At 52.5% G+C, this 113,074-nt stretch carries 115 protein-coding genes, 1 other RNA gene and 4 pseudogenes (1 of these 120 cut by a window edge); 65 read left to right on the top strand and 55 right to left on the bottom strand.

Translation table 11 applies throughout. The features are described from left to right. The 3 genes from QNN86_RS17145 to ubiU all read right to left on the bottom strand — a co-directional run. Positions 1–54: the 5' end (the start) of a luciferase-like monooxygenase gene (locus QNN86_RS17145; protein WP_181617983.1), read on the bottom strand. 954 nt of this gene lie to the left of the window's left edge; only the first 54 of its 1,008 coding nucleotides appear in the window; its start codon is at positions 52–54; its stop codon lies beyond the left edge, outside the window. A gap of 80 nt (positions 55–134) precedes the next feature. Then, a complete protein-coding gene (locus QNN86_RS17140) occupies positions 135–1,013 on the bottom strand; it encodes a U32 family peptidase (RefSeq protein WP_137400196.1) in 879 nt (292 codons plus the stop codon). An 8-nt stretch (positions 1,014–1,021) separates the two neighbouring features. Continuing rightward, on the bottom strand, positions 1,022–2,017 hold the full coding sequence (gene ubiU, locus QNN86_RS17135; RefSeq protein ID WP_096755542.1) for a ubiquinone anaerobic biosynthesis protein UbiU: 996 nt from the start codon (positions 2,015–2,017) through the stop codon (positions 1,022–1,024). Positions 2,018–2,236: 219 nt separating this feature from the next. Between ubiU and ubiT the strand changes: the two genes are divergently transcribed. Both ubiT and QNN86_RS17125 read left to right on the top strand, forming a co-directional pair. Beyond that, positions 2,237–2,761: a ubiquinone anaerobic biosynthesis accessory factor UbiT gene (gene ubiT, locus QNN86_RS17130; protein WP_115257401.1), complete on the top strand. Its 525-nt coding sequence runs from the start codon at positions 2,237–2,239 to the stop codon at positions 2,759–2,761. Continuing rightward, entirely contained in the window at positions 2,755–3,258 is a 504-nt protein-coding gene (locus QNN86_RS17125; protein WP_115257402.1) for a GNAT family N-acetyltransferase, read from the top strand. The genes ubiT and QNN86_RS17125 overlap by 7 nt, the downstream gene beginning before the upstream one ends. On the opposite strand, the gene QNN86_RS17120 is transcribed toward QNN86_RS17125, so the two are convergent. Beyond that, positions 3,245–3,544, bottom strand: a complete 300-nt coding sequence (locus tag QNN86_RS17120) for a GIY-YIG nuclease family protein (protein WP_115257403.1) — start codon at positions 3,542–3,544, stop codon at positions 3,245–3,247. The genes QNN86_RS17125 and QNN86_RS17120 overlap by 14 nt on opposite strands. 52 nt (positions 3,545–3,596) lie before the next feature. Here QNN86_RS17120 and QNN86_RS17115 point away from each other — a divergent pair, with 52 nt between their 5' ends. Both QNN86_RS17115 and QNN86_RS17110 read left to right on the top strand, forming a co-directional pair. Further along, a complete protein-coding gene (locus QNN86_RS17115; RefSeq protein ID WP_115257404.1) occupies positions 3,597–4,025 on the top strand; it encodes a YhbP family protein in 429 nt (142 codons plus the stop codon). 32 nt (positions 4,026–4,057) lie between these two features. Next, positions 4,058–4,702: an NAD(P)H-binding protein gene (locus QNN86_RS17110; RefSeq protein WP_414211910.1), complete on the top strand. Its 645-nt coding sequence runs from the start codon at positions 4,058–4,060 to the stop codon at positions 4,700–4,702. Between the two features lie 98 nt (positions 4,703–4,800). Here QNN86_RS17110 and dolP read toward each other — a convergent pair whose 3' ends face one another. Genes dolP through QNN86_RS17090 form a run of 4 tightly spaced genes read right to left on the bottom strand, consistent with a single transcriptional unit; the run spans position 4,801 to position 8,404 of the window. After that, positions 4,801–5,376, bottom strand: coding sequence for a division/outer membrane stress-associated lipid-binding lipoprotein (gene dolP / locus QNN86_RS17105; protein WP_096755548.1), 576 nt, complete (start codon positions 5,374–5,376; stop codon positions 4,801–4,803). A 9-nt stretch (positions 5,377–5,385) separates the two neighbouring features. Beyond that, the gene (gene diaA, locus QNN86_RS17100; protein ID WP_048213380.1) at positions 5,386–5,976 is read right to left on the bottom strand and encodes a DnaA initiator-associating protein DiaA; all 591 of its coding nucleotides are present in this window, start codon (positions 5,974–5,976) and stop codon (positions 5,386–5,388) included. A gap of 20 nt (positions 5,977–5,996) precedes the next feature. Then, a complete protein-coding gene (locus tag QNN86_RS17095) occupies positions 5,997–6,392 on the bottom strand; it encodes a YraN family protein (RefSeq protein ID WP_096755549.1) in 396 nt (131 codons plus the stop codon). Further along, positions 6,350–8,404, bottom strand: coding sequence for a penicillin-binding protein activator (locus QNN86_RS17090; protein ID WP_414211907.1), 2,055 nt, complete (start codon positions 8,402–8,404; stop codon positions 6,350–6,352). The genes QNN86_RS17095 and QNN86_RS17090 overlap by 43 nt, the downstream gene beginning before the upstream one ends. 62 nt (positions 8,405–8,466) lie before the next feature. Between QNN86_RS17090 and rsmI the strand changes: the two genes are divergently transcribed. From rsmI to QNN86_RS17075, 3 genes and pseudogenes are all read left to right on the top strand, one after another. Next, positions 8,467–9,330, top strand: coding sequence for a 16S rRNA (cytidine(1402)-2'-O)-methyltransferase (rsmI, locus tag QNN86_RS17085; RefSeq protein ID WP_115257408.1), 864 nt, complete (start codon positions 8,467–8,469; stop codon positions 9,328–9,330). A gap of 2 nt (positions 9,331–9,332) precedes the next feature. Then, positions 9,333–9,431 (top strand): annotated as a pseudogene (locus tag QNN86_RS17080) (Fic family protein); the annotation flags it as partial. A 7-nt stretch (positions 9,432–9,438) separates the two neighbouring features. Continuing rightward, positions 9,439–9,585 (top strand): annotated as a pseudogene (locus QNN86_RS17075) (HTH domain-containing protein); the annotation flags it as partial. Here the strand turns inward: QNN86_RS17075 and QNN86_RS17070 are convergent. The 8 genes from QNN86_RS17070 to garD form a co-directional block, all read right to left on the bottom strand. After that, complete coding sequence (locus QNN86_RS17070; RefSeq protein ID WP_096755552.1) at positions 9,582–10,355, bottom strand: DeoR/GlpR family DNA-binding transcription regulator; 774 nt, start codon at positions 10,353–10,355, stop codon at positions 9,582–9,584. The pseudogene QNN86_RS17075 and the gene QNN86_RS17070 sit on opposite strands and share 4 nt — an antisense overlap. 111 nt (positions 10,356–10,466) lie before the next feature. Further along, positions 10,467–11,510: a galactitol-1-phosphate 5-dehydrogenase gene (gene gatD / locus QNN86_RS17065; protein WP_414211904.1), complete on the bottom strand. Its 1,044-nt coding sequence runs from the start codon at positions 11,508–11,510 to the stop codon at positions 10,467–10,469. Positions 11,511–11,554: 44 nt separating this feature from the next. After that, complete coding sequence (locus QNN86_RS17060) at positions 11,555–12,928, bottom strand: galactitol-specific PTS transporter subunit IIC (RefSeq protein WP_414211902.1); 1,374 nt, start codon at positions 12,926–12,928, stop codon at positions 11,555–11,557. A 4-nt stretch (positions 12,929–12,932) separates the two neighbouring features. Further along, the gene (gatB, locus tag QNN86_RS17055) at positions 12,933–13,217 is read right to left on the bottom strand and encodes a PTS galactitol transporter subunit IIB (RefSeq protein WP_414211900.1); all 285 of its coding nucleotides are present in this window, start codon (positions 13,215–13,217) and stop codon (positions 12,933–12,935) included. A 29-nt stretch (positions 13,218–13,246) separates the two neighbouring features. Then, entirely contained in the window at positions 13,247–13,711 is a 465-nt protein-coding gene (gene gatA / locus QNN86_RS17050; protein WP_062774247.1) for a PTS galactitol transporter subunit IIA, read from the bottom strand. 14 nt (positions 13,712–13,725) lie between these two features. After that, entirely contained in the window at positions 13,726–14,997 is a 1,272-nt protein-coding gene (gene gatZ, locus QNN86_RS17045; protein ID WP_414211898.1) for a tagatose-bisphosphate aldolase subunit GatZ, read from the bottom strand. A 133-nt stretch (positions 14,998–15,130) separates the two neighbouring features. After that, the gene (locus QNN86_RS17040; protein WP_182270929.1) at positions 15,131–15,985 is read right to left on the bottom strand and encodes a tagatose bisphosphate family class II aldolase; all 855 of its coding nucleotides are present in this window, start codon (positions 15,983–15,985) and stop codon (positions 15,131–15,133) included. A 179-nt stretch (positions 15,986–16,164) separates the two neighbouring features. Then, positions 16,165–17,736: a galactarate dehydratase gene (gene garD / locus QNN86_RS17035; protein WP_414211895.1), complete on the bottom strand. Its 1,572-nt coding sequence runs from the start codon at positions 17,734–17,736 to the stop codon at positions 16,165–16,167. 397 nt (positions 17,737–18,133) lie between these two features. Here garD and garP point away from each other — a divergent pair, with 397 nt between their 5' ends. The 14 genes from garP to QNN86_RS16965 all read left to right on the top strand — a co-directional run bounded on the left by garP (position 18,134) and on the right by QNN86_RS16965 (position 35,606). After that, on the top strand, positions 18,134–19,468 hold the full coding sequence (gene garP / locus QNN86_RS17030) for a galactarate/glucarate/glycerate transporter GarP (protein WP_096755558.1): 1,335 nt from the start codon (positions 18,134–18,136) through the stop codon (positions 19,466–19,468). A gap of 15 nt (positions 19,469–19,483) precedes the next feature. Further along, the gene (garL, locus tag QNN86_RS17025) at positions 19,484–20,254 is read left to right on the top strand and encodes a 2-dehydro-3-deoxyglucarate aldolase (protein WP_414211893.1); all 771 of its coding nucleotides are present in this window, start codon (positions 19,484–19,486) and stop codon (positions 20,252–20,254) included. Further along, positions 20,148–21,173 carry a 2-hydroxy-3-oxopropionate reductase gene (gene garR / locus QNN86_RS17020; protein ID WP_414211891.1) on the top strand — a complete coding sequence of 342 codons (1,026 nt, stop codon included), beginning with the start codon at positions 20,148–20,150 and terminating at the stop codon, positions 21,171–21,173. The genes garL and garR overlap by 107 nt, the downstream gene beginning before the upstream one ends. A gap of 103 nt (positions 21,174–21,276) precedes the next feature. Continuing rightward, positions 21,277–22,422 (top strand): glycerate 2-kinase, encoded by a 1,146-nt coding sequence (garK, locus tag QNN86_RS17015; RefSeq protein WP_414211888.1) that lies wholly within the window; start codon positions 21,277–21,279, stop codon positions 22,420–22,422. 32 nt (positions 22,423–22,454) lie between these two features. Next, positions 22,455–22,831, top strand: an RNA gene (gene rnpB / locus QNN86_RS17010) — RNase P RNA component class A. Between the two features lie 1,019 nt (positions 22,832–23,850). Beyond that, entirely contained in the window at positions 23,851–24,789 is a 939-nt protein-coding gene (tdcA, locus tag QNN86_RS17005; RefSeq protein WP_096755562.1) for a transcriptional regulator TdcA, read from the top strand. A gap of 98 nt (positions 24,790–24,887) precedes the next feature. Beyond that, complete coding sequence (tdcB, locus tag QNN86_RS17000) at positions 24,888–25,877, top strand: bifunctional threonine ammonia-lyase/L-serine ammonia-lyase TdcB (RefSeq protein WP_096755563.1); 990 nt, start codon at positions 24,888–24,890, stop codon at positions 25,875–25,877. Between the two features lie 22 nt (positions 25,878–25,899). After that, on the top strand, positions 25,900–27,231 hold the full coding sequence (gene tdcC, locus QNN86_RS16995) for a threonine/serine transporter TdcC (protein ID WP_115257422.1): 1,332 nt from the start codon (positions 25,900–25,902) through the stop codon (positions 27,229–27,231). Positions 27,232–27,262: 31 nt separating this feature from the next. Beyond that, entirely contained in the window at positions 27,263–28,471 is a 1,209-nt protein-coding gene (gene tdcD / locus QNN86_RS16990) for a propionate kinase (RefSeq protein ID WP_181617978.1), read from the top strand. Between the two features lie 28 nt (positions 28,472–28,499). After that, a complete protein-coding gene (gene pflB, locus QNN86_RS16985; RefSeq protein ID WP_181617977.1) occupies positions 28,500–30,794 on the top strand; it encodes a formate C-acetyltransferase in 2,295 nt (764 codons plus the stop codon). A gap of 13 nt (positions 30,795–30,807) precedes the next feature. Then, positions 30,808–31,203, top strand: coding sequence for an enamine/imine deaminase (locus QNN86_RS16980; RefSeq protein ID WP_096755567.1), 396 nt, complete (start codon positions 30,808–30,810; stop codon positions 31,201–31,203). A gap of 90 nt (positions 31,204–31,293) precedes the next feature. After that, a complete protein-coding gene (gene tdcG, locus QNN86_RS16975) occupies positions 31,294–32,658 on the top strand; it encodes an L-serine ammonia-lyase (RefSeq protein WP_181617975.1) in 1,365 nt (454 codons plus the stop codon). 281 nt (positions 32,659–32,939) lie between these two features. Further along, positions 32,940–34,271 (top strand): amino acid permease, encoded by a 1,332-nt coding sequence (locus QNN86_RS16970; protein ID WP_096755569.1) that lies wholly within the window; start codon positions 32,940–32,942, stop codon positions 34,269–34,271. Between the two features lie 24 nt (positions 34,272–34,295). Then, on the top strand, positions 34,296–35,606 hold the full coding sequence (locus QNN86_RS16965) for a serine dehydratase subunit alpha family protein (protein ID WP_414211880.1): 1,311 nt from the start codon (positions 34,296–34,298) through the stop codon (positions 35,604–35,606). Positions 35,607–35,660: 54 nt separating this feature from the next. Here QNN86_RS16965 and QNN86_RS16960 read toward each other — a convergent pair whose 3' ends face one another. Both QNN86_RS16960 and QNN86_RS16955 read right to left on the bottom strand, forming a co-directional pair. Continuing rightward, positions 35,661–35,822: a hypothetical protein gene (locus QNN86_RS16960; protein WP_096755571.1), complete on the bottom strand. Its 162-nt coding sequence runs from the start codon at positions 35,820–35,822 to the stop codon at positions 35,661–35,663. Between the two features lie 25 nt (positions 35,823–35,847). Further along, positions 35,848–36,549 carry a pirin family protein gene (locus QNN86_RS16955; RefSeq protein WP_115257425.1) on the bottom strand — a complete coding sequence of 234 codons (702 nt, stop codon included), beginning with the start codon at positions 36,547–36,549 and terminating at the stop codon, positions 35,848–35,850. A gap of 104 nt (positions 36,550–36,653) precedes the next feature. Here QNN86_RS16955 and yhaJ point away from each other — a divergent pair, with 104 nt between their 5' ends. Further along, positions 36,654–37,550 carry a DNA-binding transcriptional regulator YhaJ gene (yhaJ, locus tag QNN86_RS16950; RefSeq protein WP_115257426.1) on the top strand — a complete coding sequence of 299 codons (897 nt, stop codon included), beginning with the start codon at positions 36,654–36,656 and terminating at the stop codon, positions 37,548–37,550. Between the two features lie 106 nt (positions 37,551–37,656). Here the strand turns inward: yhaJ and QNN86_RS16945 are convergent, their stop codons facing one another. The 11 genes from QNN86_RS16945 to QNN86_RS16895 form a co-directional block, all read right to left on the bottom strand. Next, entirely contained in the window at positions 37,657–38,022 is a 366-nt protein-coding gene (locus QNN86_RS16945; RefSeq protein ID WP_115257427.1) for a DUF805 domain-containing protein, read from the bottom strand. Between the two features lie 863 nt (positions 38,023–38,885). Continuing rightward, the gene (gene yqjG, locus QNN86_RS16940; protein WP_117342713.1) at positions 38,886–39,872 is read right to left on the bottom strand and encodes a glutathionyl-hydroquinone reductase YqjG; all 987 of its coding nucleotides are present in this window, start codon (positions 39,870–39,872) and stop codon (positions 38,886–38,888) included. Positions 39,873–39,943: 71 nt separating this feature from the next. After that, positions 39,944–40,336 (bottom strand): DoxX family protein, encoded by a 393-nt coding sequence (locus tag QNN86_RS16935; RefSeq protein WP_135324236.1) that lies wholly within the window; start codon positions 40,334–40,336, stop codon positions 39,944–39,946. A 217-nt stretch (positions 40,337–40,553) separates the two neighbouring features. Further along, a complete protein-coding gene (locus QNN86_RS16930) occupies positions 40,554–40,853 on the bottom strand; it encodes a YqjK-like family protein (RefSeq protein ID WP_096755577.1) in 300 nt (99 codons plus the stop codon). Next, entirely contained in the window at positions 40,853–41,248 is a 396-nt protein-coding gene (locus QNN86_RS16925) for a phage holin family protein (protein WP_096755578.1), read from the bottom strand. Before QNN86_RS16925 ends, QNN86_RS16930 begins: the two co-directional genes overlap by 1 nt. Positions 41,249–41,250: 2 nt before the next feature. Beyond that, on the bottom strand, positions 41,251–41,556 hold the full coding sequence (locus tag QNN86_RS16920) for a DUF883 family protein (RefSeq protein WP_096755579.1): 306 nt from the start codon (positions 41,554–41,556) through the stop codon (positions 41,251–41,253). A gap of 33 nt (positions 41,557–41,589) precedes the next feature. Beyond that, on the bottom strand, positions 41,590–41,958 hold the full coding sequence (locus QNN86_RS16915; RefSeq protein WP_414211872.1) for a DUF1090 domain-containing protein: 369 nt from the start codon (positions 41,956–41,958) through the stop codon (positions 41,590–41,592). A 147-nt stretch (positions 41,959–42,105) separates the two neighbouring features. Beyond that, a complete protein-coding gene (mzrA, locus tag QNN86_RS16910) occupies positions 42,106–42,489 on the bottom strand; it encodes an EnvZ/OmpR regulon moderator MzrA (protein WP_096755580.1) in 384 nt (127 codons plus the stop codon). Positions 42,490–42,492: 3 nt separating this feature from the next. Then, a complete protein-coding gene (yqjA, locus tag QNN86_RS16905; protein WP_045447871.1) occupies positions 42,493–43,155 on the bottom strand; it encodes a DedA family general envelope maintenance protein YqjA in 663 nt (220 codons plus the stop codon). Positions 43,156–43,505: 350 nt separating this feature from the next. After that, positions 43,506–44,282, bottom strand: a complete 777-nt coding sequence (gene exuR, locus QNN86_RS16900; RefSeq protein ID WP_096755581.1) for a transcriptional regulator ExuR — start codon at positions 44,280–44,282, stop codon at positions 43,506–43,508. A gap of 132 nt (positions 44,283–44,414) precedes the next feature. Then, the gene (locus tag QNN86_RS16895) at positions 44,415–45,716 is read right to left on the bottom strand and encodes an MFS transporter (RefSeq protein WP_135911358.1); all 1,302 of its coding nucleotides are present in this window, start codon (positions 45,714–45,716) and stop codon (positions 44,415–44,417) included. A 473-nt stretch (positions 45,717–46,189) separates the two neighbouring features. Here QNN86_RS16895 and uxaC point away from each other — a divergent pair, with 473 nt between their 5' ends. The 3 genes from uxaC (at position 46,190) to QNN86_RS16880 (ending at position 49,776) form a co-directional block, all read left to right on the top strand. Then, positions 46,190–47,602 (top strand): glucuronate isomerase, encoded by a 1,413-nt coding sequence (gene uxaC, locus QNN86_RS16890; protein ID WP_096755582.1) that lies wholly within the window; start codon positions 46,190–46,192, stop codon positions 47,600–47,602. A gap of 13 nt (positions 47,603–47,615) precedes the next feature. Then, positions 47,616–49,103, top strand: coding sequence for a UxaA family hydrolase (locus QNN86_RS16885; protein ID WP_182270935.1), 1,488 nt, complete (start codon positions 47,616–47,618; stop codon positions 49,101–49,103). A 118-nt stretch (positions 49,104–49,221) separates the two neighbouring features. Next, positions 49,222–49,776, top strand: a complete 555-nt coding sequence (locus tag QNN86_RS16880) for a YgjV family protein (RefSeq protein WP_115257430.1) — start codon at positions 49,222–49,224, stop codon at positions 49,774–49,776. A gap of 16 nt (positions 49,777–49,792) precedes the next feature. On the opposite strand, the gene sstT is transcribed toward QNN86_RS16880, so the two are convergent. From sstT to QNN86_RS16860, 4 genes are all read right to left on the bottom strand, one after another. After that, positions 49,793–51,037 (bottom strand): serine/threonine transporter SstT, encoded by a 1,245-nt coding sequence (sstT, locus tag QNN86_RS16875; protein WP_181617971.1) that lies wholly within the window; start codon positions 51,035–51,037, stop codon positions 49,793–49,795. Between the two features lie 242 nt (positions 51,038–51,279). Beyond that, positions 51,280–52,248 (bottom strand): TerC family protein, encoded by a 969-nt coding sequence (locus tag QNN86_RS16870; RefSeq protein ID WP_414211866.1) that lies wholly within the window; start codon positions 52,246–52,248, stop codon positions 51,280–51,282. A 270-nt stretch (positions 52,249–52,518) separates the two neighbouring features. Next, complete coding sequence (locus tag QNN86_RS16865) at positions 52,519–53,517, bottom strand: Gfo/Idh/MocA family protein (RefSeq protein WP_414211864.1); 999 nt, start codon at positions 53,515–53,517, stop codon at positions 52,519–52,521. Positions 53,518–53,586: 69 nt separating this feature from the next. After that, positions 53,587–54,090, bottom strand: coding sequence for a M48 family metallopeptidase (locus QNN86_RS16860; protein ID WP_117342711.1), 504 nt, complete (start codon positions 54,088–54,090; stop codon positions 53,587–53,589). Positions 54,091–54,174: 84 nt separating this feature from the next. On the opposite strand from QNN86_RS16860, the gene rlmG reads away from it, so the two are divergent. Next, positions 54,175–55,311 (top strand): 23S rRNA (guanine(1835)-N(2))-methyltransferase RlmG, encoded by a 1,137-nt coding sequence (gene rlmG, locus QNN86_RS16855; protein WP_115257432.1) that lies wholly within the window; start codon positions 54,175–54,177, stop codon positions 55,309–55,311. Between the two features lie 129 nt (positions 55,312–55,440). Here rlmG and QNN86_RS16850 read toward each other — a convergent pair whose 3' ends face one another. The 7 genes from QNN86_RS16850 to ebgR all read right to left on the bottom strand — a co-directional run bounded on the left by QNN86_RS16850 (position 55,441) and on the right by ebgR (position 67,428). Continuing rightward, positions 55,441–57,459, bottom strand: coding sequence for an FAD-dependent oxidoreductase (locus QNN86_RS16850; RefSeq protein ID WP_279277614.1), 2,019 nt, complete (start codon positions 57,457–57,459; stop codon positions 55,441–55,443). 227 nt (positions 57,460–57,686) lie between these two features. Then, positions 57,687–60,038: an alpha-glucosidase gene (gene ygjK / locus QNN86_RS16845; protein ID WP_414211860.1), complete on the bottom strand. Its 2,352-nt coding sequence runs from the start codon at positions 60,036–60,038 to the stop codon at positions 57,687–57,689. 16 nt (positions 60,039–60,054) lie between these two features. After that, positions 60,055–61,116: a protein YgjJ gene (gene ygjJ, locus QNN86_RS16840; protein ID WP_414211858.1), complete on the bottom strand. Its 1,062-nt coding sequence runs from the start codon at positions 61,114–61,116 to the stop codon at positions 60,055–60,057. A gap of 83 nt (positions 61,117–61,199) precedes the next feature. Beyond that, a complete protein-coding gene (locus QNN86_RS16835) occupies positions 61,200–62,633 on the bottom strand; it encodes an amino acid permease (protein WP_096755593.1) in 1,434 nt (477 codons plus the stop codon). 65 nt (positions 62,634–62,698) lie between these two features. After that, positions 62,699–63,148, bottom strand: coding sequence for a beta-galactosidase subunit beta (locus tag QNN86_RS16830; RefSeq protein WP_115257437.1), 450 nt, complete (start codon positions 63,146–63,148; stop codon positions 62,699–62,701). Next, entirely contained in the window at positions 63,145–66,237 is a 3,093-nt protein-coding gene (ebgA, locus tag QNN86_RS16825; RefSeq protein WP_414211855.1) for a beta-galactosidase subunit alpha, read from the bottom strand. Before ebgA ends, QNN86_RS16830 begins: the two co-directional genes overlap by 4 nt. Before the next feature lie 207 nt (positions 66,238–66,444). Continuing rightward, on the bottom strand, positions 66,445–67,428 hold the full coding sequence (ebgR, locus tag QNN86_RS16820) for a transcriptional regulator EbgR (RefSeq protein WP_096755596.1): 984 nt from the start codon (positions 67,426–67,428) through the stop codon (positions 66,445–66,447). 209 nt (positions 67,429–67,637) lie between these two features. On the opposite strand from ebgR, the gene QNN86_RS16815 reads away from it, so the two are divergent. Continuing rightward, positions 67,638–67,970, top strand: coding sequence for a tRNA-binding protein (locus QNN86_RS16815; RefSeq protein WP_115257439.1), 333 nt, complete (start codon positions 67,638–67,640; stop codon positions 67,968–67,970). An 89-nt stretch (positions 67,971–68,059) separates the two neighbouring features. On the opposite strand, the gene ygjG is transcribed toward QNN86_RS16815, so the two are convergent. Next, on the bottom strand, positions 68,060–69,439 hold the full coding sequence (gene ygjG, locus QNN86_RS16810; protein WP_167456048.1) for a putrescine aminotransferase: 1,380 nt from the start codon (positions 69,437–69,439) through the stop codon (positions 68,060–68,062). Positions 69,440–69,869: 430 nt separating this feature from the next. Here ygjG and QNN86_RS16805 point away from each other — a divergent pair, with 430 nt between their 5' ends. Continuing rightward, positions 69,870–71,390 (top strand): methyl-accepting chemotaxis protein, encoded by a 1,521-nt coding sequence (locus QNN86_RS16805; protein ID WP_414211851.1) that lies wholly within the window; start codon positions 69,870–69,872, stop codon positions 71,388–71,390. A gap of 45 nt (positions 71,391–71,435) precedes the next feature. On the opposite strand, the gene QNN86_RS16800 is transcribed toward QNN86_RS16805, so the two are convergent. After that, entirely contained in the window at positions 71,436–72,056 is a 621-nt protein-coding gene (locus QNN86_RS16800) for a PadR family transcriptional regulator (protein WP_414211849.1), read from the bottom strand. Between the two features lie 238 nt (positions 72,057–72,294). Here QNN86_RS16800 and QNN86_RS16795 point away from each other — a divergent pair, with 238 nt between their 5' ends. Beyond that, positions 72,295–73,077, top strand: a complete 783-nt coding sequence (locus QNN86_RS16795) for a siderophore-interacting protein (protein ID WP_153880023.1) — start codon at positions 72,295–72,297, stop codon at positions 73,075–73,077. Here the strand turns inward: QNN86_RS16795 and QNN86_RS16790 are convergent. Next, positions 73,074–73,921: pseudogene (locus QNN86_RS16790) on the bottom strand (helix-turn-helix domain-containing protein). The gene QNN86_RS16795 and the pseudogene QNN86_RS16790 overlap by 4 nt on opposite strands. A 67-nt stretch (positions 73,922–73,988) precedes the next feature. Here QNN86_RS16790 and cfa point away from each other — a divergent pair. After that, on the top strand, positions 73,989–75,143 hold the full coding sequence (cfa, locus tag QNN86_RS16785; protein ID WP_181617962.1) for a cyclopropane fatty acyl phospholipid synthase: 1,155 nt from the start codon (positions 73,989–73,991) through the stop codon (positions 75,141–75,143). A gap of 152 nt (positions 75,144–75,295) precedes the next feature. On the opposite strand, the gene QNN86_RS16780 is transcribed toward cfa, so the two are convergent. Continuing rightward, positions 75,296–76,954: a glycerone kinase gene (locus QNN86_RS16780; protein WP_414211846.1), complete on the bottom strand. Its 1,659-nt coding sequence runs from the start codon at positions 76,952–76,954 to the stop codon at positions 75,296–75,298. A gap of 564 nt (positions 76,955–77,518) precedes the next feature. Between QNN86_RS16780 and QNN86_RS16775 the strand changes: the two genes are divergently transcribed. Together QNN86_RS16775 and dhaR are read left to right on the top strand one after the other, a co-directional pair. Next, positions 77,519–78,616 carry a glycerol dehydrogenase gene (locus QNN86_RS16775; RefSeq protein ID WP_414211844.1) on the top strand — a complete coding sequence of 366 codons (1,098 nt, stop codon included), beginning with the start codon at positions 77,519–77,521 and terminating at the stop codon, positions 78,614–78,616. A 91-nt stretch (positions 78,617–78,707) separates the two neighbouring features. Continuing rightward, positions 78,708–80,633, top strand: a complete 1,926-nt coding sequence (dhaR, locus tag QNN86_RS16770; protein ID WP_414211841.1) for a dihydroxyacetone kinase operon transcriptional regulator DhaR — start codon at positions 78,708–78,710, stop codon at positions 80,631–80,633. Here dhaR and QNN86_RS16765 read toward each other — a convergent pair. From QNN86_RS16765 to QNN86_RS16750, 4 genes are read right to left on the bottom strand one after another with little or no spacing between them, the layout of a single operon-like run. Continuing rightward, the gene (locus tag QNN86_RS16765; RefSeq protein ID WP_182270943.1) at positions 80,611–81,141 is read right to left on the bottom strand and encodes a cob(I)yrinic acid a,c-diamide adenosyltransferase; all 531 of its coding nucleotides are present in this window, start codon (positions 81,139–81,141) and stop codon (positions 80,611–80,613) included. The two genes, dhaR and QNN86_RS16765, sit on opposite strands and share 23 nt — an antisense overlap. After that, complete coding sequence (locus QNN86_RS16760; RefSeq protein WP_414211839.1) at positions 81,142–81,495, bottom strand: glycerol dehydratase reactivase beta/small subunit family protein; 354 nt, start codon at positions 81,493–81,495, stop codon at positions 81,142–81,144. It abuts the gene before it with no gap. 16 nt (positions 81,496–81,511) lie between these two features. Next, a complete protein-coding gene (dhaT, locus tag QNN86_RS16755) occupies positions 81,512–82,675 on the bottom strand; it encodes a 1,3-propanediol dehydrogenase (RefSeq protein ID WP_414211837.1) in 1,164 nt (387 codons plus the stop codon). Positions 82,676–82,697: 22 nt separating this feature from the next. Continuing rightward, positions 82,698–83,126, bottom strand: a complete 429-nt coding sequence (locus QNN86_RS16750; protein WP_096755609.1) for a GlcG/HbpS family heme-binding protein — start codon at positions 83,124–83,126, stop codon at positions 82,698–82,700. Positions 83,127–83,519: 393 nt separating this feature from the next. Here QNN86_RS16750 and QNN86_RS16745 point away from each other — a divergent pair, with 393 nt between their 5' ends. The 7 genes from QNN86_RS16745 to QNN86_RS16715 all read left to right on the top strand — a co-directional run bounded on the left by QNN86_RS16745 (position 83,520) and on the right by QNN86_RS16715 (position 90,224). After that, positions 83,520–85,187 carry a propanediol/glycerol family dehydratase large subunit gene (locus tag QNN86_RS16745; RefSeq protein ID WP_181617956.1) on the top strand — a complete coding sequence of 556 codons (1,668 nt, stop codon included), beginning with the start codon at positions 83,520–83,522 and terminating at the stop codon, positions 85,185–85,187. An 11-nt stretch (positions 85,188–85,198) separates the two neighbouring features. Beyond that, entirely contained in the window at positions 85,199–85,783 is a 585-nt protein-coding gene (locus QNN86_RS16740) for a propanediol/glycerol family dehydratase medium subunit (protein ID WP_182270946.1), read from the top strand. A 2-nt stretch (positions 85,784–85,785) separates the two neighbouring features. Then, on the top strand, positions 85,786–86,214 hold the full coding sequence (locus QNN86_RS16735; RefSeq protein ID WP_071697585.1) for a diol dehydratase small subunit: 429 nt from the start codon (positions 85,786–85,788) through the stop codon (positions 86,212–86,214). Between the two features lie 10 nt (positions 86,215–86,224). Beyond that, positions 86,225–88,039 (top strand): diol dehydratase reactivase subunit alpha, encoded by a 1,815-nt coding sequence (locus tag QNN86_RS16730; protein WP_414211833.1) that lies wholly within the window; start codon positions 86,225–86,227, stop codon positions 88,037–88,039. A gap of 134 nt (positions 88,040–88,173) precedes the next feature. Beyond that, positions 88,174–88,473 carry a DUF1889 family protein gene (locus tag QNN86_RS16725; protein WP_181617953.1) on the top strand — a complete coding sequence of 100 codons (300 nt, stop codon included), beginning with the start codon at positions 88,174–88,176 and terminating at the stop codon, positions 88,471–88,473. A 697-nt stretch (positions 88,474–89,170) separates the two neighbouring features. Next, complete coding sequence (locus tag QNN86_RS16720) at positions 89,171–89,509, top strand: helix-turn-helix domain-containing protein (protein WP_181617952.1); 339 nt, start codon at positions 89,171–89,173, stop codon at positions 89,507–89,509. A gap of 106 nt (positions 89,510–89,615) precedes the next feature. After that, positions 89,616–90,224 (top strand): hypothetical protein, encoded by a 609-nt coding sequence (locus QNN86_RS16715; RefSeq protein ID WP_414211831.1) that lies wholly within the window; start codon positions 89,616–89,618, stop codon positions 90,222–90,224. 147 nt (positions 90,225–90,371) lie between these two features. Here QNN86_RS16715 and QNN86_RS16710 read toward each other — a convergent pair whose 3' ends face one another. The 3 genes from QNN86_RS16710 to QNN86_RS16700 all read right to left on the bottom strand — a co-directional run bounded on the left by QNN86_RS16710 (position 90,372) and on the right by QNN86_RS16700 (position 92,769). Then, the gene (locus QNN86_RS16710; RefSeq protein ID WP_146717976.1) at positions 90,372–90,698 is read right to left on the bottom strand and encodes a LysR family transcriptional regulator; all 327 of its coding nucleotides are present in this window, start codon (positions 90,696–90,698) and stop codon (positions 90,372–90,374) included. A gap of 440 nt (positions 90,699–91,138) precedes the next feature. Then, positions 91,139–92,182, bottom strand: a complete 1,044-nt coding sequence (locus QNN86_RS16705) for a tyrosine-type recombinase/integrase (RefSeq protein WP_414211828.1) — start codon at positions 92,180–92,182, stop codon at positions 91,139–91,141. Further along, a complete protein-coding gene (locus QNN86_RS16700) occupies positions 92,182–92,769 on the bottom strand; it encodes a phage repressor protein CI (RefSeq protein WP_181621202.1) in 588 nt (195 codons plus the stop codon). Before QNN86_RS16700 ends, QNN86_RS16705 begins: the two co-directional genes overlap by 1 nt. A gap of 134 nt (positions 92,770–92,903) precedes the next feature. On the opposite strand from QNN86_RS16700, the gene QNN86_RS16695 reads away from it, so the two are divergent. From QNN86_RS16695 to QNN86_RS16655, 9 genes and pseudogenes are all read left to right on the top strand, one after another. Next, positions 92,904–93,167: a hypothetical protein gene (locus QNN86_RS16695; protein ID WP_024138324.1), complete on the top strand. Its 264-nt coding sequence runs from the start codon at positions 92,904–92,906 to the stop codon at positions 93,165–93,167. 30 nt (positions 93,168–93,197) lie between these two features. Beyond that, a complete protein-coding gene (locus QNN86_RS16690) occupies positions 93,198–93,707 on the top strand; it encodes a phage regulatory CII family protein (protein WP_096185558.1) in 510 nt (169 codons plus the stop codon). Positions 93,708–93,714: 7 nt separating this feature from the next. After that, positions 93,715–93,942, top strand: coding sequence for a phage filamentation protein Fil family protein (locus tag QNN86_RS16685; protein WP_414211825.1), 228 nt, complete (start codon positions 93,715–93,717; stop codon positions 93,940–93,942). Beyond that, positions 93,929–94,129 (top strand): hypothetical protein, encoded by a 201-nt coding sequence (locus tag QNN86_RS16680; protein WP_001550179.1) that lies wholly within the window; start codon positions 93,929–93,931, stop codon positions 94,127–94,129. Before QNN86_RS16685 ends, QNN86_RS16680 begins: the two co-directional genes overlap by 14 nt. A 69-nt stretch (positions 94,130–94,198) precedes the next feature. After that, positions 94,199–94,426: a DUF2732 family protein gene (locus QNN86_RS16675; protein ID WP_414211823.1), complete on the top strand. Its 228-nt coding sequence runs from the start codon at positions 94,199–94,201 to the stop codon at positions 94,424–94,426. Further along, positions 94,426–94,647 carry a TraR/DksA family transcriptional regulator gene (locus tag QNN86_RS16670; protein ID WP_126317372.1) on the top strand — a complete coding sequence of 74 codons (222 nt, stop codon included), beginning with the start codon at positions 94,426–94,428 and terminating at the stop codon, positions 94,645–94,647. The genes QNN86_RS16675 and QNN86_RS16670 overlap by 1 nt, the downstream gene beginning before the upstream one ends. A gap of 94 nt (positions 94,648–94,741) precedes the next feature. Beyond that, a complete protein-coding gene (locus QNN86_RS16665) occupies positions 94,742–96,886 on the top strand; it encodes a replication endonuclease (RefSeq protein WP_414211981.1) in 2,145 nt (714 codons plus the stop codon). Positions 96,887–97,001: 115 nt separating this feature from the next. Next, positions 97,002–97,184 (top strand): annotated as a pseudogene (locus QNN86_RS16660) (DinI family protein); the annotation flags it as partial. 148 nt (positions 97,185–97,332) lie between these two features. Further along, positions 97,333–98,271 carry a DNA cytosine methyltransferase gene (locus tag QNN86_RS16655; RefSeq protein WP_414211821.1) on the top strand — a complete coding sequence of 313 codons (939 nt, stop codon included), beginning with the start codon at positions 97,333–97,335 and terminating at the stop codon, positions 98,269–98,271. Positions 98,272–98,275: 4 nt separating this feature from the next. Here QNN86_RS16655 and QNN86_RS16650 read toward each other — a convergent pair whose 3' ends face one another. The 4 genes from QNN86_RS16650 to QNN86_RS16635 all read right to left on the bottom strand — a co-directional run bounded on the left by QNN86_RS16650 (position 98,276) and on the right by QNN86_RS16635 (position 103,561). Continuing rightward, positions 98,276–99,268 carry a hypothetical protein gene (locus QNN86_RS16650; RefSeq protein ID WP_414211819.1) on the bottom strand — a complete coding sequence of 331 codons (993 nt, stop codon included), beginning with the start codon at positions 99,266–99,268 and terminating at the stop codon, positions 98,276–98,278. Continuing rightward, complete coding sequence (locus QNN86_RS16645) at positions 99,255–100,373, bottom strand: ParB N-terminal domain-containing protein (RefSeq protein ID WP_048218643.1); 1,119 nt, start codon at positions 100,371–100,373, stop codon at positions 99,255–99,257. The genes QNN86_RS16650 and QNN86_RS16645 overlap by 14 nt, the downstream gene beginning before the upstream one ends. A 381-nt stretch (positions 100,374–100,754) precedes the next feature. Next, positions 100,755–101,792, bottom strand: a complete 1,038-nt coding sequence (locus QNN86_RS16640) for a phage portal protein (RefSeq protein WP_414211814.1) — start codon at positions 101,790–101,792, stop codon at positions 100,755–100,757. Further along, a complete protein-coding gene (locus QNN86_RS16635) occupies positions 101,792–103,561 on the bottom strand; it encodes a terminase ATPase subunit family protein (protein WP_410688572.1) in 1,770 nt (589 codons plus the stop codon). The genes QNN86_RS16640 and QNN86_RS16635 overlap by 1 nt, the downstream gene beginning before the upstream one ends. Before the next feature lie 164 nt (positions 103,562–103,725). Here QNN86_RS16635 and QNN86_RS16630 point away from each other — a divergent pair, with 164 nt between their 5' ends. The 17 genes from QNN86_RS16630 to QNN86_RS16550 all read left to right on the top strand — a co-directional run. Then, complete coding sequence (locus QNN86_RS16630) at positions 103,726–104,589, top strand: GPO family capsid scaffolding protein (RefSeq protein ID WP_414211812.1); 864 nt, start codon at positions 103,726–103,728, stop codon at positions 104,587–104,589. A 30-nt stretch (positions 104,590–104,619) separates the two neighbouring features. After that, positions 104,620–105,780 carry a phage major capsid protein, P2 family gene (locus QNN86_RS16625; protein WP_414211810.1) on the top strand — a complete coding sequence of 387 codons (1,161 nt, stop codon included), beginning with the start codon at positions 104,620–104,622 and terminating at the stop codon, positions 105,778–105,780. 3 nt (positions 105,781–105,783) lie between these two features. Then, positions 105,784–106,542, top strand: a complete 759-nt coding sequence (locus QNN86_RS16620) for a terminase endonuclease subunit (protein ID WP_414211808.1) — start codon at positions 105,784–105,786, stop codon at positions 106,540–106,542. A 97-nt stretch (positions 106,543–106,639) separates the two neighbouring features. Further along, complete coding sequence (locus QNN86_RS16615) at positions 106,640–107,140, top strand: head completion/stabilization protein (RefSeq protein WP_414211806.1); 501 nt, start codon at positions 106,640–106,642, stop codon at positions 107,138–107,140. Further along, entirely contained in the window at positions 107,140–107,343 is a 204-nt protein-coding gene (locus tag QNN86_RS16610) for a tail protein X (protein ID WP_001100637.1), read from the top strand. The genes QNN86_RS16615 and QNN86_RS16610 overlap by 1 nt, the downstream gene beginning before the upstream one ends. Beyond that, a complete protein-coding gene (locus QNN86_RS16605; protein ID WP_000524754.1) occupies positions 107,334–107,555 on the top strand; it encodes a hypothetical protein in 222 nt (73 codons plus the stop codon). The genes QNN86_RS16610 and QNN86_RS16605 overlap by 10 nt, the downstream gene beginning before the upstream one ends. Further along, entirely contained in the window at positions 107,539–108,051 is a 513-nt protein-coding gene (locus tag QNN86_RS16600) for a lysozyme (RefSeq protein WP_414211802.1), read from the top strand. The genes QNN86_RS16605 and QNN86_RS16600 overlap by 17 nt, the downstream gene beginning before the upstream one ends. Continuing rightward, positions 108,048–108,464: a DNZ54_00345 family protein gene (locus tag QNN86_RS16595; RefSeq protein ID WP_137398917.1), complete on the top strand. Its 417-nt coding sequence runs from the start codon at positions 108,048–108,050 to the stop codon at positions 108,462–108,464. Before QNN86_RS16600 ends, QNN86_RS16595 begins: the two co-directional genes overlap by 4 nt. Beyond that, positions 108,461–108,883, top strand: a complete 423-nt coding sequence (gene lysB / locus QNN86_RS16590; RefSeq protein WP_414211800.1) for an Rz-like lysis system protein LysB — start codon at positions 108,461–108,463, stop codon at positions 108,881–108,883. The genes QNN86_RS16595 and lysB overlap by 4 nt, the downstream gene beginning before the upstream one ends. Next, positions 108,783–109,028 carry an Rz1-like lysis system protein LysC gene (gene lysC, locus QNN86_RS16585; RefSeq protein WP_414211798.1) on the top strand — a complete coding sequence of 82 codons (246 nt, stop codon included), beginning with the start codon at positions 108,783–108,785 and terminating at the stop codon, positions 109,026–109,028. The genes lysB and lysC overlap by 101 nt, the downstream gene beginning before the upstream one ends. Then, positions 108,991–109,458 carry a phage tail protein gene (locus QNN86_RS16580; RefSeq protein ID WP_414211796.1) on the top strand — a complete coding sequence of 156 codons (468 nt, stop codon included), beginning with the start codon at positions 108,991–108,993 and terminating at the stop codon, positions 109,456–109,458. The genes lysC and QNN86_RS16580 overlap by 38 nt, the downstream gene beginning before the upstream one ends. Beyond that, a complete protein-coding gene (locus QNN86_RS16575; protein WP_414211794.1) occupies positions 109,451–109,900 on the top strand; it encodes a phage virion morphogenesis protein in 450 nt (149 codons plus the stop codon). The genes QNN86_RS16580 and QNN86_RS16575 overlap by 8 nt, the downstream gene beginning before the upstream one ends. Positions 109,901–109,968: 68 nt before the next feature. After that, on the top strand, positions 109,969–110,610 hold the full coding sequence (locus tag QNN86_RS16570; RefSeq protein WP_414211792.1) for a phage baseplate assembly protein V: 642 nt from the start codon (positions 109,969–109,971) through the stop codon (positions 110,608–110,610). After that, entirely contained in the window at positions 110,607–110,954 is a 348-nt protein-coding gene (locus tag QNN86_RS16565) for a GPW/gp25 family protein (protein WP_414211790.1), read from the top strand. Before QNN86_RS16570 ends, QNN86_RS16565 begins: the two co-directional genes overlap by 4 nt. Before the next feature lie 4 nt (positions 110,955–110,958). Then, complete coding sequence (locus QNN86_RS16560; RefSeq protein ID WP_137367118.1) at positions 110,959–111,867, top strand: baseplate assembly protein; 909 nt, start codon at positions 110,959–110,961, stop codon at positions 111,865–111,867. Continuing rightward, positions 111,860–112,471: a phage tail protein I gene (locus tag QNN86_RS16555; protein ID WP_414211788.1), complete on the top strand. Its 612-nt coding sequence runs from the start codon at positions 111,860–111,862 to the stop codon at positions 112,469–112,471. Before QNN86_RS16560 ends, QNN86_RS16555 begins: the two co-directional genes overlap by 8 nt. Further along, on the top strand, positions 112,468–113,074 hold a 607-nt coding region (locus tag QNN86_RS16550; protein ID WP_414211786.1), incomplete at its 3' end, for a phage tail protein. The genes QNN86_RS16555 and QNN86_RS16550, both read left to right, overlap by 4 nt.

Below are 113,074 nucleotides of genomic sequence, written 5' to 3'. Positions count from 1 at the left end.
TTCAGGGATCGGCGCCAGATCGAGCACCGAGAACGGAATGGTTTTGTCAGTCATAACGGCTCACTTTGTTACCGGTTAATCTTTTAATATTGCATTAAAGACTAGCGATTGTTGTTAACAAAGTGAGCTATTAATCACATCTGCAGTTCCAGTCCTGCCAGTCGTTTCCAGTAGCCGTTGCAGTCACTGTGGGTGGCAAGCGGTAACGGGGCACCACCATTCTCGTTGGCACGGAAGGCATCCAACATGGCGAATGTCTCGGTTCCCAACGGGGACAGGCGCACAATATCAACCAGCCCCTGCATGGACGCCAGCTCATTGCCGAGGTTGTAGACGTAGCCGCTCATGGTCTGAATACCGTTGAGGACAAACACTTGCTGATTCTCCTGCGACAGGACATCACGCCCGTTGGGATACTTGATGCAGCAGGTTTCGCACTCGTCTTTAGGCTTATCTTCGGAGCGTGCGGTGAAGCAGCGGGCAGAGTAGGCCAGCGGCAAATGCCCGTAGCTCAGTACTTCGGTTTCAAACTGGTCGCGAATACCCAGTTCGTCACACTGGTTAAGCAGGTTCACCAGCCAGTCACGCGACAGCTCAACCGGCATACACCAGCGCACCATGCCCTGCTTGAGCAGAATACGCAGCGTGACGGCGTTGTAGCAGTTGAGCGCGTGCCCGGCGACGAACGGCAGCTTACGCTCGGCGCACATATTCACCACGCCGAGATCGCTGGCTTCCAGCAGGAAGTCACCGTTCTCTACATAGCGTTTCAATTCACCCAGCTCAGATGACGCCTGCACCAGCGCCAGCGTGGACAGCACCACCTGCTTACCGCTCCCGGCGAGGGACTTCGCCATGTCGATCCAGTCACCCACTTTGGTGGCGCGGCGTTTGCTGCACACGGCTTCGCCAAGATAGATAACGTCGGCATGGCTGGTGGCTGCCTGCTGATAAAAGTCTTCCAGCGTCTCTTTCGACCAGTAGTAGAGCACCGGTCCTAAGGAATATTTCATTGCTTTTCTCACTGCCATTTACGGTGATACGCGCCAAGTGTGGTCTGCGTGCCTTCGGACATAGAGCCGAGCGTTTCCATCCAGGCGCTTTGCGGAACGAAGTTCTGCGGATCTGCTTTGCAGCGGTCGATCGCCTGACGCCACACTTTCGCCACCTGGCTGACATAGGCCGGGCTACGCTGACGCCCCTCGATTTTCACCGAGGCAATATTGGCGGCCAGCAGGTCAGGTAGCAGTTCTAAGGTGTTGAGGCTGGTGGGCTCCTCCAGCGCATGATAGCGCTCGCCATCCACCAAATAACGCCCTTTACACAGCGTGGGATATCCGGCGTTTTCACCATCCTGGTAACGGTCAATCAGCACTTCGTTCAGGCGAGATTCCAGCCCCTGCGCGGTCTGCTGCCAGCGTACAAAGCGGGCAGGGGAACACGCGCCGACGGTATTGGGGGATTCGCCCGTCAGATAAGACGAAAGATAGCAGCGGCCTTCCGCCATAATGCACAGGCTGCCGAAGGCAAACACTTCCAAAGGAACCGGTGTTACGCGCGCGAGTTGTTTCACCTGATGAATCGACAGCACGCGCGGCAGCACCACACGCGCGACGTCAAAGTTACGGTGATAGAAATTTACCGCTTCTTCATTGGTTGCCGATGCCTGAACAGAGACATGGCGCTCAATATGCGGGTAGCGTTCTGCGGCATACTCAAGCATGGCGAGATCGGCGAGGATCAGTGCATCCGCGCCCAGTTGTGCCGCCATATCCACGGCACGCTGCCAGCGAGCGTACCCATCCGGGTGGGCAAAGGTGTTAATCGCGATGTGCAGCTTACGGCGATGTTGATGGACGAAACTCACCGCTTCCTGCAATTTTTTCTCGGTAAAATTAAGGCCGGCGAAATGACGGGCGTTGGTATCATCTTTTAGCCCGATGTACACAGCATCAGCGCCGTTCTCGATGGCCGCCTTAAGCGCCGGGAGATTTCCGGCAGGGCACAGCAGCTCCATAATTTATCCTGAAAGTTACGCCGCCTGGGCGCAAAAATGTTAACGAAGAGGGATTTTAGTTAACCTTGCTGAGACAATTTTTGATTTGAGGCAGTTAAAGTCGTATTGGTATCACCAATAAAGAGGTAACAATTTCGTAGCGAATTGTTGATTTATGCCGCTATGTCGTTTATTTGATATGGCAAAATAGCCGGACTATAGAAACAGGGAGTAAAGCTCGTGTTGGATAAACTGCGTTCACGCTTAGTACATTTTGGTCCTTCTCTGATGAGTGTACCGGTTAAACTGACGCCCTTTACGCTCAAGCGCCAGGTACTGGAACAGGTTCTGAGCTGGCAATTTCGCCAGGCGCTGGCCGACGGGGAACTGGAGTTTCTCGACGGTCGCTGGTTGAGCATAAATGTTCGTGATATTGGCCTCAGATGGTATACCTCTGTTGAGAACGACAAACTTATCGTCAGTCAGAACGCAGACGCTGATGTGAGTTTTAGCGCAGACGCCAGCGATTTATTGATGATTGCGGCGCGTAAGCAGGATCCGGATACGCTTTTCTTCCAGCGTCGCCTGGTGATTGAAGGCGATACAGAATTAGGGCTACATGTGAAAAATCTGATGGACGCCATTGAACTGGAGCAGATGCCGAAAGCATTGCGCGTTATGCTGCTGCAACTGGCGGACTTTGTTGAGGCGGGTATGAAACATTCGCCAGAAACCAAACAGACCTCGGTAGGTGAACCATGCTGATTCGAGTTGAAATTCCCATTGATGCCCCAGGTATTGATGCGCTGCTGCGTCGTTCCTTTGAAAGCGATGCGGAAGCGAAGTTAGTGCACGACCTGCGTGAAGACGGTTTTCTGACGCTGGGTCTGGTTGCCACCGACGACGAAGGTCAGGTGGTCGGCTACGTCGCGTTCAGTCCTGTTGATGTGCAAGGTGAAGATCTGCAATGGGTCGGTATGGCTCCGTTAGCGGTAGATGAAAACTACCGTGGGCAGGGCCTGGCGCGTCAGCTGGTCTATGAGGGACTGGATTCACTGAACGAGTTTGGGTACGCCGCGGTGGTCACGCTGGGCGATCCGGCACTGTACAGTCGCTTTGGCTTTGAGCTGGCAGCCCACCACGATCTACACTGCCGCTGGCCGGGCACCGAAAGCGCGTTCCAGGTGCATCGCCTGGCAGAAGATGCGCTGGAGGGCGTGTCTGGTCTGGTGGAATACCACGAGCACTTCAATCGCTTTTAAGCACCGGGGCTTGTAGGCTACTCAGCAATGCCTCAAGCCCTTCACCTTCTACAAGGCGTTCTTTCTGACGCTTTGTGAGCTGCTTGACTCGATATTCCAGACGCAGGGCCAGCGAACGATCGCCGACCTGCGCGGCAAATGCCAGAGTTAACTCTCCCTTCCCACGCAAGGCTTTCGCGCCTTTTCCGCTTTGATGTTGCTTATAGCGGCGCTGCACATCGGTGGTTATACCGGTGTACAGGGCGTTGTCTGCGGTACGGATCAGGTACAGATACCAGGGTGTCATTGTCACCATCGACGTGATAATTTTCAGGCCTATAGTATAAAAGAGAACAGAAATGGAAACACTGACTGCGGTGACGCGCTGGCTGGCAAAGCAGCACGTCGTGACCTGGTGTGTGCATCATGACGGTGAACTGTGGTGCGCCAACGCGTTTTATCTGTTTGATGCGCAGAAGGTTGCCTTCTATGTGCTCACCGAAGATAAAACTCGCCATGCCCAGATGTCCGGCCCATGCGCGTCCGTTGCCGGGACGGTAAACGGTCAACCCAAAACGGTCGCGCTGATCCGTGGCGTCCAGTTTAAAGGCGAAATCAGGCGTCTGGAGGGGCAGGAGAGCGACGACGCGCGTAAAGCGTATAATCGTCGCTTCCCCGTCGCCAGAATGCTGTCTGCACCCGTGTGGGAGATTCGTCTTGATGAAATCAAGTTCACTGACAATACGCTGGGCTTTGGTAAAAAGCTGCTCTGGCTACGTGATCTATAGTTAGAGGAATGATTGAAGGGAAAGGATAAGCGATGAGCCAGGTGTTAATAACCGGAGCCACGGGTCTGGTGGGCGGACATTTATTGCGGATGCTACTGAACGAGCCCCGGGTTCATGCGATTACGGCCCCAACGCGCCGTCCGCTCGCCGATACGGTTGGCGTCTTTAACCCTCACGATCCGCAGTTAACCGATGCGTTGGCACAGGTTACCGATCCGGTCGACATTGTTTTTTGCTGTCTGGGAACCACCCGACGTGAAGCCGGCAGCAAAGAGGCTTTTATCCACGCTGATTATACGCTGGTGGTGGATACCGCTCTGACGGGGCGTCGTCTGGGCGCTCAGCATATGCTGGTGGTGAGTTCGATGGGGGCCAATGCGCACTCGCCATTTTTCTACAATCGGGTTAAAGGTGAGATGGAGGAGGCGCTGATTGCGCAGAAATGGCCCCGGCTGACGATTGTCCGGCCTTCGATGTTGCTGGGTGACAGGGAACAACAGCGAGCGAATGAAAGGCTCTTTGCGCCATTATTCAAGTTGCTACCGGGGAACTGGAAATCTATTGAGGCGCGTGATGTCGCACGGGCAATGCTGGTGGAAGCACTTGCGCCAGGACATGAAGGGGTTTCGATCCTGACTTCGTCAGAGTTGCGCGAAAAGGCGCGTGACGCTAAATAAAATGCCGGATGCGCTGGCGCTTATCCGGCCTACAAACGATTACGCCCTGTAGGTCGGATAAGACGCCCAGGCGTCGCCATCCGGCATCTGTAGCTGTATTACTTAATAAATGTAAACGCGGTCGTGACGCGTTTCACGCCGCTGACCCGGCTGGCGATATCCGCTGCAGCCTTCGCTTCGCGCTCGGTAACCAGACCCAGCAGGAAGACTTCCCCGTTCTCAGTGGTTACTTTAACGTTGGATGATTTTACCTGATCGCTGGTGAGCAGCTGGGAGCGAACTTTGGTGGTGATCCAGGTATCATTGGAGGCTTCACCCAGACCGATTGGCTGACCCTGACGGACCTCGTTAAACACTTCCGTCGTCCCTTCTACGCCCATCGCAATCTGTTTTGCACGCGCAGACAACTCGCTGTTAGGAGACTGCCCCACCAGTAGCACTTTACCCTGATAGGCGCTGACGTTGATGCGCGCTTCTTTCTTGATCTGGGCATCTTTTGATAACGCGGTACTGACGCGTAATTCCAGGGTTCCATCATCTACCTGGGTGCCGACGCTGCGAGGGTCAGTTGCGGCTTTCGTTCCGACAGCTGCCGTTCCGACAACGGCGGCAGCGACACAGCCTTGCAACAGCAGCGCAGAAAGAACCACTGCGAGCGGCGAAAATGCCTTCATGTGTACTCCTTAATCATCCTGGTGAGGGAAAAGCGTGTTATCGATAAGATCGCAAAGGCAGTTCACCGTCAGCATATGCATTTCCTGAATGCGTGCGCTGTGGTGTGAGGGAATGCGGATTTCGACATCCTGCGGCCCTAATAATCCGGCCAGCTCTCCCCCGTCATAACCGGTCAGTGCGACGATCGTCATGTCGCGGGTGACGGCAGCTTCAACGGCTTTAACGATATCGCGACTGTTGCCACGCGTAGAAATTGCCAACAGAACATCACCTGCATGTCCCAGCGCACGGACTTGTTTTGCATAAACTTCGTCGTGCAGGCGATCGTTGGCAATCGCAGTTAAGACCACATTATCAGTATTTAGTGCAATAGCAGGTAAACTGGGCCGTTCTGTTTCAAAACGGTTGATCATACTGGCAGCAAAATGCTGTGCGTTGGCAGCGGATGTCCCATTACCACAACAGAGAATTTTGTTGCCATTGAGCAGGGATTGAACCAGCGTCATGGCTGCACGGGAAATCGCATCCGGGAGCGCTTCAGCCGCAGCAATCTGAGTTTGAATGCTTTCTGTAAAGCAGACTTTAATTCTGTCTAACACGCTAATCCTTAAATCTTCAATTATGAGTGGTCATTAAAGGCATCCTTTAACCACTCAACATCATTTCCGGTGAAGGCTAACACATCGAACCGACAATCCACAGTATCAAAACTCCCATTGTGGCGCGCAAGCCACAAGCGGGCGGTGTGTAATAATTTCTGTTGTTTGCTGCGGGTCACACTCGCCGCCGCCCCGCCAAAAAGAGCGGAACGACGAAAACGGACTTCAACAAAGACGGTGGTCTTGCCTTCACGCATTATCAGGTCGATTTCGCCGCCGCGTTCGCGCACGTTGGCGGCGATAAAACGCAGTCCTTTGCCCTCCAGCCAGCAACGCGCGGTGGCTTCCCACGCGTCACCGGTCTGTTTACTCGTTAACTGGCGGGGACGACCTGTCCTTGCTGGTATTTGAGCCATGATAACTTCCTGTTAATCACACAATCCGGCGTGGCGGTTAATGCGCCAGTGTTGCCGTTAATTTCAAAGCCCTGCACCTGACGCATTTGCGTGAAGTGGTTAGCCAGCGACCACGCATCGACGCCCATGGCGTACATGCGTGCCAGCGAGTAATCGTTGCGCACGGCACTAAGCGCCTGCTGCATGAGCGGTTCGTTGCCGCCGGCCAGCATCGGAATTTCACTGTACTGCAAGCCTTCCATTTCCAGGCGGAAGTCAGGACCAGCAGTACCCTGTGCGCTACGGGAGCTGGCATACAGCGTGGCACCGCTTTGGCTGCCGTTACGCATGGCGATCATCGGCTTAATAAAGGCGATCTCTTCCGGCGTGGCCAGAATATACACGGCGTCAACACGACCGCTGCCACCGGTGATTTGCGCATCGGTCGGCGGAGCCGGGATGGTGAGTCCACCAATCGTGACGCCAGGCTGTGCTGGCGCAGAGGAGACGACCGGGCTGCCCGTCAGGGCAATCCCTGCACCACCGTTGACGCCCATTCTCAGTTCTGCTGTAGAGCCGAATTTCTGTTGCAACACCACGCCGCCGCCAAGTTTTTGCCATTCCTGTGCAAAGGCGTTGGCCACGCGATCGCCTAACGCGCTACGCGGCGTTAACAGCAGCGGGGTTTGTTTTCCCTGATCGCGGATGTGACGTGCGGCATCGCGCGCTTCATCTTCCGGTGACAGCGCGAAGTAGCACACATTAGCCAGGTTCTGCACGGCTTCAGGCTGATTAAGCGCCAGTACGTTTAGCGGTGTGCTGCTCTTCATCAGTTCTTCAACATTGTTCTTCAACAGAGGGCCGACAACAATACTGGCACCATCCTGCTGCACCTGGGCCAGGATCTGATTCAGCGGCTGTGACGAGGTGTCATAAATTTTCAGCTCTGCGGAAGGATTCGCCGGGGCGCTGGCCGTCGTTGGCTGAGTTGGTGCTGTTTGCGGCGTGCTAACCGGTGTGGTTGGCTGTGCTGGCGCATCGTTGGTCAGATCGCTCACCGAGGCCTGGGAAGGGCTGGCCACGCCGTCGACGGACTGCGGCTGTGCAACGGGCGTGGTGGCGTCCGTGACGGCTGCAGGGGCTGCGGCGACAGGGGTTGATACCGGTTGCGTGCCATTGTTTTTCGCTGCTTCAAAACCCTGCTGAATAGTGCGACCAAAAACAGCGGCCTGACCGTTCAGCGGCAGTAGCAGGGCTATCTTGCTGGTGGACGCTGGCTTATAGCTCTGGACGTTAACCAATTGCGTGGGCAGTAATTTTGCCCCCGGGTTTTGCGGATAGCGTTTTTGCCAGTCGGCAATGCCGGCCTTCATCATGTCGACATCGCTACGGTTATCAAACCAGACGCGCTGGAGATCCAGCCAGCCTTGCAGAACATTTTCATCAGCGTTGATGACCAGCGCCTGCGCCTGCTCTGGTGTCATTGACGAGAGTGTCTGCCAGGTCGCATCGATGTTTTTCTGCTTATCGTTGGCGGCCAACAGCGGCTCTTGAGCGATTAGCGCACGCAGCAGCGTTAACGATGGACGCCCTTGGCTGGCATCAATTTGTGCCTGCCAGTAACGCGCCTGTTGGTTCTGATCGAAATCGGCTGGTTTTAGCTTCTCCAGCAGGGCCTGCGCGCCCGCGACATCTTTCTGCGCAAGTTTGATCTCAACGGCCAGCAGGGATTGTTCACGACGCTGGGCATCGTTCAGGTTCTGCGGCAATTGGTTGAACAGATCGACAGCCTGCTGGCTCTTACCTTCTTTCAGCAGTGCACGAATGGCGAGTAATTGCCAGTTGGTCTTGCTATCATCTGAGCTTTGCTGCATCTGTTGCAGATAAAAGCCGGAATCAGCTTGTGCTGTGCCCTGCATATGGGCTGCACTCTGGTCTGGCGCCTGGGTGCCACAACCGGCGAAAATCAATGCTGCCAGAATGACTGGCAGAGCGCGCGCGGCTTTCATACGAGAAAATGTTGAGGGTACCATACTGTATCCAGTGATATTTTTTACGCAATGCTCAATATTAAATCGGCAATACGGACGACACAATGAAACAACACGAATCGGCGGATAATTCTCAAGGCCAACTCTTTATTGTACCTACTCCTATCGGAAATTTGGCTGATATTACCCAACGAGCGCTCGAAGTTTTACAAGCCGTTGATTTAATTGCCGCTGAAGACACCCGTCATACCGGATTATTATTACAACACTTCGCGATTAGCGCCCGTATGTTTGCGTTACACGATCACAATGAGCAACAAAAAGCCCAAATGCTGGTGGCGAAGCTCAAGGAGGGCCAGAACATCGCGCTGGTTTCCGATGCCGGAACTCCGCTGATTAACGATCCTGGCTATCACCTGGTGCGTACCTGTCGTGAGGCGGGTATTCGAGTTGTGCCGCTACCGGGTCCTTGCGCGGCCATCGCCGCATTAAGTGCTGCAGGCCTGCCATCAGACCGTTTTTGCTACGAAGGCTTTTTGCCCGCCAAATCCAAAGGCCGTCGCGATGCAATGAAGGCCATTGAAGCGGAACCCCGTACACTGATTTTTTATGAGTCTACCCACCGTCTGCTCGACAGCCTGGAAGACATGGTCGCCGTATGGGGAGAGTCGCGTTATGTGGTGCTGGCGCGCGAGCTGACTAAAACCTGGGAAACCATTCACGGCGCCCCGGTCGGCGAATTGCTGGCGTGGGTAAAAGAAGATGAAAACCGCCGTAAAGGCGAAATGGTGCTGATTGTTGAAGGCCATAAAGCGCAGGACGACGATCTCCCGGCCGATGCCTTGCGGACGCTGGCGCTGTTACAGGCAGAACTGCCGCTGAAAAAGGCCGCCGCACTGGCTGCCGAAATCCACGGCGTGAAAAAGAATGCGCTGTATAAGTATGCCCTGGAACAGCAGGGAGAGTAAGCGTGAGTGGCTACCAACCTCCCTTTGCCATCACCCCATTGATACTCAATCAGGTCATTGAGATTGGTGAGCTTATGGGATATTGGGCGGTTGTGGCCGGGTGAGCGTCAGCCTGCACGAACTGCCAAAAGCCTTGCCGATGAGTGTGAAATCTCAGCCCGGACCATTGAACGCTATCTGAAAGCGTTGCAGCAGAAAGGCAAACTGCAACGCGTTGGTGCGAAGAAGGGAGGTTTCTGGCGGGTCCAGACCTAAACGACCAGCAATTCAACGCTTGTTTTTGTCAGCGCTGATTTATCTTGTTTGCTGATACCGTCATCGGTAATCACGCAGTCTATCTTCTCCATTGGCAACACCTGATTAAAACCACGTCGATTAAACTTCGTGGCATCCAGTACGGCAATGACCTTATGTGCTGCCGCTGCCATGACGCTGCTAATCGAATAGCCTTCATTAAATGTGGTAATGCCATTTGTAGCGTCAATTCCGTCGGCACCCACGAACATCAGATCTGCGCTGATCCCTTGTAGGGAACGTTCAGCGATAGTGCCATGCATCGAATGGGTTTTGTGGCGCACCGTACCTCCACAGACAACCAACGTAATGTCTTTGTTTTCTGACAGCGTAAATGCGGCGGGCAGGCTATTGGTAATCACGGTGATATTACTTTTTCGGTTTAGCGCCTCAGCGATCAGTAAGGTGGTGCTTCCGCTATCCAGAATTACGGTCATTCCTTCTTCTACCATTGCAGAAGCGGCCTGGGCGATCCTTTTTTTGGGGTCGCTGGCAAGTTGATACCGTTCTTCTAATATCACTTCCTGATTGTCACTTTCAGCCAGATGGCTTCCTGGTTTTGCCGCCCCGCCGTGAAAACGGGTGACCAGACCCTTCTCTTCTAATAACCGCAGGTCGGCGCGAATGGTGACTTCAGAGATACCAAAGGTATTCGAAAGGTCCATTACCAATACGCTGCCTTGCGTATTAATCAGGTCGACAATTTTGTTCCTTCTCTCAAATGAGTTCATATTGATTTGCCTGATAATTTAATTATCACTAGTTTAATCGAAGGATTGCGAAAGGTGAACGTCAAATTTCGAAAGTAAGTGTGAGCCAGCGCAGGTTGCTGGCTCGTGAGGTCAGGAGAGTTTTAGCAGGATTTTTCCCTGCATCGGTGCGCCATTGAGTGACTTAACGGCACTGGCAAAGCTCTCTGCATCACCGTTGTGGGCGATTAATGGCTCCAGCCGTAAGCATTTTTCTGTTAGCAAACGCGCTGCGGTTTCCCATTCTTCTCCCGGCCATGGGCTGGAATAGTTCATCCAACTGCCGAGAATGGTTAACTCTTTACGCAATATTTGTCCAAATACACCAGCTGAGAGCGCAAGATCGTGATGCAACGTACCGACTAACGCCAGTTGGGCACGAGGACCGGCAATCTCAATCGACAGCGCCACGGTTTGCGGGGTTCCCGCAGTTTCCAGTACGAGTTGGTCAAACTGAAAATTCTCCAGACCAGCGTGGATCTCGGCCGCATTCATCTCCCGGCTATTAAACACATGGGTTGCCCCCAGTTCTTTTGCTAATGCCAGCTTTTGCGGGTTGATATCAATTGCCGTAATACTATTTGCGCCAAGTTCACGAGCGCATTGCATTGCCAGCAAGCCGATAGTACCAGCACCCACAATAATCACATTTTTGCCTTCGCAACCCTGCGCCAGGTGAAACGCATGCAGGCCGACGGTGATAGGTTCGATAAATACTCCATCATCTATTGGCATATCTGAAGGTAGGCGGAACAGGTTGGCGCGTTTTACAACCACATATTCCGCGTTACCTCCTTCGCTGCGTGAACCGACAAATTGATATTGCTTGCACAGCGAGAAGTATCCGCGTTCGCACTGCGGACAATGAAAGCAGGGGAGTAGAGGAACGCAGGCAACGGCATCGCCGGGTTGCATATCAGTAACGTCTGCTCCATAGGATTCAACATAGCCGCTAAATTCATGGCCCAGCGTTATTGGATAATAGTGTGCGCCATGATTAAAAATACGCGGAATATCTGAACCGCAAAGGCCTGAGCTAGCAACCCTGACTAACACATCGTCTTCAGTTTGCAACTGTGGTATGGGACGTTCTTCAACACGCACGTCTCCCTCAGCGTGAATAACCACTGATTTCATAAGAGTCTCCAGAAATGTGAAGGGGAGCAAATGCCCCCCAGAAATTAAGATGCGGTTTGGCTTTCTGCAATAGCGGCGCTTTTTTCCGCGGCGATGAAGTTTCGCGCCCGACGCCAGGTTAACAGAACGCCAGTCAGATAAATGACGGCAATAACAATGAAGCCCACAACGTTTTGCCAGGTGAACAACTGAATCAGCAGCCAGGTGATAGGCGATCCCCCCTGATCCAACGAGGCGACCTGGCTACCAGCTTTCAGCGCACCGGCATTAGCGGCTAGCTGGGTATGCAAGCCAATGGTCTGGGTCGCTATCCACAAGGTCATACCCATGATGATGACGCCGGAAATCAGCGTGCGGAACAGGTTGCCCTGGTGTATTGCCACCGCCATAGCCACAAAGAAGCCGATGGTTGCAAGGTCACCAAACGGCAGCACTTGGTTACCCGGCACCAACACAGCAATGAGAATAGTCAGCGGGATAAAGATCAGGCTGGCGGATACCACTGCGGTATGGCCGAGCAGCAGCGCAGGGTCAAGACCAATTAAGAACTCCTGACCGCCAAATTTTGCCTGTAAGCGCTTACGGGCATGTTTAGCAATCGGTGTTAAGCCATCCATAATCGGTTTAATTACGCGTGGCATCAGCAGCATCACGGCGGCGGTTTTGACTGCCAGTTGAAGCACTGCTTTCAGGTCGTAGCCTGCCAGCATGCCGATAACCAGACCCATCACAAAACCGACGGTGACCGGTTCACCAAACGGCCCGAAGCGTTTCTGAACGTCGTCAGCGCTAAAGTGAATGCGGTTGAGCCCTGGGATTTTATCGATGATGGTATCCACGAGTACCGCAATGGGGCCAAACCAGGCTGACGAGCCGTGCGGTATAGCAATGCCATCCAGACCAAAAAAGTCGCGCGTATCTTTGGCGAACCAATCACCAAGTTTGTAGACGAAGGCAGCGTGAACCACTACCCCTAAAATGCCTAACCAGTAAGACCCCGTCGCCAGATGTAACATCGCGCCGGTAAACGTCATATGCCAGATATTCCAGATATCGACGTTCACCACGCGGGTCATGCGGGTGACCAGCATCAGGATATTGACCCCTATGGCGACAGGGATGGCAATCAATGCGATCTGCGATGCCCACGTCATGGGGGATGACCCCGGCCAGCCCACGTCAATCACATGCAGGTTGATTTGAAACTGTTCCGCCATCGCTTTCGCGGCAGGCCCGATAGAGTCAAGCATCAGGCCAATGACCAGCCCGATACCAACAAAGCCAATCCCAATATGTAGACCAGATTTAAAGCAATCCCCGAGCTTCATCCCCAATAATTTTGAAAAGATGATGATCACCAGCGGCAGCATGACTGTTGGACCTAAATCGAGGATATAACGCATTATTTCGCTGAACATGGCGTCACTCCACGAGGATAGTCAGGATTTTTTGCTGTAATGCTTCGATGCCCACACCGGACACAAACGGCATGCCGTGAACCACGGGAATATCACCAAAAGTCCGGTCAACGCGGGCGGTGGTGCAGATAAGGTCCGCGCCATCCATATAGGTTTCAATTTCAGTCACCCGACACTGCACTAAATCGAGGGTGATATTGTGGGCTTCGCACAGTTCTTTAATCTCTTCAGCGGCCATCGTTGAGGTTGCTACAGCACCGCCACAGGCGACAATGACTTTACGTTTCATAGGGTATTCCTTTTATTATCAGTTTATTATCAAGCCGGATTGCACAGTTCAGGCTCGAGGATGGTTTCCCGAAAACGCACTGCGAGCTCAGCATCAGGGGCGCTCAGCAAGGCGTCGAGGACATTCGGGTTTTGCAGCTCACTAAACAAGCGGCGCAGCAGCTTCAACTGCGCTGTCGGGTTTTCTACAATCAGGGCGATAATTAACGAGACGCCAATTTCTGCATCATCGTCTGCTTGCTGGAAATGCACCGGTTTATCCGGGCGAATCAGATAAATAGCGGGCGAAATAGCGTGTGTCGCCTCGCAATGGGGAATAGCGACCGCATGACGCTCAAGCGCAATCCCGGTGGGGAAGACGGCTTCGCGTTCGAGCAGCGCCTGCGGATAGCTGTCATGCACTACCCCTTTCGCCAGCATCTCCTCACCAATGTGTGCCAGCGCCTGCTGGCAGGTGTTGAATTCAATTCCGGTACGGACAAATAATTGGCTCATAGGGGCTCCGTGTATCAGGCGGCTTCGGCGACGCAACCGAAACGGTATGCACGCAAAACGTCCTGGATCTTGTCGATGATGAGGTTATGCGGCGTCGCGGTCAGTGTACCGGCGGACAGGCGTTCAAACTGCATCGGCAGGTACTGACTAATCAGCCCCAGCGGCAGCGATACGCCATCAAGGTTGGCGATCAACTTCTCTACGCTTTGACGAATACGCGGGTGAGGCCAGTAATAACGGATACGGTCGGAGAGGCTGAAATGGATGTCGACCATCGCCTGGCTCCAGGTTGGACGGTAGTATTTTTTCCAGTAACCCGGTTCGTTAAGCATCACTTCGTCAATCACGTCCAGCACATGGCTGCGCTGTTCAGGCGGCACCAGTTGGGTTTCCATTTGTGCCAGTGCAAAAATGGCCTCGCGCAGGGCGAAGGTGAGCGCAGGGCCGACTTTCAAAATCGCATAGTGGTCGCGAACCAGCGAGCGATAGGCCTGACGGTTCTGGTAATCGGTTGAATGCGCTTCATAGACCATCGGCGTATTTCTCACCCAGGCGGACAGCGCTTCTGCGGCGCTCGGCTGATAGTGAATAATCTGGGTATGGTCGAATTCAACGCCCGGTTGAACCACGATGGCAATAACTCTTTCCAGTGCAGCTTCAAGACCTAATGCCTTGAAAGCGACCTGATGCGTTTCCAGCGTCCGCGCGGCGTCTTCTTCACGAGTAACGTGGACGGTACCAATGGTGCTGGCCTCGCCTCCGGGAACCGGAACTTCAGTACCGATAACGTAGGTCAACTGGCGTTTTTGCTCGTCAGTGGCGATTTCCTCTGCCGCCTGGCAAAGTACAGCGGCGCGCTGAGCGACAACCATCGGATCCAACGGTGTAGGATCGTCGGCGCAGGACATCGAGGCATCAAGGTGAATTTTGCTGAAACCTGCAGCAACATAAGCCTTAATTAACGCGACCGATTTTTCCATGGCCTCTGCGGCGGTTTCATCTTGCCAACAGTTTGGGCCGAGGTGATCGCCTCCGAGGATCAATCTGTCGCGGGGGAAGCCAACTTCCTGCGCGATGTTGTAGACGAAGTCGCGGAAGTCGGCGGGTTTCATGCCGGTATAGCCGCCAAACTGATTAACCTGATTTGAGGTCGCTTCAATCAGGACTTTCTGGTCACTGTGTAAATCAAAACGTAATGCGGATTCAATGACCAGCGGATGCGCTGAACAAACAGAACAAATTCCTAAATGTTCACCCGCTTTATGACGAGAGATTATTTCTTTCACTTCTATCTCCGATATCTTTTGTTTATCTTCATAATATTTTTGGATTGAAGGCAAAGGGTAAAAGCTTCTTTCGTGATCCAGCTTTAAAAACAAACCTTTGTCAGAACCCGTGCAATTCAAATGAATTAATGGCTTACAACTTTCCTTCGCAGCCGCAGTCGGCGATGACTTTACGTACCACTTCTTTCATCGCAGCTTTTGCTGGCATCATGTAATGCCGCGGGTCATTCGCATCGGCATGTGTGCCCAGGTAGTTTTTGAGTGCGCCAGCAAAGGCGATTTTGAGTTCGGTAGCGACATTGACCTTGCAAATCCCTAAAGAGATAGCGCGCCTAATATCATGTGTTGGCAGGCCAGATGCTCCATGTAAAACCAGTGGAATATCAACGCGCTGACGAATCTCTGTTAGCCGTTCAAAATCCAGTTTAGGTTCAGCACTATACAAACCATGAGCTGTGCCAATCGCAACGGCCAGTGAGTCGATACCGGTTTTTTCCACGAACTCCCGGGCCTGTTCTGGGTGGGTATAAAGCGCATCCTTTCCATCCACGATTAGGTCATCCTCCTGCCCACCCAGTCGTCCCAGCTCAGCTTCAACGCTAACGTCATAGCGGTGGCTGTAGTCCGTCACGTGTTTAACTAACGCAATGTTGTCGGCAAACGGCAGATGAGAACCATCGATCATGACGGAGCGGATACCTGTAGCGACTTTCGCTTCAATATCGGTGATGCTTTCATGGTGATCGAGATGGATGGCGAGAGGGTGGTTCCAGCTTCTTGCCAGTTCGCTGGCAATAGCAACGATGTTGCCGACCCCGGCATAGCTAAAAGTGCCAGGCGTGCCGGCGACGATCAACGGAGAACGTAGTTCGGCTGCTGTTTCCACGACAACTTGTAAGGTCTCCAGGTTGTGGATGTTAAACGCGGGTACGGCATAGCCTTCTTGCTGCGCCTTCTTCAGCATCATTTTGCTTGAGATAATGAACATACTTCCTCCGAAGTCTTTCGATTGCTTTCTTCGAAATAAAGTATAGGGTTTCGTAATGTTTTTTTGTGATTCCGATCTGATAAATGAAAGATTCGAAAGAAAGGGGAGGGTTATGAAAGGTTGTGGCAAAAAAAAAGCATGCCCGAAGGCATGCCCATGAAGAAAAAAGCGGTGGACAATCAGGTCACCGGTGCCGGGTTAAACACCGCCAGCTGATTATGCAGTCCCCACTGATCCGAGAAGGTTTTCTTGCGTCCGCTCGCCACGTCGAGAATGAACTCGAACAGCTTCAGACCGACATCTTCAATGGTTTCCTCACCGGTGGCGATGGTTCCGGCATTGATATCCATCAGATCAAACCAACGGTTGGCCAGTTCGGTGCGTGTTGCCATTTTAATCACCGGAACTGCCATCAGACCGTACGGTGTACCGCGACCGGTGGTGAACACCTGCACGGTGATCCCGGACGCGACCTGCTGCGTACCGCAAACAAAGTCGCTGGCAGGCGTTGCCGCGTAAATCAGGCCGCGTTTGGTCGGACGCTGTCCCGGTGATAACACTTCGACAATGGCGCTCTTGCCTGACTTGGCAATCGAGCCCAGCGCTTTTTCAACCACGTTAGCCAGACCGCCTTTCTTGTTGCCCGGAGAGGGGTTAGCGCTGCGGTCGGTTTGTCCCATATCGAGATAGTTATCGTACCAGGCCATCTCTTCGAGCAGGCGCTTGCCCACTTCTTCATTGATGGCGCGCGGCGTTAACAGGTGGATGGCGTCACGCACTTCGGTCACTTCCGAAAACATCACGGTGGCACCGCAGCGCACTAACAGATCGGACGCGTAGCCCACCGCCGGGTTGGCGGTGACGCCAGAAAACGCATCGCTGCCGCCGCACTGCATGCCGACGACTAGCTCAGAGGCCGGGCAGGTTTCACGCTGACGCTGGTTGAGTTTTACCAGATGGCGCTCGGCAACCTGCAAAATGTCTTCAACCATCGATTTAAAGCCTACGTGTTTTTCATCCTGCAGGCTGACAATGCTGGCGCTGTCTACCGGGATGCTTTTCACATCGTGCGTGCCTTCTAACAGGCGTTCCGGCTGGAGTTTTTCGCAGCCGAGGCCGATAACCATCACTTCGCCCCCGAAGTTGGGGTTCAGGGCAATGTTATGGATGGTACGAATCGGCACGATAGCGGCCGGCGCATTGATGGCCACTCCGCAGCCATACAAATGGTTGAGCCCCACTACACCGTCAACGTTCGGGTATTTGGGCAGCAGATCGCGCTCAATGATTTTCACCACATAATCCACCACGCCCGCCACGCAGTGCACGCTGGTGGAGATGCCGAGCAGGTTCTTGGTGCCCACACTGCTGTCGGCATTGCGATAACCTTCGAAGGTGTAGCCTTCCAGCGGCGGAAGCGGCTCCGGCACTTTGGTTGCCAGCGGCAGCGTTTCCAGCGGCGGGGCTTTGGGCAGCTCAACCATTGACTCATCAATCCAGCTACCGCGTGCGATGTCGCGAACGGCGTAACCGATCACTTCACCATAGCGCACGATTTCGCCGTGAACAGCAATATCCGTTAGCGCCACTTTATGACCCTGGGGAATATGTTCAATCAGCGTCAGTCCGTCCGGGAAACGTGTCCCGGCTTTCAGACCATTGTCATTGACAATAATCGCCACATTATCAGTGTCGTGTACTTTAATATAAAACGCCGTGGGCGATTCTTGTCTAATTTCGATGTCGGCCATTGTCCAGTATTCTCCAGCCAGGTGGTGATAATAGATATATATCGAATCTAATTATAAGTAATAAAGACTCAGTGTCGTGGAATAAGAATGTCAGGAGTTTTAATTTAAGAATGTGAGCGAGATCACTTAAACTTAGAAACGCCGCGCCACCAAGGGTATCAATACGTAAATGTGTGCATCAGCGCCCATGGTTATGTGCATATGCATAAAATAATATTTTAAACAGATGATTTTAATGAGCGATTGCACAATGATTAACGATGCGGTGCTGATTATACTGAATCACGGTTTAATAGCGACTGATAAATAAGAACGTATTTTATCTTACGGTAATTTATCAGCGTAAATATCCTTCAAAATAATAATAAAAACTCTTTTTGTACCTGAGGTAAATAGAATGATACTGGATACGGTTGTAGAGAAAAAGAAAGGTACGCACACCCGATATTTAATACTGCTGATAATATTTATTGTCACTGCCGTAAACTATGCAGACCGCGCGACGTTGTCTATTGCCGGTACTGAAGTGGCCAAAGAGTTGCAGCTCAGCGCCATATCAATGGGTTACATTTTCTCCGCCTTCGGCTGGGCCTATTTGCTGATGCAAATTCCCGGCGGCTGGCTGCTCGACAAGTTTGGTTCGAAGAAAGTCTATACCTACAGTCTTTTCTTCTGGTCGCTGTTTACCTTCCTGCAGGGTTTTGTCGATATGTTCCCGCTGGCCTGGGCGGGGATCTCCATGTTTATCATGCGGTTTATGCTGGGCTTCTCGGAAGCGCCTTCCTTCCCGGCTAACGCCCGTATTGTTGCGGCCTGGTTCCCGACCAAAGAGCGTGGCACGGCCTCTGCGATTTTTAACTCCGCGCAGTATTTCTCACTGGCGCTGTTTTCACCGTTGCTGGGCTGGCTGACCTTCGCCTGGGGCTGGGAACACGTCTTTACCGTGATGGGCGTGATTGGCTTTGTGCTGACCGGACTGTGGGTAAAACTGATCCATAACCCTACCGATCACCCACGGATGTCGCAGGAAGAGCTGAAGTTTATCTCGGATAACGGCGCGGTAGTGGATATGGACCACAAGAAGCCGGGTGGTGCTGCGGCGAGCGGTCCGAAACTGCATTACATCAAGCAACTGCTGACAAACCGCATGATGCTGGGGGTGTTCTTTGGACAGTATTTTATCAACACCATCACCTGGTTCTTCCTGACCTGGTTCCCTATCTACCTGGTGCAGGAAAAAGGTATGTCGATCCTGAAAGTCGGCCTGGTCGCGTCTATTCCGGCACTGTGTGGATTTGCCGGTGGTGTACTGGGCGGCGTGTTCTCAGATTACCTGATTAAACGCGGCGCCAGCATCACCCTGGCGCGTAAGCTGCCGATCGTGCTCGGAATGCTGCTCGCCTCAACCATTATCCTGTGCAATTACACAGATAATACCACCTTCGTAGTGGCGCTGATGGCGCTGGCGTTCTTCGGTAAAGGTTTTGGCGCGCTGGGTTGGCCGGTGATTTCCGATACCGCCCCGAAAGAGATTGTGGGTCTGTGCGGTGGCGTGTTTAACGTATTTGGTAACGTGGCTTCTATCGTAACCCCGCTGGTGATTGGTTACCTGGTGAGCGAGTTGCACTCATTTAATGCTGCGCTGGTGTTTGTAGGGTGCTCGGCGCTGATGGCGATGGTTTGCTACCTGTTTATTGTCGGTGACATTAAACGTATGGAATTGCAGAAATAAACAAAGGTATAGGCGATGAATAACACGATTTTCCCAAACAAATTTAAAGCGGCACTTGCGGCGCATCAGGTTCAGATTGGCTGCTGGTCCGCGCTGGCAAGCCCGATCAGTACCGAAGTATTAGGCCTGGCCGGTTTTGACTGGCTGGTGCTGGACGGTGAACATGCGCCAAACGATATCTCGACGTTTATCCCACAGCTGATGGCGCTGAAAGGCAGTTCCAGCGCGCCGGTTGTGCGTGTGCCGACCAACGAGCCGGTGATCATCAAGCGCCTGCTGGATATTGGTTTCTATAACTTCCTGATTCCGTTTGTTGAGACCGAAGAAGAGGCGGTGAACGCCGTGGCGTCTACCCGCTATCCGCCGGAAGGTATTCGCGGCGTATCGGTTTCTCACCGCGCCAATATGTTTGGCACCGTACCGGACTACTTCGCACAGTCAAACAAAAACATCACCATCATCGTGCAGATCGAAAGTCAGCAGGGTGTTGATAACGTGGATGTGATTGCCGCAACCGAAGGCGTGGACGGTATTTTCGTCGGCCCAAGCGACCTGGCCGCCGCGTTAGGCCACCTTGGCAATGCCTCCCATCCGGAAGTGCAAAAGGCGATTCAGCATATCTTTGCTGTCGCGAAAAAGCACGGTAAGCCAAGCGGTATTCTGGCGCCGGTAGAAGCGGATGCGCGTCGTTATCTGGAATGGGGCGCGACGTTTGTTGCCATTGGCAGCGACCTGGGCGTGTTCCGCTCCGCTACGCAGAAACTGGCTGATTCCTTTAAAAAATAACCACCATCGACAGTATAGAGATAAAAACATGACAATGAAAGTAGGTTTTATTGGCCTCGGTATTATGGGTAAACCAATGAGTAAAAACCTCCTCAAGGCAGGTTACTCGCTGGTGGTTGCTGACCGTAACCCAGAAGCGATTGCGGAAGTCATCGCCGCAGGTGCAGAAACCGCTACCACGGCGAAAGCCATTGCTGAACAGTGCGATGTGATTATCACCATGCTGCCGAATTCTCCACACGTAAAAGAAGTGGCGTTGGGCGAAGGCGGTATCATCGAAGGCGCGAAGCCGGGCACCGTTCTGATCGACATGAGTTCAATCGCCCCGTTAGCCAGTCGTGAAATCAGCGATGCGCTGAAAGCGAAAGGAGTGGATATGCTGGATGCACCGGTGAGTGGCGGCGAACCGAAGGCGATTGATGGCACGTTGTCGGTGATGGTCGGTGGTGATAAAGCGATTTTCGACAAGTACTACGATCTGCTGAAAGCGATGGCGGGGTCCGTGGTGCATACCGGCGATATCGGCGCAGGCAACGTCACCAAGCTGGCAAACCAGGTTATCGTGGCGCTGAATATTGCGGCGATGTCTGAAGCGCTGACCCTGGCGACCAAAGCGGGCGTGAACCCGGATCTGGTGTATCAGGCTATTCGCGGCGGACTGGCGGGCAGCACCGTGCTGGATGCCAAAGCGCCGATGGTGATGGACCGTAACTTTAAACCGGGCTTCCGTATTGACCTGCACATCAAAGATCTGGCGAATGCGCTGGATACCTCACACGGCGTGGGTGCACAGCTGCCGCTGACCGCAGCGGTAATGGAAATGATGCAGGCGCTGCGCGCTGACGGGCTGGGAACGGCTGACCACAGTGCGTTGGCATGCTACTACGAAAAACTGGCGAAAGTGGAAGTCACTCGCTAATGACGTCGTGCCCGGAGGCGCATAGCGTTCCGGGCCTACAATGCAGGCCGTAGGCCGGATAAGTGAAACGCCATCCGGCGTTATGCAGTAACAGGCTACCACTATGAAAATCGTAATTGCCCCAGACTCTTATAAAGAAAGCCTTTCTGCCACCGAGGTAGCGCAGGCGATAGAAAAAGGATTTCGGGAAATTTTTCCCGATGCGCACTATGTTTCTGTTCCGGTCGCCGATGGCGGCGAAGGGACCGTTGAAGCGATGATTGCCGCCACGCAGGGAATGGAACATTTCGCGTGGGTAACGGGCCCGTTGGGCGAAAAAGTGAATGCCAGCTGGGGCATGTCCGGAGACGGTAACACCGCGTTTATCGAAATGGCGGCAGCCAGTGGGCTGGCGCTGGTCCCTCCAGAAAAACGCAACCCCTTAGTCACCACGTCGCGTGGTACTGGGGAGTTGATTCTCAAGGCGCTGGAAAGCGGCGCGCAAAATATCATTATTGGTATTGGCGGCAGTGCGACCAACGACGGTGGTGCGGGTATGGTACAGGCGCTGGGGGCGAAACTCTGTGACGCCAACGGTACTGACATTGGCTATGGCGGCGGTTGCCTGAATAGCCTGAATACCATTGATATCTCGGGTCTGGACCCACGCTTAAAAACCTGTTCGATTCATGTTGCCTGTGATGTGACGAATCCATTGATCGGCGAAAACGGTGCATCCCGCATTTTTGGTCCGCAGAAGGGCGCGACTGAAGAACGCATTATCGAGCTGGATCGTAATTTGTCTCACTTTGCCGACATCATAAAAAAATCGTTGCGCGTTGATGTGAAAAATGTGCCCGGAGCCGGAGCCGCTGGTGGTATGGGGGCGGCATTAATGGCATTTTTAGGTGCAGAACTGCGTAGCGGGATAGAGATTGTGACCCAGGCGCTGAATCTGGAAGAACATATTCACGACTGTACGCTGGTGGTTACCGGTGAAGGACGCCTCGACAGCCAGAGTATTCACGGCAAAGTGCCTGTCGGCGTGGCAAGTGTGGCGAAGAAATACCACAAGCCGGTGATCGGTATTGCGGGCAGCCTGACACGCGATGTGGGCGTGGTGCATCAATATGGTATCGATGCCGTGTTTAGCGTATTGACCAGCATAGGTACGCTGGAAGAGGCCTTCCGGGGAGCATTTGATAATATTTATCGGTCATCCAGAAACATCGCCGCTACGCTGGCGATAGGAATGCGCAGTGCGGGGTGACATTGGCCCGCAAACCCTCTATACTTCGCGCCGAAGCTGACCAGACAGTCGCCGCTTCGTCGTCGTCCTCTTCGGGGGAGACGGGCGGAGGGGAGGAAAGTCCGGGCTCCATAGGGCAGGGTGCCAGGTAACGCCTGGGGGGGAAACCCACGACCAGTGCAACAGAGAGCAAACCGCCGATGGCCCACGCAAGTGGGATCAGGTAAGGGTGAAAGGGTGCGGTAAGAGCGCACCGCGCGGCTGGTAACAGTCCGTGGCACGGTAAACTCCACCCGGAGCAAGGCCAAATAGGGGTTCACAAGGTACGGCCCGTACTGAACCCGGGTAGGCTGCTTGAGCCAGTGAGCGATTGCTGGCCTAGATGAATGACTGTCCACGACAGAACCCGGCTTATCGGTCAGCTTCAACTATTAAGGAAACCCTCGTCAGAAATGGCGAGGGTTTTTGCTTTGTGGTGACCAGGATGAATGACTGTCCACGACGCTATGCTCAAAAGAACGCGGCTTACCGGTCAGCTTCAACTATTAAGGAAACCCTTCTCGGTAATGGCGAGGGTTTTTGCTTTACGGCAGGCAACAAGATGAATGACTGTCCACGACACTATGCTCAAAAGAACGCGGCTTATCGGTCAGCTTCAACTATTAAGGAAACCCTTCTCGGTAATGGCGAGGGTTTTTGCTTTTATGGCGTGTTTTTTATGCTTACCGGGCACGACTTTTTTGTAGGCCGGATAAGGTGCTTGCACCGCCATCCGGCAAATTTGCCGTAAATCTCATTTTTATTTTTCCGTTATTTATTCGAAAACGTCTTTTTCAGCGGCAAAGGGGTTGCTGAAAATTTCCAGTTTTGTGACAGATAACACAAAACGCTTATCGATACGTTTCGCTATAGAAAAAATACACGTAATCGATCCATATCACAAAATTACTTGCTGATAATCACCAAAAAACAGTGTTAATATATTGTTGCACATGATGATTTATTGTTTGCTTTGTTTTGAATAATGATAAACGCAATGTTTCTTTACAAACAAATAAGGCAAAATAGTGTGATGCATGGCGTTATTTAATCGCAATAACTATTCAAATATAATTTTATTTGATAAATTGCTCATTAAATTTAAACGTAATCCAGACCGATAATTACTCTGTAATTGCTTGAATTATCATCTTTCAATCGTCGGTTAAATAACCGTTAACGCGCATGTGTTATCGCCATAAATTTTCGTTATCCCCCCATCTTTTTTTGATTAAAGTCAGGTTAAAGTAAGATCGTTTTTCTTCATTATATTGATAAATAACGATTTTATGGGTTTATAATAATCTTACAAAATGTAAGTGAAGGGGATTTGTGAGTGGTCGCACATATCCGTGAACGTTTAATTTGGTACACTTCCTGCCGTCAACAAAGTAATTAGAGCAGGCCGATATGAATACTATTTCTCTCCCTAAAACACAGCACTTAGTGGTCTTTCAGGAAGTCATTAGAAGTGGTTCTATCGGCTCAGCTGCAAAAGAATTAGGTTTAACTCAACCCGCAGTAAGCAAAATCATTAATGATGTTGAGGCTTATTTTGGTATTGAGTTGGTGGTGCGTAAAAATACAGGCGTCACATTGACCCAAGCCGGTCAGGTGATGCTCTCATGGTCTGAATCTATTACCCGTGAAATGAAAAACATGGTTGATGAGATGAATAGCATGACGAGCAATGCGGTTGTTGATGTGTCGTTCGGTTTTCCCTCACTGATCGCCTTTACCATCATGTCCGGCATGATTAAGAAGTTTAAAGAGGTATTCCCGAACGCGCAGGTTTCCATGTATGAAGCCCAGCTCTCCTCTTTCTTACCAGCGGTTCGTGATGGGCGTCTGGACTTTGCAATCGGCACGTTAAGCGATGAGATGAAACTGCACGACCTGCATGTGGAGCCGCTGTTCGAGTCAGAGTTTGTTCTGGTTGCCAGTAAGTCCCGAACACGCACCGGCATCACTACGCTGAGCGCATTGCAAAATGAACAGTGGGTGTTGCCGCAAACGAATATGGGTTACTACAGCGAGCTTCTTACTACGTTACAAAAAAATGGCATCAGCAGTGAAAACATCGTTAAAACAGACTCGGTCGTCACAATTTATAACCTTGTTCTCAATGCTGATTTCTTAACAGTAATTCCCTGCGATATGACCACTCCATTTGGTTCAAACCAGTTTATTACTATCCCGGTAGAAGAGGCCTTACCGGTCGCGCGTTACGCCGCCGTCTGGTCTAAAAATTATCGAATTAAAAAAGCAGCATCAATTTTGGTGGAATTAGCCAAAGAATATTCATCATATAATTGCCAGCGACGAAAGCAATTAATTGAAGTTGATTAAAGATTAAACTCGATTTAATACGGAATGAATGCCATCGGTCTATATCAGACGTTGGTCACGGCTATCTATTTACTTTAATACCCAGGTAAGAGGTTCTAATGCACATTACATACGATCTCCCAGTTGCAATTGAAGATATCCTCGAAGCGAAAAAAAGACTGGCGGGGAAAATTTATAAAACGGGAATGCCTCGCTCTAACTATTTTAGTGAACGTTGCAAAGGGGAAATTTTCCTTAAGTTTGAGAACATGCAGCGTACTGGTTCATTTAAAATTCGCGGCGCCTTTAACAAGCTCAGTTCTTTAACTGAAGCGGAAAGATGTAAAGGCGTGGTGGCCTGCTCTGCAGGTAACCATGCGCAAGGGGTTTCCCTCTCTTGTGCGATGCTCGGTATTGACGGCAAAGTGGTGATGCCAAAAGGCGCACCTAAGTCTAAAGTGGCTGCTACCTGCGACTACTCCGCAGAAGTTGTGCTGCACGGTGATAACTTCAACGACACGATCGCCAAAGTGAGCGAAATTGTTGAAACTGAAGGCCGTATCTTTATTCCGCCTTATGATGATCCAAAAGTGATTGCCGGCCAGGGGACTATCGGTCTGGAAATTCTGGAAGATCTGTACGATGTCGATAACGTGATTGTGCCAATTGGTGGCGGCGGACTGATTGCGGGTATTGCGATAGCCATTAAATCCATCAACCCGACCATTAAAATTATTGGCGTACAGTCTGAAAACGTTCATGGCATGGCAGCTTCTTTCCACGCTGGAGAAATAACCACGCACCGAACGACCGGCACCCTGGCGGATGGTTGTGACGTCTCCCGCCCGGGTACTTTGACCTATGAAATCGTTCGTGAGTTAGTGGATGACATTGTCCTGGTCAGCGAAGATGAAATTCGCAACAGTATGGTGGCATTAATTCAGCGAAATAAAGTTGTGACAGAAGGCGCTGGCGCGCTGGCCTGTGCTGCATTATTAAGCGGGAAATTAGATAGCTATATCCAGAATAGAAAAACAGTCAGCATTATTTCTGGCGGTAATATCGACCTTTCTCGTGTATCCCAAATTACTGGTTTAGTTGACGCTTAATATATTTCGTTGAGGATAGGATATGAGTACTACTGATAGCATTGTATCCAGCCAGACAAAACAATCGTCCTGGCGCAAATCGGACACCACCTGGACACTGGGTTTATTTGGTACAGCCATCGGCGCCGGGGTGTTGTTCTTCCCTATCCGCGCAGGCTTTGGCGGGCTGATCCCCATTCTGTTAATGCTGGTGTTAGCGTACCCCATCGCGTTCTATTGCCACCGCGCACTGGCGCGCCTGTGTCTTTCCGGTTCTAATCCTTCCGGTAACATCACGGAAACGGTTGAAGAGCATTTTGGTAAAACGGGCGGCGTGGTCATCACGTTCCTCTACTTCTTTGCGATTTGCCCACTGCTGTGGATTTATGGCGTCACCATTACCAACACCTTTATGACCTTCTGGGAAAACCAGTTGCAGATGCCAGCGCTTAACCGTGGCTTCGTAGCGCTGTTCCTGCTGTTGTTGATGGCATTCGTCATCTACTTCGGTAAAGATCTGATGGTTAAAGTGATGAGCTTCCTGGTATGGCCGTTCATTGCCAGCTTGGTACTTATCTCTCTGTCCCTGATCCCTTACTGGAACTCAGCGGTTATCCAGCAGGTGGATCTCAGTAATATCGCGTTGACCGGGCATGACGGTATTCTGGTCACCGTATGGCTGGGTATCTCCATCATGGTGTTCTCCTTCAACTTCTCGCCAATTGTTTCCTCCTTCGTGGTGTCTAAACGCGAAGAGTATGAAAAAGATTATGGCCGCGAATTTACCGAGCAGAAATGTTCCAAGATCATCTCCCGCGCCAGTATGCTGATGGTTGCTGTGGTCATGTTCTTCGCCTTTAGCTGCCTGTTCACGCTGTCTCCGGCAAACATGGCCGAAGCCAAAGCACAGAACATTCCGGTCCTTTCTTACCTGGCGAACCACTTTGCTTCACTGTCCGGCACCAAGTCGACCTTCGCGACCGTTCTGGAATACGGTGCTTCTATCATCGCACTGGTCGCTATCTTCAAATCTTTCTTCGGCCACTATCTGGGCACGCTGGAAGGTCTGAACGGTCTGGTTCTGAAGTTTGGTTATAAAGGTGATAAGAACAAAGTCTCTGTTGGCAAACTTAACACCATCAGCATGATCTTCATCATGGGTTCCACCTGGGTTGTGGCTTACGCCAACCCGAACATCCTGGACCTGATTGAAGCGATGGGCGCGCCAATTATCGCCTCACTGCTCTGCCTGCTGCCGATGTATGCCATCCGTAAAGCGCCGTCTCTGGCGAAATACCGTGGCCGTCTGGATAACGTGTTTGTTACTGCGATTGGTCTGCTGACTATCCTGAACATCGTCTACAAACTGTTTTAATCCTTAAGCTCAGGATGAGCGGAGTAGTGAAATGAATGAGTTTCCGGTAGTACTGGTTATTAATTGCGGTTCATCTTCCATTAAATTCTCAGTGCTGGATGCAGCCAACTGTGATGTTTTAATGGCGGGAATTGCAGACGGTATTAACTCTGAAAATGCGTTCATAGCAATTAATGGTGGGGAGCCGGCTAAGCTGGCTCACCACAGCTACGAAGACGCATTAAAGGCTATTGCCGCTGAACTGGAACAACGTAATTTAATGGACAGTGTGGCCTTAATTGGCCACCGTATTGCCCACGGTGGAAGTATCTTTACCGAATCCGCGATCATTACGGATGACGTTATCGACAATATTCGTCGGGTATCTCCTTTAGCACCATTACATAATTATGCGAACCTGAGTGGGATTGAATCCGCACAGCATCTTTTCCCAGGTGTGCAGCAGGTAGCAGTATTTGATACCAGCTTCCACCAGACGATGGCACCTGAAGCCTATCTGTACGGTTTACCGTGGAAATATTACGAGGAGCTGGGCGTTCGTCGCTATGGTTTCCACGGCACGTCGCACCGCTATGTTTCTCAGCGAGCGCATGAGCTTCTCGACCTCCAGGATGATGATTCTGGCCTGGTGGTCGCGCACCTGGGTAACGGCGCGTCCATCTGTGCGGTCCGTAACGGACAAAGCGTGGATACCTCAATGGGTATGACGCCGCTGGAAGGACTGATGATGGGCACGCGTAGCGGTGATGTGGACTTTGGCGCAATGGCGTGGATCGCCAGTGAAACCAATCAGACGCTGAGCGACCTTGAGCGTGTCGTCAATAAAGAGTCTGGCCTGCTGGGTATTTCCGGTTTGTCCTCTGACTTACGTACGCTGGAAAAAGCCTGGCACGAAGGACACGAGCGTGCGCAGCTGGCGATTAAAACCTTTGTGCATCGTATTGCACGCCATATCGCCGGACATGCCGCATCGTTACATCGTCTTGATGGGATTATTTTCACCGGCGGAATTGGTGAAAACTCCGTCTTAATTCGCCGTCTGGTGATTGAACATCTGGCCGTATTAGGTGTGAATGTCGACAGCGAAATGAATAGTCTGCCAAATTCTCATGGTGAGAGAATTATCTCTGCTAATGATGCTCGAGTTATTTGCGCAGTTATTCCGACGAATGAAGAAAAAATGATTGCTCGTGATGCCATTCATTTAGGCAGAATTAACACACCAGTAGAAATTGCATAATTAATTTTCTGTAGAGAGATTATTTTTCATGAAGGTAAATATCGATACAAGCGATATGCTGTATGCCGACGCGTGGCTTGGCTTTAAAGGTACGGACTGGAAAGAAGAAATTAATGTCCGTGATTTTATTCAGCATAACTACACGCCTTATGAAGGGGATGAATCTTTCCTCGCCGAAGCGACGCCGGCCACCACCGCATTGTGGGAAAAAGTCATGGCGGGCATCCGTATTGAAAACTCGACGCATGCGCCGGTAGATTTCGATACCAATATTGCCACGACGATCACCGCGCACGATGCCGGTTATATTGAACAAGAACTGGAAAAGATCGTCGGTCTGCAAACGGATAAGCCGCTGAAGCGTGCGCTGCATCCGTTCGGCGGCATCAACATGATCAAAAGCTCTTTTGATGCTTACGGTCGTGAAATGGATGCTGATTTTGAGTACCAGTATACCGAACTGCGTAAAACCCATAACCAGGGCGTGTTCGACGCGTATTCCCCGGATATGCTGCGCTGCCGTAAGTCCGGCGTATTAACCGGTCTGCCGGATGGCTATGGCCGTGGTCGTATCATTGGCGATTACCGCCGTGTTGCGTTGTACGGTATTCGCTACCTGGTGCGCGAGCGCGAGCAGCAGTTTGCCGATCTCCAGTCGAATCTGGAGTGGGGGCAGAATCTGGAAGCGACGATTCGCCTGCGTGAAGAGCTGTCTGAGCACCGTCGTGCGCTGCTGCAAATGCAGGAAATGGCGGCGAAATACGGTTGCGATATCTCCCGTCCGGCGCGTAACGCGCAGGAAGCTGTGCAGTGGGTGTATTTTGCTTATCTGGCCGCGGTGAAATCGCAGAACGGCGGCGCGATGTCGCTGGGCCGTACTGCATCGTTCCTCGACATTTACATTGAGCGCGACTTCAACGCCGGGATCTTAAACGAGCAGCAGGCGCAGGAGTTGATCGACCACTTCATCATGAAGATCCGCATGGTGCGCTTCCTGCGTACCCCGGAATTTGACACCCTGTTCTCCGGCGATCCTATCTGGGCGACCGAAGTTATTGGTGGGATGGGGCTGGACGGCCGCACGCTGGTCACCAAAAACTCGTTCCGCTACCTGCATACGCTGCACACCATGGGACCGGCACCTGAGCCGAACCTGACGGTGCTGTGGTCTGAAGGCTTACCAATTGCCTTCAAAAAATATGCCGCACAAGTGTCTATCGTCACGTCGTCCTTACAGTATGAAAACGACGATCTGATGCGCGCTGACTTTGAAAGCGATGACTATGCCATTGCCTGCTGCGTCAGCCCGATGGTCATCGGCAAACAAATGCAGTTCTTTGGTGCGCGTGCCAACCTCGCCAAAACATTGCTGTACGCAATCAACGGCGGTGTGGATGAGAAGCTGAAAATCCAGGTCGGGCCGAAAACTGCGCCGCTGATGGATGACGTGCTGGATTACGACACGGTGATGGAGAGCCTGGACCACTTTATGGACTGGCTGGCCGTGCAGTACATCAGCGCGCTGAACATCATTCACTACATGCACGACAAGTACAGCTACGAAGCCTCGCTGATGGCGCTACACGATCGTGATGTTTATCGCACCATGGCATGCGGTATGGCGGGTCTGTCCGTTGCTGCGGACTCCCTGTCGGCTATCAAGTACGCTCGCGTCAAACCGATCCGTGATGAAAATGGCCTGGCGGTCGACTTCGAAATTGAAGGTGACTATCCGCAGTACGGGAACAACGATGAGCGCGTAGACAGCATTGCCTGCGACCTGGTTGAACGCTTTATGAAGAAAATTAAAGTGTTGCCAACCTATCGTAACGCAGTCCCGACGCAGTCCATTCTGACCATCACCTCTAACGTGGTGTACGGCCAGAAAACCGGGAATACCCCGGACGGACGTCGCGCAGGTACGCCGTTTGCGCCAGGGGCGAACCCGATGCACGGCCGCGATCGCAAAGGCGCCGTCGCCTCGTTGACCTCGGTGGCTAAACTGCCGTTTACCTATGCCAAAGATGGTATCTCGTACACCTTCTCGATTGTGCCGGCTGCACTGGGCAAAGAAGATAGCGTGCGTAAAACCAACCTGGTCGGTCTGCTGGACGGTTATTTCCATCATGAAGCGCATGTCGAAGGCGGTCAGCACCTGAACGTCAACGTCATGAACCGCGAAATGCTGATGGATGCTATTGAGCACCCGGAAAACTATCCGAACCTGACGATCCGCGTGTCTGGCTATGCGGTGCGCTTTAACGCGCTAACCCGCGAACAGCAGCAGGACGTTATTTCACGTACTTTCACCCAGGCGCTTTAACGCCGGAGGGGTTATGAGAAAAGTTATTGCAACCGACTGTGCGCCAGGGGCGATTGGGCCTTACGTACAGGGCGTGGATCTGGGCAGCATGGTGTTGACCTCAGGTCAAATCCCGGTATGTCCGCAGACCGGTGAAGTTGCCGAACACGTGACCGATCAGGCGCGTCAGAGTCTGGAAAACGTGAAAGCGATCGTTGAGTCCGCCGGTTTGAAAGTGAACGATATCGTGAAGACCACCGTTTTCGTGGCCGATCTGAACGACTTCGCCACCATTAATCAGGTGTATCAGCAGTTCTTTGATGAGCACGAGGCTATCTATCCGGCACGCAGCTGTGTGCAGGTTGCTCGCTTGCCGAAGGATGTGAAGCTGGAGATTGAAGCCATCGCCGTACGCGGCGACACGGTGTAACTCCCCGCGGGGCGATCGTCAGGATCGCCCCGATCCCGTTAATGAGTGTGAAACCTGGTCTTCACTGAACGGCAATCCGAGGGTGTGGATATGATTAGCGCATTCGATATTTTTAAGATTGGCATTGGACCTTCCAGCTCCCATACCGTGGGGCCAATGAACGCAGGTAAAAGCTTTATCGACCAACTGGTCAGTAGCGGAGAATTGCACCAGACCACGCGCATTGTGGTCGATCTTTATGGTTCACTCTCCCTGACCGGAAAAGGTCATGCGACCGATGTCGCCATCATGATGGGCCTCGCAGGTAACAGTCCGCAAAACGTGCAGATTGATACCATTGCGGGTTTTACCCAGGACGTGGCCCGAACCGGACGTCTCCCGGTGGCAGAGGGCACGCATATCGTTGATTTCCCTCCTGCTGAGAACATTCTCTTCCATAGCGAAACGCTCCCGCGCCATGAAAATGGTATGCGTATCACCGCGTGGAACGGTAACGAGACGCTATTAAGCAAAACCTATTACTCCGTCGGCGGTGGTTTTATCGTTGAAGAGGAGCACTTTGGTCAGGCGCACGATGTTGAAACGCATGTGCCGTACAATTTCCATTCTGCCAGCGAGCTGCTGAAACTGTGTGAGCGAAACGGACTTTCCGTTTCCGGCCTGATGATGCAAAACGAGCTGGCGATGCGCAGTAAAGATGAGATTGACGCGGGTTTTGCGGCAATCTGGGATGTCATGCACGCCGGAATCGAGCGTGGCATGAATACCGAAGGCGTCCTGCCTGGCCCGCTTAACGTTCCGCGTCGCGCCGTGGCATTACGCCGGTTGCTGGTTTCCAGCGACAACCTGTCCAGTGACCCAATGAACGTCATTGACTGGATTAACATGTTCGCACTGGCCGTGAGCGAAGAGAACGCCGCCGGGTGCCGGGTTGTTACCGCCCCGACAAACGGTGCGTGTGGCATTATCCCCGCCGTGCTGGCCTATTACGACAAGTTCCGCCGCCCGGTGAATGCGAACTCCATCGCCCGTTATTTACTGGCTGCGGGGGCGATAGGTGCGCTGTATAAGATGAATGCGTCTATCTCCGGGGCCGAAGTGGGCTGCCAGGGTGAGATTGGTGTGGCCTGTTCCATGGCCGCTGCCGGACTGACAGAGCTGCTTGGCGGGAGCCCGGCGCAGGTCTGTATTGCCGCTGAAATCGCCATGGAGCATAACCTGGGGTTAACCTGCGATCCGGTCGCCGGACAGGTGCAAATTCCGTGCATTGAACGTAATGCGATCAACGCAGTAAAAGCGGTTAACGCCGCGCGTATGGCGCTGCGCCGCACGTCAGAACCTCGGGTGTCGCTCGATAAAGTTATCGAGACGATGTATGAAACTGGCAAAGACATGAACGATAAATACCGCGAAACCTCACGCGGCGGTCTGGCGATCAAAGTAGTGTGTATGTGAGTTAATCAAAATAGCATGACCAAAAAGGTGCACAGAAGTGCACCTTTTTTTGTTGTGATCTGCTTCAAAAACAGAAATCGATCCCACCTTTGATGTTTTCAAGAGAAAATCTTTCTTTACCTGTAGGGATTATAGGGTTTTGTTTGTGAAGTTTTTCTCTGACCCTGAGCGTATGATTTTCTTCATTCTAAGAGCTCGCCTGCATCTTATGAATTGCGTATCGCCTTGACGCAATACGAAAAAAATAAAAAAACCTCTACCTACACATTAAGCGGGAAATTATGGAAACGGCTACGAATAACAGCGTAATACTCGACGCATCCGCTCCGGCGCGCCGGGCGGGAATGACCGAAAGTGAATGGCAGGAAGCCATTAAATTCGACAGCATGGACACCGGTTGGGTCATTATGAGTATCGGTATGGCGATTGGCGCGGGGATTGTTTTTCTTCCCGTCCAGGTGGGTCTGATGGGGTTGTGGGTATTCCTGCTGTCCTCGATTATCGGCTATCCCGCGATGTATTTGTTCCAGCGTCTGTTCATCAACACGCTGGCTGAGTCTCCTGAGTGCAAAGATTACCCAAGCGTCATTAGCGGTTATTTAGGCAAAAACTGGGGCATCCTGTTAGGGGCGTTGTATTTTGTGATGTTGGTTATCTGGATGTTTGTTTATTCCACCGCCATCACTAACGACAGCGCTTCGTATCTGCATACATTTGGCGTGACCGAAGGGTTACTGTCCGACAGCCCGTTCTATGGCCTGGTGCTGATTTGCATCCTGGTGGCTATCTCGTCACGCGGTGAAAAATTACTGTTTAAAATCTCCACCGGCATGGTGTTGACCAAGCTGCTGGTCGTTGCCGCCCTTGGCGTGTCGATGGTCGGGATGTGGCATTTACATAACGCTGGCTCGCTGCCGCCGATGGGGCTGCTGATCAAGAATGCGATTATTACGCTGCCCTTTACGCTGACCTCGATTCTGTTTATTCAAACCTTAAGCCCGATGGTTATCTCGTACCGTTCTCGCGCAAAATCCATTGAGGTCGCGCGTCATAAAGCGCTGCGCGCCATGAACATCGCGTTTGGCATACTGTTTGTCACCGTCTTCTTCTACGCCGTCTCTTTCACCCTGGCAATGGGCCATGATGAAGCGGTGAAAGCCTACGAGCAGAACATTTCCGCTCTGGCGATTGCCGCACAGTTTATTAGCGGTGACGGTGCGGGTTGGGTGAAAATCGTCAGTGTTATTCTGAACATCTTTGCCGTGATGACCGCCTTCTTCGGTGTGTACTTAGGCTTCCGTGAAGCGACTCAAGGCATTGTGATGAATGTGCTGCGTCGCTACATGCCTGCTGAGAAGATCAACGAAATCTTCGTTCAGCGCGGCATCATGGTCTTCGCTATTTTACTGGCCTGGAGTGCAATTGTGCTCAATGCGCCGGTACTGAGCTTCACCTCTATTTGTAGCCCAATCTTCGGCATGGTGGGCTGTTTGATCCCGGCCTGGCTGGTCTACAAAGTTCCTGCACTGCACAAATATAAAGGCGCTTCCCTGTACCTGATCATCATCACAGGCCTGCTGTTGTGCGTTTCTCCGTTCCTGGCATTTTCTTGAGTTATCTGAGTGAAGGTCGTTGCTATGTTTGAGACTACATTGAATCCATTATGGGACTGTTTTATCCGCGCGGTGCAGGAAGAAGTCAAACCTGCCCTGGGCTGCACCGAACCTATCTCTCTGGCTTTGGCGGCGGCAGTCGCATCCGCTGAGCTGAACGGCGCGGTTGAACGCATTGATGCGTGGGTCTCACCCAACCTGATGAAAAACGGCATGGGCGTGACCGTACCGGGCACCGGAATGGTAGGGTTGCCCGTCGCCGCTGCGCTGGGTGCGCTGGGTGGCAATGCCCACGCGGGTTTAGAAGTGCTGAAGGATGCGTCCGCAGAGGCCATAGCCGACACCAAAGCCATGCTGGCTGCCGGAAACGTGGCGGTGATGCTGCAGCAACCTTGCGAAGATATTCTCTTCTCACGCGCTAAGGTGTACAGCCGTGACGGGTGGGCGTGCGTCACGATTGTTGGCGGTCATACCAACATTGTGCACATCGAAACCCATAATGGTGTGGTGTTCAGTAAAGAAGAACAGACGCAGGATGAAGAGCTGGATTCGCCGCTGGCGGTGTTATCCCACACCTCGCTGGAAGAGATTCTGGCGTTTGTGAATGCGGTGCCGTTTGAGTCCATCCGCTTTATTCTGCAGGCAGCAAAACTAAACGGGGCGCTGTCTCAGGAAGGGTTACGCGGGATATGGGGATTACATATCGGTGCTACGCTGGAGAAGCAGTGTGCCCGTGGCCTGCTGGCAAACGATCTTTCAACCGCCATTCTGATCCGTACCAGTGCGGCGTCGGATGCGAGAATGGGCGGCGCGACGCTGCCGGCGATGAGTAACTCCGGTTCCGGGAACCAGGGGATCACCGCCACGGTTCCGGTGATGGTGGTGGCCGAGCACTTTGGTGCAGATGATGAAAAACTGGCGCGTGCGCTGATGTTGTCACACCTGAGTGCAATCTATATCCATCATCAGCTTCCTCGCTTGTCGGCTCTGTGTGCGGCAACGACGGCGGCGATGGGCGCGGCGGCGGGGATGGCATGGCTGGTGGATGGGCGCTATAACACCATCGCGATGGCGATCAGCAGCATGATTGGCGATGTCAGCGGGATGATTTGCGATGGCGCGTCAAACAGCTGTGCGATGAAAGTGTCTACCAGCGCGTCGGCGGCATGGAAGGCGGTACTCATGGCGTTGGACGATACGGCAGTGACCGGTAACGAAGGGATTGTGGCGCATAATGTCGAGCAATCTATTGCGAATCTGTGTGCGCTGGCATGTCGTTCGATGCAGGAAACCGACAAGCAGATCATTGAGATCATGGCCAGCAAAGCGCATTAATCTGTCGGCCGGGTAGGGCGTAACCGCCACCCGGCGTCAGTCTGAGCCGCCTTATCAGGCGGCGTCTTCTTCTTCCTGCCTTTGCTCGGCATCGGCAACAATCGCTTCCAGTTCCGTCAGCATATCTTCATAGCCAAAGGTTTTGGTCTGGACGACCGTGTCCTGAATTTTGGCTTTGACCGCCGGCTTACGCTTTTTTGACGCTTTCTTGCTCATAGTCGTACTCCCTTGTTTTTCCTGACTATACGGGCAAATCTATCAGCAAAGCGCGTAAAGGCGTATCGGCAACTAATGTTATGTTAGCTTCGTCACGAATAAATGCGCCATCACCACAGGTCAGCGCTTCTTTTTCTGCTCCAGCCGTTAGCGCATGGAACGTGCCGTGGATCGACTGCAGATAGGCGCGGGGGCCATGTAACTGAAAACTCAGTGATTCACCTTGCTTCAATTCGACATGGTGTATCCACACCTGCTGGCGAAGATGCAGGCTGCCTTGTTCTCCGTCCGGGGAGGCGATCAGTTGATGCTTGCCGGTCGCCAGCGTGGCTTTCTGTACACAGGCATTTTCCCGCTGCGGGCAGGCGTCCAGCCATAATTGCATGCGGGTTAATGGCTTATCCTTGTTAAGGTTGTGCTCGCTGTAGCTAATCCCAGGCTGCGTGGCGAGCAGTAAAACCTCACCGGCTTTTGCCCGGACATGGTTGCCTTCGCTGTCGCGATATTCCGCTTCCCCTTCAAGGATCAGGTTGACGATATCCACCTTCGGATAGGTACGCGGCTGGAAAGAGGCCCCCGGTGCCAGAACTTCCTGGTTCAGAACACGCAGCGAGGCATAACCCAGCAGCTTAGGATCAAAATAGTGTCCAAAGGAGAAGGTATAACGAGCTTGCAGCCAGCCGTAGTCTGCCTGTCCGCACTGTTTTGCTGTTCGGGTAGTAATCATCTTTCTTGACCTCTCTTTACTTCCTTTTATGTTAAATGGCTGGACGCTGTATTGTTAGCCAGATATTCTGCCCGGTATGTTCAAATTTCCTGAATGAGAACGACATGGCCAAAGAAAGGGCATTAACGCTTGAAGCGTTACGCGTAATGGATGCAATCGACAGACGTGGCAGCTTTGCCGCTGCTGCGGACGAACTGGGGCGCGTTCCTTCCGCTCTCAGCTATACCATGCAAAAGCTGGAAGAAGAGCTGGATGTTGTGTTGTTTGACCGCTCAGGCCATCGCACAAAATTTACTAACGTTGGACGCATGCTACTGGAACGTGGGCGCGTGCTGCTCGAGGCGGCTGATAAGCTGACCACCGATGCCGAAGCGCTGGCCCGCGGCTGGGAAACGCATCTGACGATCGTCACCGAAGCGCTGGTACCCACGGCAGCGTTCTTTCCGCTCATCGACCGGCTTGCCGTGAAGGCCAATACCCAGCTTTCGGTGATCACTGAGGTGCTGGCTGGGGCATGGGAACGCCTGGAGCAGGGAAGGGCGGATATCGTGATCGCCCCGGATATGCATTTTCGTTCATCGTCAGAAATTAATTCCCGCAAGCTGTACACGCTGATGAACGTCTATGTGGCCGCGCCGGATCATCCTATTCATCAGGAGCCGGAGCCGTTGTCGGAAGTGACCCGAGTGAAGTACCGGGGAATTGCGGTGGCGGATACCGCCCGTGAGCGCCCGGTGCTGACCGTCCAGTTACTGGATAAACAGCCGCGCCTGACGGTGAGTTCAATCGAGGATAAGCGCCAGGCGCTGTTGGCCGGGCTGGGTGTGGCGACCATGCCGTATCCGCTGGTGGAGGAGGATATTGCCGCAGGTCGTTTGCGCGTGGTAAGCCCGGAGTCCACCAACGAAATTGATATCATCATGGCCTGGCGACGGGACAGTATGGGTGAGGCCAAATCCTGGTGTCTGCGGGAAATTCCGAAGCTGTTTGCGGGCAAATAAGGTGGGGTTAAGCCGGATGCGGTGCAAGCACCTTATCCGGCCTACAGGACGGAGTATGCTGTAGGCCTGATAAGCGCAGCGCCATCAGGCATCTCTACGTGCTACGTCAGGACAGTTGTTTAGGGTCTGCACCGAAGCGGTTGCTACCCGGCGTGCCGTTCTGACAGTTGAAAATAATGATAACCAACCAGCCAATAATGGGGATCAACAAGATCAGCAGCCACCATGCAGAACGGTCGGTGTCATGCAAACGACGGAACTGCACTGCCCACCATGGTATAAATACCAGCACACCATAAATCGTCGTTAATACGCCTTCTCCCCCGGCGCGTTGCCAGCCAAGCATGTTGTCCAGGATGCTGAGTACGAAAGAAAAGATGATGTTGACCAGAACAAACATCCAGTACTCTTTGCGCCGAGCCCGACCGCCAAAACCAAAATAGTTCTTAAGAACGTTTAAATACCAATCCATTTGCGCCTCATTTTGCGTTCAATCACTTGTTTTTAAAGTAATCAAATTAAGAATAGCTGCGAATGAAATGGTGGTAAATATTTGTCGTATTAATTATTTGGTCCCCTGATGGGTAATACTTATCAGTGAACGCCTCAGTTTCAGAAAGTATCAACCTGTGTTGGCGGAAGTAATGAATATACGCTCTCAGAGAAAGGGTTCCGTTCACCTTATGTTCATCGCTTCTCTTAAGTATTGGTTCATGTGAACGTGTAAAGGGCGTTCTCCGCCACGCCCTTTACAATCCCGGCTCCCGGCGGGAAAATTGCCACTTCGTGGTTCCCTCCGCTTTTTCCTTCAGGCTTTCGGGCCGGGCGCGATGTAACGTCCCTGTAAAGCGCGCCCTGAACCCGCATCCCTGCGGGTTCTCCCGGCCTTACGGAAACACGTCGGCAATTTTCAGCCGGACCAGCCACGCCTGACTACCGGTATTTTTATTTGAATATATCTGAACAGCATAAGAGATTTAACTGAAAGTCAGAGAGTTGAAGCGATGACCCATGTCCGGCTGAAAATCGATGAGTCGTTGACGGCTGACCGGGTCTGCCCGCAGGGATGCGGGCAGAGGGGACGGCCTGCAAGGATGCAGGCTCGGCCCCGACCCGACAGGCAGACGGCATAAGACGAATGAATCGCGTAGCGACGATTTTCCCGCCGGGAGCCTGGGTTGCAAGGGAGGCGGCGGTGAGCCTCCCTTGCACGTTCACGGGTAACGGCGTTTCAGAGAAATGACACAGCTGAGGTGAACGGAACCCTGAGCAAAAATCACATGTTCGCCATACATGCTTAACGAATCGGCATTACCCCAAAGGGACCTGTGTAAATCATGCGAAACGGCTGTCTCGTCCATGTGGCTCGTTGAGATCCTGCCATGGCCCGATTGAAATAATACCGGTCGGATTGATGGTTTTGTGGCTACGGAAGTAGTGATGACGGATATGGTCAAAATTGACGGTCTCCGCAATGCCCGGCATCTGGTAAATATCGCGCAGAAAACCGTACAGATTCAGGTAGTCACTGATGCGGTGCTTATCGCACTTGAAGTGGGTAACATACACCGGATCAAAGCGTACCAGCGTGGTCCACAGGCGAATATCTGCCTCGGTCAACTGGTCACCGGTCAGATAGCGATGCTGACCCAGAATCTGCTCCAGTCGCGCCAGTGAGTGAAACACTTTATCAACCGCCTCATCATATGCCTCCTGACTGGTGGCAAAACCGGCTTTATAGACGCCATTATTGACGTTGTCATAAATCCAGCTGTTCAGCTCGTCAATTTTACTTTGCAGGGCAGGCGGGTAGTAATCACCGGCTTTGGCGCCCAGTGCATCAAACGCCGTGTTAAACATGCGGATGATCTCCGCCGATTCATTACTGACGATGGTGTGATTCTTTTTATCCCACAGCACCGGTACGGTGACGCGGCCGCTGTACTGCGGGTCGGCGTGCAAATAGAGCTGATAGAGAAATTCGTGCTGGTAGAGCGTATCTCCCGTGGCGGCCGGGAAATTATCATCAAACGTCCAGCCGTTCTCTAGCATCAGCGGATGCACAACGGAAACGGAGATAAATGGCTCCAGACCTTTGAGCGTGCGTAGAATCAGCGTGCGATGCGCCCACGGACAGGCGAGGGAAACGTACAGGTGGTAACGGTCTTTTTCGGCGGCAAAGCCGCCTGTGCCGGTCGGGCCAGGTTCGCCATCCGCGGTGAGCCAGTTACGGAAAGCCGATGCAGAACGTTGAAATTTTCCCCCGGTAGATTTTGTGTCATACCAGGTGTCATGCCAGACGCCGTCAATAAGTTGTCCCATGGTTTTGCCTCCTCAGATAGCAAAAGCGAGGAGATGTCTCCTCGCTTTTTGATGCGTTTAGTATAGCTTGCTTACCACTTTTTATTCAGTACGCGGTCAATGCTGAATGCGCCTGGACCGGTGATAGCCAGCAGCAGGAAACCGCCTGCGATGGTTAAGTTTTTCATGAACATCAGCGAGTTCATCCCTTCCGCAAAGTTGCTGTGGAAGATGAACGCGGTCAGCACCGTGAAGCCTGCGGTAAACAGCGCGGTAGTACGAGTCAGGAAGCCGAACAGAATGGCCAAACCGCCGCCGAACTCAAGCAGAATAACCAGCGGTAACATGAATCCCGGCACGCCCATGGCTTCCATATATTGTTGGGTACCCGCATATCCGCTGATTTTTCCCCAGCCTGCAGAAATAAACAGGATTGGCATCAGAATGCGCGCTACCAGTACACCAACATCTTCTAATTTTTTCATCGTACTCTCCAGGAAACCACTCAGGCGGCTGATTTTGTTTTTTGTTGCATCAACGCTGTATAGGGCGTTGTTGCTGTCGATGGAGAGAATCATAAACGTGGATAATGACAATTGTTAGCAAGGAAAACTGTCAGTATTTTTCAAAAATTTTGAGTGAAGAGGAAAATAGAATGAAGTAGGCCTTGCCATCAGGCCTACGTGGGGAGAGCAGAAGAGATTAACCGCGCAGTTGCTGCTGTCTGATGGTCGCTTTGACCAGTCGCCAGGCGCTCCAGACGCTAAAGCCGCGTTTGGCCCAACGTACGAGCATATTTGGGTGGCGAATAGTACGAACGGCTATGATGCTGCTGCCAACCAGTATCCAAGAGCGCAGGTTCAACAGCGTGTTCCAGCCACGATCGTATGCAGCAGTGACCTCCAGCCAGTCGCGGCGGGTGGCGGTCAGATCCAGCCGTTGCTGCTGGATCTGACTAAGCAGCAGCGCCTTACGTTTTTCGCGTTCGACTTTACTGCTCATTATGCATCATCCTCCAGGGCCTGCCTGTCGTTAGCAAGTTCATGGCGGGTATGACGTAACAGCGTTGACTTACGGGCTTTACGTAGCGTCCATATCCCGCCAATGAGCGCCAGAAGCAACAGCACAACGGTGGTGGCTATCATCGCGTTGAGACGGTACTGAGGGTCAATGGCCCAGATGATAAGCACCATCAGGCTCATCAGGCCAAATGCTGCGAACAGCATAGTTAGCCCCAGCATCAGCAGTAGCTGAAAGAGGTTGGCTTTTTCCTCTTCCAGTTCAACAACGGCCAGACGTAACCGGGTCTCAACTATCTCGACGAGGATCGTGATGATCCGTTGTCCGATACCCAGTACGTTTTTGCCTGGACCTTGTGCGTGATCGGAGTCCGCCATTGTTAGCGGCGCGACAGCAGTACGCCAAGCACCACGCCGACCGCAGCGCCAATACCGACGCCTGTCCATGGATTTTCGCGTACGTAGTTGTCGGCTTTTGCCGCGGCTTCGCGAGTTTGCTTAGCAATCACATCGCTGGTTTCACCCAGGCGATTGCGGCTCTCTTTCAGCGCGCGTTCTGCTTTACTGCGAATTTTACTCAACTCTTCTTTCGACTTATCGCCAGAGGAGCTCAGTACCTCTTCAAGCGTATCCGCAAGGGATTTCAGCTCAGCGCGCAGGTGTTCCGTAGCATTATCTTTTGACATAGTTTTCTCCAGGTGAGTGGGTCGTTACCGTACTTAGTAATCGCGTGACTCGAGTTCTTTCAGTTCAGTCTGAGCTTCGGCAAGCTTGCGCTCGCGTTTGGTGATTTTATCTGTATCGCCTTTTTGTTTCGCCTCGGCGAGATCACGTTTACGCTCGGCGATCTCATCTTTCTGTTCTGCAATTTTTTTCTGATGCTCGGCACGTAGCTTGCTGTCAGAACAATTGGCCCGGACTTCGCTCAGGGCCTTGTTCAGGCCGTTGATACGACTCTGATTGTTGTGCTTTTCGGCATAGCTAATCTCCCGCTGAATATCGTGTTCTTTTTCCTGACAGAGGGTGTTGGCGTAGCTGCTGGTACTGAGAGCGAAAAGGGTAACAGCCAAAGCGATGCGGTATTTCATACTTGAACCTTCCATTGTGATTCGACCCGGTAACGCGAGGGTCGTTGCTCCAGATAAAAAAGCGTGGGCCATAAACCCAGCTTATTAATCATAGGCACTAAACGGCGAAATCACCAAAGTGGGTGAAATAATTCAGATTCCTGGAAGTTAACCAAAACGGTGTGGGTTATCACGCAAACGTGATAACCACTGCACTGCCTGATTATCATCATCCTGTTGGGCGATGACGAAGCCATGCGGCAACGTTCTGTCGAGAACGACCTTCGCGGCTGCGCTTTGCGCGCTGGAATCAAAGGTGATCAGCAGCGCATCATTTTGCGGGGTAATGCTTTTAAAGCGAATGCCGTTGGCATCCAGATGATGCCAGATAGAAAAACCGTCTGGCATGCTGGCGCCCTGATTAACGGCGCGAATGGCTAGCGTCGACTCCTGCTGACGAATGGCAGACCAGGTCAGGATAAGCGCGCCTAAAAACAGGATAAAGGTGGTTGTCCAGGCCAATCGTCGGAGCGTTATGCGTGGTAGCAGCATAATTTATCCCCGGTTCCCGTATTTCTTTTTCCATAAAACAACCAGTGAACCGGCGAGGCCAAACACCAGTAAAACAACGGGAAGCAGCATCAGGCACGACATTAACTGATCTTCGTACTTGAGGAACACCGGCGTTTTGCCCAGCAGATAACCGAGTGACGTCAGGATCAAGACCCACAGCAGTCCGCTCATCCAGTTGAAGAACTGAAAGCGCGCATTGTTCAGGCCGGAGAGTCCTGCAATGGTCGGCAGCAGCGTTCTGACGAAGGCAATGAATCGCCCGACCAGCAACGCAGACAAGCCATGTTTATGGAACAGATGGTGCGCGCGCTGATGATAATGCGCGGGAAGATGAGAAAGCCAGTTTTGCACGATGCGGGTATTCCCCAGCCATCGTCCCTGGATGTAGCTGACCCAACAGCCGAGGCTGGCCGCGGTGGTGAGGAGCAGCACCGTTTGTGGAAAGCCCATTGCGCCTTTAGCAATAAGCACGCCGACCAGCACCAGTAAGCTGTCACCAGGTAAAAAGGCCGCAGGAAGCAGCCCGTTTTCCAGAAACAAAATGGTAAACAGGACAAAATACAGCATGCCAATCATCGACGGATTGGCCAGAGTTTCAAAATCCTGAGCCCACAAGGCATTCAGTAATTGAGTCAGTAGTTCCATTCAGTATTCCTGGAGAAATCGGTTGTCGTCATGCCGGTTTTCTGGATTTTGTAACGCCGCAATATTATTGATCTTTTTTTGCATGTATCGCGGTCTGACACAAATTCACGGCCTGAACTGTTCCCTGTTAAGTTGCAAAGTAAGCAAGCACTGATACACAAAAATTCAAAACGCATGTAATTGTAACAAAGGTCAACGTAGTCCGTTATAGAAATTACGGTCGCTGAACCGTGATTTTGCTTATCGCAAAGGAGGGTGGCGAGAGGATTTACACAGGCTGACACTTTATACCTAATGCTTACCGAGCGTCAGAAACAGGCGCCCTGGCGCGCCTGTGAATATGAGAACGCTTATTTTGCCCCGTTAGCGGCCGTATCCAGATGAACCACCGGATTATCGGTAAAAAGATAACGGTCGGCGTTGAACTCAAAATCATCGCTGGTTTCGTTAAACAGCATCTGTTTGGTGTTCTCAAGGTGCTGCCACATCGCCAGTTTGGCAGCATGAGGATCTTTACGGATTAATGCCCGTAGGATCTGGTCATGGTCATCGCACCAGTTATCTACCGTGCGCAGGTCGATGTGATCGTGCAATTTCTTCCAGTACGGGTTGTGAACACGCTGAGTCCACATTTTTTCAACAATTGCCGCCAGTGCGGTATTTTGCGTTGCCAGCGCCACTTGCACATGGAACTGGAGATCCCACTCGGAGTCACGGAAGCTTTTTTCGTTGCGCGACTTCTCCTGGATTTCCATCAGTTTCATGATGTCCTGTTTGGTCACCTGGGTGGCGGCAAACTCGGCAATATTGCTCTCTATAAGCTGGCGTGCCTGCAGCAGTTCAAATGGACCGTAGCTGGCAAACTCAAGATTGGCATCTGGCGCGACGTAGTGTTTTGGCTGGTTAGAGATGACGTGGATCCCAGATCCTTTACGCACCTCAACGTAGCCCTCAACCTCGAGCATGATAATGGCTTCACGGACCACGGTACGGCTGACGTTCTTTTCATCGGCGATAAAGCGCTCGGCGGGAAGTTTTTCACCCACCAGGTAAACACCCTGCTCAATGCGCGCCTTCAGATCGGCAGCAAGTTGTTGGTACAAACGTCGTGGTTCGGTGATTTCCATATGCGCTCCAGGCATGATACGGCAGACTCTATTTGTTATACCACTTTTGCGAATTTGGCTCCACTTGTGACGATAAAAAAGCCGCCAGAACGCTGGCGGCTTTGAACGTATTTCGTTGGTGATTGAGTCAGGTCAACTTTGTGGTGCGGGATCGCCGGTTTGCGGTCCCGAGTCGAGCTCGCTGGCCGGTTTGTTTTGCAGCACCGTCCAGATGACTAACGCACCGAGCAGGTCGAATACTGCCAGTACCGCAAACAGTGGGCTAAAGCCGATGGTGTCAGCCAGGGCGCCCACGACCAGCGCAAACAGGGTGCTTGCCAGCCAGGCAGACATCCCGGTCAGACCGTTCGCTGTAGCCACTTCATTACGACCAAAGACGTCAGAAGAGAGGGTGATCAGCGCACCGGACAGGGCCTGGTGAGCAAAGCCCCCGACGCACAGCAGCGCGATGGCAATATACGGGCTGGTAAACAGACCAATCATGCCCGGGCCAATCATCAGGAATGCGCCCATGGTGACGACCATTTTACGTGACACAATCAGGTTGACGCCGAACCAGCGCTGGAACAGAGGCGGCAGATACCCACCAACGATACAGCCGAGGTCAGCAAACAGCATGGGCATCCAGGCGAACATGGCAATTTCTTTCAGGTTAAAGCCGTAAACTTTAAACATGAACAGCGGGATCCAGGCGTTAAAGGTACCCCAGGCCGGCTCTGCCAGGAAACGCGGCAGTGCAATGCCCCAGAACTGGCGGTTACGCAGGATCTGCGCGACGGACATTTTCTTCGCCGTGCCGTTTTTATGCTGTGATTCCTGGCCGTTGAGAATGTAATCACGTTCTTCGTCGGACAGTTTTTTCTGATCGCGCGGGTGTTTGTAAAACACAAGCCAGCACATGGCCCAGATGAAGCTCAGGACACCAGAGATAATGAACGCCATCTGCCAGCTGTGCATCACGATGGCCCAGACTACCAGCGGCGGCGCAATCATCGCGCCAATAGAGGAACCGACGTTAAAGTAACCGACGGCAATGGAGCGCTCTTTGGCCGGGAACCACTCCGAGCTGGCTTTCAGACCCGCTGGGATCATCGCCGCTTCAGCTGCACCGACCGCGCCTCGCGCCAGCGCCAGTCCACCCCAGCTTCCAGCCAGTGCAGTCGCGCCACAGAAGACGGCCCACAGAACGGCGAACATCGCGTAACCTATTTTTGTTCCCAGCACGTCCAGAACGTAGCCAGCAACGGGTTGCATAACGGTGTAAGCAGCAGAGTACGCTGCGATGATATAGGAATACTGTTGAGTGGAGATGTGTAACTCTTCCATCAGCGTTGGCGCAGCTGCCGCCACAGTGTTACGCGTCAGGTAACCCAGCACGGTGCCAAGCGTCACCAGTGCGATCATATACCAACGTAACCCTTTAATTTTACGCATGTAAAACCTCATCGTTTTGTTATTTCCGCGAACGAGCGGTCATCTTCCTGTGTAGGGCGGAGGATGTTCTTTTTACGAAAGGGGGGACCGAAAAAAACCGGGACTCCCCGAACTTTGCCATTTCAAGAATCGTGCTAATTCGGTTTCCGTACCGGTCAATCCGATGGTGGACCATCGGTAATTTGCATTCCGTCGGCTTATGTATTGCGACGGCAAAAAGATAACTTGTCATACAGCTTTAAAAGGTGAGTGCCATCACAAAAGTGTGAATCTTCGTGTGGTCATTATTTCGATTCAGCAAAGCCAGCACTGGCGCGGGTTGGCGTAAGATTTACCTCTTTGAGAGTAATTTTTTTGTCGCCATTTGTTGATCTAACTCACGAAAATATCTTCAGTCTGTGGAAATTGGTGTGATAACTTTGTCAGCATCAAAACATAAGCAATCTGACGCACTCGCTGAGAGGAAGACGATAATGACCCCGTTTATGACTGAAGATTTTCTGCTGGATACCGAATTTGCCCGCCGTCTGTATCATGATTACGCCAAAGATCAGCCAATCTTCGATTACCACTGCCATCTGCCGCCGCAGCAAATCGCGGACAACTACCGTTTTAACAACCTGTATGACATCTGGCTGAAAGGCGATCACTACAAATGGCGCGCTATGCGTACTAACGGTGTTGCTGAGCGCCTGTGTACCGGCGATGCGTCCGATCGTGAGAAGTTTGACGCCTGGGCCGCGACGGTTCCGCACACTATTGGCAACCCGCTTTACCACTGGACGCATCTTGAATTGCGTCGCCCGTTTGGTATTACAGGTAAGCTGCTGTCGCCTGCGACGGCGGATGAAATCTGGAATCAGTGCAACGAACTGCTGGCGCAGGAACAATTTTCCGCGCGCGGCATCATGCAGCAGATGAACGTGAAAATGGTCGGTACCACTGACGATCCGATTGATTCACTAGAACATCACGCCTCGGTCGCCAAGGACAGCACCTTTGCCGTCAAAGTGCTGCCGAGCTGGCGCCCGGACAAAGCCTTCAATATTGAGCAGGCAACCTTTAACGACTACATGACGAAGCTGGGTGAGGTGTCCGACACCGATATCCGTCGCTTCACCGATCTGCAAACCGCGTTGACCAAACGCCTGGATCACTTCGCTGCCCACGGCTGTAAAGTGTCTGACCATGCGCTGGATGTGGTGCTGTTTGCTGAATCTAATGAATCTGAACTCGACAACATCCTGACGCGTCGTCTGGCCGGTGAAACGCTGAGCGAGCATGAAGTGGCGCAGTTTAAAACGGCCGTGCTGGTGTTCCTTGGTGCGGAATATGCCCGTCGTGGTTGGGTCCAGCAGTACCATATTGGCGCACTGCGTAATAACAACCTGCGTCAGTTCAAACTGTTGGGGCCGGATGTGGGCTTCGATTCGATCAACGATCGTCCGGTTGCGGAAGAACTCTCCAAACTGCTGAGCAAGCAGAACGAAGAAAACCTGCTGCCAAAAACCATCCTGTACTGCCTGAACCCGCGCGACAACGAAGTGCTGGGCACCATGATCGGCAACTTCCAGGGCGAAGGTATGCCGGGAAAAATGCAGTTCGGGTCCGGCTGGTGGTTCAACGATCAGAAAGACGGAATGGAACGCCAAATGACGCAGTTGGCGCAGCTCGGTCTGCTGAGCCGTTTTGTCGGCATGCTGACCGACAGCCGTAGCTTCCTGTCATATACGCGCCATGAATATTTCCGCCGCATTCTGTGCCAGATGATTGGCCGCTGGGTTGCCGCGGGTGAAGCCCCGGCAGATATCCAGCTGCTGGGTGAAATGGTGAGAAATATCTGCTTCAACAATGCGCGCGATTATTTTGCCATTGAACTGAACTAAGGTCCGGGTTGATATGCAATACATCAAGATCCATACGCTGGATAACGTTGCGGTTGCGCTGGCCGATCTGGCGCAAGGCACGCAGGTTAGTGTAGATAGCCATACCGTAACGCTACGACAGGACGTTGTACGTGGACACAAATTTGCCTTGAGCGATATTGCTCAGGGTGAGAACGTCATTAAATATGGCCTGCCGATTGGCCATGCTCTGGCGGATATTGCGGCGGGTGAACATATCCATGCTCACAATACGCGCACCAATCTGAGCGATCTGGATGAATATAGCTATCAACCCGACTTTCAGGAACCTGAGGTACAACCGGCAGATCGCGATGTGCAGATCTACCGTCGTGCCAACGGTGATGTCGGGGTGCGTAACGAACTGTGGATCCTGCCGACCGTCGGCTGCGTTAACGCCATGGCGCGTCAGATGCAGACCCGCTTCCTGAAAGAGACCAACGATGCTGAAGGCATCGATGGCGTTCATCTTTTCAGCCACACCTACGGCTGCTCGCAGCTGGGTGACGATCACATCAACACCCGCACCATGCTGCAAAACATGGTGCGTCACCCGAACGCGGGGGCGGTGCTGGTGGTGGGGCTTGGTTGTGAAAACAACCAGGTGGATGCCTTCCGCGAAACGTTGGGCGAGTTCGATCCTGAACGCGTGCACTTCATGGTCTGCCAACATCAGGAAGACGAAGTGGAGGCGGGGATCGAACATCTCCATCAGTTGTACAACGTGATGCGCCACGATAAGCGTGAGCCGGGTAAACTGGGCGAGCTGAAGTTTGGTCTGGAATGCGGCGGGTCTGACGGCCTGTCCGGCATCACGGCTAACCCGATGCTGGGACGTTTCTCCGACTATGTGATTGCCAACGGTGGCACCACCGTGCTGACCGAAGTTCCGGAAATGTTTGGCGCTGAGCAACTGCTGATGAGCCATTGCCGTGACGAAGAGACGTTTGGCAAGCTGGTGACGATGGTCAATGACTTCAAGCAGTACTTCATTGCCCACGACCAGCCGATTTATGAGAACCCGTCACCGGGTAACAAGGCGGGGGGCATCACCACGCTGGAAGATAAATCACTGGGCTGCACGCAGAAAGCGGGTTCCAGCCAGGTGGTTGATGTATTGCGTTACGGCGAACGGCTAAAAACGCGCGGTCTGAATCTGTTAAGCGCGCCGGGTAACGACGCCGTTGCTACCAGCGCGCTGGCGGGTGCAGGCTGCCATATGGTGCTGTTCAGTACCGGTCGCGGCACGCCTTACGGCGGATTTGTACCGACGGTGAAAATCGCCACCAACAGCGAACTGGCGGCGAAGAAAAAGCACTGGATCGATTTTGACGCCGGGCAACTGATCCATGGTAAAACCATGCCTCAACTGCTGAGCGAGTTTGTTGATACCATCGTTGAGTTTGCCAACGGTAAGCAAACCTGTAATGAGCGGAATGATTTTAGAGAGTTAGCGATATTTAAAAGTGGCGTAACGTTGTAATAATTGTACATGCTGTCGCACGAAATCTATTGGGTAATCGAAATAGAGTAGATTTTAAAAACGGCGTTTCATAATATGAGGCGCCGTTTGTTTTTGCATTTCCTCACAAGGATTTTTCATGACCGCGTATTGGCTGGCCCAGGGCGTAGGTGTCATCGCCTTTCTGATCGGGATTACCACCTTTTTCAACCGCGATGAGCGCCGCTTCAGGCTGCAGCTTGCCGTCTATAGTGCCACTATCGGGGTACACTTCTTTTTGATGGGGGCCTGGCCCGCGGGGATGAGTGCGGAGCTAAACACCATCCGAACCCTGGTCTCGATGCGCACCCGCAAACTGTGGGTGATGACCGTTTTTATCGTTCTCACGCTGGTTCTTGGGTTGGCGAAACTACAGCATGCGATGGAGTTACTCCCCATTATTGGCACGCTGGCCAGCACCTGGGCGCTGTTTCGCTGTAAAGGATTAACCGTCCGCTGTGTGATGTGGTGCGCGACTGCCTGCTGGGTGGTGCATAATTTCTGGTTGGGATCGATTGGCGGCACGATGATTGAAGGCAGTTTTCTGGTGATGAACGGCCTAAATATTATTCGTTTCAGACGCATGCAAAAACGGGGAATAGATCCCTTCAAAATTGAAAAAAGCGTACAGAAAGAAAACCCCTCCGCACCATGACGGAGGGGAAAAGTGATTAGCCGCGCAGGGCGTTATTCGCCAGACGCTCGTCTTCAGCCTGGCAGGCTGCAGCGGTAAACAACACGTCGGTTGAGGAGTTCAGTGCGGTTTCACAGGAGTCCTGCAATACGCCGATAATAAAGCCGACGGCAACCACCTGCATGGCGATATCATTCGGGATACCGAACATATTACACGCCAGTGGGATCAGCAGCAGAGAGCCACCCGCCACGCCAGACGCGCCACAGGCACAAAGCGATGCCACGACGCTCAACAGCAGCGCAGTCGGTAAATCAACCGGGATCCCCAGTGTATTCACCGCAGCCAGCGTCAGCACGGTAATGGTGATCGCCGCGCCAGCCATGTTAATGGTTGCACCCAGTGGGATAGAAACCGAGTAGGTATCGCGGTCCAGATTCAGCTTCTCGCACAGCGCCATATTCACCGGAATGTTGGCGGCAGAGCTGCGGGTAAAGAAAGCGTACACGCCGCTTTCACGCAGGCAAGCCAGCACCAGCGGATACGGGTTGCGACGAATTTTCCAGAACACCAGCAGCGGGTTGACCACGAAAGCCACCAACAGCATACAACCAACCAGTACCGCCAGCAGCTGCGCGTAGCCCCACAGCGTGGCAAAACCGGTGCTGGCCAGCGTGGATGAGACCAGACCAAAAATACCGATTGGCGCGAAACGGATCACCAGTTTCACCATAAAGGTGACGGCGTTGGACATATCGTTGACCAGATTCTTGGTCGTTTCATTCCCGTGGCGCAGGGCAAAGCCCAGGCCGACGGCCCATACCAGAATGCCGATATAGTTCGCGTTAAGCAGGGCATCAATCGGGTTCGACACCATACTCATCAACAGCCCGCGCATCACTTCGACAATGCCCGATGGTGGCACAATATCGTTAGCGCTGCTGGCAAGATGCAGCGTCGAGGGGAAGGCAAAGCTGAACACCACTGCCGCTAATGCCGCGGAGAAGGTACCGAGCAGGTAGAGGAACAGAATCGGGCGGATATTGGTTTTTTGCCCATGCTGATGGTTCGCAATAGAGGCCATTACCAGCATCAGAACCAGGATGGGGGCGACGGCTTTTAATGCGCCGACGAACAGGGTGCCCAGCAAACCCGCAGCTTCTGCAGCCGGTTTTGAGATCAGTGCCAGCGCAATCCCCAGTACCAAACCTACCAAAATTTGCTTAACAAGGCTCCCTTGCGCCAAACGCGAGAAAAGCCCCGACGAACGTTGCGTAGTCATTTCGTAATCCTTTTATTGTGTTGTCGCCTGACCCTTGTGCGTTCTATAGACGCATCTTTCAGAGTGAGGCAAATGTTTGCATGGCTGAGTATAAGGAAAGAACCAGCTTCGGGAAGAGAAATATCCTGGATATTACGCTGAGATCATATTTTATAACTTTGAATTAACATTATGGTGACATGTTAAACAAAAAGCCCGACGCATACAGTGTGCTGTCGGGCTTTTCAGCTAGCAGATGAAACTTACTGTATTTTCTGCTTTTTATCGTGCTGGTGGTTGACCCACGCATTCACAATCAGCGTCACAAACAGGATCCCGAACACCACGCCTAACGAGATAGCGATAGGGATGTGGTAGAAGTCGACGATCAGCATCTTGATGCCGATAAACACCAGAATGATCGACAGGCCGTACTTCAGCATCGAGAAACGCTCCGCCACGCCGGCCAGCAGGAAGTACATCGCGCGCAGACCCAGAATGGCAAACAGGTTAGAGGTCAGCACGATGAACGGGTCGGTGGTCACGGCAAAGATGGCCGGGATGCTGTCGACGGCAAAGATAACATCGCTCAACTCAACCAGAATCAGCACCAGCATCAGCGGCGTAACGAACAGCAGACCGTTTTTACGCACGAAGAAATGCTCGTTCTCGATGGTGTCGGTCATACGCAGATGACCGCGCAGCCAGCGTACTAACGGCCTGTCGCCAATGCCGGAAGCATCTTCTTTTGCCAGCGCCATCTTCACACCAGTAAACAGCAGGAACGCGCCGAACACGTACAGCAGCCATTCGAACTGGGTGATAAGCCAGCTGCCTGCGAAGATCATAATCGTACGCAGAACTATCGCCCCCAGCACGCCATACACCAGCACCCGACGCTGCAACGCTGGCGGTACCGAGAAGTAGCTAAACAGCATCAGCCAGACAAAGACGTTATCCACCGCCAGCGATTTCTCGATCAAATAGCCGGTGAGGAATGCCAGTGCCTGCGGGTCTGCGACGGCGCGCCCCTGAGTTTCTGCCAGATACCACCAGAATACGGCGTTAAACAGTAACGACAACGTGACCCAGACGATTGACCAGGCGGCTGCCTGCTTCATTGACATCGTATGCGCGCCGCGACGACCCTGTAACAGCAGGTCGATGGCCAGCATAATCACCACTACAACAGCGAAGCCACCCCATAACAACGGTGTGCCGACAGTATTCATTATTTTTCCCCATGCATAAAAAAACGGCCAACGCCGAATGACGTTAGCCGCTGCTTTTCATGCATAGACCTTGCCATTCGGCAAGGTCTCACTTACAACAACAAAGGAATACGTTGACGTATTCCTTTGTTATCGCCCGGCGACCGGATGTGGTTTTTCACACATCGTAATGACGATCAACCGACAACGAAGTTACTCCCCTTTGCGGGTAACAAAGTATTACAGGCCACGCTTTCAGTCAATGGCCTGCAACATTCGTTTTACACAGTTTTACGCAATCAGCGACGTGTTCGCGCTATCCGCTGGGAAAACGACGCCGGTCTGGCGGCGAATTTCTGTTTGCAGCTTAGCGGTAATACGACTGACAGCCAGTGCCTGGTGATCCACTTCGCCGGATTCAACCAGATGAGCAAAGCGCTCTGCCTCATACAGCATAGTATTGATGTGCTGAGGCACCGTCAGATCCTGCGTTTTTCCACCACGCGGAACAAAACAGACTTTCTGGCATTCGGAGATTTTCTCAATAACCAGTGACCCTGATTCGCCCTGAATCTCGCTGGCCAGCACCGAGTCGCTCACTTTGGAATGCTGTAACGTGACGCTGAAATCACCGTAGTTCAGCACCACAACGCCGTGGGCATCAACACCGCTTGCCAGCAGGCTGGCGCTGGCCTGTACGCTCTGCGGTTCGCCCCACAGCGCAACCGCCGAAGCCAGGCAGTAAAAGCCGATATCCATAATCGAGCCATTTGAGAACGCTGGATTAAAGGTATTCGGGTTTTCACCGTTCAGATAACGCTGGTAGCGTGAAGAGTACTGGCAGTAATTGATAAACGCCTTTCTGACATTTCCTACCTTGGGCAGAGATTGCTGCAGCAGCAGGAAATTGGGCAGGCAGGCGGTTTTAAACGCCTCAAACAGCACCACCTGATTTTCCCGAGCGCAGGCGATAGCGGCATCGACTTCTGCCAGGTTTGATGCCAGCGGTTTCTCACAAATGACGTGCTTTTTATGGCGTAAGAACAGCTCGGTCTGCGGGAAGTGCAGAGAGTTTGGGCTGGCGATATACACCGCATCAATGGCGTCGCTTTGCGCCATCGCGTCCAGCGAGGTAAACAGATGCTCGACGAGATAATCGTTAGCGAAGGTTTGTGCCTGTTCAAGGCTGCGGGAATAGACTGCGGTTAACTTATATTTGCCGGTTTCATGGGCGGCATCCACAAACTGGCGGGTGATCCAGTTTGTGCCAATCACTGCGAAACGTATCATAAAGGCCTTCAGGCTGCGAAAAGGGATCCTTGCGCCAATTTAGCATGCCTTGCTGACAAAGCCAGTGCGCTACTGCGCAGTTTGTTTTAGCGATTGTTGCGTTAACCACAGGCGGGTGTCGAACTCCAGCTGGTGATACTGAGGTTCCATATGGCAGCACAGCTGGTAAAACGCTTTGTCGTGTTCTTTTTCTTTCAGATGCGCCAGTTCATGAACCACGATCATGCGTAAAAAAGGTTCCGGGGCGTTGCGAAATACGGTGGCGACGCGAATTTCCGCTTTTGCTTTCAGCTTGCCGCCCTGCACGCGAGAGACGGCAGTATGCAGTCCAAGCGCATTCTTCAACACGTGGATCTTACTGTCATACATCACTTTATTGAGCGGTGGGGCATTGCGCAGAAACTGACTTTTCAGATCCTGGGTATATTGCCAGAGCGCCTTATCGGTCGCGAAGTCATGCGTACCCGGATAACGCTTTTCCAGGACCGCGCCCAGACGTTGCTCGCTAATCAAGGTTCGAACCTGATCAAGTAAATGCTCCGGGTAGCCCTGCAGATAGGTCAACTGACTCATTTGTGCCCCATATAAAGTATAAAAAGTGTATACTCACGCACCCTTTTCAGGGATACGCCGAAATTTTACCATTCAGGAGGGCCGATGAGCCACATAGACAACGGTTTCCGTTCGCTGTCACTTAAACGTTTCCCGGAAACGGATGACGTTAACCCGCTGCTGGCGTGGGAAGCTGCAGATGAATATCTGCTGCAACAGCTGGACGATACCGAGATTTGCGGCCCGGTGCTGCTCCTGAATGATACCTTCGGTGCGCTGGGCTGTGCGCTGGCGGAACATTCGCCGTACAGCATTGGCGACTCTTATTTAAGCGAACTGGCAACGCGTGAAAACCTGCGTCATAACGACATTGCCGAATCCAGCGTCCAGTTCCTCGACAGCACGGTCGATTACCCACAGGCGCCGGGCGTGGTACTGATTAAGCTGCCAAAAACCATGGCGCTGCTGGAACAGCAGTTGCGTGCGCTACGCCTGGTCGTCACGCCGCAAACGCGTATTATCGCCGGGGCGAAGGCGCGCGATGTGCATACCTCGACGCTTGAGCTGTTTGAAAAGGTGCTGGGCCCAACCACCACCACGCTGGCATGGAAAAAAGCCCGTCTGATCAACTGTACGTTCAGCAATCCTGAACTGGCTGACGCCTCACAAACGCTGAGCTGGAAGCTGGAAGGCACCGACTGGACGATCCACAACCACGCCAACGTCTTCTCCCGTACCGGGCTGGATATTGGCGCACGTTTCTTTATCGAACATCTGCCGGACAATCTGGAAGGTGAGATTGTCGATCTCGGTTGCGGTAATGGCGTAGTGGGTCTGACGTTGCTGGAGAAGAACCCGCAAGCGAGCGTGGTGTTTGTGGATGAATCGCCGATGGCGGTGGCGTCCAGCCGTCTGAACGTGGAAACCAACATGCCAGACGCGCTGGACCGCTGCGAGTTTATGATCAACAACGCGCTGTCTGGCGTGGAACCGTTCCGCTATAACGCTGTGCTGTGTAACCCGCCGTTCCATCAGAAGCACGCACTGACTGATAACATCGCGTGGGAGATGTTCCACCACGCCCGCCGTTGCCTGAAGATTAACGGCGAGCTGTATATCGTGGCGAACCGTCATCTCGACTACTTCCACAAGCTGAAGAAGATTTTCGGTAACTGCGAAACCATCGCCACCAACAACAAATTTGTGGTGCTGAAAGCGGTGAAATTAGGGCGTCGCCGCTAATCGCTGATGCCGGATGGCGGCTAACGCCTTATCAGGCCTACAGCGAGCTACCCCGTAGGCCTGATAAGCGTAGCGCCATCAGGCAACGATGCGCGCAATTGCCTTATCCGGCTTACGAAAGACATGACGTTAAATTTCCAGCGCCAGTCGGGTGCCTTGCGCGATGGCGCGCCGGGCATCCAGTTCTAACGCCACATCACACCCGCCGATCAGATGTACTGTTTTACCGGCCGCATGCAGCGGATCGACCAGTCCACGACGAGGTTCCTGACCTGCACAAATTACCACATGATCCACGTTCAGGATCTGCGGCTCGCCGTTGATCAACACGTGCAGTCCATCATCATCGATCTTCTGATAGCTCACTCCCGGGATCATTTTCACACCACGCGACAGCAGGGTGGCGCGATGGATCCAGCCCGTGGTTTTACCTAACCCTTGTCCCGGTTTACTGGCTTTACGCTGCAACATGACTATCTGGCGCGGGCTACGGGATAACTGTGGCCCTTCCGGGCGTAAACCACCTGCTTGCTGGAGGCTGGTATCGATTCCCCATTCCACGCAGAATTCCGCAATGTTTTGGCTGGTGGGCTCGCCGGGCTGGCTCAGATACATCGCGGTATCAAAGCCGATCCCGCCGCTGCCGATAATCGCCACGCGTTGACCTACCGGCGTTTTATCACGTAAGACATCAAGATAGGTCAGCACCTTAGGATGATCGATACCGTCGATCGGCGGCGTGCGCGGTTCGATCCCGCTGGCGAGGATCACTTCATCAAACGAGATCAGATCGTCTGCGGTGACAAAATGATTCAGCTTCAGCGTTACGCCGGTAACGTCGATCATCCGGCGGTAATAGCGCAACGTTTCGTAAAATTCTTCTTTGCCGGGGATCTGTTTGGCGATATTGAACTGTCCGCCGATCTCCGCGTTGGCATCAAATAACGTGACCTGATGACCGCGTGAAGCGGCGTTGATAGCAAAGGCGAGCCCCGCAGGACCAGCACCGACTACCGCCAGATTCTTCAGCTGTGTCGCCGGTACGATTGGCATTTTGGTTTCATGACAGGCGCGGGGGTTCACCAGGCAGGACGTCACTTTGCCGACGAAGATCTGATCCAGACAAGCCTGGTTACAGCCTATGCAGGTGTTGATCTCATCCGCTCGCCCGCTTTGCGCTTTTGACAGCAGTTCGGCATCGGCAAGGAACGGGCGTGCCATCGACACCATATCGGCATCGCCACGGGCCAGAATATCGTCGGCAACGCCCGGATCGTTAATGCGGTTGGTAGTGACCAGTGGAACCGTTACGTGACCTTTCAGCTTGCGTGTCACCCAGCTAAACGCTCCGCGCGGTACCGGCGTGGCGATGGTCGGGATCCGTGCTTCGTGCCAGCCGATCCCGGTGTTGATGATCGTAGCACCAGCTGCCTCAATGGCTTTCGCCAACTGGACGGTTTCGTCAAACGTGCCGCCATTTTCCACCAGGTCGAGCATCGACAGGCGAAAGATAATAATAAAGTCGTTACCGGCACGCTGGCGAACGGCCCGTACCACCTCGACGGCAAAACGCATGCGGTTGGCGTAATCGCCGCCCCATTGGTCAGTCCGCTGATTGGTACGCAGAGTAAGAAATTCGTTGATCAGGTAGCCTTCTGAGCCCATTACCTCTACGCCGTCGTAGCCTGCTTCCCGCGCCAGCTGTGCACAATGGGCAAAATCCTCAATCAGCTGTAGCACTTCATCGTGGCTCAGTTCATGTGGGGTAAAGCGGTTGATGGGGGCCTGAATAGCGGAGGGCGCAACCAGATGCGGCTGATAGCTGTAGCGTCCGGTGTGCAGGATCTGCAGCGCGATTTTGCCGCCTTCCTCATGCACAGCGTCGGTAATTACGCGGTGATGCGGTAGCTGGCTGGCGTCGTTTAACATCGCGCCGCCTTCCATTCCTACGCCGGAGAGTGCGGGCGCAATGCCGCCGCTCACAATCAGGGCGACGCCGTGACGGGCGCGCTCGGCGTAGAATGCGGCCAGCCGTTCGGCACCATCGGGATACTCTTCCAGACCGGTATGCATTGAACCCATCAACACGCGGTTTTTAAGCGTGGTGAATCCCAAATCGAGCGGGGCGAACAGCGACGGATAGCTCATAAAGGTGTCCAGTATGTAAAATTATTGTTATGTGGTCGGATGAGTTACTAATTTAGCCGTCGCCGCGCAAAAGGGAAAAGGGGAATGCCGTGATTGTGATGGGATTCAAAAAAGAGTAGGCCAGAGAACGAATTTGCCGGATGTCGGTGCACGCACCTTATCCGGCCGGTGAAAATGTGTCTTTGTAGGCCGGATAAGCGTAGCGCCATCCGGCAACAGGTCACAGCTTACTGTTTTTTAAGAAAGTCGCTATACAACATGTACAGATGCGCTGCGCTCCACGAGAAGTTAGGTGCCCCCTGCTGCGCGCCGTTCAGCGGGTTATAGTTTTCCTGAATCGGGCCGTCTGCGGTGAGTCCTTTCGCATGTTTGAAGAACGTATCTGCCATTTTCAGGGCGTCATCACGGTAGCCATAGCGCGCCATCCCTTTTAAGCCAAACCAGAACTGATCCACCCACACGCGCCCGCGCCAGTAAATATCCGGGCCGAAAGCCGGATTGGTGAGTGCGGCGGTGCCTAGCGGCACAAAGGTGTTGAACTCTTTCGGGTCGAGCATCACCTTCACCACCGCGTCAGCATGAGGCTGCGTGGCCGCGCCGTTAAACAGCGGTGACCAGCCTTCCGGCCCTTTCCCTCGTTCGACAATCGGTTTTCCGGCACAGCCGTTTGCCAGCGGCTTATCTTCAATGCGAACGTCATAGAAATACTGCGTAGTCGCATCGAACATACAGGTATTGATGTAATCCGTCAGTTTCGTCGCCAGCGCCTGATAGCGTTTCGCCTCCTGCGTTTTCCCGAGCAGGGTCGCCATTTCCGCCAGGTAATGGTTATCGCTGACCATGTAGCTGGCCTGATCGACCGACTCCTGCAGCAGCGAATAGCCCAGTAATTTTCCGTCGTGGCTGCGATTTTCAGCGAATTTCACCACCCAGTCGCTGCGTTTGCCACCGTTAGCGACGTACTTATCCAGTTGTTCTTTGTCGATGAAACCAAACACCGCGGCGTCGTCACGTCCGGATTCCCACGAGGCGGCGACCTGCGCCGGGATCTCCAGACTGTCATACTGGCCGTTGCGGGTAACAGCGGCATAGTTTTGCAGCCCTGACAGGGTTTCTTCTTTGTCACCCTTTTTCACCGTGAACAGCATCTCGCCGCTGGCGGTGTTGTGCGCTTTATCGCGAGTGGCGCCGTACTCTGGAACGCCGTTGCCGTTATGATCGCGGTTACGCAGCCACCAGTCGTGGTATGCCACCAGTTTCGGGTACATTTCTTCGAGCCAGGATTTGTCTTTGGTGACGTTGTAGACTTCCATCACCGACCATGCCGCCAGGCTGGGCTTGGTATTGCGCTCGTTCCAGTTACCGCCATCACCACCGCGTTCCGGGCTGAGGTTCCAGGCAATCAGATCGGGAATAAATCCCGCGTCCTGTGGGCGCACCGGATCGCCGGGTTTAACCTGCCACGAGAAAACAGCGCGAATATTTTCTTTCGCGATATCCGGGTTAAAGTGCGCCATTGCAAACGCCTGCTTCCAGGTGTCCCACGGCCAGGTCTGGTTGCCAGAGAACCAGCGGCCCGTTACCGACGGCGTCACGGTATTGTAGTTAACTGCGCCGCCCGGTGAGCGCCAGTTACCGTTCAGCGTTTCAATCGCTTTCACCGCCACGCGGGTTTGTTCTGGGGTGGCATCCGGGTTGTTTAAACCTTTTTTGAGATAGGATTCCCAGCGCTGCTGTGAGGCGAGCATGTAAGAAGACGGGCGCGCCAGAATATCGCGGATCTGCGCTTGTTCTTTGCTGACCTCCTGCGCGGTCAACAGATGTGAATAGGTGGTGTAAAGCGTGGTAGAGCCATTGATATGCGCTTTACTGGTAAATCGGTGGCCATCAACAGTGGTGTTCATGGCAAGTGATTTGTGTACCTGATACTCCGACTCGCCGGAGGTCAGCAGATCCCAGGTTGATCGCACTTTACCGAAGGTGACCTTCAGGCCGTCGCGCGTAGCGATGATTTTTCGCTGGTAGTCCGGATACTCGCCATCAATGGTTTTATCGGAGAGGGGTTTTCCCTCTTTCGCTTCCAGCTTTTCCAGTAACTCTCCGTCCCACACCAGATCCAGCGGCGTATTGCTGGTGATTTTGGTTTCCAGCAATGAGGTATGCGAACTGGCAAAGCGCAGCGTCATCTCGATCTGCACCGCAGTGGATGACAGTTTCTGTACCAGTGCGCCGGGCAGGCTGTAAGCCTCGAGAGTGAAATCGACCTTTTTACCGTTCTGGTACACCGTCAGCCGGTCAAAATTTGTAGCCATAAAGTTGATGTACTCTTCCGTCAGTAGCGCCACGCCAGGGAAGCCGCCCATTGTTGCAGGGCCATCCGGCAACAGGTGTCCGTGCCATGCGCCGAGGTCGAAAAAGGGATTAAAGCGCTGATGGTCGTCATAATCGTAGTCGTGCATATAACCTGGCGCGCCGGTGCGATTGATGACGTTTTTAACGCTGTCTACGTTAGCAGCCAGTGCGGAAAAACTCATCAGCAGCCCACACGCCAGCGGCGTAAGAATAGGTGTCATGTTCATGGTATTCCGGTCCTTGTTACCAATAGAAATATTGCATCAGGAAGATCTGGTCGCTCGGGTCGCCAGATGCATTTTGCATATAGAACCGGCTGTCGAAGGCGGTGGCGAAACGACTGCTGCCGTATTCATACCAGATACCGAACTGCATAAAAGAGGTGGTTTCATCCTCGGCGTTGTCTGGCCGATGTTTGGCATAGCTGTAGGCGGTGGAGAGGTAGACGCCTTTGAGCGCTTCATACATGGCACTGACCATATAGCCGGTCTCTGTACCCCATTCATCCAGGCCGTCGGCGCGTCCGGTGTGATGCCAGGCGCGCGCAGCAAAGTTAGGCGAGAGAAGGCCGGTCAGGAACAGTTGTCCGGTGCCGTCGGTGATCTCCAGACCGTTCATCCAGGTTACGCCTTCGGTCAGGTCGTACTGGATGTAGCCATTCATCATGGCTGGATAGGTATACTTATCGTCGTAGCGATCGTATTTGCCGAAGTGCAGCCAGGCCTTGCTTTCATCATGATGTCCGGCAGGCGTGGCGGTCACGCTATAACGCAGCGGGCCGGTCAGGTTTTGCACCTTAATGGCGGTCATGATGTCGCGCGTGTTGGGGATGACGTAGCCCAGATCCGGCGTGAAGTCTCCCCACCATTGCAGGTCATCAAGCGATGAGTCCTGGCGCAGGCTGAGCATTAGCTCCGTGCCGTCATCGGTGCGGTAACCGCCGTAAAATCGGTTAATTCCGCCTTCAAACCCGCCCCAGCTATGATCGGGCACCCAGGCGTTTCCCTGGTGATCCGCCTGTACGGTCCAGCCTTCGCCATAGATCAGACCAAACCACGAGCCGTGTTTAATTTCCAGGCCCCCTTCGATATAGGTTCCGTCACTGTATTTATGTTTATCCTGTCCCTCTAAATCCATATATCCCCCCATTCCCAGTTCTCCATAAAAACGAAATGAGGGAGAGGATATTACGGGCGTTTTTGTGTCGTCGTGTTCTGCCGGTCGCACTTCTTCTGCACCCAGAGAGGAAACACAGAAAAAGGGCAGGGCAATAAATGCCCTGCAACAATGGCTATTGATTTTCATGCTTCTATCCTAAGCAAAATAAAATAATGTTTTTATTGTTATAGCCTTGGCGAATATTGTTTATTGTTATTATGTTTTATGAATTAATGACTGTCTGAAGCTGGTGCGGCTTCAATGGCTTTTTCTTCTTTGGTTAGTCCTTTGATGTATTTACTGTATTTCCACCAGGCAAAACCGAGGAAAATAACAATACCACCGACGTTATAGAAAATAATGGTGATAATGTTGCCGCCGGTTGGGAACGTTGAAGCGATAAATCCAATGGTGAACAGGGCAATCAGCATCGATACCACGATAATCCCGGTTTTTTGCGATCCCATGCGGAAGTCGCGCGGTAAGTGGTCCAGCTTGGCGCGCAGATTCAAATAGGCCAGCATAATAAACAGCGGAGGCAGCATGGATGCCGCAGCGGTCATGTTAATGATGGTATTCATTAAATCCTGCACGGTATTCGAACCGAGCGTGGGGATAATCATCAGCGGTATCACGATCAAAAACTGGATCCAGGCTGCGCGAGCGGGAACGCCGTTTTCATTCAGTTCGACGGTTTTCTTGCCAAAAATACCTTCCGGGATTTCGGAGAAGAAAATTTTAACCGGCGTTGCGGTCCACATCAGCAGTGACCCAAACATTGCGGTAAAGGACACCAGACCGACAAAGCGGTTAACCACCAGCTCAGGTAAGCCGAAGTATGCGGCCAGACCGTGGAATACCTGCACCGAGCCACCGGTAAACTTCAGCTCTTTGCTGCTGACAAAAACGTTGATCAGTACTGAGGAGATTGAGTAAAGCACACCGATAAAAATCCCGGCGATAATAATCACTTTCACAAATGATTTTGAGCCACCCTTCACGTCGTTGACGTACACCGCCACGGACTCCGCGCCGCCTGCCGCCATAAAAATCCAGGTCGTAATACCGAGGAAGGCCCAGTTAAAATTCGGGATCATGGCATCCACGGTGATGGGATCGGCAGGCTGTACACCGCCAACCAACGCAGTCCCCGCCAGTAAAATATAAGACAGCGTCAACAGCAGCATCAGCGTGGAAGTGACGGAGGTAATCGGCCCGAGCATTTTTGCGCCGTTGGTCGAAACCCAGGTTGAGAAGGCAAACAGCACCATACTTAACACGGTGGTAGCGAACGGCGTCAAAATGTATTCGTAGCCTAAAAATGCATAGGAGGCATAAGCGATTACGCGCGGAAGTAACGAGGTAAAAAAGAACAGGTTAACGAACCAGTAGGTGTAGGCGGTAATAAATGCCCAGCGCCCGCCCAGTGAGCTTTTTACCCATGCGTAAACACCGGCTTCGGAGTTTTTGTTCAGCGAAACAAATTCGGCAATGATTAAGCAGAACGGAATAAAGTAGAAAATCGTGGCGAGGAAAAACATCGGTGCAGATGCCAGACCAAGCTCAATATTATTATTGATTACGTTGTTAAAACTATAAACGGCGGCAAAGGTCAGCGACAGTAAGCCGAACTTGCCGATGGTATTACGCTTGGTATCAGACATAGCACATCTCCGATTCCTGATTATTGTAGGGTACTGGCGGCACAACTTCTGTGCCGCCTGTCTTTTTATTTATTATGAAAATAACCATCTTCGATGGTGACTTTGAGTACGACTTTCTTCACCGCGCTATTACAGATAAAGCGGTAGGCTTCGTGGTTGTCGCAAATAACCAGCTGCCCTTCGTGTACTTCTACCGTTTTTCCGCATCCCTTCAGGTATTCGCGATCGGTTTCATCGCGATAGTATTCAACCACCTGTAAATCCTCTTTGGCGGCATACTCAATTTTTTGCTGCCCTTGCAGGTAGTAATGCACCTCAAAGTAACGGCGATGACCGGTAAATAGCGCATCGGTAGCGGAGTCGGTCTCCACGCGGTAAGTGAGCGAATCACCGATGGAATGGGCGACGCCGGGCTGAATGTTGTCGATATTTTCAATCGCCTCAACGCAGCGCTGCCACTTCCGACCTGAAGCGTAGAGTTGTCGGAACTGCTCTAAGTTATCGATGATCCTCATTTTGTATTCTCGCTGTGCAAATTCGTGGAAAAGAACTCCGTGCCAAAGGCGCGATTAGCAGTGGTCTGAACGGTGGCCTCGGTGCCGGAAATGGGCAGCAACGTAAAGCCGTAGTTGAACTCGCGGAACCAGACGCGCCAGGCGTCGAGCACCTCGCTTCCCCAGGAGTTGGAACCCAGGCCCAGTAGCTGATGGTCCAGATTCAGAGAGATGTCATCGCTGCGCTGGAGTTCATTGCAGTGCTGTGCGGCAAAGAGATTTTCGGGCGTATAGCGCCAGGCACTTAAATTGACAGGACGTTGTGGGACGACCAGCAGACCGTTGCCATGGCGGTTGGTCAGCGCTGCCCAGCGCACATCCTGGCGATTGCCGTTGTTTTGGGGGAACGGGTAGTTCTCGAACATCGCATCTACGGTCGAACGCCAGATATCGATAATGTTGGCCTGCTGGCTGTCGGCGTAATTCTCGCCCGGACCACGTCCGTAATACGCGACTTGCCCCAAATCACCGTTGATGCCCATGGTGAAGCCAATGCACGGAATAATGTGCGGATACTCGCCGTAAGGCTGACCGGAAAGCTCAACATTCAGCTGACCGTCGACCGTTACCCGCCAGCGGTAGGTGCAACGCATACCGAAATCAAATACCGGCGGGGCGATGATCGTCTGGCTGGTAATCACCACCGCATTGTCAGTGTGTTCGAGGGCAAAATCCCGCAGATGCTCCTGCATAATCTGTAAATGATTTGGCTGCCAGAGACCTTCGAACTCCTGTTTGTGGTTATCAATCGTCGGCTTGAAGAAATTTATCTTCGGCTCGCGGGTAATGAGCTCTTCGCCATTCACGTTCCAGCTGATGGGCTTCCCGTTCAGCTTTGAGAAGGTTATCGCGAAGTTATAGCCGCGAACGGTGCAGCGCAGGCGATCGTCTTCCAGCGTCAGGGCGCTGGCGTTTTGCTGACTAAACGGCACTGGCGTAGCGGTTCTGGCCTTTAGCGGGAACTGGTAAGTGGCAATATGGTGCCCGGCGTCGCTGTAGGACGTGCGGGAGTCTTTGCTGACGATGACATTGAGAAAGGCTTCCCTCTCATCCAGCGTCGGCAGCGTGCAGTGCAGCAGTGCGTCGCTGTTGGGGGCCACGTCGTGAAGTTTAATCCGCTGCGTGGAGAGCGTTTCTCCTTCGGCCCGCACTTCAATTTGCAGGGTGTAGTCGTCAAGCGTGGTGAACCACAGCTTATTTGCGACACGCAGTTCACCGCGCGTCAGGTCCTTCGCGTAGACCTTCACTGGGGCGATCACCTGCTTATACTCTTTCAGACCCGGTCCCGGTGTTTGATCGGGGTAAATCAGGCCGTCGAGGCAGAAGTTGTAGTTATTCGGGTAGTCGCCGTAGTCACCGCCAAATTTATACCAGACGTTGCCGTTATCATCTTTTGCCTGAATGCCATGGTCGCACCATTCCCAGACATAGTGTCCTTGAATGCAATCGTGCTGGTAAAAAACGTTTTGATATTCCGTCAGCCCGCCGGGGCCGTTACCCATGGCGTGGGCGTATTCGCAGATGATGCGTGGTTTCGGATGCGGATATTCACCAAACTCATTCATCAGCGGCACGCGGGTATACATGGTGGAAATAATGTCCACCACTTCGGCGTCGCGATCTTCTTCGTAATGCACCAGACGCGTGTTATCCAGCGCTTTCGCAGCGTGGTACATGGCACGAATATTACAGCCGTACCCGGATTCGTTGCCCAGTGACCAGATGACGATCGACGGATGGTTTTTCTGTGCGTGGATGTGGCGCACGATGCGCTCAACGTATACCGGTTCCCAGGTCGGATCGTCGGTGATGCGACTGATATCGCCGACGTTGGCGAAGCCGTGGGATTCGACGTCGGTCTCGGCCATCACAAACAGGCCGTAGATATCGCACAGCTCATAGAAGCGCGGATCGTTCGGGTAATGCGCGGTACGCACCGAGTTAATGTTGTGCTGCTTCATCAGCAGCAGATCTTTTTCGACCCGATCCATTCCGACCGCGCGGCCTTTCAGATGATCGTTATCGTGGCGGTTAACACCGTGCAGCATTACGTAGTGGTTGTTGATGTAAAACAGCCCGTCGCGGATCGTAATGTCGCGGAATCCGACGCGCTGCGGAACCACCTCAATAATATTGCCGCTGGCATCTTTTAACGTCATCACTAAATGATAAAGATACGGCGACTCAGCCGACCACTGCTGTGGCGCACTAACCTCGAAATCAAAGGCAGTACGGGTGAGCTTATCGAGAGTCAGATGACTGATAACACCGCTGTGCAGCACCCGCTCGCCGTCAAATAAGGTGTATTCCAGCGAGGTCTGTGCCGGTGAATCGGCAAGGTTTTCCAGCACAATGTCGCAGGAGAGAGTGGCATCACGGTAGTTATCATCGAACTCGGTACGAACGGTAAAATCCTGAATATGGGTCGCCTGCTTGCCCACCAGATAGACGTCGCGGAAGATCCCCGCAGACCACCACATATCCTGGTCTTCGACGTAGGTAGAGTCTGCCCACTGCATCACGCGCACACACAGCAGGTTGTCACCGGTGTGCACCATTGCGCTGATATCAAATTCGGCCGTCAGACGACTGCCCTTGCTGAAGCCCACGTACTGGCCGTTGACGTACACTTCGAAGTAGGTTTCAACGCCGTCGAACTTAATCAGCGTTTGTTTTCCCTGCCAGCCTTCGCTGAGGGTAAACATCCGCTGATATGCACCGGTCGGGTTATCGGTGGGGACGTAGGGCACATCAATCGGGAACGGGAAACCTTCGTCGGTATATTGCAGCTTGCCGTGTCCTTCCATCTGCCACATGCCGGGGACGGTGATGCTGCCCCAGTCGTGCATATACTGCGACGTAAAGGCTTCTGGCACCTGCAGCGGATGCTCAAAGAACTGAAAATTCCACTGACCGCTTAGCAGTTGAAAAAGGCTGCTGGTTTCACGGGCAAACGAGCGAGCCTGCGCAACCGAGTCATAAGAGAAAAAGTATGCGCGTGGCGCCAGTCGATTTTCGTGGGTGAGCTGAATGTTTTCCCAGCGATTCATAAGGCCTCCCGGTGGAGAGAAATCGGAACCATTCAAAGTGATGGTGAGTAAGTGTCATTGCAGGTGATTTTAGTAAAAGTTTTACTAAAATATAGCGAGTAAGATGATTTACTTTAACTTGATCACGAAAATAACCCGTGCAGAGAAAAACAAGGCATGACAAAGCATGCCCGGTATCAGAAGAAACCGGGCGCGAAAAAAGGGAGGTTAGCGGGTGGTGCCGCGCAGTTTCAGCTTGCTGGGCACGAAAACCAGCAGCGGCAGCGCGCGTCCGTCACGGGCTTTTTCAAACAGCAAGTTAACGCCCTGACTGCCCATCATTTCTGAATGGATACGCACGGTGGACAGCGGAGGGAAGGTGAATCGTGCCGTCGGAATGTCATTGACGCTAATCAGCGAAATATCCTGTGGAATCGCCAGGCCACGTTCGTGAATTGCGCGCAGAACGCCAATGGCGATTGAGTCTGAGGCGACAAACAGGGCGCTGGGATAATCTTCTTTGGCCAGCATTTTTTTCGCCAACTCATAACCTGACGAGCTGGAGAATCCGCCACGATAGATATCGTGTTCCGAGACCACCTGCTGCAGGCGACCGTATTCGACAAACGCGGCCTCGCGGATATCCGCTTTGCCCGGCTCGTCTTCACCGCCGATGAAGCCAATGCGGGTCACGCCCTGGGCGATGAAAAAATCGATACTCTCTTTGCTGATGCGGGTCAGATCGATATCGACGGCATCATAGTCGCTGCCGGGTTCATGAAAGTCGATAAAGCAGATGTTGTCGGTCAGCGCGGTTGCTGCAGCGCGCTGGGCAGGAGATGGCTTACCAACGATGAGAATGCCGGTAATATTTTTATGGTCGGGCAACCCGCTGTGTTCATAGCAGTTGGTCAGTTCGATCCCCAGCTTTTCACATTGCGTTTCAATCCCGTGTCGTATAGCGAGATAGTAAGGATCGTTGATTTCCAAATCCTGCTGGTAGCTGTAGAGCGCCAGAATATGCTGGGGGCCGACCGTACTGGTCTGGTGTTTACGCGCGCTGCTGGTTTTGTACTCCAGCTTTTCCGCGATCTCCAGAATGCGACGCTTGGTTTCTTCTTTTACGTTTAGCGTCGGGTCATCATTTAACACCCGGGACACTGTCGCCAGGGATACACGAGCTTCGATTGCGATGTCTTTAAGTGTTGCCATGTTTACCTTTTCCCTGAGTTACCCCCGCATTGTAAATGAAGTGCTTATCTATTCACCTGTTTTCAGTAAAAAAAGTACCTCTAATTGACATATTCACGGTAAAACCCCGCTTTCAGAGTGTGATGGGCGCATCATTTTACGGCTTTTGAGAACAATGCCAGGACGGTTTTTTGCTAACATTTAGTAAAATTTTACCAAAGGAGAAAAGAATGGACACGATCGCATTTACGGATTTCGCCCGAATGGAAATTCGCGTGGGAACAATTACCCAGGTAAAGCGTCATGACAATGCCGATAAACTCTACATCGTTCAGGTTGATGTCGGCGAACGAACGCTGCAAACCGTGACCAGCCTGGTGCCTTACTACCGCGAAGATGAGCTGATGGGGAAAACGGTGGTGGTGCTGTGTAATCTGCAAAAAGCGAAAATGCGCGGCGAAACGTCAGAATGCATGCTGTTGTGTGCGGAAACGGACGATGGCAGTGAAAGCGTGCTGTTGACGCCAGAGCGCGTGATGCCCGCAGGCGTGCGGATTGTGTAAGCGTGTCATGCTGCCGGATGGCGGCTACGCCCTATCCGGCCTACATGTGATCCCGTAGGCCGGATAAGTGCAGCGCCATCCGGCGTCTGTCACACTTGCTCCACGCTGACGCGTAATGCGGCCAGCGCTTTACGCGTTGAGCGTAATACCAACTCACATTGTTCGATGGTTAACGTGAGCGGTGGTTCGATGCGGATCGTCTTCGCGTTGTTCAGCGTTCCGGCAACCAACACCCGCTGGCGGAACATCTCGCTGGCAAAGTTGTAGCCGATCTCATTATCAACAAATTCGATCGCCATCAGCATGCCTTTACCGCGTACGTCCTGCACCAGATCCGGGTATTCCCGCGCCAGATGTCGGAAGCCATCCAGCAACATATCGCCTTTTTGTTCTGCCTGAGCCGGTAAATTCTGCTCCAGCAGGACATTGATGGTTGCGAGTGCCGCCGCACAGGAAAGCGGGTTGCCGCCAAAGGTGGTGGTGTGCAGGAATGGGTTATCGAACAGCACGGAGAACACCTCTTCGGTCGCGATGGTCGCACCGATAGGCATCACGCCGCCGCCTAGCGCTTTCGCCAGACACATAATGTCGGGCTGCACGTTTTCGTGCTCGCAGGCGAACATCTTGCCAGTACGACCCATGCCGGTTTGCACTTCATCAAGGATCATCAGCGCGCCAAACTCGTCGCACAGTTTGCGCACGGCGGTCAGATAGCCTTGCGGCGGCAGGATCACGCCACCTTCACCCTGGATCGGCTCAAGGATCACGGCGGCCACATCGTCACCGGTCTTTTTACACTCGCTGAGCACGGTACGCATCGCGTCAATGTCACCAAACGGAACATGACGGAAGCCCGGCAACAGCGGCATAAACGGTTTACGAAACGTGGATTTGGCCGTTGCGGACAGTGCGCCCAGCGATTTTCCGTGGAAAGCGCCGCTGGTGGCAATAAAGGTAAATTTGCCGCGTGGCGACTGATAGGCCTTCGCCAGCTTCAGCGCCGCTTCAACCGACTCGGTTCCGCTGTTGCAAAAGAAGCTGTATTTCAGCTTGCCGGGTGCCAGTGCGGCGAGCGTTTTCGCCAACATGGCCCGCAAGGGGTCAAGCAATTCCTGGCTGTGCAGAGGTTGTTTGGCGAGTTGATTCTGTACGGCGGAGACCACTACTGGATTACGGTGCCCCACGTTGAAAATTCCAAAACCGCCCAGGCAGTCAACAAATTCCTGTCCCTGGGTGTCGACAAGCGTATTCAGGCTTCCCGCTTGCCACTCTACGGCTCCGTAATCCCCGCCGGCAGTTACAGATTTTCGATACTCTAAGAACCCCGGATTGACATGCTCTTTGAAGTATTCAATGACCTCTCGGTTAAGTGCTTTCATTTCCTCATGATCAAGCGTTCGCTTTTCGATGAGGTTCAGTGCGTGTGCGCTGCAGGCCAGGGCCGATGCGCTGGAAGGTAACCTGTTCAAAATATGCTCCCGGAGTTCGCGTATCACATGATACTGAATTAAGTATTGCAGGGATTACGCCATCCCGGCGCGCTTAACGAAAATCGGGATAAACACCAGGATACATTTCATTTGCGAAACATTTAATGCCAAAAGTTAACATTTGGCGGTATTTTGCCCAGGTTGACTCTCTGAAAACAGGTGAGATACGCGATCTTCTGCGCCAAAAACAGGCAGAAGTTGCACTGTGACGGTGCGCAGAGTGAAGCCTGATTGAATAGTTACAGGATGAAAGTATTTTAAATCAATGAATTAGAAAACATACAAATTCTGAGGTTTAATCGCAAATTGCGATCTAAATCAAATTTAACAACTAAAGATAAAAAAATTATCGCCGAAATAACATATGCCGAAAAAGTTAACAACCAGATAACCTGCATAGGACGCAACCATGTCTTCTGATCCCTACGTTAGTCAGCAGCATACTCCGCTGGATGATGATATTACCCTCATGTCGACTACCGATTTACAAAGCTACATCACTCATGCGAATGACACGTTTGTCCAGGTTAGCGGCTATCAGCTGAGCGAGCTGCTCGGCAAGCCGCATAATCAGGTTCGTCACCCGGACATGCCCAAGGCGGCATTTGCTGATATGTGGTACACGCTGCAACAGGGGGAGCCATGGAGCGGCATTGTAAAAAATCGCTGTAAAAACGGCGATCACTACTGGGTGCGAGCCAATGCGGTGCCGATGGTACGTGAAGGGCGAATGACCGGGTATATGTCGATTCGAACCCGGGCGACGCAGGAGGAGATTGCGGCGGTCGAGCCGTTGTATCAGGCGCTAAATGAAGGACGTTGCAACAAACGCATCCATAAGGGACTCGTGGTGCGTAAAAGTTGGCTGGGAAAGCTGCCGGCGCTGCCGGTTCGCTGGCGGGTGCGCAGCGTGATGACACTGATGTTTGCCGTGCTGGCGGCAGCGTTGCAGCAAATGGGCGCGGCGTGGCCGCTGCTGCTGGTGAGTGCGCTGGTGATGCTGGCGGGTACGGCGATTTTCGAATGGCAAATTGTACGCCCGATAGAAAATGTCGCCCGCCAGGCGCTGAAAGTGGCGACCGGCGAGCGCAACAGCGTGACGCACCTGAACCGCAGCGATGAGTTGGGTCTGATGCTGCGATCGGTTGGCCAGTTGGGATTAATGTGTCGCTGGCTTATTCATGACGTTTCAAGCCAGGTATCCTGCGTGCGCAACGACAGCGAAACACTGGCAAAAGGGAGTGAGGATTTAAACAAGCATACCCAGCAAACGGTTGAAAACGTGCAGGAAACGGTGACGACGATGAACCAGATGGCGGCGTCGGTGAAGCAAAACTCGGCGACAGCATCTGCGGCTGACAAACTCTCGATTGCCGCCAGCAGTGCGGCAACGCAGGGAGGCGAGGCGATGGAGACGGTGATCAAAACGATGGACGATATCGCCAGCAGCACCCAGCGTATTGGCACCATCACCACGCTGATTAACGATATTGCTTTCCAGACCAATATCCTGGCATTGAATGCGGCGGTTGAAGCGGCGCGAGCGGGCGAGCAGGGGAAAGGGTTTGCCGTCGTGGCAGGGGAAGTACGCCATCTTGCCAGCCGGAGCGCCAGTGCGGCGAATGACATCCGCAAGCTGATTGATGCCAGTGCCGACAAGGTGCAGTCCGGATCCAGCCAGGTTCACGCCGCTGGCCGCACGATGGACGACATTGTGGCGCAGGTACAGAACGTCACCCAACTGATCGCACAAATCAGCCATTCGACGCTGGAACAGGCAGACGGGCTGACCAGCCTGACTCGCGCGGTGAATGAGTTGAGCAACATTACGCAGAAAAATGCCGAGCTGGTTGAAGAGAGCGCGCAAATTTCTGTGCGGGTGAAACATCGCGCCGGGCGCCTGGAAGATGCGGTGACGGTGCTGCATTAAGCGCAGCTATTCAGGCGGAACACCGGGTTCCGCCCGATGACCCGATTAATCCAGTTGAGCGATATCCAGCGCTGCGCGATCGATAATACCGATGATTTTTTTGATCTTCGCATCGCTGGTGTCACCGTGATTGACCCGCAGATCCAATACGGCTTTGAAGTTCTCCAGCGCACGTTTCATCTGCGGGTTCTTACGTAATTCAAAGCCCACGCAGCGTGCTTTAACGCGTTCATGAATAAGCGCCAGATGCTCGCGATTCTCCTCCAGCCACTGCTGGCCTTGCGCCGTGATCGTGATCTGTTTACGCCCACCTTCCTCTTCGCTGATGACAATCAGCTCTTGATCCTGCAAGAAATCCAGCGTCGGATAAATCACCCCTGGACTTGGCGTGTAGTGGCCCTGGGTCAGCGTTTCGATGGCTTTGATCAGCTCATAGCCGTGGCTGGCATCGCGGGTCAAAATATCCAGAATCACCAGGCGTAATTCGCCGTGACCGAAGAAACGCTGACGACGCCCGCCGCCACCGCGGCCATGGCGATGCCCGCAGCCGTGCTCGTGGTGATGTCCTTCACTGTTGCAGCCTTCGTGGCGATGTTCTTCGCCTTTGCAGCAACCTTCGTGTGGGTGATCTGTATGTTTGCAGCAACCGTCATGGTGGTTTTGCATAGTAGTCTCCAGATGTTATTTCGATATATCTAATTTATATCTAAAAGTTATGATTTTGCAAGTGCGTGATAGGCTGGTGTTTTAATTGATTGATTTTCATGTCAATTATTATCAATGGTGAGAAGGGGATTTACGCCGTGGCGTGTATCAAAAAAATGCTTGCAATCTTTGTTATTAGCAATCATTATCATTTGAATGTTAATTTAGATATATCGTATTATCCTCACGAAGGCGAAAAATGACAAAAAACACCTCACGCTACCCCCAGCGCGTTCGTAATGAACTGCGCTTCCGTGAACTTACCGTCCTGCGCGTTGAGCGTATCAGCGCAGGTTTTCAGCGCATCGTGCTGGGCGGGGAGGCGCTGGACGGCTTCAGCTCACGCGGCTTTGATGACCACGCCAAAGTTTTCTTTCCTGAGCCAGGCAGCCATTTTGTGCCGCCGGTGGTTACCGATGAGGGCATCGTCTGGGCTGACGGTGTGCGCCCTGCGTCCCGGGATTACACGCCGCTATACGATGATGCGCGTCATGAACTGGCGCTGGATTTTTATATTCACGACGGTGGAGTGGCGAGTACGTGGGCGATGCATGCCCGTGCAGGGGATACACTGACGATTGGCGGACCGCGCGGCTCGCTGGTGGTACCGGAAGAGTATGCGTATCAGGTTTATGTGTGCGATGAATCGGGAATGCCTGCATTGCGCCGTCGCCTGGAAGCGCTCTGTCGTTTAGCGCGACGCCCGAACGTCACGGCGCTGGTGAGCGTGCAGGATGCGGCATATCAGGACTACCTTGCCCATCTGGATGGGTTTGCTATCCAGTGGTTTGTCGGGCATGACGAACAGGCGGTGGATGACGCGCTGGCTCGGCTGACGGTGCCTGCAGACGATTATTTCATCTGGGTAACCGGCGAAGGGAAAGTGGTAAAAAATTTGAGCGCCCGTTTTGAAACCGAGGCGTTTGACCCGCAGCGGGTGCGTGCGGCAGCCTACTGGCATCAGCGGAAAGCGGCTGATTAATAATTTGACGGCGGAACGCCAAATGCCTGGCGGAACGCGTAGCTAAACGCCGCGGTGCTCGAATACCCCACGTCGAGCGCCACGGCGGTAACGCTTTTATTTTTCTTCAGCATTAACACCGATTCCAGAATACGCATCTTTTGCTTCCAGACGCTGAACGGTAACCCGGTTTCTTTTTTGAAATGACGCGAGAAAGTTCGGGCGGACATGCCAAGATGATTAGCCCAGTACTCCACCGAGTGTTCCCGTGCGGGAGATTCCTGTATTGTCCGGCACACTTTTGTTAATTCTGCATCCTGCGGCCAGGGTAATACAAAGGCGACTTCCGGTAATTGCAAAATAATATCGACCAGCACGCTCACCAGTTTTCCTTCTTTTGACTGGCTATCATAATGGCCTGAAATGACGTTGGTGGCGTAATGAATAAACTCTCTGGCGAAATCACTGATCGCCACCACTTTACACTCGTCGATGCGCTTCTCAAGAAAGCCTGGCTTAATATCCAGATTCTCTAAATACACGTCATCCAGCGCCCATACCGCATGCTCAATATTATTCGGGATCCAGATACCGTAATGTGCGGGAATTATCCAGCATTTACCGGCGACATCAATGCGCATACTGCCCTTACGGGCGAAGTGAAACTGGGTAAATGCGTGTGAATGCGGTGGAACATGGTTATTCGCTTCAAGGACATAAGAACGAAAGTACACGTCCTGCGGCAGTTCCGCCATTGAATCATCCGGGAAAGAACTCCACTGTTTTTGCCTGAGGGTGTCCATAAAAAATACCTGATACTTCCGGTGATGTGGCTTCTGTTCGATAGATCTTGTCCGCAAATCATAATACATACACCCTGTTTTCCATAATAATCTTGCGTAAGAATTATTCGTCCACCTTTGGTAAATACCATGAATTCGCTGTGTTCTGATGCTGTCATCGTCAATGAAACAAATGATAACTGGACCCGAATGGGGAAAGACCTGCTCCAGCAGGCTGATATCCAGATTAATGGTTCGCGCGCCTGGGACATTCAACTTCACCATGCCGGTTTCTTTAAACGGGTGCTGCAACAAGGCTCGTTAGGGCTGGGTGAAAGCTATATGGAAGGCTGGTGGGATTGCGAGCGGCTCGATATTCTGTTCTGCAAAATCCTTAAAGCAAAACTCGACCAAAAAATGCCGGGCAATCTGAAAGATATTTTACGCATTGCCAGCGCGCGTTTGTTTAATCTGCAATCACGCAGCCGTGCCTGGATTGTCGGCAAAGAACACTACGATATAGGTAACGATCTTTTCGCCCTGATGCTTGATCCCCACATGCAATATTCCTGCGGCTACTGGAAAGACGCGACAACATTAGACGACGCGCAGAATGCCAAATTAAAAATGATTTGCGAGAAGCTGCAATTGCAACCGGGCATGCGTTTGCTGGATATCGGTTGCGGCTGGGGCGGGCTGGCTGAATATGCCGCACGCCATTATGGCGTAGCGGTAGACGGGGTTACCATCTCGAAAGAACAGCAGAAAATGGCGCAACAGCGCTGTGACGGGCTGGATGTCACTATTCTGCTGCAGGATTATCGCGACCTCGATAAACACTATGATCGTATTGTCTCCGTGGGGATGTTTGAACACGTGGGCCCGAAAAACTACGACACCTATTTCAGTATTGCCGACCGCTGCTTAAAACCCGATGGATTGTTCCTGCTGCATACCATTGGCAGCAATAAAAAAGGGATGAGTGTGGATCCGTGGATCAATAAATATATCTTCCCAAACGGCTGTTTACCGGCGATTTCCCACATTGCCGAGGCCAGCGAATCGCGGTTTGTGATGGAGGACTGGCATAACTTCGGCAGCGACTACGATAAAACGCTGATGGCCTGGCATGAACGGTTTAACCAGGCATGGCCGACGCTGTCGTCGCGTTATTCCGCGACCTTCAAAAGGATGTTTAATTACTATTTATGCGCGTGTGCTGGGGCATTCCGTGCCAGAGATATCGAGCTTTGGCAGGTGCTGTTTAGCCGCGGCGTAGAGGGCGGCATTCGCGTTTATCGTTAACGTTTTGCCGGAGTGCGTACTTCGTAGGCCGGATAAGGCCTTTCTTCGCCGGATGGCGGCGCAAACGCCTTATCCGGCCTACAAAAGCGAGCAAACCGCAGGCCTGATAAGCGTAGCGCCATCAGGCATTGATAACCGGTAGAACGAAGAACTTAGCCCAACTCACTCTCTGCCAGCGCTTTAAACACCATTGCTACCGCGTGTGCGCCGGGGTCCATATTACCAAGCAGGCTCTCACTGCTGAGATACGACGCGCGCCCGGCGTTGGCTTTGCTCGACAGGCAGGTCCGTTCTGCGCCTGCCAGCGCAGCGTCATAGGCGGCTTGCAGGTTATGTGGTTGTGCCAGTAACGATGTTAGCGCGGGCTGCAGCGCATCAATCATCGTACGATCGCCTTCATCTGCACCACCGTAGAACTTCATCTGGGCGAGCCCCGTATTTAGCGCATCGGCGACTCCGGCACCCTGCTCCAGCTTTTGTCCGGCGGCGGTAAAGAAAATTGACATCAATACGCCGCTGGAGCCCCCCATGACCACGGTCAGGCGCTCGCCAATCAGTGCAAACAACGTGGCAAGGTTATCCAGCGGGAGCTGCTGGTGATGCAGCAGGTCGGCAATTTCACGCGCACCTGCGGCAAAGGTTGACCCGGTATCGCCGTCGCCGACTTTCGCATCCAGCGCATTGAGGTGAGATTCAAGATTAGCAAGCGTACCGGTGACCTGCGCAATAATCCCGGCAACCTGTTCGTTAGCCGAAGGCTTAAATTCTACGCGTGCACTGCGCTGAGATGACGGCACGGTCGTGATGTCACGTGGCGGCACGGGCGTTGACCAGTTACTGGTTTCCACTTCGGTCAACAGCGCTTTTTCGATGCTTTCTTCCAGCACCATGGCGGTCAGCGAGAAGCCTTTCATATCCAACGCGGTGACCAGCGAGGCCGGGCCAATCAGCCAGTCGATACGTGCGTGCAGCGGGCTGTTGGCCAGTTCGCGGGTAATGATGGCCATTTCGGCAACGGAGACGCCGCCGAGGTTATTGATCATCACTGCCAGACGTCCGGTTTCCGGCAGGGCGGCCATCAGCTTCTCGACCATCAGATTAACCACCTGCGCGCTGTTTTGCGTGTCAATCACCGACGCACCCGGCTCGCCGTGAATGCCCATGCCCAGCTCTGCATGGCCCGGATGGTGACGCGGAGCCTCGTCGGTCTCCTGTGGCAAATGACAGCTGGAGAGTGCGACGCCCAGGCTGAAGGTGTTGTTCGCCGCATACTGCGCTTCACGCAGCACGGTAGCGAGGTTGTAGCCACGTTCGGCGAAATAGCCGGCAACTTTGTGTACCAGGATGGTGCCAGCGATCCCGCGTGGGTGCTTGTTATCCGGTAGTGAAATGTCGTCGCCGACGATCAGCATGTCGACGTTATAACCGAGCCGACGCGCTTTTTCGGCGGCCAGGCCAAAATTTAGGCGATCGCCGGTATAGTTCTTCACGATCAGCAGGCAGCCTGCCTCACCGGTCACCGCCTGAATGGCAGTCAGTACCGCATCGACGCTCGGCGAGGCAAACACGTCACCGCAAACCGCGGCAGTTAACATGCCTTTACCGATAAATCCAACGTGGGCGGGTTCGTGACCTGAGCCACCGCCGGAGATCACCGCGACGTTCTCTTTGTTGAGGTCGCGACGCACCACGATGCGGATGGCCGGATCGCTCTCCAGGCGTGCCAGGTTATTCCACGGACTGGCGATAATCGTACCGTCGATGACATCGTTAACGAGATGGGTACGCTGGTTAAAAAAGAATTGAGACATAACGGCTCCGGCAGGTTGAGTATTAAACAAACCCCCGAATGCATGGTCATGGTAGCGGAGGCGATGGAGAGATTCTGGCCGAGTCAGCGCGGAAAAAAATTCAAGTAAAATAAGTTTCATTTCGGAACGTAAAAACTATTTTTTGTTCCTAAATGGAACGTAATGACGAGTGGAAATGGCTAAATGCGAACCCACGCGGCTTTTTTCACCGGCCGTCAGGGCAGGGTGTTCGGGACAGTGCGCTTTTTTTTGCCGGTTATTCCGGCGGTAGATAACGAAAAGGCGAAACCGGGCCTCTTTGCGTGACAGAAATATGGGCTAAAGGAACGGATCGGGATCGCAAACCTTATCTTTTTTAGGGTTAATTGTTTCAATATGGAACGTATTTTCCTTTTATCCGTTTCATATCAGAACAAAAAGACGAATGATTTTTTTGTACTCGCCTCGCCATACAGTGATTGCATCGCTCCGGTAGCGCTTTGTTTTCGCCGTTAGCATCAGGCTAAACAGGTCAATGCCAGGGCTCATCATGTCAAAACATGTACTTATTTGAGGATGAAAGGAATGCTAAACGTTATTCAATCTCCAGCCAAATATCTCCAGGGCCCTGATGCATCTATCTTATTTGGTCAATATGCTAAAAATCTGGCGGACAGCTTTTTTGTGATTGCGGATGATTTCGTGATGAACCTGGCGGGAGAGAAAGTGCTCAATGGCCTGCATAATCACGATATTAGCTGCCATGCGGAACGCTTTAACGGCGAATGCAGCCATGTGGAAATTAATCGTTTGATTGCCATTCTGAAGCAACACGGTTGCCGTGGCGTGGTCGGGATCGGCGGCGGCAAAACGCTGGATACCGCCAAAGCGATTGGCTATTACCAGAAGCTGCCGGTGGTGGTGATCCCGACCATCGCCTCGACCGATGCGCCAACCAGCGCGCTGTCGGTCATTTATACCGAAGCCGGTGAGTTTGAAGAGTATCTGATCTATCCGAAAAACCCGGATATGGTGGTGATGGATACCGCGATTATCGCCAAAGCGCCGGTGCGTTTGTTGGTTGCCGGGATGGGTGATGCGCTCTCTACCTGGTTTGAAGCGAAGGCCTGTTATGACGCCCGCGCGACCAGCATGGCAGGTGGACAGTCGACTGCGGCGGCATTGAGCCTGGCGCGACTGTGTTATGATACGTTGTTGGCAGAAGGCGAAAAGGCGCGTTGCGCGGCGCAGGCCGGCGTCGTAACCGATGCGCTGGAGCGCATTGTGGAAGCGAACACCTATCTTAGCGGTATTGGTTTTGAAAGCAGCGGCCTCGCGGGGGCGCATGCGATTCATAACGGCTTCACGATACTGGAAGAGTGTCACCATTTGTACCATGGCGAAAAAGTCGCGTTTGGCACGCTGGCACAGCTGGTGTTGCAGAACAGCCCGATGGAAGAGATCGAAACCGTGCTGGCATTCTGTCAGAAAGTCGGCCTGCCGGTCACCCTGGCGCAAATGGGCGTGAAAGACGGCATTGACGACAAAATTCATGCTGTTGCCAAAGCCACCTGCGCAGAAGGTGAAACCATTCACAACATGCCGTTCCCGGTGACGCCTGAAAGCGTGCATGCCGCTATTCTGACGGCAGACCTGTTGGGACAGCAGTGGCTGGCGCGTTAATCAGACATCAGTAACGCTCTGCGCCGGCATCTTCTCCCCTCTGACCGTCTCTGTCGGAGGGGGTATCCAGGGTAAAACAGCGGAAAGGGATATGACGGCGCACACTCAGAACATTGGAAAGGACGTCTCTTCGGTTATTGCCCAGTCATGGCACCGTTGCAGTAAGTTTATGCAGCGGGAAACCTGGCAGGCGCCGCATCAGGCGCAAGGGCTGACGTTTACCTCGATTTGCCGCCGCAAGACTGCGCTGGTGACGATTGCTCAGGCCGCACTGGAAGACGCCTGGGAGTTTATGGATGGTCGTCCCTGTGCGCTGTTTATCCTCGATGAGTCCGCCTGTATTCTCAGCCGCTGCGGCGATCCACAGACGGTGGAACAGCTGGCGGAGCTGGGTTTTCTCGACGGCAGCTACTGTGCGGAGAGTATTATTGGTAGCTGTGCACTGTCGCTGGCGACTATGCCGGGGCAGCCAACAAAAACTTCAGGCGATCAGCACTTTAAAAAAGCACTACATCCGTGGTCGTTCTGCTCAACGCCGGTATTTGATAACCACGGGCGACTGTTTGGCTCCATCTCGCTGTGCTGCCTGGTGGAACATGAGTCCGTTTCCGATCTCTCCCTGACGCTGGCGATTGCCAGAGAGGTAGGCAATTCGTTGCTGACCGACAGCCTGTTGGCCGAATCTAATCGCCATCTGAATCAGATGTACGGACTGCTGGAGAGCATGGATGATGGCGTGATGGCATGGAACGAACAGGGTGTGCTGCAGTTCCTCAATGCGCGTGCCGCCATGCTGTTGCATCTGGATGTGCAAGCCAGTCAGGGGAAAAATCTTCATGACCTGGTGAATATGCCGATGCTGCTGCGCCGGGCAATCAAACATGCTCGTGGCCTCAATCACGTCGAAGTCACCTTTGAGAGCCAGCACCAGTTTGTTGATGCGGTGATCACTTTAAAGCCGATTGTGGAAGAGCAGGGCAACAGCTTTATTCTGCTGCTGCATCCGGTCGAGCAAATGCGCCAACTGATGACCAGTCAGTTGGGCAAAGTAAGCCATACTTTTGAGCAGATGTCGGCGGACGATCCGGAAACCCGACGGCTGATCCATTTTGGTCGCCAGGCGGCGAGGGGAAGTTTTCCGATCCTGCTGTGCGGCGAAGAGGGCGTCGGTAAAGAGCTGCTCAGTCAGGCGATCCACAATGAAAGTGAACGGGCCAGCGGCCCGTATATCGCCGTAAACTGTCAGCTGTATGCCAACAGCGTGCTGGGACAGGATTTTATGGGCAGCGCGCCAACCGATGATGAAAACGGCCGACTAAGCCGCCTTGAACTGGCGAACGGCGGTACGCTGTTTCTGGAAAAAATCGAATATTTGGCACCGGAGTTACAGTCTGCATTGTTGCAGGTGATCAAGCAGGGGGTGCTGACCCGTCTCGACGCCCGACGCCTGATCCCGGTGGATGTGAAAGTGATCGCCACCACCACGGTCGATCTTGCCAATCTGGTGGAACAAAACCGCTTTAGCCGTCAGCTGTATTACGCGCTGCACTCGTTTGAAATCGTTATTCCGCCGCTGCGCGCGCGGCGGAACAGCATTCCGGCGCTGATTTATACTCGCCTGAACAGCCTGAAAAAACGCTTTTCATCCAGCCTGAAGGTGGATGATGACGCGCTGGCGCAGCTGGTGGCCTATTCGTGGCCGGGCAATGATTTCGAGCTGAACAGCATTATCGAGAACATCGCCATCAGCAGCGAGAATGGCCATATTCGCCTGAGCAACCTGCCAGATTATCTGTTTGCCGAACGACCGGGTATGGATACGACATCTTCGCTGCTGCCTGCCAGCCTGACGTTTACCGCCATCGAAAAAGAGGCGATTATCCACGCCGCCCGCGTCACCAGCGGGCGCGTGCAGGAGATGTCGCAGCTGCTGAACATTGGGCGCACCACGCTGTGGCGCAAGATGAAGCAGTACGACATCGACGCCAGCCAGTTTAAGCGCAAACATCTGGAGTAGTTTCTTCGATTCTGGCCATCGAAAAGAGCGCGTCGGACAAGCGATTGATATATTGCTTTAGTTCGTCACGCACGGCGAGCGTTCTGTCCATCGCCGTGAGAATACGCTCCAGTCGACGCGCCAGCGTGCGCGCTACGTGTAGTTGTGCAGATGCGAGGTTTTTCCCCGGAATGACAAATTCTTTCAGCGGGCCGCTGTGCGCCATATTGCGGTCGATCAGCCGCTCCAGTCTCTGAATATCTTCATCGCTAATCGTCTGCTTCAGACGAGTGATCCCTTTATCGTCGCTGGCGAGTTCTGCACCCAGCACAAACAGCGTCTTCTGGACGGTATGCAGATCCTCGCGTAGCTCGGTCTGGTGGGTTGTGGCATAGCACACGCCCAGTTGGGAAATCAGTTCATCTACCGTGCCATAGGCGTTAACGCGGATGTCGTCTTTGTCGATGCGGCTGCCGCCAAACAGCGCGGTGGTGCCTTTATCGCCGGTTCGGGTATAGATGCGATACATTTATGTTATCTCACTGAAGGGAAGCACGTTGACCAGTTGGCCTGCGTTGGCGCCGAGCGTGCGGATCTGCTCGATCCCGGCGGCGATATGCCCGCAGATCAGCGCCCGATCCTCGGGCAACTGGGTATGCGTTAAGGCAATCTCGCCGCTCACGCTGAGGCCGAGACCTACGCGCAGCGCCGAGCTTTTTGCTGCCCGTCTGCTGAGCGCCAGCGCGCTGCCGCTGTCGTTGCAGCTGGTGGCCCGGCACGGGACGCCTTGCTCTTCCAGCCCCCAGCATAGTTCATCAAGCACACGGGAATCCTGCCAGCATGGGTGATAAAACAGGTTTACGCTCGGTGATGAAAATGGCATCGCGTCCCCTTTGTTGTCAGAAAGCCTGATGGAAGATCGCGGCAATTTCTTTCTCGTTACCTTTACGTGGGTTCGAGAACGCGTTGCCGTCCTTCAGCGCCATCTCTGCCATATACGGGAAATCGGCCTCTTTTACGCCCAGTTCGCGCAGATGCTGTGGAATGCCGATATCAGCAGACAGGCGGGCAATAGCGTGAATCGCCAACTCGGCGGCGTCCATGGTAGACAGGCCGTCGGTGTTCTCGCCCATAAACTCGGCAATGTCGGCAAATTTTTCCGGATTAGCGATCAGGTTATAACGTGCCACGTGCGGTAGCAGTACGGCATTCGCCACGCCGTGCGGCATGTCATACAGGCCGCCAAGCTGGTGCGCCATGGCATGTACGTAGCCGAGGTTGGCGTTGTTAAAGGCCATCCCCGCCAGCAGTGAAGCGTAGGCCATGTTCTCACGAGCTTTCAGGTTGCTGCCCAGCGCTACGGCCTGGCGTAAGTTACGGGCGATCAGGCGGATTGCCTGAATAGCGGCGGCATCGGTGACCGGATTTGCATCTTTGGAAATGTAGGCTTCCACGGCGTGGGTCAAGGCATCCATCCCGGTGGCCGCGGTCAGAGGCGCAGGTTTGCCGAGCATCAGCAGCGGATCGTTAATCGATACTGACGGCAGGTTGCGCCAGCTGACAATGACAAATTTCACTTTTGTTTTGGTGTTGGTCAGTACGCAGTGACGGGTCACTTCACTGGCGGTACCGGCGGTGGTGTTGACCGCAATGATAGGCGGCAGCGGGTGGGTCAGGGTTTCAATTCCGGCATAGCTGTAGAGATCGCCTTCGTGAGTGGCCGCGATACCAATACCTTTACCGCAGTCATGTGGGCTACCGCCGCCGACGGTGACAATAATATCGCATTGCTCCTGACGAAACACCGCCAGGCCATCGCGTACGTTGGTGTCTTTGGGGTTTGGCTCGACGCCGTCAAATATTGCTACTTCAATACCGGCTTCACGCAAATGCGTGAGCGTTTTATCTACCGCACCGTCTTTAATTGCCCGCAGGCCTTTATCGGTCACCAGCAGGGCTTTTTTCCCACCCAGTAGTTTGCAGCGTTCACCCACTACGGAAACGGCATTGGGGCCAAAAAAGTTCACATTTGGCACCAGATAATCAAACATACGATAGCTCATAATATACCTTCTTACGTTTATTTTATAATTCAGAGAAGCAATATAGTGCGGTTTCAGCTAATAGCTGATCCTGTTCGACGGTGCCACCACTCACGCCGACGGCGCCAATTATTTTTCCATTTAATATAACTGGTAACCCCCCACCGAAAATAATAATGCGCTGTTGGTTGGTGAGCTGTAGGCCATAAAGAGATGCACCGGGTTGCACCGCATCGGTAATTTCGTGAGTACCCTGTCGAAGGCAGCAGGCGGTCCAGGCCTTATTGAGTGAAATATCGCAGCTGGTGACAAACGCCTCATCCATGCGCTGGATCAGCAGCGTGTTTCCGCCGTGGTCAACAACGGAAAAGACGACCGGAACGTTGATTTCAAGCGCTTTAGCCTCAACGGCGGCTGCCATTTTCTGTGCGGCCGCCAGCGTGATGGTGGCGATGGGTTGGCTCTTATTCACGGTATCTCCTGTTAATTGTGTAGGGCTGAGGTCACGAAAAATATCGCGCGGCAGCTATTTTTTATCATTGGGTTTTCTTTATTTTCGCGCAGCACGTTATTAAGTCAATACAGTAAAATAATCTAAAATAGCAAGTAAGTGATCTTCCTTTGGCGTTTATTGATAATGATCATTTAACCTCGTCACAATTCTCTATGGATATTCCAAATACGCGTTTCAATATGAAACGATGCGTTTTAATTGCGTGCCAAATTGGAACGTAATTAATTTTATTTTTTTATTAGTCTGCTCATTTAAAGTTCGGCTATTGCTGATAAAGGCGATTGCTGGGACGGTAAACCACCAGCGATACGGCCCGGCGTCCTTATTATTTACTTTTTGAGTCAACGCGCTATGAGAAGATCAAAACGATTCGAAGTTCTTGCCCAGCGGCCTGTCAATCAGGATGGGCTGATTGGCGAATGGCCGGAAGAGGGGCTGATCGCCATGGAAAGCCCCTACGATCCCGCGTCGTCGGTGAAGGTGGAAAATGGCCGTATTGTGGAACTGGACGGTAAAGATCGTGCACAGTTCGACATGATTGACCGTTTTATTGCTGACTACGCGATTAACATCGCGGAAACCGAACGGGCAATGCAACTCGACGCGCTGGACATCGCCAGAATGCTGGTGGATATCCACGTCAGTCGGGAAGAGATTATTGCCATTACCACCGCCATCACCCCGGCGAAAGCGGTGGAGGTGATGGCGAAAATGAACGTGGTGGAAATGATGATGGCGCTGCAAAAAATGCGCGCCAGACGTACACCCTCTAACCAGTGTCACGTCACCAACCTGAAAGATAACCCGGTGCAAATTGCCGCCGATGCCGCCGAGGCGGGGATCCGTGGTTTTTCCGAGCAAGAAACGACCGTAGGCATCGCCCGCTATGCGCCGTTTAACGCGCTGGCGCTACTGGTTGGTTCGCAGTGCGGCCGTCCTGGCGTGCTTACCCAATGTTCCGTTGAAGAAGCCACCGAACTGGAACTGGGTATGCGCGGCTTAACCAGCTACGCCGAAACGGTGTCGGTATACGGTACAGAGTCAGTGTTTACCGACGGCGATGACACGCCGTGGTCAAAATCCTTTCTCGCCTCGGCCTACGCTTCCCGCGGGCTGAAGATGCGCTACACCTCCGGCACTGGCTCGGAGGCGCTGATGGGATACTCAGAAAGCAAATCAATGCTGTATCTGGAGTCGCGCTGCATTTTTATCACTAAGGGCGCGGGCGTTCAGGGACTGCAAAACGGCGCGGTCAGCTGTATTGGTATGACCGGGGCGGTACCGTCGGGGATCCGTGCTGTGCTGGCGGAAAACCTGATTGCCTCGATGCTCGACCTCGAAGTGGCGTCGGCGAATGACCAGACCTTCTCGCACTCCGATATTCGCCGCACCGCCCGTACATTGATGCAGATGCTGCCCGGTACCGACTTTATCTTTTCCGGCTACAGCGCGGTACCGAACTACGACAACATGTTTGCTGGGTCGAACTTCGATGCCGAGGACTTTGATGATTACAACATTCTGCAACGTGATCTGATGGTTGATGGCGGTCTGCGTCCGGTAACGGAAGAGGAAACTATCGCTATTCGCAATCAGGCGGCTCGCGCTATTCAGGCGGTGTTTCGCGAGCTGGGCCTGCCGCTGATTAGCGATGAAGAGGTTGACGCCGCCACCTATGCTCACGGCAGCAAAGATATGCCCGCGCGCAATGTGGTAGAGGATTTGGCCGCGGTGGAAGAAATGATGAAGCGCAATATCACCGGGCTGGATGTTGTTGGCGCGCTGAGTGCCAGCGGTTTTGACGATATCGCCAGCAACATTCTCAACATGTTGAGGCAGCGTGTGACCGGCGATTATCTGCAAACATCCGCCATTCTGGATCGCCAGTTCGAGGTGGTCAGCGCCGTTAACGACATCAATGATTATCAGGGACCCGGCACCGGCTATCGCATCTCTGCCGAACGCTGGGCGGAAATTAAAAATATTGCGGGTGTGGTTCAGCCTGGCAGCATTGAATAAGGCGGTATGCGGTGGAATGTACAACTGAACGTAAGCCGGTTTTCACCTTGCAGGTTAGCGAAGGCGAGGCGGCAAAAGCGGACGATCGCGCGGATGAAGTGGTGATTGGCGTTGGGCCGGCCTTTGATAAATACCAGCATAAGACCCTGATTGATATGCCGCACAAGGCAATCCTGAAAGAGCTGGTGGCCGGAATTGAAGAAGAGGGATTACATGCGCGGGTGGTCAGAGTTTTGCGCACCTCGGATGTCTCCTTTATGGCCTGGGATGCAGCAAATCTGAGCGGTTCCGGCATCGGCATTGGTATTCAGTCGAAAGGAACCACGGTGATTCATCAGCGTGATTTGCTGCCGCTGAGCAACCTGGAGCTTTTTTCTCAGGCCCCGCTGCTGACGCTGGAAACCTATCGCCAGATTGGTAAGAACGCCGCGCGTTACGCACGCAAAGAGTCGCCCTCGCCGGTACCGGTCGTTAATGACCAGATGGTGCGACCGAAATTTATGGCCAAGGCTGCGCTGTTCCACATTAAAGAAACAAAACACGTGGTGCAGGATGCCACGCCTGTCACGCTGCATATTGCCTTAGTAAGGGAATGACGATGAACGAAAACATCATGACCGCGCAGGATTATCCGTTAGCGACTCGCTGCCCGGAGAAAATCCTCACGCCCACCGGAAAGCCGTTAACCGATATTACTCTTGAGAATGTACTGGCAGGGCGCGTAGGGCCACAGGATGTGCGTATTTCTCAGCAAACGCTGGAGTATCAGGCGCAGATCGCCGAGCAGATGCAGCGTCACGCCGTGGCGCGTAATTTCCGTCGTGCGGCGGAACTGATTGCCATCCCGGATGCTCGCATTCTGGAAATCTACAATGCGCTGCGCCCATTTCGTTCTTCATTTACGGAGTTACAGGCCATTGCCGATGAACTGGAGCACACCTGGCATGCCACGGTGAATGCCGGGTTTGTCCGCGAGTCGGCAGACGTGTACCAGCAGAGAAACAAGCTGCGTAAAGGCAGTCAGTGACGGAGGCGGTATGCCGTTAATTGCAGGGATTGATATCGGCAACGCCACCACGGAAGTGGCGCTGGCGCAGGATGGCCGGTTTGTTGCCAGCGGGATCGTCGCGACCACGGGCATGAAAGGTACGCGGGATAACATTGCCGGGGTTGTGGCCTCCCTGCAGCAGGCGCTGGAAAAAACGTCGTCGTCGCTTCAGGACGTGACAAAAATCTGCATCAACGAGGCCGCACCGGTCATTGGTGATGTGGCGATGGAGACGATTACCGAAACCATCATCACTGAATCGACAATGATTGGTCATAACCCGCAAACGCCAGGCGGTGTTGGCGTAGGGATGGGTACCACGATCGCCGTGGAGAAACTGGCATCGTTGAGCCACGATCGGTTTGCGCAGGGCTGGATCCCGCTGGTGGGCGCAGAGATGGATTTTCTCGAGGCGGTGTGGCTTATCAATACAGCGCTGGATCGCGGCGTCGATGTGGTGGCGGCGATCCTGAAAAAGGACGATGGCGTACTGGTCAATAATCGTCTGCGACGAACGCTGCCGGTGATTGATGAAGTCACGCTGCTGGAGAAGGTCCCGGAAGGTGTGCTGGCGGCGGTAGAAGTGGCGGCAGCAGGACAGGTGGTTCGGGTACTGTCGAATCCTTATGGCATCGCCACTTTCTTTGCCCTGACGCCGGAGGAAACAAAAACGATCGTCCCGATCGCCAGGGCACTGATCGGCAACCGATCCGCTGTGGTGCTGAAAACCCCGCAGGGCGATGTGCAATCACGGGTGATCCCGGCGGGCAAGATCTTTATCAGCGGTGAAAAGCGCGGCGGAGAAGCCGATGTGGCCCAAGGCGCTCAGGCAATTATGCAGGCGATGAACGCCTGTGCGCCGGTCTGCGACATTCGCGGTGAGGCCGGTACTCACGCGGGTGGCATGCTGGAGCGCGTGCGTAAGGTGATGGCCTCGCTGAGCGGGCACGATACGAATTCAGTACACATTCAGGATCTGCTGGCGGTCGATACGTTTATTCCCCGTAAAGTCCAGGGCGGTGTTGCCGGGGAATATTCAATGGAAAACGCGGTTGGCATTGCGGCGATGGTGAAATCCGATCGGCTACAGATGCAGACGATCGCCCGTGAGCTGAGTGTGCGGCTGAATACGCCGGTTGAAGTGGGGGGCGTGGAGGCCAATATGGCGGTGGCTGGGGCATTGACGACGCCAGGATGCGCCGCGCCGCTGGCGATCCTCGACTTAGGTGCCGGATCCACCGATGCCGCGATTATCCATAACGATGGCACCGTTAAGGCGATACATCTGGCGGGAGCAGGGAACATGGTCAGCTTGCTTATCAAAACGGAGCTCGGCTTGAGCGATCCTTTTCTGGCAGAGGAGATAAAAAAATATCCGCTGGCGAAAGTGGAGAGTCTGTTCAGTATTCGCCACGAGAACGGCGCGGTGGAGTTCTTTCGTGAACCGCTCAGCCCGTCGGTGTTCGCCAAAGTGGTGTATCTGAAAGCGGGCAAAGCCATCCCCATTGAGAACCAGACGTCGCTGGAGAAAATACGGCTGGTACGTCGTCAGGCCAAGGAGAAGGTCTTTGTGACGAACTGCCTGCGCGCATTGCGGCAGGTCTCACCCGGCGGCTCAATTCGCAACATCTCTTTTGTGGTGCTGGTGGGGGGGTCATCGCTGGATTTTGAAATCCCGCAGATGATCACCGACGCGCTGGCGCATTACGGCGTTGTTGCCGGTCAGGGCAATATTCGGGGAACCGAAGGGCCACGAAATGCGGTGGCAACCGGGCTGGTTTTGGCTGGTGATGCGAAAAAATAGTGCAGAAAACCACCACCGCAAGCGTTTGGTTGCGGCATAAATCAAATAAAGGCAACGTTCTCTTTGATATCCCGGCTGACTTGGGTACATAGTATAAAGGTGTTTAATACGCGGTTAATTTTAAGGATAAGAGCATGCCAACAGCAATTGAGAAAGCATTGGATTTTATTGGTGGTATGAACACATCGGCGTCAGTACCCCATTCCATGGATGAAAGTACGGCCAAGGGAATTTTAAAATATTTGCATGATTTAGGTGTGCCAGTGAGCGCAGCAGATGTGATGGCACGCGGTGAGCAAGAGGGATGGAATCCTGAGTTCACAAAAAAAGTCGCTGGATGGGCTGAAAAAGTCGCCTCCGGTAACCGTATCCTTATCAAGAACCCTGAGTACTTTTCGACCTATATGCAGGAGCAGCTCAAAGAACTCGTGTGAGCTGACTATCGAATAAAACGCTAACGGACGTTTCCACTTTCAAGGTGGTGGCGTCCAAAAGAGTTGCCCTCAACCAGCCAGACAGTGCCGATTTTTTTGCGTTGGCGCAGATGGACACATTGTCTACCGCTCCGCTTAATTGAACGTGTTGAATCCTCTAATTTAACTTCAGCATTAACATTATCAGATTAACGCTGGACGGTGGGGTGCTTTTACGCTGCCCGGAATGTGCGTGGTTACCCTATTGAAACTAATTTTTAATACTTTGCTAAACGACGGTTAAGACTTTTCTCGAATTTATTTATTTATGAAACCTAACTGATAAATCGACATTTCTTTTGTTTTGCCAACTATTTCTCGACGACTAATGTAAATTTTAAGAATAGAAAACTCTTAAATAACATGGGCTTTAATTGAGTTCGGTTACTTATTTTATTATTGATAATATCTAAAATAATAAAAATTATTAAATCATTGAGTAATATTTAACTATTTCATTTTTTAATACTTTTGGAATTTAACTCTATTTGTTTTGATTTATCTGATTTTTTTCACTTCCTTATTAAAAATGCATGAAATAATTGTCTTTGTTTTTTCTTTTATTAATTGTTTTTAACTAATGTTTCTATTTTTGCATGGTTATTGCACCTTTGAAAAGAAAAGTATATTTTGGTAAAAAGTTATTGAGGCGTTTAATATGGATTTAATTAATTATGACTCTAGGCTTCGTCATCTTATGGATGTGGATTTTAGGTCCATACTAACGTTTATCGTTTTTGTTGACACGGGCAGTTTGTATGGTGCCTCACTGGTACTTGATTGTTCTGCATCATCTATTAGCCTGCACTTGAAAAGAGTCAGAAGTTACTTTAATGACACCCTTTTCATACGTGAAGGCCGCAATCTCAATCCTACTAAATATGCTGTGGAATTAAGTCATCAACTTAAACTTGCATTTTATAATCTTGATACTGTTTGTCATGGGGAAAGTGCTGTTGCCGATTGTGAATTAGCTATCGGTGAAAATAAAAATTAATGAAACATAACCATTGGTTATGCTAAATAGTGCTTTTAAAATGTATTCGACAAAAATAGAGCATAATATGGAGAATTTAAATTTTTCCTACGAGCGGGTATTGGTTATGGACACTATCTATTATAGTGCCGTTGGGCTATGTGCCTTTATTGATAGCCTGGCAGGTCGCTCAATTAGTCTAAGAGTAATGACGCTTTCCGCATTGCAGAAACAAGTGTCAGCCCGTCATGGGGAACCAGGGCGGGTACTCGTTATTACCGAGTTAACGAGCGAAAGTGAGACGCTGGCGGAAGGATTAGCATTCTTAAAGTTTGCAAAGGACGAGTGGCCTGCAGACCAATATAGTATTATTGTTTTTACCCGTTTACGTGACCCTCTGTTGCTGGCAGCAGTCGCAAATCTTCAACCTATGGGCATTGTTCATCGCGCGGAGGCGATTAATATCTTATCTAAACTCATATTTTTCTCCGCTGACGCATCATCAGGCACGATCATGAGTCCGTTAATCACCAGGAAAGTCGGCCAGGTCGGCGGAATTCGATTACCACAAAGGGAATTGCAGTGGTTTGTCCTGCAGACAGAAAAAATAGGACTGAACGAAACAGCGAGGCGAATGGGGATTAGCTATAAAACTGCTGCTACCTATCGGAAAAGAATATCAGTCCGTCTTCAATTAAGTTTACGTGAAATTAATGAAAGAGTGTCACGATTATAAGTGAGAAAGATAATATTGCCATATCCCGCTGTACGGATTGCCGACAGCAATGTAGTCGTGATTTTATTATTAAAGCGATTGTCAGTTTACCTCAGCATGCACAATTTAGGGTTCTCGTTGTGAATAACGATGTGCTTGCCACGACGTTTATGAAATCTGCTCTACGGCAGTTGAGGAAATGTCAGTGCTGGACGTCATTGCATATAAGAGATTCCTTATTGCAGGGCTAATGTCGTTATACAGCAATTGTGCCTCTTCTGTTGGTATTAAACAACGGCCCTCTCTGCTGAATAGTTTTTCGGGAAAACAAGTACAAAATTTTTTCAACGAAAGGCTCACTGCAGACGGTGAACAGTTCATATAGTATGAAGCAGAAACTATCCCTCCTGTATTCATGACTGCGGCAAAAACAAGAATGTTGTTAATCGAAATATTCAGGTTTTTGAATTTTGAAAAATCAGATTGTGTAAGCAATGAATTATCCTTTTGAATTAATTTTCTTAAAAGAATATAAACATATAAGAAAATCAAAACAAACAATATAATAGATATATCTAAATATACGTTTTGATATAATGTAATGAAAATAGAGGGTTAGCCACCCTTTCTGATTTTTCCCTTCAATTCAATGTTGGCGTAAGAGGGCTTTTCCTGACATCGGCATCACCAAGGATGTAGTGTTCAAGAAGACATAGCTGAGAATGGATGGGGATCATAGTCGTATTGCATGTTGGGGAAACGGACCCAAATTACATCCAAAGAAAAAGGAGTCAGACGATCTCTCATCTAACTCCTTGTTTTATCTGGTGGCCCCTGCTGGACTTGAACCAGCGACCAAGCGATTATGAGTTCCTAAAGGAACAACCGAAAATCAATAGTTTGCGTTTAAAAACAGTTAATTAGATTATCAAAAACTATCTATAATTATCATCATTACTCATTTCTACCGCCACTTTATCGCCACTGACCGCCAGAGGGTTGAGCTTAACGGCATCCTCTAAATGGTCAGGAGCAAAGTGTGCATATCGCATCGTCATTTTGATGTCGGTATGGCCGAGCACTCGCTGCAAGACCAGAATATTACCACCATTCATCATAAAGTGGCTGGCGAAGGTGTGGCGCAAAACGTGGGTCAATTGCCCTGCCGGTAGTTCGATGCCTGTTCTTTCCAGAGCAGACCGGAACGCGCCATAACAATCACTAAATAGCCGACCTTTTTTATCATCAGGAAGAGACTCGTAGAGCTCTTTGCTGATTGGAACGGTGCGGTTTTTCCTGCCTTTCGTGTTGGTGTATGTGATTTTGTATTTCGCAAGCTGGCTTTTTCTCAGGCTCTCGGCTTCAGACCACCGTGCGCCAGTGGCGAGACATATTCTTACCACGTTTTCTAAATCAGGGTGGTCATGCCGTTTGCACTCTCCGAGCAATAGCAAAATCTGGTCGTGAGTTAGCCAGGCCATTTCCATTTCCTCAGTGCGGAAAGGGCGCATGTTTTTGAGTGGATTTTCCCCCTTCCATTCCCCGAGTCGGTTTAGCTCATTGAACACCGCTCGAAAGTATGCCAGCTCAAGATTAAGCGTTCGGGGCGATACCTCTTTCACTCTGTTTGAACGGGCATACTCACCTTTTAACCGCTTTTCTCTGTAACGGGAAAATATCTGCGCATCGAAATCGCGTGCGAGCGGTTCGCCCATACACTCAAAGGCATGGTGCATAGCCAACTGACGTTTTAGCCCGTCTTTCAGGGTAATGCCGTGGGCGCTGTACCATGCGTCAACAAGTTCTTTTAATGTGCACCGGTCTTCCTTTTCTTCCTGCCAGGGGTTTTGTACGGTGTACTGCTCAAATGCCAGCGCCTCGCCTTTAGTCGCGAATTTCTTTCTAATACGTTTGCCTTTTGCTCCGTTTGGATAGAGCTCGCAAATCCAGCCTCCGTCCGGATTTTTACGGACTGTCATCAACTCACCTCACTATATACACCCACCACGCGACCTAATGTTTGTATGTCATCAACTAAGCATTCAAAAGGCACTTTCCCTCCGGCAACGTGTAGTTTTCTGCCTGGTAAAATCGTTAACTCACGAATGCTTTTTGCTCCCTCAATATCTACAAGCCATGAACCATCTGACAGCAAGGTATCAGTCTCAATAAAGTGAGCCGCATTGTCTGAAAATATGCATTGTGGGTTGTTAAGGGTTCGATTAAAGAAAGATTTAGATATCCTCAAATCTGTACCGTCAATCAACCGACCTTCACTTAATGTGAATGATTTAACTGTTAACTCTTCAGATTCAACAGAAGCCTTGATGTTACTACCGGATAGCTTTTCCCCTTTACCTGTAAGCAACCACTCTACGTTTGCACCTGTTTCCAGAGAACAATGGACTATGAAGTCATAGGAGATAGCCCCTCGTGTGTAGCGGTTTTGCAGGGAACTGGCCGCGATATTGAAGTGCCGCGCAAGCTGGATTTTTTGAGCAAATCCGTAGATTTCGCAAATCCTATCTAAGACGTGTTCGTTACTGATTTCTGAATCAATTTCCATAAAATTCGCATCCGAGTATTGACCGTTGCGGCTTTTGCGCATTACTATGCGGCTTAACCGTAATTCATTGGTGGTAATCGCTGACAATCGAAGAGCATCAATGATAATTATTGATAAACAGGGAATAATGCAATATGGCTTCTGAAATTACAATTGTGAAAATTCCAAGTGAGATTGTTTCTCCTCATGAGTTTGCAGCTTTAGAGCGGGTCTCTATCGCTACAGTTCGTCGCTGGACTACTGGCGACAACCCTTGCATTCCAATCGAGCCGCGAGTCATTAAGCCTGGTCGTAAACGTGCAAGCGGCATGGTTCGCATTTACTACGCGCGCTGGAAAGAAGAGCAGTTGCGTAAGGCGCTGGGACATTCCCGTTTTCAACTCGTTATTGGCGCTTGATTCACTTTATGTGAATTATAAGGATGCAACATGTTAGATTTTCGCGTTTCGTCACATACACACTTCGATGACGCTTGCAGAAAATTCGCAGCCTCTCACAACGTAAAAGAGCTGGCTGTAAAGGCAGGTATCAAGCCGCATACGCTTTACAACAAGCTCAACCCAGAACAGCCGCACCAGCTAACTCCCCGCGAAATATGGACGCTGACAGACCTGACCGAAGATTCAACCCTCGTCGATGGGTTTCTGGCTCAGATTCATTGTCTGCCATGTGTGCCAGTTAACGAGTTGGCGAAAGAAAATTTGCAGGCATACGTAATGCGCGCAATGAGTTCCCTCGGTGAGTTAGCTAATGGCGCAACATCTTCAGACCGCCTGACGACAGCAAAAAGACACACGATGGTCGAGAGTGTGAATTCTGGTATCCGTATGCTGTCACTGTCAGCGATGGCGTTGCATGCTCGCCTTCAGGCTAATCCGGCTATGTCGAGTGTGGTCGATACCATGACCGGCATCGGCGCAACATTTGGTTTAGTGTGAGGTGCTTATGCTGAAAAATGAACCCTCATTCGCATCTCTGCTCGTTAAGCAAAGTCCGGGTATGCATTACGGTCACGGCTGGATCGCGGGTAAAGATGGTAAGCGCTGGCACCCGTGCCACTCTCAGTCCGAATTATTAAAAGGGCTGAAAACAAAGCCGCCGAAATCGTCAGACTTTTTAATTATTCGTATTGCTCACTTTATTATTAAAGGGATTAAACATGTCACGCGATGAATTAAGAATTGTGTTAGGTGCCATGATTCCAAATATGGAGGAAGGTTTTGAAATTAAAACCCGCGACGGCGCAATACTTCGCGTTGACCCTGAGTGGGAGTGCTGCAAAGAATTTAAGGATGGATTAAAAGCCGAAATCATCAAGCAGTTAAAAAGCAAACCTGCTGTTGTATTTGGATACAGTTAATTAATTAAACGTAATTACTTGGCGTAAACCCGCCGGGCTTCTTATTGCCCAAAATCAGGAGAGTTAATTATGCGTAATGCCGAATCCCGTAGTTTAAAGGCTGATGCCGAAGCGCTGGCCGTATTGCTGACAGATGCCAAAAAAGAGGAACGCAAAGACCGCGCCCTCGCAGTTTCAATCCGTCTTGAAGCACTGGCCGTGCATATCACGAATAAGCGAATGACCTATTTTGAAGTGGCTGAACTGTTGCGTTCCGAGGCTACCCGCTACGAAAACGAATCACAGGAGCTGCACTAATGGCCGACACAATTGATTTAGCCCAACAGCGTGAGCAAGAAGACCGCGAGCGTTACATCAACAAAGCGCGCAGTCGTATCGCTGCGTCTTCCCGTTTTTTCTGTGAAAAATGTGACGCACCAATCCCAGAAGCTCGCCGCATTGCGATTCCGGGCGTGGATTTGTGCGTGACCTGTCAGCAAATCGACGAGCTCAAATCTAAGCATTATCGGGGGGTATGAATTGGCTGTTCAGTTCGCGTTTCCGTGGAATGCTCCACGGTCGGCAATAACCAGCCCATATCTTACCTACGACCAACAGTATCGCCGCGACCGTATGTTCGCGGCTTTGCTGCATGCGAGAAAGGTGCTTCCTCTTCAGCCAGAATGTGTGCGCTTTGATGTTTATCGCACCGCTGCAGTTTTGGAGCAAAATCAGGGCAGTCAACGAGCCAATGCCTTTTTAATCAGCTTTTGCAAAAAGGCATTGCCACGTCTTGAACTGGTCGCAAAAAAATACGAGTGCTCGGGCATCAACAGCAATGTATCAGCCGCTGTTTTCGATAGTCATTTTGATACCCAGCTTATGCAATATCTGGCGTCACGCATGGTCAATATGGTCGCCAGATTTAACCGCCTCCCGGATATGTCGCGCGCCGATATTGACCTACTGGCCGCGGATATCGCTAATTTTATTCGCGCCGAACTGGCCGACATTGATGACACCGGATTTAGCGAACTCAAAACGCTATACACCTGGTACATGCACGCTGGTTTTATTTCCCTGCAATTCAACGTTACACCGCCGAAATGGGAACGTGTGACTAAAAAATATTTTTGTGAGGATGAAATCGCACCGGCAGTAATGCGCATGTTTAATGAGGTTTGGTGGCGCGGCCGCTTGCGACGCATTGCGGCTGCATGGCGCGAACATCTGCAAATTGCAGTCGGCAACGTAAGCAAGAAACGACACGCTTACGCGAGTAAAAACTGCGTGACCGACTGGCGCGAGCAGAAGCGCCGCACGCGCGAATTTCTTAAGGGGCTGGATCTCGAAGACGAAGAAGGCAACCGCATTAGCCTGATTGAAAAATACGACGGCTCGGTCGCTAATCCAGCAATACGCCGCTGTGAGCTGATGGCTCGCATTCGTGGGTTTGAAAATATCTGTAATGAGCTCGGTTATGTCGGGGAGTTCTATACTCTGACTGCACCGTCTAAATACCACGCCACCACCAAAGCGGGCTACCGTAACAGCAAATGGAACGGTGCAAGCCCGTCAGACACGCAGAACTATCTCACCGGTCTTTGGGCGCGTATTCGCGCCAAGCTGCATCGGGAAGAAATCCGCATTTTCGGTATACGCGTTGCTGAACCGCATCACGATGGAACGCCGCACTGGCATATGCTTATGTTCACGTTGCCGGAGGATGTCGAGCGTGTGCGACTCATCATCCGTGATTATGCGTGGGAGGAAGACCACTACGAACTGAGAAGCGATAAAGCCAAAAAGGCGCGCTTCCACGCTGAGGCCATTGACCCGGAAAAAGGCAGCGCTACCGGCTATGTCGCTAAATACATTTCCAAAAATATCGACGGTTATGCTCTCGATGGTGAAACCGATGACGAAAGTGGTGAGTTGTTAAAAGAGACTGCTCCCGCCGTTTCAGCATGGGCGGCGCGCTGGCACATCCGTCAGTTCCAATTTATCGGCGGTGCGCCGGTGACGGTATACAGGGAGCTACGCAAAATGGCTGACCCTGAAACAGCCAGGGCGCTCAGTGTTGAATTCGCCGCAGTGCATGATGCTGCTCACTATGGACGCTGGGCTGATTATGTGAATGCTCAAGGCGGCCCATTCGTTCGCCGTGATGATTTACAGGTACGTACATTGTATGAGCCTCGAACTGAATTTAATCAGTATGGCGAAGAAACTGTGTGCATCAAAGGTGTATACGATGCCTCGATAGGCGCTGGCTCTCCTATTCTAACCCGGTTAACGCAGTGGAAGATTGTTCCAAAGCGTGCCGTTGATTTGGCCGTTGACGTTAAGGGCGCATCTGCGCCCTCTCGGAGTTCTGTCAATAACTGTACGGGAAGCGAAAGCGACCTACCGATATTGGATTTAACAAAATCTTTGAGTCGGCGTGAAAGACGAGAGCTGACAAACCGACTCAGAAAGCAAAAGCCAGCAATACGGCGAAAATTCATCCACGGAACGGATGAGCAAAACGCAGCTATAGCGAAAACTATCGACGAGATACATCTGACAACCGGCATCACAATCAGCCGGGGCGAAGCCCTGCATCTGATGGCAGGTGGTAAAAGTTGTTTTGATGGCAAATGGCTACGCGGAACAGCCAAAGGAGAAATTTTTTCCGCAGCACCATCGCATCAAACTAAAGCTAAGGAGCGTCAGAACACAGCTATAGAAATCCTCAATCGTGTTGGGGTGTTAGCTGAACTGGCAACGAAAATATAACCATTAATATTCATCCATATCATGTACATACAGTGTATTTGATGCTTTTTTTCTTCACATTTTTTATCAATATGTGCTACTGTATGTTTATACAGTATCTCGTTGTGGGGGTTGTGTGGATAGAGAGTTAAGTGAGCACGTTATGATTGAGCGGGTCGAAATGATTGCGCGCCTAACGGCTGAAGGGGCCTGTCAGGAAAGAGACCGTGAAATCGCACTTGGGCTGATAGCCGAACTTGCTAAAGGGAACTTGATGAAGAATAGCTTGTTTTCTATAGTGTTCTCAGCTAAACCCATTGAAAAATAATAATAAAATAAATTCGATATTTTTCCCTTGGGATATGGCCACAGTTACTAAAACGTGAGAATATCAAGCCTTGGCGAAATCTTGCTTTTTTCCGAGGCCTGTTTCGCTATAATACGCGGTCGGTTTTTAGGAGGGGTTAATGCCAACTGTAGTGTCGCTTTTTTCTGGGTGTGGTGGTTCTGATGCTGGAGTTCTGAGGGCAGGGTTTGATGTGCTCATGGCAAATGACATTTTACCTTACGCCCGTGATGTTTATTTGGCTAACCATCCAGAAACCGATTACGTCTTGGGGGATGTTTCTGCTATCGAATCGTTTCCTTCTGCTGAATTGCTGGTCGGTTGCTACCCTTGTCAGGGCTTTAGCCAAGGCGGGGTGAGGAAAGCTGATAGGAAGATCAATACGCTCTACTTAGAGTTTGCTAGGGCATTAAGAGTAATCCAACCTAAGGCTTTCATAGTAGAAAATGTTTCTGGTATGGTCCGTAGCAATTTTGAACATCTACTTCAGGATCAGTTCAAAGTCTTTAAGGAAGCTGGTTATAGAGTTAACTCACAAATTCTCAATGCTTCTCATTATGGCGTTGCTCAAGATCGTAAACGTATTTTCATAGTCGGGATACATGAAAAATTTGGTACTGATTACGTTTTCCCTCAGGCCACTCATGGTGAGGGTTTAAAACCATTTTCTACGATTAAAGATGCAATAGGATCAATGCCTGAATGGCCTACCGGTGAGTTTTACGAAGCAGACTTCCATTGGTATTATCTCTCAAGGAACCGCCGTCAAGACTGGGGGCAAGTATCTAAAACCATCGTAGCTAATCCAAGGCATATGCCTCTGCATCCAATCAGCCCTGTTTTAGAAAAGATTGGGCCAGATAAATGGCAGTTTACATCGGATTCTCCAGCTCGCCGTTTTAGCTTCCGTGAGGCTGCTCGTTTGCAAGGATTCGGGGATATGATATTTCCTGAAACAGACCGTGCTTCGATGAATATGAAATACACGGTTGTGGGGAATGCTGTACCGCCTCCTTTATTTGAGGCGGTAGCTAAAGGTCTTCCAAATGTTTGGGACTAGATTATCAATCGACTTTTAGATCATTGATAATTTGTTCAAACTCAACGAACCATTTTTCTGCTACGATTTGAGGGCAATGGTTTGTCTTTTTGAGAAGTTGCAATATTCTTGCTCTGTCAATGACCAAAACTCCTGCACAAGGACTATTATCAACCCATTCTCCATTAGAATTCCGATAGAAAATTGGAGTAAACATTAGCGTTGGAATATCAAAATGTACTTGAAAATATGTTCGTAACTTTAGTGAGTGAGCTTCTAAAGTTTTTTTAGGCCATTCAGTTTCTTGTGCACCACACTGACCTAATAAAGCATAATTGCTGCTTAGTTTGTCATCAAATTCAACTGTGGCTATTATATCAAAACCGGCATCTCCAGATGAACTAGCCCTCTCGCATTCTTGTTCATTAATATAAGGAACAGCTAAATCTCTTCCCATTATTTTTAATGCTTTTCTCAAATCAGTACCGTAATAGGTCCGACGGTCATCAGAGTTAGCATCAAAAATTCTCACTGTTGCATGTGGTGGGAGTAGTGCACTTGTGCAAAGTTTGCTAACGACAGCGAAATTCTTAGCCCAAAATTGTATTATTCCTTTCTTGGCTTTTTTAAATGAACGTAATCTTGAACATGCAAGTAAAAATAGATATATCCTTTGTATATTTGTTAAGTTTTCTTTCAGTGAAATAAAATCACCATTTACAACAAACGGATAAATATCTTTAAGGAAATTTTGTCTAAAATCTAGCTGTGTCCAGACATCCTCAACCTGTCTCTCTAAACGATCATTGCGCTCAGCATCACTTCCTTCATTTTCATCTTCCTGAGCCTCTTGATCAATATCATCTACACTAGTATTACTTTGACTCTTTATGGTTATTAAGTCATTTTTATGTAAGTCAAAGCGTCCAGTGTAGTTTATGGCGGCAGCAAGTTCAGCAAGATCTGCAAACAGATGTGGAACGCTAGGATGAATATCTCCAATTTTAAAAATCTTCATCGTCAGAAACCTTTTTGGCTTTAATCGTATTACCAATAAGTTTGACATTCTGGCTTAAGCGTCTTGCAACTTCTAACGCCTCAGGGTTGTAATCAATAGTAGCGACAATCCCGGCAGCTTCAATTAACGCAGATTCAGCTTTGTAAAGTAATGACATAAAGTCTTGCTTTAAATTTTCGGTCAACTGATATGCGACCTTGAGATCTGCTCCATTTCTAAAAGATGTTAAAGCTTTAGGGTCATCAATTACTGAGGATAGCATTCGTAGATTACGAGACTCTCCAACTTTTGTCTTTCCTGATTCGTCTTTTTTATAAAGCCAGATAGTAAGTTCTTTTGTGTTTTCTCTATCTATATATTCTGGATGAATAATTACATCATTTGATGAAATGTCGTCATCTTCATCTTTTTCAGAAACCCCAACAAAGAACCCAATTTTCTCATCTGCTAAAGCTGTTGATAATATAGAAAATTTGATAGATTCTTCATCTAATCCTTCAATATCATAAAAGTTATTATCTTCCATAACTTTGTAAACAGCTAAAGCATCAAGGCTTCGCTTAATATGATCTTTTCTACTGCCGATTGCGCGGGCAACTTGATGATATCGATCACTAGTAGGTAAAGTATCGGAAGTCAGTTCAAAAAGCTGTTCTATATAACGAGCTTTTGCTAGTGGTTCCCATTGCTTGACGCCTGTGATGTGTCTGAAACCTAAGTAAGGTAAAATTTCAGCTCTTGTATCACGCACGATAACGGGCAACTTTGCTAGTGTGTCCAATTTACTTGCTGCACCATCGGCGATTTCTATCATCCGAGAACTTGGTCTTTCACATTCATATGGATTATGAATAAGTTTAACTGCCGTTAAGCGGCGATTACCTTCAACAACAATGTATTTATCCCCCTCTTTAACCGCGATAAGGGGTTCGCCAGGAAAGAATCCATTTTCAGCTATCGCATTCATCAAATCTTCGATGGATGTAGTCAAAGCGATGTGATTCAGCATTGCTTCTGGAGTTCGCTCCACACCTTCAGGGAGGCGAGGGTTCTTCGTATCAAGTTCTAGCTTCTTGAGATCGATGTAATCGAGACTTTCTGTCATGATATTGCTCTCATTAAATATGTTAATGCGCAAAGATTAACACTGGAGTTAAACGTAGGCTAGAACTGCAATTATGTGCATGAAAATGCATGCGACAACAGTCACAGCAAATGATGTTCCAGACCTACAGTGACGTAATGAATAATGAGTCATGCAACTGCATTAAAACCGACCTATAAAGCGGGCAGGCGTGGCGGGGAAAGCATTGCGCGATGAGGCGGGTATTTATTTTATTTTTCCAGCGCCTGAGCGCGTCCCTGTAGCGTTGTTGTGGTTGCGGATGAGTAACGGATGAAGCGAAGCGGCGACGGCGTGTCGTGGCGTTGAGGGCGTTGTATGCGGTTAGGGTAAAGCCGCCACGACGGGCGGCTGTGGGTGGGGTTACTCGTCGTCGCCGAGGCTATATTTTTCAAAGCGGATAATCTCTTCACCCGCCCACTCGTTCAGCTCCATAAACCGTGCCTGTAGCGGGGTCAGTTCGTTACGCACAAAGACCTTTGCCACCTTCTCAACGTCACCCACTGAGCCGACGTTCTCCGGCTTACCGCCCATCAACTGGAACGGAATGCGGTGCGCGTCAAGCAGGTCAGCGGCGCTGACTTTCTTGATATTAAAAAAGTCATCCTTCGTGGCGACTTCGCTCAGTGGCACAATTTTAATCCCGTCTGCTTTACCGTTCGGCGCGTAGAAAAAAAGGTTCTTAAAATTGCCGAGCCCTTTCGAGTCACGCATCGCCTTTCGCAGCGCCTCGACGTCGGTGCTGCTTTGCGCGGCGTCGGTCACATACATGATGTATCCCGCATGCGCGCCGTTCTGGTAATACTTGCGACGGAACAGGGTCGCCGATTCATTCAGCCAGGCTGAATTGAGTGCGCTCAGGTATTCCGGCATTCCGTAAAGCTCTTGATTAATATCGGGCTCGAGCAGGTGGAAGACGGAGCCGGGCGCGAACTGGTGCGGCTGTGTGTAGCTCTGAATGTACCAGTAAACGTCATCCTCGATGCCACGGCGGGTGTATTTCGCCGGTGAGGTTTCCAGTTTTAACGGCTTACCGGTCAGGCTGCGACGCTCTTCGATAAACGCATTGCCAAACACCAGATAGTCGAGCGCAAACCGGGTGAAGTCCTGACGGGATAACAGCGGGTGCGGGATGTAGGTCGACACCAGAATATTACGCTTCACGTAAATCGGTGAGCTGTGGTGCACGGCGGCGCGCATGCTCTTCGCCAGCCCGGAAAAGCTCACCGGCGGCTCGTACCACTGGCCGTTGTCGATACACTCGACATAATCGAGAATATCGCGGCGGTCGAGTACCGGCGTCGGCTCACCAAAAGTGAATGCTTCCATGCTCTGAGCCGGTGCGGCGGTGTGGTTTTGGGTGCGCGGCGGCTGCTGGCGCTTGTTGCATTTCTTGCTCATTAGTTCCACTCCATGATGCTGGATGACTGCTCACCGGTCGCGGCGGTCAGCGGCTCATTGATTAATACGTGCATGGTTGCCCAGGCGAGATCGGCGTGGCTGGCTTCCTCGGTGCGGCTGGCCTCATAGGTCGAGCTGCGCCCGCTGCTGGTCATGGTTTTACGAATCGACATAAACGACTGCGTGAGGTCGGTCGCGCTGACGTCGTACTCGAGGCAACCGCGGCGAATGGTGTCTTTGGCTTTGAGCACCATCGCGGTTTTCATTTCCGGCGTGTAGCGGATTTCACGTGCTGCCGGGTAAAAAGACCGCACGAGCTGGAAGACGCCCTGACCGAGCCCGGTCGCATCGATGCCGATATATTCCACGGTGTATTTCTGCGTGAGCTCGCGAATGGATTCGGCCTGTTGGGCGAAGTCCATCCCTTTCCACTGGTGGCGCTCGAGGATGCGGAATTTGCCACCGGCAACGACCGGCGGCGCGATAACGACGCACCCGGCGCTGTCGCCCCGTAATGACGGGTCGTAGCCAATCCACACCGGGCGGTGACCGAATGGCCTGTCGGCAAATGGCGCGTAGTCCTCCCACTTCTCGAGGCTGTCGACCATGCAGCGTTGCAGCTCTTCGAACGGGAATACCGACGCTTTATCGTCGACGAATTCGCACATAAACAGGTTGCGGAACTCATCGACGCTGTTCTCGCGCTTCAGCGTATCGATGTTGAACAGGGTGCACCCTTTGGCGAGTGCGTCCTCGATGGTGACAATCTGCCGCCACTGGCCGTCAGGACAGGCGACGCCCTTCGCGAGTGCGGCGTGACTGATATCGATATCGACGCGCTCGCTCTTGTCAGAGCGCCCCTTGTTGAACTGCTCACCCGACCAGAACGGGTAAGCGCCGTGCGCCAGCGATGAGGGGGTCGAAAAATAGGTCGTGCGTAAATGCTCCTGTGACGACATGCCCCCGGCGACGCGCTTCAGTTTCTGAAAGTTGGGGATCCAGAAAATTTCGTCGACATACAGGTCACCGTTGTGACTCTGTGCCGTGTTGGCATTGGTACCGAGAAACATCAGCTCCGCGCCATTGTTGCCGAGCACAATCGGGTCGCCGGTGAGCTCGACGCCAGCCTGTCGGGCAAAGGCGATAATGTATTTACGGAATACATAGGCTTGCGTCTTACTGGCCGACAAAAATATCTGGTTGTGGCCGGTCTTCAGTGCCTGTAACAGTGCCTCACGTGCAAAATAGAACGTCGCGCCAATCTGTCGCGATTTCAGAATGTGCCTGATGCGGTGCGCCAGCCCCGCGCGCCACCACTCGAGCTGATAGTCGAAAGACTGTTCGAGGAAAATCTCTTCGAGTTTCTCAATAGCCTCTTCGCTGAAATAGTTCTTTTTCGGCTTCTTCTTTTCCCCTTTGTTGCGGTTGGCCACGTTCGGGTTTAAATCCGCTTCGTTGCCGGTCTGGCCGTAGCGGTTAACCCGCGCGAGGCGCTCCATCTGGCGCGCCAGAAAATCCGCGACCTTAAAGTCGTGAGCCGTCAGGTCAGGCTTTGCATAGAGCTGAATCAGCCGCGCCTCGAGCGTGAACTCGACCCGGTTTAACGGGGCGGTTTCTTCCCATTTATCACGCTGTTTCCAGCTCTGCACCGTGGGGCGCTTGACCTGTAACTGCTCCGCGATTTGTGGCACGGAATAGCCCTGCCAGAACAAAAGCGCGGCCTGTCGTCGCGGGTCGCTGAGTAGTGATGTGTCGTTAGTAGTGGTCATAAAACCTCACTGTGATGAGTACACGGCAAGGCTAAAGATTCAGGGGGGATGAATCGCTAACCCCCTGTTGTGTCAGGGGGTGCACTTCTGTAACCGGTGGCTGGCGAGGGAGGGAGTCGGGAAACTACATCCGACCCGATAACCCAACTCAGGACACCTGATTCATGACTAAAAAAATTTCGAAATGGTTTCGCATCGGCGTCGAGGGTGACACCTGCGACGGTCGCGTCATCAGTGCGACTGATATTCAGGAAATGGCTGACGGCTTTGACCCGCGCGTCTACGGCTGTCGCATTAACCTCGAGCATATCCGCAGCGTTATTCCCGACAGCCCGTTTTGCCGCTATGGCGACGTCACGGAAGTGAAAGCGGAAGTGATTGACGACGATTCGGCGCTCAACGGCAAGCTGGCGCTGTTCGGCAAAATTGCCCCGCTCGACAACCTGCTCGCGATGCTGGCGAAAGGCCAGAAGGTTTACACCTCGATGGAAATTCGCCCGAACTTTGCCAACACCGGCAAATGTCACCTCATCGGGCTGGCGGTAACCGATGACCCGGCGAGCCTCGGTACTGAATACCTGCAATTCTGCTCCCGCGCACAACAAAACCCACTGGCCGGGAAGAAAGACCAGCCGGGCGACCTGTTCTCAGTGGCAACCCTTGCCGAGCTGGAATTTGAAGACCTGCCCGACACCCTGCTGACCAGACTCAGCGACACCGTGAAAGGCATCTTCAGCCGTAAACAGACTGACGACGATGCGCGTTTCGGTGATGTACATGAAGCCGTGACCGCCATTGCCGAACGGGTGCAGACCGGCGGCGAAAGCGCTGAGGTGCGTTTCAGTGCCATTGAAACCGAACTCGCCGACGTCAAAAAAGCGCTGGCTGAACAGGCCGACGCCACCTCGCAGCAATTCAGCACTATCAAAACCACGCTGGAGCACACCGAAGACAAAACGCAGCCGCGCCGCAAGTTAAGCGCCGGTGGCGACGGTGATTCGTCTGGCTCCACGCTGACCGATTGCTAACCCCGATAACCCCGAAGGAATACAAAACTCATGCGTAAAGAGACCCGTTTTAAATTCAATCAGTACCTGAGCCGTATCGCCGAGCTGAACGGCATCGCGACCAGCGACCTCGACAAAAAATTCACCGTCGAGCCGTCGGTGACGCAGACCCTGTTTGACAAAATCCAGCAGTCGTCCAGCTTCCTGAAGCTCATCAACATGGTGACCGTTGGCGAGCTGACTGAAGAGAAGGTCGGCATCGATGTGACCGGCTCCATTGCCAGCACCGCTGACACCGACGGCGGCGTCGAGCGTAAAACCGCTGATTTCGCGAAAATGGATGCGTACCGCTATTTCTGTCACCCGGTGAACTTCGACTATCACCTGAAGTACAACAAACTCGACCTGTGGGCGCGTTTTCAGGATTTTCAGATTCGCATTCGCAACGCCATCATCAAGCGTCAGGCGCTGGATTACATCACCATCGGCTTTAACGGCGTGAGCCGGGCGGCGACGTCTGACCGTAGCAAAAACCCGTTACTTCAGGATGTGGCTGTCGGCTGGTTGCAGAAATACCGTAATGACGCGCCTGAGCGCGTGATGTCCAGCGTCACCGACGCTGACGGCACCGTAATTTCGAACACCATCAAAGTGGGTAAAGGGGGGCATTACGCCAACCTCGACGCGCTGGTCATGGATGCTTTCGAGTCGCTGGTCGCGGAAATTCACCGCGAAAACCCGGAAATGGTTGTCATCTGTGGTCGTCGTATCCTGACCGACAAATACTTCCCGATGATTAACAAATTCCAGGCGAACAGCGAACAGCTCGCCGGTGAGCTGATTATCAGCCAGAAAACCATCGGTCAGCTTCAGGCGGTGCGCGCGCCGTTCTTCCCGGCAAACAGCGTTTTCATTACCACGCTGGATAACATTTCGATTTATCTGTACGAGGACGGCCACCGCCGCCACATCGTCGAAAATCCGAAACTCGACCAGGTGGAAAACTACGAACAGGTCAAAGTCGATTTCGTTATCGAGGACTACGAGGCCGGGTGCCTGATTGAAAATATCGAGATCCTCGAGCCGGAAGAACCCGCCACCACTGAACCTGTGAGCGCGGAAGTCTTCGCGGCGGCAATGGTCAAAGCGATGCAGTCTCTGACAGGCGACGCACCGGCTGAAACTAACACCACTGACGGCACGGAGGCATAACCGATGGCAACCCCCGCACAGCGTCATGCGATGCGGGTCTCGGCTGTCAGGGCATCGCAGCGGGATAACGCCCCGCTGCGTCATGCCTCACCTTACGAGCAAATGCTCGTCAAGCTGGCCGCAGACCGCAGGACGCTATCAGCAATTTGTTCTAAAGAACGCAAAGCGGATAAAAAACGCGAATTACTCCCGCTGTACCTGCCGTGGGTCGCTGGCGTACTGGAAAGCGGCACCGGCGCACAGGATGACATTCTGATGACGGTGATGCTCTGGCGTCTGGATGCGGGGGATATCACCGGCGCTGTCGAGATTGCGCGCTATGCCCTGCGTTTTGGCCTGTCTATGCCGGAAAATCATTCCCGCCCCGCGCCTTATATGCTGGCCGAAGAGGTCGCGCTCGCGGCTCTCCGCGCCCGTATCGCCGGTGAGCCGGTCGACGCTTCGCAACTGCTCGAGGTCATCGGGCTGACCGATGCCGCCGATATGCCTGACGAAGTGCGCGCCCGACTGCATAAGGTCACCGGTCTGACCCTGCGTGATGCCGGTCAGCTTCCTGATGCACTGGCGCACCTGCAACGCGCCTTACAGCTCGACACCAACGCCGGGGTAAGAAAGGACATTGAGACCCTCACTCGTGAGCTGAACCCGAAACCGGTCGTCGTCAAAAAAACGGCGCCGAAAGCCGCGAAAAAGCCACCCGCGAAAAAACAAGATTCACCGGTGAAACGAGGGCGGGGACGCCCTAAGAAAGTCACCGGTTAACAGAACGCGCCCCGCGCCGGGCGGCACGCTGGTCAATGTCGGTGATTCACCGTAACTGCGACCGGCGTCCACCGCCCACTTATTTACTGAGGTACTCATGACCATGATTGTGATGAATAACCGGGCGCAACAGCGCGACCCGATGGTCATCCCGCCGGTGCCGGTTGACGAGCCGGTGATTAAAAACACGGCCTTTTTCCCGGATGTTGATCCGAAGCGCATGCGCGAAGAAATGCGCCTCGAGCAGACCGTGACGCCGGTGCGTCTGCGCCGGGCGATTAAAACCGCGATGGCCGAGACCAACGCCGAGTTAACCGACTGGCGCGACCTTCAGCTCGCCGCCGGTTACGCGCGACTTGAGGATGTGCCGACGGATGAACTCGACGGCGAAAGTGTGCGGGTTTTTCACTACTTCAACGCTGTTTGCTCGATGACGACCGCGACGCTGTACGAGCGTTACCGGGGCGTTGATGCGAGCGCCAAAGGTGACAAAAAGGCCGACAGCATCGATGACACCATCGATGAAATGTGGCGTGACATGCGCTGGTCGGTTGCCCGTATCCAGGACAAAGCGCGCTGCATCGTGGGGCAAATCTGATGAACGTCATCGCGCATCAGGGCGACACGCTCGACACGTTATGTCAGCGCCATTACGGGCGCACTGAAGGTGTGGTCGAGGCGGTATTGCTGGCTAATCCGGGGCTCGCTGAGCTGGGTGTCGTCCTGCCACATGGCACGGCGGTCAGTCTGCCTGAAGTCGACGCCGCACCGGTATCGGAGACCGTGAATTTATGGGACTGACTGTGGATAAAATCACAACCTTTCTGACCTACTGGCTGTCAGTGGTGCTGGCGTATTTCGGTACGCAGACACCGGAACGGCTCGCGCTTTATGTCGGGGGAAGCTGCGCCATTTTTACCGCGCTGGTTAACTTCTGGTACCAGCGAAAGAAATACCGCTATCTCGTCTCGATGGGGATTGATAAGGGGGTTATTCGTGGGCTCATTCGTTAAACGTTGCAGTGTGGCCGTCGTGCTGGCGCTGGCGGCACTGGTGCCTGATTTTCGTTTGCTTCACACCTCGCCGGAGGGGCTCGCGCTGATTGCCGACCTCGAGGGTTGCCGGTTGCGCCCTTATCAGTGCAGCGCGGGCGTGTGGACGTCAGGCATCGGCCACACTGTCGGGGTGGTACCGAAACGGGATATCACCGAGAAGGAAGCCGCCGCGAATCTGGTCGCTGATGTGCTGAACGTCGAGAAACGACTCGCGGTCTGTGTGCCTGTTGAAATGCCACCCGCCGTCTATGACGCGCTGGTCAGCTTCGCTTTTAACGTCGGTACCGGCGCGGCCTGTCGCTCAACGCTGGTGTATCACCTGAAACACCGGCAATGGTGGCAGGCCTGTGACCAGCTCACCCGCTGGGTGTTTGTGAATGGTGAGCGTAATGCCGGGCTCGAAAACCGCCGCTTTCGCGAGCGTACTTACTGTCTGAAAGGGATTACCCAATGAAAAAAGCTATTTGCTCAATGATTTTTTATGTCCTGCTGGCGCTGATGTTGCTCAGGGGAATTATTGACCCACAAAGCGTGGCGGTAAATTTCGCCGTTGTCTGGGCGCTGTTCGGTAGTGTTATCTGCATTGCGGCCAGTGTTTACGGCATCGTGACCTGCGAGATGACGGGGAGTAAAAGCATTGAAATTACCCGGAAAAATGCTGAAGACATAAAAAACGTCATCACGATTTTTTGTCGTGAATTATCTCCCTTGCGACGGTTCTGCTCGCTGATGTTATTCGCGGCAACCTTCGCCTGTCTGGTGGGAGCTGGCTGGATTATGACGGCGCTACTGTATGTGATTTGCGTCCTGATATTTACGTCGGTGCGCTCCGTTGTTCGCCAGCGCATCAGGGCAGTCGTCCAGTGACCCGGCTCATTGTGATCGTACTGGTCAGCGCGCTGGCGCTGACCGGGCTCCTGTGGTTACGGCATGAAAATGCCAGTTTGAGCCGCTCGCTGGAAAAAGCGAACCGTGTCGCCGGTGAACAAAAAACGGTGATTACCATGCTGAAAAGCCAGCTTAAAACGGCCTCCCGTATCCGTGGGGAAAATGAGACCGCTCAGGTCTTACTGCGCGGTGAGCTCATCGAGGCCGGAGCGCGGGCCCAACGTCGGGAACAGACCATTACGAGGTTACTCAATGAAAATGAACAGCTTCGCCGCTGGTATAGCGCTGATTTACCTGATGCTGTGCGCCGGTTGCACCAGCGCGCCGCCTGTGCCGACGCCGGTGATTGTTTACAACTCATGCCCGAGGGTCAGTCTTTGCCCGATGCCGGGAAGTGACCCGACTACCAATGGCGACCTGAGCGCGGATATACGCCAGCTCGAAAGCGCCCTCGAGCGCTGTGCGCTTCAGGTCAGAACGATAAAACACTGTCAGGATAAAATCGATGTACAAGCCGAAGAGTCTGCGAAAAGCCTTAACTGACGCCTTGCCGGTACTGGCACGAAACCCCGATATGATGCGTGTCTTTATCGATAACGGGAATCTGGCCTCGACGCTGGCGACGTCGCTGTCGTTTGAGAACCGGTACACGCTGAATGTGGTGGTGACCGATTTCACGGATGATATCGAGCTGTTACTCGTCCCGATTCAGGCGTGGCTGCGCATCCATCAGGCTGACATTATGACGACCGATGAAGGGCGTAAAAAGGGATTCACCTATTTTGCCGATATCAACGACAACGACAGCGCCGATATCAGTATCAGCCTGATGCTGACCGAGCGCACTATCGTTAAAGAGCAGAGGGATAAGCTTCACGTTGAACAGGCTGAAGAGCCGCAGCCGCCGGAGCCCGTTACCCGACCGGTTGAGCTGTATGTTAACGGTGAGCTCGTGAGTCGATTGCATGAATGACTTTAAACCCTTTGACGATAAGCTCGCGGGGCTGATAGCGGCGCTGTCACCTGCTGCCCGTCGCAGAATGGCCGCAGATATCGCGAAGACCCTGCGAGCCCGTCAACAGCGCCGGATTAAAACGCAGAAAGCACCGGACGGCACACCTTACGCCGCCAGAAAGCGCCAGCCGATAAAAGCCAAAAAAGGCCGGGTTAAGCGGGAAATGTTCGCGAAGCTGCGCACCAGTCGCTTTATGAAAGCTACTGCGGGAAATGATGCGGCGGTCGTGGAATTTACCGGCAAGGTACAACGGATGGCGAATGTGCATCAGTACGGCCTCAAAGATAAGCCAGGGCGAAACAGTACGCCGGTACAGTACGATGCCCGACCGCTCATCGGGTTTAATGACGAAGACCGTCAGGCAGTGGAAGAAATAATTATCGCTAAATTGTCCGTTTAGCGTTGTGTCATCGACAGTAAAACCCGCATCAATTGCCGCTCAGAGCACCGGGCGGCATCCTTCCTTGTATGAATACTCGCGCAACTCTTCAGGACGCTTTACGCCTCCTTCGCAACCTGATACGCACCGGCGTCGTCGTCGAAGTCGACCTCGATGACGGGCGCTGTCGCGTCCAGACTGGCGGCATTGTCACCGACTGGCTTCAGTGGCTGACCATGCGCGCCGGTCGCTCACGTGTCTGGTGGGCTCCGTCTGTGGGTGAGCAGGTTTTACTGCTGGCCGTGGGCGGTGAACTCGACACCGCTTTTGTGCTGCCCGGCATTTTTTCGGATGACCACCCCGCGCCGTCGGCGTCGGCTGATGCTTTTCACATCACCTTTCCTGACGGGGCTGTTATCGAGTACGAGCCGGAGACTGGCGCGCTGACTGTGAGCGGCATTAAAACCGCAGACGTTACGGCATCGGATTCCATCACCGCGACGGTACCGCTGGTGACGGTGAAAGCCGAGACCCGCATCACCCTCGACACCCCGGAAGTGGTCTGCACCAACAAACTGACGACGGCGACGCTTGAGGTGCAACAAGGTGGCACCATGCGCGGAAACATCGAACACACCGACGGTACGTTTAAATCAAACGGCGTTCAGGTCGACAACCACGGTCACGGCGGTGTGCAAAGAGGTGGGGCCTGGACGGAGGGGACGAAATGACGACCCGTTATATCGGTATGAACAGGGAGACCGGGCGCGCCATCACTGACGCCGATCACATCCGTCAGAGCTGTGGCGATATTTTGCGAACGCCGGTCGGCTCTCGCGTGATGCGCCGCGATTATGGCTCGCTGCTGTTCTCCCTGATTGATATGCCGCAGACCGACGCGCTGAGGCTGCAAATTATGTGCGCCTGTTATATGGCGCTGCTGAAGTGGGAGCCGCGCATCAGCATCAGCTCGCTGACGGTCGAGCGTCAGTTTAACGGTCAGATGATTGTTGAGCTGACCGGCGAGACCCGGGGCACCGGCAAAACCCTTTCACTGACTATTCCTGTGAGTTGAATTTATGGCAAACATCGACCTGAGCCAGCTCCCCGCACCTGACGTCGTGGAAACGCTGGATTTTGAAACCATTCTCGCGGAACGCAAAGCGACGCTGGTCTCGCTTTACCCTGAAGAACAACAGGACGCTGTTGCGCGTACTCTCGCCCTTGAGTCTGAGCCACTGGTGAAGTATCTGGAGGAAAACGCCTATCGGGAGGTTATCTGGCGTCAGCGTGTGAACGATGCGGCGAAAGGCTGCACACTGGCTTACGCGAGTAATAACGACCTCGATGTGATGGCCGGAAACAACAACACCGCGCGACAGATTGTGACGCCCGCCGATGACAGCACTATCCCGCCGACACCCGCCGTCATGGAATCTGATGCCGATTTACGGTTACGTGCACAACAGGCTTATGAAGGACTCAGCGTGGCTGGCCCGGTCGGCGCATATGAATACCACGGTCGCAGCGCCGACGGTCGTGTCGCCGATATCTCGGTTGTCAGCCCGTCACCGGCCTGTGTGACCATCACGGTGCTTTCACGCGAGGATGACGGCACCGCATCCGGTGAACTGCTGACCATCGTTGAAAAAGCACTAAACGCTGAAGAGGTGCGCCCGGTTGGCGATCGGGTGACGGTACAGAGTGCTGAAATCGTGCCGTATCAGATTGATGCAACTCTGTATTTTTATCCGGGGCCGGAGGCCGAGCCAATCCGTCAGGCCGCAGAGGAAAAACTGAAGGCATACATCAGCGCACAACAGCGACTGGGCCGGGACATTCGTCAGTCGGCCATCTATGCCGCCCTGCATGTCGAAGGTGTGCAGCGTGTCGAACTCGCCGCGCCACTGGCTGACATTGTGCTCAGTAAATACCAGGCATCCTGTTGCACCGAATACCACATCGCTGACGGGGGGGCCGATGAGTAATAAGCGACTGTTGCCTGTTGGCTCATCGCTGCTCGAGGTCGCCGCCGCCCGCGCGGCCGCAGATATTGAGCGTGTGCCGGTACCGCTTCGCACGTTGTGGAACTGGCGCACCTGCCCGGTGCGGCTGCTGCCGTATCTGGCGTGGGCATTTTCGGTTGACCGGTGGGATGAGAGCTGGCCGGAGGCGACAAAACGCAGCGTTATCGCCTCCGCGTTTTACGTTCATGCCCATAAAGGCACTATCGCCGCATTACGGCGCGTGGTGGAGCCGCTGGGCTATCTGATTGAGGTTAAGGAGTGGTGGGAGCTCAACGAAGAGCCCGGAACTTTCCGGCTTGTTGTGGGCGTACTCGAGACAGGCATCACCGATGAGATGTACCTCGAGCTCGAGCGACTGATTGAAGGGGCAAAACCGGCCAGCCGACATCTGACCGGGCTCGCTATCAGCCTGAGCACCACCGGGCGCGCTTATGTGGGCGCAAGCTGCTATGACGGCGACCTGTTAACTGTTTATCCCTATGCCGCCGGGGAAATTGTCGTTGGTGGTGAGTTTTATCCGGCTTCGGCCATTCATCTGATTGATAACCTGCGAGTAAGCGCATGACGACTAAATATTTTGCCATCCTGACCACTCAGGGCGCAGCGCGACTGGCAAACGCGACCGCGCTCGGTACCAAACTGAATATCACACAAATGGCCGTCGGTGACGGGAACGGCACATTGCCGACCCCTGACCCGGCTCAGACGAAGCTCATTAACCAGACCCGTATTGCGCCGATTAATTCACTGGGCGTGGATGCCAACGACGCCGGTCAGATTATTGCCGAGCAAATCATTCCTGAAAATGAGGGTGGTTTCTTCATCCGTGAAATTGGTCTTTATGATGACGCTGGTATTTTGATTGCTGTCGCCAACTGCCCGGAAACCTATAAGCCGTTACTGGCCGAGGGTAGCGGTCGAACGCAGACTATTCGCATGATTCTCGTTGTCTCGAGCACGTCGGCGATCACCTTAAAAATCGACCCGTCAGTTGTGCTGGCAACCCGTAAATATGTCGATGATGCAGTCATCGAGGTTAAGAGTTACGCCGACAAGCTCATGAAAGCTCATGAGGAAAAGGCTAACCCGCATAAGCAATATCCGTTGATTGCGAACGCACTCAAAGAAATGGTCGATGCCGGATTGGTTGCCGAGGTTCTCAAAAACC

The sequence above is a fragment of the Citrobacter sp. C348 genome, assembly GCF_047467975.1.
GTDB lineage: Bacteria > Pseudomonadota > Gammaproteobacteria > Enterobacterales > Enterobacteriaceae > Citrobacter > Citrobacter gillenii.
Note: the sequence above shows the minus strand (reverse complement) of the source record. Positions and strands in the feature narration are given on the sequence as shown.

Bases quoted from the DNA above. Each gene is read 5' to 3' on its own strand.
- QNN86_RS16680 (WP_001550179.1), top strand. From the start codon at position 93,929: ATGTCACGCGATGAATTAAGAATTGTGTTAGGTGCCATGATTCCAAAT.
- QNN86_RS16560 (WP_137367118.1), top strand. From the start codon at position 110,959: ATGGCAAACATCGACCTGAGCCAGCTCCCCGCACCTGACGTCGTGGAA.
- yqjG (WP_117342713.1), bottom strand. From the start codon at position 39,872: ATGGGACAACTTATTGACGGCGTCTGGCATGACACCTGGTATGACACA.
- QNN86_RS16870 (WP_414211866.1), bottom strand. From the start codon at position 52,248: ATGAATACTGTCGGCACACCGTTGTTATGGGGTGGCTTCGCTGTTGTA.
- QNN86_RS16690 (WP_096185558.1), top strand. From the start codon at position 93,198: ATGTTAGATTTTCGCGTTTCGTCACATACACACTTCGATGACGCTTGC.
- pflB (WP_181617977.1), top strand. From the start codon at position 28,500: ATGAAGGTAAATATCGATACAAGCGATATGCTGTATGCCGACGCGTGG.
- gatB (WP_414211900.1), bottom strand. From the start codon at position 13,217: ATGAAACGTAAAGTCATTGTCGCCTGTGGCGGTGCTGTAGCAACCTCA.
- tdcA (WP_096755562.1), top strand. From the start codon at position 23,851: ATGAATACTATTTCTCTCCCTAAAACACAGCACTTAGTGGTCTTTCAG.
- cfa (WP_181617962.1), top strand. From the start codon at position 73,989: ATGAATTCGCTGTGTTCTGATGCTGTCATCGTCAATGAAACAAATGAT.
- QNN86_RS16650 (WP_414211819.1), bottom strand. From the start codon at position 99,268: ATGAAGATTTTTAAAATTGGAGATATTCATCCTAGCGTTCCACATCTG.
- QNN86_RS16665 (WP_414211981.1), top strand. From the start codon at position 94,742: ATGTTCGCGGCTTTGCTGCATGCGAGAAAGGTGCTTCCTCTTCAGCCA.
- QNN86_RS16850 (WP_279277614.1), bottom strand. From the start codon at position 57,459: ATGAGCTATCCGTCGCTGTTCGCCCCGCTCGATTTGGGATTCACCACG.
- tdcG (WP_181617975.1), top strand. From the start codon at position 31,294: ATGATTAGCGCATTCGATATTTTTAAGATTGGCATTGGACCTTCCAGC.
- QNN86_RS16965 (WP_414211880.1), top strand. From the start codon at position 34,296: ATGTTTGAGACTACATTGAATCCATTATGGGACTGTTTTATCCGCGCG.
- QNN86_RS16570 (WP_414211792.1), top strand. From the start codon at position 109,969: ATGAATACTCGCGCAACTCTTCAGGACGCTTTACGCCTCCTTCGCAAC.
- QNN86_RS16805 (WP_414211851.1), top strand. From the start codon at position 69,870: ATGTCTTCTGATCCCTACGTTAGTCAGCAGCATACTCCGCTGGATGAT.
- tdcD (WP_181617978.1), top strand. From the start codon at position 27,263: ATGAATGAGTTTCCGGTAGTACTGGTTATTAATTGCGGTTCATCTTCC.
- mzrA (WP_096755580.1), bottom strand. From the start codon at position 42,489: ATGCTGCTACCACGCATAACGCTCCGACGATTGGCCTGGACAACCACC.
- QNN86_RS17110 (WP_414211910.1), top strand. From the start codon at position 4,058: ATGAGCCAGGTGTTAATAACCGGAGCCACGGGTCTGGTGGGCGGACAT.
- QNN86_RS16920 (WP_096755579.1), bottom strand. From the start codon at position 41,556: ATGTCAAAAGATAATGCTACGGAACACCTGCGCGCTGAGCTGAAATCC.
- QNN86_RS16695 (WP_024138324.1), top strand. From the start codon at position 92,904: ATGGCTTCTGAAATTACAATTGTGAAAATTCCAAGTGAGATTGTTTCT.
- QNN86_RS16775 (WP_414211844.1), top strand. From the start codon at position 77,519: ATGCTAAACGTTATTCAATCTCCAGCCAAATATCTCCAGGGCCCTGAT.
- QNN86_RS16730 (WP_414211833.1), top strand. From the start codon at position 86,225: ATGCCGTTAATTGCAGGGATTGATATCGGCAACGCCACCACGGAAGTG.
- QNN86_RS16595 (WP_137398917.1), top strand. From the start codon at position 108,048: ATGAAAAAAGCTATTTGCTCAATGATTTTTTATGTCCTGCTGGCGCTG.
- QNN86_RS16835 (WP_096755593.1), bottom strand. From the start codon at position 62,633: ATGTCTGATACCAAGCGTAATACCATCGGCAAGTTCGGCTTACTGTCG.
- tdcC (WP_115257422.1), top strand. From the start codon at position 25,900: ATGAGTACTACTGATAGCATTGTATCCAGCCAGACAAAACAATCGTCC.
- QNN86_RS16945 (WP_115257427.1), bottom strand. From the start codon at position 38,022: ATGGATTGGTATTTAAACGTTCTTAAGAACTATTTTGGTTTTGGCGGT.
- QNN86_RS16615 (WP_414211806.1), top strand. From the start codon at position 106,640: ATGACCATGATTGTGATGAATAACCGGGCGCAACAGCGCGACCCGATG.
- dhaR (WP_414211841.1), top strand. From the start codon at position 78,708: ATGACGGCGCACACTCAGAACATTGGAAAGGACGTCTCTTCGGTTATT.
- QNN86_RS16565 (WP_414211790.1), top strand. From the start codon at position 110,607: ATGACGACCCGTTATATCGGTATGAACAGGGAGACCGGGCGCGCCATC.
- QNN86_RS16715 (WP_414211831.1), top strand. From the start codon at position 89,616: ATGGACACTATCTATTATAGTGCCGTTGGGCTATGTGCCTTTATTGAT.
- QNN86_RS17115 (WP_115257404.1), top strand. From the start codon at position 3,597: ATGGAAACACTGACTGCGGTGACGCGCTGGCTGGCAAAGCAGCACGTC.
- QNN86_RS17040 (WP_182270929.1), bottom strand. From the start codon at position 15,985: ATGTTCATTATCTCAAGCAAAATGATGCTGAAGAAGGCGCAGCAAGAA.
- QNN86_RS16800 (WP_414211849.1), bottom strand. From the start codon at position 72,056: ATGCAAAACCACCATGACGGTTGCTGCAAACATACAGATCACCCACAC.
- QNN86_RS16760 (WP_414211839.1), bottom strand. From the start codon at position 81,495: ATGCCATTTTCATCACCGAGCGTAAACCTGTTTTATCACCCATGCTGG.
- QNN86_RS16675 (WP_414211823.1), top strand. From the start codon at position 94,199: ATGCGTAATGCCGAATCCCGTAGTTTAAAGGCTGATGCCGAAGCGCTG.
- yqjA (WP_045447871.1), bottom strand. From the start codon at position 43,155: ATGGAACTACTGACTCAATTACTGAATGCCTTGTGGGCTCAGGATTTT.
- sstT (WP_181617971.1), bottom strand. From the start codon at position 51,037: ATGACTACGCAACGTTCGTCGGGGCTTTTCTCGCGTTTGGCGCAAGGG.
- QNN86_RS16930 (WP_096755577.1), bottom strand. From the start codon at position 40,853: ATGAGCAGTAAAGTCGAACGCGAAAAACGTAAGGCGCTGCTGCTTAGT.
- ygjK (WP_414211860.1), bottom strand. From the start codon at position 60,038: ATGAACATGACACCTATTCTTACGCCGCTGGCGTGTGGGCTGCTGATG.
- rlmG (WP_115257432.1), top strand. From the start codon at position 54,175: ATGAGCCACATAGACAACGGTTTCCGTTCGCTGTCACTTAAACGTTTC.
- QNN86_RS17120 (WP_115257403.1), bottom strand. From the start codon at position 3,544: ATGACACCCTGGTATCTGTACCTGATCCGTACCGCAGACAACGCCCTG.
- QNN86_RS16655 (WP_414211821.1), top strand. From the start codon at position 97,333: ATGCCAACTGTAGTGTCGCTTTTTTCTGGGTGTGGTGGTTCTGATGCT.
- QNN86_RS16630 (WP_414211812.1), top strand. From the start codon at position 103,726: ATGACTAAAAAAATTTCGAAATGGTTTCGCATCGGCGTCGAGGGTGAC.
- QNN86_RS16830 (WP_115257437.1), bottom strand. From the start codon at position 63,148: ATGAGGATCATCGATAACTTAGAGCAGTTCCGACAACTCTACGCTTCA.
- QNN86_RS16970 (WP_096755569.1), top strand. From the start codon at position 32,940: ATGGAAACGGCTACGAATAACAGCGTAATACTCGACGCATCCGCTCCG.
- garR (WP_414211891.1), top strand. From the start codon at position 20,148: ATGCGCGTCGTTATCTGGAATGGGGCGCGACGTTTGTTGCCATTGGCA.
- QNN86_RS16555 (WP_414211788.1), top strand. From the start codon at position 111,860: ATGAGTAATAAGCGACTGTTGCCTGTTGGCTCATCGCTGCTCGAGGTC.
- QNN86_RS16625 (WP_414211810.1), top strand. From the start codon at position 104,620: ATGCGTAAAGAGACCCGTTTTAAATTCAATCAGTACCTGAGCCGTATC.
- QNN86_RS16765 (WP_182270943.1), bottom strand. From the start codon at position 81,141: ATGTATCGCATCTATACCCGAACCGGCGATAAAGGCACCACCGCGCTG.
- QNN86_RS17125 (WP_115257402.1), top strand. From the start codon at position 2,755: ATGCTGATTCGAGTTGAAATTCCCATTGATGCCCCAGGTATTGATGCG.
- QNN86_RS16935 (WP_135324236.1), bottom strand. From the start codon at position 40,336: ATGAAAAAATTAGAAGATGTTGGTGTACTGGTAGCGCGCATTCTGATG.
- rsmI (WP_115257408.1), top strand. From the start codon at position 8,467: ATGAAACAACACGAATCGGCGGATAATTCTCAAGGCCAACTCTTTATT.
- gatA (WP_062774247.1), bottom strand. From the start codon at position 13,711: ATGAGCCAATTATTTGTCCGTACCGGAATTGAATTCAACACCTGCCAG.
- yhaJ (WP_115257426.1), top strand. From the start codon at position 36,654: ATGGCCAAAGAAAGGGCATTAACGCTTGAAGCGTTACGCGTAATGGAT.
- QNN86_RS16640 (WP_414211814.1), bottom strand. From the start codon at position 101,792: ATGAGCAAGAAATGCAACAAGCGCCAGCAGCCGCCGCGCACCCAAAAC.
- lysC (WP_414211798.1), top strand. From the start codon at position 108,783: ATGCTGTGCGCCGGTTGCACCAGCGCGCCGCCTGTGCCGACGCCGGTG.
- QNN86_RS16885 (WP_182270935.1), top strand. From the start codon at position 47,616: ATGCAATACATCAAGATCCATACGCTGGATAACGTTGCGGTTGCGCTG.
- uxaC (WP_096755582.1), top strand. From the start codon at position 46,190: ATGACCCCGTTTATGACTGAAGATTTTCTGCTGGATACCGAATTTGCC.
- QNN86_RS16700 (WP_181621202.1), bottom strand. From the start codon at position 92,769: ATGGAAATTGATTCAGAAATCAGTAACGAACACGTCTTAGATAGGATT.
- garP (WP_096755558.1), top strand. From the start codon at position 18,134: ATGATACTGGATACGGTTGTAGAGAAAAAGAAAGGTACGCACACCCGA.
- QNN86_RS16635 (WP_410688572.1), bottom strand. From the start codon at position 103,561: ATGACCACTACTAACGACACATCACTACTCAGCGACCCGCGACGACAG.
- QNN86_RS16620 (WP_414211808.1), top strand. From the start codon at position 105,784: ATGGCAACCCCCGCACAGCGTCATGCGATGCGGGTCTCGGCTGTCAGG.
- QNN86_RS16705 (WP_414211828.1), bottom strand. From the start codon at position 92,182: ATGACAGTCCGTAAAAATCCGGACGGAGGCTGGATTTGCGAGCTCTAT.
- QNN86_RS16880 (WP_115257430.1), top strand. From the start codon at position 49,222: ATGACCGCGTATTGGCTGGCCCAGGGCGTAGGTGTCATCGCCTTTCTG.
- QNN86_RS16645 (WP_048218643.1), bottom strand. From the start codon at position 100,373: ATGACAGAAAGTCTCGATTACATCGATCTCAAGAAGCTAGAACTTGAT.
- QNN86_RS16735 (WP_071697585.1), top strand. From the start codon at position 85,786: ATGAACGAAAACATCATGACCGCGCAGGATTATCCGTTAGCGACTCGC.
- QNN86_RS16780 (WP_414211846.1), bottom strand. From the start codon at position 76,954: ATGTCTCAATTCTTTTTTAACCAGCGTACCCATCTCGTTAACGATGTC.
- QNN86_RS16605 (WP_000524754.1), top strand. From the start codon at position 107,334: ATGGGACTGACTGTGGATAAAATCACAACCTTTCTGACCTACTGGCTG.
- QNN86_RS16580 (WP_414211796.1), top strand. From the start codon at position 108,991: ATGTACAAGCCGAAGAGTCTGCGAAAAGCCTTAACTGACGCCTTGCCG.
- QNN86_RS17090 (WP_414211907.1), bottom strand. From the start codon at position 8,404: ATGGTACCCTCAACATTTTCTCGTATGAAAGCCGCGCGCGCTCTGCCA.
- exuR (WP_096755581.1), bottom strand. From the start codon at position 44,282: ATGGAAATCACCGAACCACGACGTTTGTACCAACAACTTGCTGCCGAT.
- ubiU (WP_096755542.1), bottom strand. From the start codon at position 2,017: ATGGAGCTGCTGTGCCCTGCCGGAAATCTCCCGGCGCTTAAGGCGGCC.
- QNN86_RS16725 (WP_181617953.1), top strand. From the start codon at position 88,174: ATGCCAACAGCAATTGAGAAAGCATTGGATTTTATTGGTGGTATGAAC.
- QNN86_RS16860 (WP_117342711.1), bottom strand. From the start codon at position 54,090: ATGAGTCAGTTGACCTATCTGCAGGGCTACCCGGAGCATTTACTTGAT.
- QNN86_RS16745 (WP_181617956.1), top strand. From the start codon at position 83,520: ATGAGAAGATCAAAACGATTCGAAGTTCTTGCCCAGCGGCCTGTCAAT.
- ebgA (WP_414211855.1), bottom strand. From the start codon at position 66,237: ATGAATCGCTGGGAAAACATTCAGCTCACCCACGAAAATCGACTGGCG.
- QNN86_RS16670 (WP_126317372.1), top strand. From the start codon at position 94,426: ATGGCCGACACAATTGATTTAGCCCAACAGCGTGAGCAAGAAGACCGC.
- QNN86_RS17140 (WP_137400196.1), bottom strand. From the start codon at position 1,013: ATGAAATATTCCTTAGGACCGGTGCTCTACTACTGGTCGAAAGAGACG.
- QNN86_RS17095 (WP_096755549.1), bottom strand. From the start codon at position 6,392: ATGGCTCAAATACCAGCAAGGACAGGTCGTCCCCGCCAGTTAACGAGT.
- QNN86_RS16865 (WP_414211864.1), bottom strand. From the start codon at position 53,517: ATGATACGTTTCGCAGTGATTGGCACAAACTGGATCACCCGCCAGTTT.
- dolP (WP_096755548.1), bottom strand. From the start codon at position 5,376: ATGAAGGCATTTTCGCCGCTCGCAGTGGTTCTTTCTGCGCTGCTGTTG.
- gatD (WP_414211904.1), bottom strand. From the start codon at position 11,510: ATGAAATCAGTGGTTATTCACGCTGAGGGAGACGTGCGTGTTGAAGAA.
- garD (WP_414211895.1), bottom strand. From the start codon at position 17,736: ATGGCCGACATCGAAATTAGACAAGAATCGCCCACGGCGTTTTATATT.
- QNN86_RS16720 (WP_181617952.1), top strand. From the start codon at position 89,171: ATGGATTTAATTAATTATGACTCTAGGCTTCGTCATCTTATGGATGTG.
- dhaT (WP_414211837.1), bottom strand. From the start codon at position 82,675: ATGAGCTATCGTATGTTTGATTATCTGGTGCCAAATGTGAACTTTTTT.
- QNN86_RS16795 (WP_153880023.1), top strand. From the start codon at position 72,295: ATGACAAAAAACACCTCACGCTACCCCCAGCGCGTTCGTAATGAACTG.
- garL (WP_414211893.1), top strand. From the start codon at position 19,484: ATGAATAACACGATTTTCCCAAACAAATTTAAAGCGGCACTTGCGGCG.
- QNN86_RS16685 (WP_414211825.1), top strand. From the start codon at position 93,715: ATGCTGAAAAATGAACCCTCATTCGCATCTCTGCTCGTTAAGCAAAGT.
- QNN86_RS16575 (WP_414211794.1), top strand. From the start codon at position 109,451: ATGAATGACTTTAAACCCTTTGACGATAAGCTCGCGGGGCTGATAGCG.
- QNN86_RS17070 (WP_096755552.1), bottom strand. From the start codon at position 10,355: ATGAACTCATTTGAGAGAAGGAACAAAATTGTCGACCTGATTAATACG.
- QNN86_RS16815 (WP_115257439.1), top strand. From the start codon at position 67,638: ATGGACACGATCGCATTTACGGATTTCGCCCGAATGGAAATTCGCGTG.
- QNN86_RS16610 (WP_001100637.1), top strand. From the start codon at position 107,140: ATGAACGTCATCGCGCATCAGGGCGACACGCTCGACACGTTATGTCAG.
- tdcB (WP_096755563.1), top strand. From the start codon at position 24,888: ATGCACATTACATACGATCTCCCAGTTGCAATTGAAGATATCCTCGAA.
- QNN86_RS16980 (WP_096755567.1), top strand. From the start codon at position 30,808: ATGAGAAAAGTTATTGCAACCGACTGTGCGCCAGGGGCGATTGGGCCT.
- ebgR (WP_096755596.1), bottom strand. From the start codon at position 67,428: ATGGCAACACTTAAAGACATCGCAATCGAAGCTCGTGTATCCCTGGCG.
- QNN86_RS16955 (WP_115257425.1), bottom strand. From the start codon at position 36,549: ATGATTACTACCCGAACAGCAAAACAGTGCGGACAGGCAGACTACGGC.
- garK (WP_414211888.1), top strand. From the start codon at position 21,277: ATGAAAATCGTAATTGCCCCAGACTCTTATAAAGAAAGCCTTTCTGCC.
- QNN86_RS16915 (WP_414211872.1), bottom strand. From the start codon at position 41,958: ATGAAATACCGCATCGCTTTGGCTGTTACCCTTTTCGCTCTCAGTACC.
- QNN86_RS16895 (WP_135911358.1), bottom strand. From the start codon at position 45,716: ATGCGTAAAATTAAAGGGTTACGTTGGTATATGATCGCACTGGTGACG.
- QNN86_RS17060 (WP_414211902.1), bottom strand. From the start codon at position 12,928: ATGTTCAGCGAAATAATGCGTTATATCCTCGATTTAGGTCCAACAGTC.
- QNN86_RS16925 (WP_096755578.1), bottom strand. From the start codon at position 41,248: ATGGCGGACTCCGATCACGCACAAGGTCCAGGCAAAAACGTACTGGGT.
- QNN86_RS16960 (WP_096755571.1), bottom strand. From the start codon at position 35,822: ATGAGCAAGAAAGCGTCAAAAAAGCGTAAGCCGGCGGTCAAAGCCAAA.
- ygjJ (WP_414211858.1), bottom strand. From the start codon at position 61,116: ATGAAAATCAATAGCCATTGTTGCAGGGCATTTATTGCCCTGCCCTTT.